The sequence below is a fragment of the Allofrancisella heilbronnii genome, assembly GCF_000710735.2.
Lineage (GTDB): Bacteria > Pseudomonadota > Gammaproteobacteria > Francisellales > Francisellaceae > Francisella > Francisella frigidaquae.
This window is the reverse complement of sequence record NZ_CP144673.1, coordinates 1326442-1441784: the sequence shown is the minus strand read 5'-3', so window position 1 is coordinate 1441784 and position 115343 is coordinate 1326442. Positions and strand designations below refer to the sequence as shown.

Sequence of the window (115343 nt, the reverse complement as noted above, 5' to 3'; positions counted from 1 at the left end):
CAGCAGTTAAAAAAACTGCAAAAGGTCAGGCTTCAACTTCAGAAGAGGTACTTACACAATTAGCTCAAGAATATGAAGTGGCTGATTTAATTATGAAATATCGCCACCTTTGTAAGTTAAAAAACACTTATACTGATAAGTTGCCAGCTATGCTTGATAAGAATTCAAGAGTACATACCTCATATAACCAAACAGGCACTGTAACAGGTAGACTATCTTCATCTGATCCTAATTTACAGAATATTCCGATTAAAAGTTCTGAAGGTAGAAAAATAAGAGAAGCCTTTATAGCAGAAGAGGGTAATTATATAGTTGCAGCAGACTACTCACAGATAGAGCTTAGGATTATGGCTCATTTATCCAAAGATGAAAACCTTCTTAAAGCTTTTAGACAGGGCTTAGATATACACCGTGCAACGGCTGCAGAGGTTTTAGGGATAAGCATAGCTGATGTAACAAATGAGCAAAGAAGAAGAGCAAAAGCTGTAAATTTCGGTTTGATTTATGGGATGAGTGCATTTGGATTGGCAAAACAGCTGGAAATTTCTAGAAGTGAGGCTCAAGAATATATAGAAACATATTTTAGTCGCTACCCGGGGATTAAGGAATATATGAATACAGCAAAAAAAGTTGCTCAAGAAAGTGGCTATGTAGAAACTACATTAGGAAGAAGGTTATATTTACCAGAGATAAACGCGAGAAACGTTATGCAACGTAATGCTGCTGAAAGAGCAGCTATTAACGCTCCAATGCAAGGCACAGCGGCAGACATTATTAAAAAAGCAATGATAGATGTTAGTACTAAGCTTGTTCAAGATTACAATCAAGACGTTAAAATGATAATGCAGGTTCACGATGAGCTTGTATTTGAAGTTACAAAAGATAAGATAGATGATGTTTGTAAGCAGATAAAAGGTATAATGGAGCAAGCAATCATGCTTAGCGTGCCACTTGAGGTAAACGTAGGATTTGGAGATAACTGGGATCAAGCACACTAGACTTATTTTGTGAGATATCTGCCAAAATTTTAGAGTGAGAGTGAATTATATCAATTAGGTAGTCAAAAGAAGCGCTTTAAATTATAGTTTTAAGTTGGTGTAAAGTTTTGGTTATTAATAGTTATTAATGGGTTTAAAATAGTGAATAACGAATACGTAAATAAGTACGTTAACATTATTAAGTTACATCATGGTGTTATTTATGTTTAGTAGAAAATTGAGGTTAATAAAATGTTATTAGTTATGGATGTGGGTAACTCACATATTCACACAGGTGTTTTTGATAGTGATAAATTAATTAATCAGACGCGTTATGCTACAGCTTCGGCCGATTCAACTTCTGATCAGTTGGGTGTATTTTTACGACAAGTTTTACGTGAGAATAATATTGATCCTAATTATATAACAGGATGTGCAATTTCCTCAGTGGTGCCACATTTAAATTATTCACTTGGGTCAGCAATCATAAAATATTTCAAGCTAAAACCTTTTTTTGTGAATATGAATCTTAAACTAAACCTTGATATGTCTGCTGTAGAGGCACATCAAGTAGGAGCAGACAGGCTAGCAAGTTGTATAGGAGCAGTTGCTGACTACCCAGATAAGGATCTGATTATAGTTGACCTTGGTACTGCAACTACTTTAGATGTTGTAACTAAAGATCATAAATATTTAAGTGGTTGCATATTACCAGGTGTTAAGCTATCTTTGAACGCTTTATGCCAAGGAGCTGCTCAATTACCGTCAGTAACAATTATTAAGCCCAATAAGGCTATAGGTAATGATACAATAACAAACATTCGTTCGGGGTTGTATTTTGGCCATCTTGGGGCATTAAAAGAGCTTAAAAGTAGGATTATCGAGGAAGTGGGTACAAATGAAGTGTATACCATAGCGACAGGTGGTTTTGCTAATTTGTTTAAAGATGAAGACATTTTTGATGAAATCTCACCAGATTTGGTTTTACGAGGCATAAGAATAGCTTTTTTAGAAAATATTAACAATAAAGGTTAGTTGCCAGGAGTTTATATGTTGAGAAATAAAAAGGTTGTAATCTTGCTTTTTGATTCTTTTGGGATTGGTGAAGCTCCAGATGCTGCAGAGTTTGGTGACCAAGGGACTGATACTTTAGGGCATATAGTTGATTACTTTAAAAACAATGGTATGAGTATTAGTCTGCCAAACTTAGCTAAAAAAGGCTTAAAAAAAGTTGCAGAACATAGTCGTGGCCAAGCTTTATCTTTGAATATAGCAACTCAAGGTGATGAAATTGAAAACTCTAAGTATGGGTATTGTGCCGAAATTAGTAGAGGAAAAGATACTCCAAGTGGCCACTGGGAGTTAGCAGGTGTACCTGTTACATTTGATTGGTATTATTTTACACCTAAAAGTGAACAAAGTTGTTTTGACCAAGAATTTATAGATAAATGGGTTGAAAAAGCAAAGTTAAATGATGGTTTTATAGATGCGGGACATGCTTCAGGAACTGAAATTTTAAAACAATATGGTTGCGAAAGCTGTGTTACAAAAAAACCTATAGTTTATACGTCCGCAGATAGTGTATTTCAGATAGCTGCCCATGAAGATTATTTTGGATTAGAACGGTTGTTAGAGATATGTAAGATAGCTCGAGAAACGCTTAATGAAATGAATATTAAAGTAGGGCGTGTAATAGCTAGACCATTTATAGGCGAATCAGCAGATGAATATGCGCGCACTGGTAATAGAAGAGATTTTTCTATATTACCACCAGCACCAACTTTATTAGAGAAATTGACTAAAGCTGGTGGTAAAGTTATTTCGATAGGCAAAATAGCCGATATTTACGCTAACCAAGGGATATCTAAAAAAGTTAAAGCAACAGGTTTAGAAGAGTTGTTTGATCAAACTATAAAAGAATATGCACAAGCTGAGCCAAATAGTTTAGTATTTACTAATTTTGTCGATTTAGACTCAAGTTTTGGCCATCGTAGAGATCCAAAAGGTTATGGTAGAGCGTTAGAATATTTAGATTCTATGATTCCTGAATTAGATAAAATTTTAGACACAGACACTATGGTTATCCTTACTGCCGATCATGGTTGTGATCCAACTGCAGCAGGGACGGATCATACTAGAGAATATGTGCCTTTTCTAGTGTGGGGAAAAAATATAGAGTCAGAGTTTATAGGAGCTAGAGAAACTTTTGCAGACATTGGGCAAAGTATAGCTGATTTTATGGGAGTAGAGAAATTAGAGTATGGTAGATCAATTTTTGAGAAAAAGTAATGATTAGTAAACAAGAAATAGTACCTTTAATAGATTTAACGCAGTTAGGTGATAATGATACAGATCAACAAATTGTTGATTTATGTTTAAAAGCAAGAAATTCACTTGGTACAGTTGCTGCAATTTGTGTTTATAAAAAGTTTATTCCATTGGTTAAAAAGTATTTAGGAAAAGATTTTAGAGTTGCTACAGTTGTTAATTTCCCACAAGGCACCTTTTCTATAGAAGAAGTTTTAGCTGAAACTGCAGAAGCTTTAGAGCTAGGCGCTGATGAGATTGATGTAGTTATAGATTATAAAGAGTATTTGGAAAAAGGTTTTTCTGGTAAATCATGTGAGATAGTTTCAAAGCTCAAAGATCTCTGTGGTGATAAAATTTTAAAAGTTATAATTGAGTCAGGAGAGCTTAAGTCAGATAAGCTGATACATAAAGCAACCCAAGACGCTATAAATAATGGTGCTGATTTTATTAAGACTTCTACTGGAAAAGCACTGGAAGGCGCAACACCACAGGCAGCGAAAGTTATGCTTCAAACAATAAAAGAAACTAAAAAAACAATAGGATTTAAAGCATCTGGTGGTATAAGAGACTATGAGCAAGCAGTAGAATATATAAAGTTAGCACAAGCGCTCTTTTCAGATGATTATATCGACCCAAAAACTTTTAGATTTGGAGTCAGTAGTTTATTGGATAATTTATTAACAGATGGTGGATGTGTAAAGAATGGTTACTAAACTTTTATTTTTTGTATTAGATATTTTAGCAATTTTTTTATTAGCTTATATTTGGAGCAGTGATAGAAAAAAAATTAGGTATAACTATTTATTATTAATCCTTATAGTCCAAACCGGCTTAGCTTACTTTTTTTTAAAATCAAACATCGGTGAAAAAGTTATTACTGTAATTGTTGTTGGATTTAGTTATTTGCTAAATAGTGCTAATGTAGGGACAAGATTTATCTTTGGTTCGTTAGCTGATATGGATGGGGGACATATTTTCTTTTTTTCAGTGGCGATGCCGATTATTGTTATGTCTGCTATTATTGGTATTTTACAATATTTAAAAATATTACCGGTTCTAATAAAATTTGTTGGATTTGTACTATCAAAAATAACAGGAATGGGTAAGTTAGAGTCTTTTAATGCTGTTAGTTCACTTGCTGTTGGCCAATCAGAAAATTTTATAGCTTATAAAAAAATAATAGGTCACCTTCCTTCAAATGTATTATATACAATGGCAGCAACGGCTATGTCTACAGTTTCGCTTGCTATAGCAGGTGCGTATATGGGGATGTTGAGTATAGAAAATGGTTTTGATCCTAGATATGTGGTTGTGGCTATGGTTATGAATATGTTTGGTACCTTTTTTGTACTAACAATTATAAACCCATATGAGAAATCAGAAGCTTTTGATTATGATAACTTACATATTAGCCTAGAAGAGAATATTGAGAAGCAAAGTTTTTTTGAAATGTTGGCTGAATACATATTAGACGGATTTAAAATAGCTGTAATTGTTAGTGCTATGCTTATCGGTTTTATAGCATTACTGAGTATTATAGATATTATATGTAAAGCAGTTCTTGGAATTACCTTTACGGGTATCTTAGGCTATATCTTTTATCCTATAGCATGGTTGCTACGTATTCCAGACCAAGAATTACATCTTGCTGGTGAAATCATGGGAACAAAGTTGGTTAGTAATGAGTTTGCAGCTATAGATCTTATGATTAAAAAGGGTGTCGAACTCTCAACTCATGCAAAAGCTGTTTTATCAGTGTTTTTAATATCATTCGCTAATTTTAGCTCTATAGGTATTATCATAGGGGCTATTCAAGCTGTTAGTAAAAAAGCCTCTATCAAGGTGGCAAAATTTGGCTTAAAAATTGTATATGGAGCTTCGATAGTAAGTTTTCTATCGGCTACTGTGGTTGGTCTTTTCGTTTAGTAAATGGGGGATTGCTAAGTAATGCAAGGTAAATTTCTAGTTATAGAAGGTTTGGATGGAGCAGGTAAAAGTACTGCTATGCAATTTATTCAAAATTTTTTTGCTGAGAAAAAAATCCAAGCTATTTATACGCGAGAACCAGGTGGTACAAAGGTAGCTGAAGAGCTAAGAAATCTTGTTCTGCATAATAAGTATAACGAAGAAATTCACTCTGATGCTGAACTGCTGATGATCTACGCAGCTCGAGTGCAGCATTATAGAAATTTAATCCTGCCAGCTTTAGAGCGAGGTGTAAATGTTGTCTCAGATAGATTTTACTGGTCTAGTTTAGCTTACCAAGGTGGTGGTAGAGGTTTAGACTTGGCAAAGATAGAAGCTTTAAATAGTAATTTTCTTGGTAATTGTGAGCTTGATTTAGTTATTTACCTAGACATAGAACCTTTGGTTGGGTTGCAAAGAGCAAAAAAAGTTGATTCTCCAGATAGAATAGAACAAGCTGGTTTAGAATTTTTCGAAAGAACAAGAAAGGTGTTTAAGAAACTCGTAAACAAATCAAATAAGGCTGTAGAAATAGATGCTAGTTTACCGTTAGAGGAAATACAAAAAAGGATCCATCAAGTTTTAAATGAATGTTTTTAGTTTTTAAATTATAAAATATTTAGTAAACTCTTCTAATTAAAATAAAGTCAATTAGTTTATTTATATTATTATGAACAATATTCTTAAAGAGATCGCTAAGCGTAGAACTTTTGCAATTATTTCTCACCCTGATGCGGGTAAGACAACCATAACTGAAAAAATGCTATTGTTTGGAAATGCAATAAAGACGGCAGGTACTGTTAAGGCTAAGAAAAGTGGTGTGCATGCAACCTCTGATTGGATGGAAATGGAAAAACAAAGAGGTATCTCAATAACTACTTCAGTTATGCAATTCCCTTATAATGATAGAATTGTTAACTTGCTTGATACTCCGGGCCATGAAGATTTCTCAGAAGATACATATCGTACTTTAACGGCTGTAGATTCAGCTTTGATGGTTGTTGATGCTGTAAAAGGTGTTGAGGACAGAACTATTAAGTTAATGAATGTATGCCGCTTGAGAGATACACCAATAGTAACATTTATGAATAAGTTTGATAGAGATACACGAGACTCTTTGGAACTGTTAGATGAAGTTGAGAGTATCCTTAAAATCAAATGTGCTCCTATGAATTGGCCGATAGGTATGGGTAAATATTTCAAAGGTGTTTATGATTTGTACAATGACGAAGTAACCATTTTTGAGGGTGGTCATGGCCATGAGATTTATCACTACAAAAAAATTAGTGGTTTAGAAAATGCTAAAGATGCTATAGGTTCAGACCTTTACGAAGATCTAGAGATGGAAATAGAACTAGTACGTGGTGCAAGTCATAAATTTGATGAGCAGGAATTTTTAGAAGGCAAACTCACACCAGTTTATTTTGGTACAGCACTTAGTAATTTTGGAGTCAAAGAAATGATGGATGGTTTTACTAAGTATGCTCCAGCGCCGCAATCTAGAGAGGCTGATCAAAGAGTTGTTAAAGCCTGTGAGGAAAAACTAACAGGTTTTGTGTTTAAGATTCAGGCAAACATGGATGATAAACATAGAGATAGAATAGCATTTTTTAGGATCTGTTCAGGTAAGTATGAAAAAGGTATGAAAATATATCATGAAAGAACAGGTAAAACGCTCCAAATCTCTAAAGCTTTGACATTTTTAGCAGGAGAAAGAGAGCAAGTTGAAGAAGGGTTCGCTGGGGATATTATTGGTTTGCATAATCATGGAAGCATCCAAATAGGCGATAGTTTTACTCAAGGTGAAAAATTAAAGTTCAAGGGTATACCAAACTTTGCACCAGAAATTTTTAAAAGAGTTAGACTAAATGATCCATTAAAAATGAAAGCTTTACAAAAGGGTTTAGTTCAGCTTTCAGAAGAAGGCGCTACTCAAGTTTTTAAGCCAGCTATTTCAAATGATCTTATTTTAGGAGCTGTAGGTGTACTACAATTTGATGTAGTAGCACAACGTTTGGCCAGTGAATATAATGTTAAGTGCTCTTATGAGGGGGTTAACGTAACATTAGCTAGATGGATTTTTTGTAAAGATGAAAAAAAACTTAATGAATTTAAGAAAAAATATGAAGTAAACTTAGCTTATGATGGCACCGGTTATTTAACTTACTTGGCACCTACAGGGGTGAATCTACAGCTTGCTCAGGATAAAAACCCAGACATTATATTTAGTTCGACAAGAGAGCATTAATATCAAGGGCTTTTTAAGTGCAAAAAATATGCTATAATTTTTTAGTCTTTATTAGAATAAATTTAGGGTCGTTAGATGCTGGCAAGTGTTAAGAAAATTTTCGTAGCAAGCGTTGTTGTAGCTGTTACTAATATATCGTTTGGGATGGAAATATATACTGTTAAACCAGGTGACTATTTGTATAAGATAGCAAAATCACACGTTATCGATGGTGTTAGTAGCTCAGAATTAACAGATGCTATTAGAGGTATAAATAAAGCTGAAATACCTGGTATTGTTGATAATAGAATAAAAATTGGTGATAAGTTAGCTTTACCAACAACAAAATCAGAGGTTGAAGATGGTTTGGCGCTTGCTAGAAATCAAATTTTGCAAGGTTCTTATGAAAATGAAAGCCAACAAGATAATTCAACTAGTAACCAAAATTTACCAACAGTAATAAACACAGCCGAACAAAAGCTTGGCGATAGACCAACGATAGATACAAGTTCGTCTGCTGAAAACATAAGTACCGCAGAAAACGTAATTAGTAGTCAAGCAACAATACCCTCTTTGATCCCTGACGATAGTACTTCAACTATTGTATATAGTGATAGTCTAGACTCCAGAAATATCCAAACGACGGAAGATTCCAGTAGTGAGCAAGGGGGGGGAACTACATTTTTCAGCATATTTAAATTAATTTTAAGTTTACTGATTTTGGTTGTGTTATCTTTTGTGGCAAAGAAAGTATGGGAAAATATAAGTTCTAAAAAAGAGCTAGAACTAGCACTTATATCAAAGAGAAAGAGAGATCATCTTATGTCGCGTATTTCTCCGGTAGTATCAGACAGGGATTTTTACAAAACACAGCAAACTTTACAAAGTGAGTTTGATTTTTTTAATGATAATCCTACAGATAAGCAAGAAGAATCAGTTACAAAAACACCAGAGCTTTATCCAAGAGATAGCTTAGATGTATCGCCAGGTGATGGTGTAGAAGAGTTTGGTGAGAATGATAAAAGTATAGTTGTTAAGACCGAAAAAGGGATAGTATTTGAAACCAGCGTTAATGATAAGTTTAAATTTAATACAGAAAACTCAGTCCAAGAGATAGACTTAAAAGAGAATATTGAACAAGAATTGCTATATGTAAAAGAGTTAGTGGAGCAATATTTGGATAGTGAAAAATACATCGAGGCTAGTATCACTATTCAAGATTCTTTAGAGAAAGATCCTAATAATATTGATTTGCGTTATAAGTTACTGGAAGTTTATGCAAGAGCAAGGGATGAAATAGCTTTTGAAGGAGAGGTGCATTTTATTAAATCTAAAAATATCGTAAGTATGTTTGACCCTTTACATCAAAAAATTGCTAAGCTTAGGGATAAATATTTCGAATAGCACTTATGTTTATATATAAACCTTATAAACACTAACTTTCAAGGTTCTAATAATGCTCTTTAGAAAAAAGAAACAATCAGAAGATAATAGTCTAGATCAAAAACCAAGCAATAAAGGCTTATTTGCAAGACTACAGTCTGGACTGTCAAAGACAGCAAGTAAATTTGGTAATAGCTTAAATACTCTTTTAATGGGCCAAAAAGTTGTGGATGAGGACCTTTTAGAGGAACTGGAGATGCAGCTTTTAACAGCAGATATCGGTGTTGCAGCAACAGATGAAATTATCGCTCATCTAAGAACTAAAATTTCTAGAAATGAGCTACAAACAGCAGACATGCTTAACCAGATTATCAAAGAGAAACTTATAGAAATACTTCTACCTTGCCAACAGGCTTTAGCAATAGATAGTAGCAAATCTCCATATGTAATACTTGTTGTAGGAGTTAACGGTGTCGGCAAGACTACAACTATAGGGAAACTCACTAAAAAATTTCAGTCTGAAGGGAAAACTGTTATGTTAGCAGCTGGTGATACATTTAGAGCTGCCGCAGTTGAACAATTATGTGAGTGGGGTCATAGAAATAATACTCAAGTTATATATCAAAAAGAAGGTGCTGATAGTGCTTCAGTAATTTATGATGCTATTAGTTCAGCAAAATCAAAAAATATAGACGTTGTGATAGCCGATACAGCAGGTCGATTACATAATAAAGATAATTTGATGCAGGAGCTTAAAAAAGTAGTTAAAGTTATTAAAAAACTAGATGATACAGCACCCCATGAGGTAATGTTAGTATTAGATGCAACTACTGGTGGAAATGCTCTTAGTCAAGCAGAAGCATTCAATGAAATTGTAAAGCTCTCCGGTATAACAATTACTAAGCTTGATGGAACTGCTAAAGGAGGGATTGTTTTTTCAATAGCCAAAAAAATGTCTTTACCAATTAGATTTATAGGAGTTGGTGAAAAAATTGATGACCTTCAAGTTTTTAATGCTGAGGGTTTTACAAAAGCTTTATTTTAATCACATATGAAAAGCTTAGTTTAGTGAATACCTATTTACTTTTTATAAGGACTTCTTTTCTGCTAAAATATCTCCATTAATAAAATAATTTTTTTCTAATGTCTTTAAAAGATTTCTTGGGTAGCTTAAACCCACAACAGTACAAAGCTGTACTACTTGAAGATCGTAATTCCCTTATTTTAGCGGGTGCTGGGAGTGGTAAAACTAAGGTTCTTACTTCAAGGATAGCTTATCTATGCCATGATAAGGGTATAGCTGCTGACAACATTTTAGCTGTTACATTTACAAATAAAGCTGCTAAGGAGATTCAGCAGCGTGTTGAAAAAATGCTTGGAATCTCGACATTTGGGATGTGGATAGGAACTTTTCATGGCATAGCCCATAGATTACTACGTAAGCATTCACATGAACTTGGCTTAGATAAAAACTTTAGAATCCTTGATCAAGAAGAGCAAGCTCAACTTATAAAAAAAGTGATAAAATCTTTAGACCTTGATGATAAAAAATATCCTCCAAAATTACTTCAAAACTTTATAAATAAACAAAAAGACCAAGCAACCCGCAGCAATAAACTTTCTAGACAATATGATGCAAACTTTAACCGTATTTATGAGGCTTATGAAGAGAGATTACAGCTTGATAATGCTTTAGATTTTGCAGATTTATTACTTTACTTGTATGAGCTATTTTCTTTAAATATTCAACTAAGAGAATATTACCAAAATTTATTTAAATATATACTTATAGATGAGTTTCAAGATACTAACCATGTACAGTATCTTTGGTTAAAGCTTTTGCTGACGGATGATAATTATATTATGGCTGTTGGTGATGATGACCAATCAATATACGGCTGGCGAGGAGCTATAGTAGATAACATCCATAGCTACGTAAAAGAAGTAAACAATGTTGAGATAATCAAGTTAGAGCAAAATTACCGCTCAACAAAAAATATCCTTAAGGCAGCAAATTCTGTCATCAAAAATAATAATAACAGAATGTCCAAAGAACTTTGGTCCTCCGCTGAAGAAGGTGAAAAAGTACAAGTATACAATGCTGTAAATGAAAGAGAAGAAGCCAAATATATAATTGATAAAATCTGTAAACTTCATCAAGATGGTGAAAATTATAGTGATATTGCGGTATTGTACCGCTCTAACTATTTATCTCGTGTACTAGAAGAAAGTTGTATATATGCTAGTATTCCATATAGGATTTATGGTGGTTTTAGATTCTTTGATAGAGCGGAGGTTAAAGATGCTTTGGCTTACCTAAGACTAGCAGTTACAAGTACAGATAATTTAGCCTTTGAGCGTATCCTTAACACTCCAACACGTGGGGTAGGTAATAAAACTTTAGATACAATTAGAAATTTTGCTCATATTAACTCATTATCATATCAGCAAGCAACTTTAGAAGTTATACAGAAAGAACTAGTAACAAAACGAACAGCAAGTTTGCTTTTAAATTTTATCCAATTAATTGACGATATCGCTAATCAGATAAAAGAGCTTAGTTTAGATAAATTACTGGAGTACGTGATTACAAAAAGTGGGCTTTTAGCTTCTTATGAGGAAAAGGATACAGAAAAAGATCGTCAAAAAATAGATAATTTAAAAGAATTAATAAGTGCAGCTAAGGACTTTGAACCACAAATTGAGTTGCTTGATGATAACGCTGATATTTTACAAGATTTTTTATCTTTAGCAGTTTTAGAAGCTGGTGAAATGCAGGCTGATGAATCAGTAGATAGTATACAATTGATGACTATCCATGCGGCAAAAGGCCTAGAGTTTAAGCATGTATTTATAGTTGCTGCAGAAGAGGGCGTTTTCCCTCCAAATGCTGTTATTAATAGTCAGGAAGCTTTTGATAATTCTCATTCAAAAAGACTTCAAGAAAAACTTGCTGAAGAAAGGAGACTTTTTTATGTCGCGATTACTAGGGCTATGGTGTCTCTAACTATTAGTTACGCTCAGGTACGTAATATTTTTGGTAGAAGTAGTTTCCAAGTTTGTTCTAGGTTTTTAGCTGAGATTGACGAGGAACATTTAAGCCAAGAACAAAACCAACCATCTAAAGCTAAAGTAAGGGCTAAATCTAACTTCGGTGTTTCGCCATTTGATTTTTTAAAAGCAAGTTCTCCCACTAATAAAATCTTCAAATCTGGAGATAAAGTTTTTCATAAAATTTTTGGTAAAGGTATTTTTATTAAATCACAAGCTCAAGGTACAAAAGAGTTTTATACAGTAAATTTTGGCCCTGACGTTGGGCAAAAGATTCTTTTGGCAGATATTGCTAATCTAGTCAAGGTATAGCTTTATCTTTTATGTTGAGTTTTTTAAAAACTATAGCTCCTAATATTAGTGAAGTAACTAAGCATACACTTATACTTGTTTTAGGTGCTAGGTTTATGACATTCCCTATATCGATCGATAAACCAACTGATAATTGACCAACTTCAGTGACTAAGGTAATTAGCATATTTGTGATAGCAATCCCTATAGCGGCAAAATTCTGAGGACATATTTTATTAAAAAAATACCATACTAAAACTTGTGAGGCAGAAAATGCACCAAAAATAAAAACTAAGAATATCGCATAGTTTTTTAATATTTCAAAGTTTATGACAATAACGGTTGTTATAGCTCCTAAAATGCAAACATTGATGACTTTTGTTGTATCAAATTTATCAGCTAATAGAGTTTTTATTGGAGAGAAAATAACCCAACCGATAAATATTGAAGTTATCAATGCTGTTGCAAGTATATCACCAAAACCATATGCTTGTTTAAAATATAAAATTCCATATTGCGAGGTTAAAACCACAGTCGGTATATATATCAAGCCTGCCCAAGTTGCATTAACCCAAAGCTTTTTATCTTTTATTAAATTTTTACTGGCGCTATAAATTTGTCTAAATTTTGGCATCAGTTTTACAGTTTGTACTTCTTTAGGTGAAAATATTTGAAACAATATAGCTAATGGTAGTGCAAACATACCGGAGTATACAAAAACATTTATCCAAGAAGCATTATAGTTGGATATAAGCACACTAATGTTTTGTGAAAAAGCAGCAGCTAAGGTTCCTAACGATATTATAATGCTTGTTATGAAGCTAAAGTATTTGGGGTTAAAATTCTCTAGAGTTAGTTTTAGAACTCCTATAAATGCAAATGATGACCCAATACCTACTAACAGTCTACCAGCTATAGCTAAATTAAAACCTCCAGCTATAAATAGTATGTTACCAGCACCACACACTAAAGTTGCTGTGATTAAAATTCTTTTGCTACCAAATCTATCTAGCAATATACCAGCTGGTATTTGCATTATAAGGTAAGTTATATTGTAACTAGATATTAAAAATGAAAAGCCAATATGAGTTTTTATGTTAAAGTAGTTAACTATTTGTTCTTGATATGCTCCAGTTAGTATCCTTAAAAAAAACTCATAGCAATAAAAGCTTATCCCAATAACTAGTATTATAAAGGTTCTGAAGTTCTTCATTTTTATAAAAAAATGCTCTTATTAATTTAGAAATTTACACTTTTATAACAATATTGTCTAATTAACTTTTTTTAATTCATCATTTACCCTATGGGCTATTAAATATATAATTTCTATATAAATTCTAAGTGTTGAAAATAACAATGTCAGAAAAATTTGTTTTAGCTGTTGATCAAGGCACAACTAGTTCACGAGCAATTATCTTTGATAAAAATGGTAATATCAGAAAAATTGCTCAAAAAGAGTTTACTCAGATTTACCCCAAAAGTGGTTGGGTTGAGCATGATCCTATGGAAATATGGGGAACACAAAGCGGTGTTGTTAGAGAAGTTCTTGAGTCTGGAAGAGTTAAGCCAGAGCAAATTGCAGCCATAGGTATTACAAATCAGCGTGAAACGGTTGTTGTTTGGGATAAAGAAACTGGTGACCCTGTTTATAATGCTATAGTTTGGCAGTGTCGCCGTACTTCGTATATTTGTGATGAAATTAAAAAAGATCCGAAACTAGTTAAATACATTAAAGAAAATACTGGCTTAGTAGTAGATGCATATTTTTCTGGTACAAAAGTTAAGTGGATTTTGGATAATGTTGAGGGTGCAAGAGAAAAAGCTAATGCTGGTAAGCTTCTAATGGGTACTATAGATACTTGGCTTATTTGGAATATGACGCGTGGTAAAATTCATGCAACCGATTATAGTAATGCTTCACGTACTATGCTTTTTAACATTAATACGCTAGAGTGGGATAAGAAGATTTTAGAGCGTTTAGATATTCCAGCGTCTATGTTACCAGAGGTGAAAAATTCAAGTGAAATCTACGGTTACACGGATGAAAAAACTCTAGCAGGAGCTAAAATTCCAATAGCTGGCGTGGCTGGAGATCAGCATGCTGCTTTATTTGGCCATTGCTGTTTTGAGAAGGGTATGGCTAAAAATACTTATGGCACAGGCTGTTTTGCACTTATGAATGTTGGTGATAAGCCAGTATTTTCTGATGCTGGACTTCTAACAACTATCGCGTGGGGTGAAAATGGTAAACCAACTTATGCTTTAGAAGGTAGTGTGTTTATTGCAGGAGCTGTTATTCAGTGGATTAGAGATGGTTTGGGTCTTATTCGTTCAGCAGAAGATAGTGAGTATTATGCAACCAAAATTGATTCTACTAACGGGGTATATTTAGTACCAGCATTCGTTGGCTTAGGTACTCCGTATTGGGATATGTATGCTCGTGGCACTATAGTTGGTATCACTAGAGACACTAAGAGAGAGCATATTATTAGGGCTGCTCTTGAAGCTATAGCGTACCAAGCAAAAGCCGTTTTAGATTGTATGAAAGATGATACAGGATTAGATTTAGCTGGCTTACGTGTAGATGGTGGAGCTGTGCAGAATAATTTCTTAATGCAATTCCAGTCAGATATTCTTCAGTCTGAAATTTCAAAACCAAAAATCAATGAAATTACAGGTTTAGGAGCAGTTTTTTTAGCAGGTCTAGCAGTTGGCTTTTGGGAAAATAAAGAAGAGCTGAAAACTATATTGACTACCGAGAAAATCTTTGAGCCACAAAAAGATCCTAAAACAGTTGCTCATGACTATAAGGGTTGGAAAAAGGCAGTAGAAAGAAGTAAGGCTTGGGCTGAATAAAATGGAGAATAATTACGACATAATAATAATTGGTGGTGGTGCGACTGGGTTTGGTTGTGCTATAGAGGCTGTTTCACGTGGTTATAAAACTTTACTTTTAGAAGCGTATGATTTTGGTAAGGGAACATCTTCAAAGTCTACTAAGCTTATTCACGGTGGCTTGAGGTATTTAGAGAATTTTGATTTTGCATTAGTTAAGGAAGGCTTAGAAGAGAGGTTTTCATTTTTACATAATGCCCCACATTTGACTCATAAACAATCTTATCTTATCCCTACACGTAGTTATTTTGAAACTATTAAATACACAATAGGAGTTAAGTTATATGAGTTTTTGTCAGGTAAATACAAGATTGGTAAGAGCTATAATCTAAACAAGCAACAAACTTTAGCAGAGCTATCAAATATAGAAAGTTCTAAACTTAAAAAAAGCTTGGTGTATTATGATGGTCAGTTTGATGATACTAGACTTTTGATCTCTTTAATGAAAACTTTTGAGTCAAAGGGAGGTGTAGCCTTAAATTACCATAAAGTTGAAAAAATCTACAGTTCAACAAATTCAAAATTAGACACTGTGTTGGCTACTGATAAATTAACTCAGGAAAAAAGAGAGTTTAAGGCAAGTCATATTATTAATGCTACTGGGACTTTTTGCGATACTATTATGAGTTTAGCGGGTCGAAAAGAGGCACATAAATACGTTTCTGTTGCTCAAGGAACCCATATAGTTTTTGATCGAGAGAAGTTTCCAACCAAGCATGCTATTTTAATTCCAGAAACAGAAGATGGCAGAGTGTTATTTATTTTGCCGTGGCATGACCATTTGATAGTTGGTACTACGGATATTAAAAAAGAGGTTCCCAATATTGAACCAAAAGCTGATAAACAAGAAATTGAGTTTATTTTAGAAACCTTTAACCAATATGCTAAGCAAAAAGCAACTATTGCAGATATAAAGTCAGTATACTGTGGTCAGCGTCCGTTAGTTTCGCCTAAAAAAAATAAAAAAACGGCCAATATTTCTCGCAAGCATGAGATTATTGAGTCTGCAGATGGTTTGATTACGGTAGTAGGAGGTAAGTGGACTATATTTAGACGTATGGGGCAGGACACTTTAGATTATATTGAAAGTGGTAAAATTGCGCAAAAACCTTCTAAAACCTCTGAAGAATTATTGATTGATGCTGTTGAGTCTAAAGAGAGTTATCCACTAAAAGTTTATGGAAAAAATGCTGATGATATTAAAGCAATTCAGCAAGAAATGAATAACTATGAGCTATTGCATAGCGATTTACCATACTATCAGGCAGAAGTCGTTTACCATGTAAGAAGTGAAAAAGCTAAAACAGTTGAAGATGTGTTAGCGCGGCGTACACGAGCTGCTTTTTTAGATATTAAAGCAAGTATCAAAGCAGCGCCTATAGTTGCTGAGCTTATGGCTAAAGAGCTTGGAAAAGATAAAGCTTGGCAGAGTGAGCAGGTAGAGGAGTTTATAGAGTTTTCTAAAAATTTTGATGTGCAGGAATTATTTGGGTAGGACTAATTATGTTGGCAGCATGTGTAGCAGAAATTGTAGGAACTATGATTCTTATCCTTTTGGGTAATGGCGTAGTTGCAGGTGTAGTTTTAAATAAGACAAAATCACATAACAGTGGCTGGATTGTTATTACTTTTGCTTGGGGACTTGCTGTTTTTATAGGTATCTTGGTTGCTGGCCCTATTAGTGGGGCTCATATGAATCCAGCTGTTACACTTTCACTAGCAATAGCTGGGAAATTCTCATGGAACTGGGTAGCTCCTTATATTATTTGCCAAGTTATGGGTGCTATGATTGGTCAATTTCTGGTATGGATTATGTATTATCCTCACTATTCTGCTACAACTGATGCGGATTTAAAGTTGGCGACATTTTGCACGTCTCCAGCGATTAAACATCTACCTTCTAATTTTATGAGTGAAGTTATAGGAACCTTTGTGTTAGTGTTTGCTATATTGGCTATGCATGGGGTTGTAATACAGGTTGGAGATTCTAATATAACAACAGCTTATGCAATTAATATGGGAGCTTTAGGCGGTATCCCAGTGGCATTTGTCGTTATAGCTATAGGTTTATCTTTAGGTGGTACTACTGGGTATGCTATTAATCCAGCTAGAGATTTTGGTCCAAGATTGTTTCATGCTATTATGCCTATACAGGGTAAAGGTCCCTCTCATTGGGGCTATGTGTGGGTACCAATTCTAGGACCTATTGTTGGTAGTATAATAGCGACAATATTTTATTTATTATTGAAATCAAAAGGAGTGTTTTGATAATAAAATGTGTGATTTTACATATGTACCTATGTTTGCAGATGAGATTTTAAGGCTTATTTTATCTATTTTATTATTCTTTTGTTGTGTTATTTTAGCTCAAATTTTTATGTATAAGAAAAATTGGGATGTGGCATTCTGGGTTTGTTTTGCTATTTTTCTATTTGTATTGGGCGGGTATGGATACGTTATTCATCATTTATATTTGGAAAATACTTTTTCTTATGATGGTTTTATTTCAGGTGCTGGGTTTTTGACAGTGGTGGGTTTATTGTTCTCAAAATCTAAGGGTGAGGAAATTATCTTTAATGATAAGCTTATAAATAATGATACACCAATGTTTTTGGCAAGCTTTATTGTGTTTTCAATCATTTATGTTTTGACTGTTGATTATAATTTTGAGTGTATTTATGATGCCAGTCAGCTATTTATAGAAGCGTTACAGATAATTGTTTATCCTGTATTGTTACTACTTGGATTAACAGCATTTTTATTTAGGTTTGTAGTATGTATATATGTTTTTGCAATATGCATGGCTTTGTTTATAATTGAAAATATGGTTTCTGTTTATTACATATTATCGTTTATTACAGGTGAGTCTATAACCGTTGAAACGATGATACCAGCTATTATTTCAACTATTATAAGTATAATGTCAATCTGCATACTTATCAAAGCAAAGAGAGTTTATAATAGGAGGAGAGTAAATGATTAAGTATTTTGACAATTTTTTTTGGACTAATGCGGTTGTAGCACTGGTTATACTAGTGGCAGGTTTACTCTTATCCAAGTATGTTAAATCATTAACTTATAACTTGTTAAAAAAGTATGACAATACAGTCTCTCAGTTTCTAGCAAGTTTAATCTATGTAATTTTTTTAATTTTAGTTGTTGTGGTAGCTTTGGCAAAATTAGGTGTCCCAATTTCTCCTATAACTGGTGTTTTGACGGGTATCGTTTTTGGTATATCAATGTCTTTAAAGGCATCTTATAGTATTTTCGCCTCTGGCATAATGCTTGCTTTTAGTAAACCCTTTGAGATTGGTGATAACGTTGATATAGGGGGTTCAGTAGGTGCTGTTAAATCTATAGGCTTTTTGTATACAAAGCTTAGTAGCGAAACTGGTGATGAGATTGTGATTGTAAATAATATGGTTATGTCAAAAGTAATTACTAGGTTTTCTAGTAAATAAGCCTTTTATAACAAAATAATATTTACATTAATTTTTAAACGTAGTAGTATGTGATTAGTTCTTTAAGAAAAATTTTAAAGTAGTTATTTTCTTAAAAAGCTTTATAGATTCAAGCACAAAAAGCTTGATTTTTATTCAAATAGACTTTATAGTATTCTAGAAAGTTTTAGGGGAGGGATTCCCGAGCGGCCAAAGGGATCAGACTGTAAATCTGACGGCTCAGCCTTCGCAGGTTCGAATCCTGCTCCCTCCACCATGCGGGTGTAGTTCAATGGTAGAACTTCGGCCTTCCAAGCCGATAGCGTGGGTTCGATTCCCATCACCCGCTCCACCCTAAACGTGGTTATAAAATTTAAGCTCGCATGGCTCAGGTGGTAGAGCACTCCCTTGGTAAGGGAGAGGTCACCAGTTCAAGTCTGGTTGTGAGCACCATATTATTGGTTTTTTATTTTTTGTTGAAAAAAAATGGAGTAATAAAAGAATGGCTAAAGAAAAATTTGAACGTTCGAAGCCGCACGTAAACGTAGGTACAATCGGTCACGTTGATCATGGTAAAACTACTCTTACTGCAGCTATCACTAAGGTAATGGCTGAAAAAAACGGTGGCTCTGCTCGTAGGTTTGATGAGATCGATAATGCGCCAGAAGAAAAAGCACGTGGTATTACTATTAATACTTCTCACGTAGAGTATGAGTCTCCAAATAGACATTATGCTCACGTTGACTGTCCAGGGCACGCGGATTATGTTAAAAACATGATTACTGGTGCTGCTCAGATGGATGGTGCTATCTTAGTATGTTCTGCTGCTGATGGTCCTATGCCACAAACTCGTGAGCATATTCTACTTTCTCGTCAGGTTGGTGTACCATATATCGTAGTTTTCTTAAACAAATGTGATATGGTTGATGACGAAGAGTTATTAGAGCTTGTGGAGATGGAAGTGCGTGAGCTTTTAGATCAGTATGAGTTCCCGGGTGATGATACTCCTATTATTATGGGTTCAGCTCTTAAGGCTTTAGAAGGTGATGAGAAGTACGTTGAGAAGATTGTTGAGCTAGTTCAAGCTATGGATGACTATATTCCAGCTCCTGAGCGTGATACTGATAAGCCATTTATTTTACCAATTGAAGACGTGTTTTCTATTTCAGGTCGTGGTACAGTTGTAACTGGACGTATTGAGCGTGGTGTTATAAACGTTGGTGATGAAGTTGAGGTTGTAGGTATTCGTCCTACTCAAAAAACTACAGTAACTGGTGTGGAGATGTTCCGTAAGCTTCTAGATAGAGGGGAAGCTGGTGATAACGTTGGTATTCTAGTTCGTGGTCTTAAGAGAGACGATGTTGAGCGTGGACAAGTATTATGTAAGCCAGGTTCAATTAAGCCTCACACTAAGTTTGAAGCTGAAGTTTATGTGCTTTCTAAAGAAGAAGGTGGTAGACATACTCCATTCTTTAAAGGCTATAGACCACAGTTCTATTTCCGTACTACAGATATTACTGGTGCTGTTGAGCTACCGGAAGGTGTAGAGATGGTTATGCCTGGTGATAACATTAAGATGGTTATAACTCTAATTAACCCAATTGCAATGGATGAAGGTTTACGTTTCGCTATCCGTGAAGGTGGTAGAACTGTAGGTGCTGGTGTTGTTGCTAAAATTATTGAGTAATAAATAGTTGTAAAGTAAAATAAAATAAAATAAAAGGTCAGTAGTTCAATTGGTAGAGCAGCGGTCTCCAAAACCGCAAGTTGGGGGTTCGAGTCCCTCCTGGCCTGCCAAATAATTAAGACAGTGATGCAATTTTGCTCACTGTCTTTTTTATTTTTCTTGATATTATATTTTCTGTGTGTTATTTTATACCCTACGTTTTAAAGGAGTATCATTCTTGTGAAAAAGAGTCAGAATTTTAATAAAGTTTGGGTGAGTGGAGCTACTAAACCTACAGAAGTGACAAGGATTTCAAGTTCGCTTAACGTTTTGCTGTGGTTTGCTGCTACCGTTGTTGTGATTTTGGGTGTTATGGTTACTATGGCTTCAGGTATTTGGGGTTTTGATTATAGTTCTTATAATACATCAATTGCCGTAGTGGTTGTTCTTGTGGCGCTAGTTATTGCAAGGTTTACTAATCAGGGTCGTAGATTTCGGGCTTTTTTTAATGCTTCAAAACTGGAGTTGTCCAAAGTGGTTTGGCCTACACGCAAAGAAACTATGACTATATCTGCTATGGTTATAGTGGTGGTTATCATTTTTGCTATCTTTATATCTATATTTGGTTTGGTATTTGAAAAATTTATTCAATATTTCCTAGGTTAATAGGGGTTTACAATTATGCTTTGGTATGTCGTGCAGGTGCACTCAGGTTATGAAAAAAGAGTAAAAACTCAGTTGGAAGAAAATATTAAAATAGCTGGTTTGGAAAATAGTTTTGGTAGAATACTTGTTCCTACTGAGAATGTGGTAGAGATGAGAGCAGGTCAAAAGCGTAAAAGTGAACGTAAGTATTTTCCAGGGTATGTTTTGGTAGAGGCCGACCTTACTACAGATGCTTGGCAGCTTGTAAAGTCAGTTCCTAGAGTATTAACTGTTGTTGGTTCAAGAGGTAAGCCTATTCCATTAAGTAAGCAAGAAGTTGATAAGATTCTTAGTTTCATGGAAGGTAATAAAAATACTATTGAGCCAAGACTTAGAAAGTCGTATCAGGTTGGTGAAGTGGTTAGAGTCCTTGAGGGACCATTTAATGACTTTACTGGTGTGGTAGAAGAAGTTAACTATGAAAAATCAAGGTTAAGGGTGGCTGTATCTATATTTGGTAGATCTACGCCTGTTGAGCTTGAATTTTCACAAGTTGAAAAAGAGTCTTAGTTTAAGAAATAAACTAAGTCATAGGGAGCTTATATTTAAATAATATGAGTGCTATTAACCTAAATTTTGGAGAAAACAATGGCTAAGAAAAAAGTAGAAGCTATTATTAAATTGCAAGTTGCTGCTGGTAAAGCTAATCCAAGTCCTCCTATAGGACCTGCATTAGGTCAGCGTGGTGTTAATATTATGGGATTCTGTAAGGAATTCAATGCTAAAACTCAGGGTATGGAGCCAGGTATGCCTATCCCTGTTGAGATTTCTGTATATAGCGATCGCAGTTTCACTTTTGAGCTGAAAACTCCGCCAGCTTCTTATTTGATTAAAAAAGCTGTCAAAATAAAATCAGGTTCTTCAAACCCTTCGAAAGAGTTTGTTGGTACTATTACTCGTGAGCAGTTAGAAGAGATTGCTAAAGTAAAAGATCCTGACTTGACAGCTGCTGATTTAGATGCTGCTGTAAGAATTATTGCTGGTAGTGCTCGTAGTATGGGCGTAAAAGTAGAAGGGGTTGCGTAATGGCTAAAATTTCAAAAAGAATGAAAACTATAGCAGCTAAGATAGATGCTGAAAAAAAATATCCTGTAGCAGAAGCTTTTGATATTTTAAGAGATGTTTCTTCAGTTAAGTTTGTTGAATCTGTGGATGTGTCAGTTGCTTTAGGTGTTGATCCTCGTAAATCTGATCAAGTGGTTAGAGGGGCTTCTGTGTTACCCAATGGTACAGGTAAAAGTGTTAGAGTAGCAGTTTTTGCAAAAGGTCCTGCTGCTGATGCAGCTAAAGAAGCTGGTGCAGATATCGTTGGTATGGAAGATCTTGCGGATGAGGTTAAAAAAGGTAATATGAATTTTGATGTTGTGATCGCTTCTCCTGATTCTATGAGAGTGGTTGGACAGTTGGGTCAAATTTTAGGTCCTAAAGGACTTATGCCAAATCCTAAAGTTGGTACTGTAACTATGGATGTTGCTAAAGCTGTAAGAGATGCTAAAGCAGGTCAGGTTAGATATAGGGTTGACAAAGCAGGTATTATACATACAACTATTGGTAAGGTTAATTTTACTTCAGATGCGCTAAAACAAAACCTAGAGCAGCTTTTGATTGATCTTAAAAAAGCAAAACCATCTGTTTCTAAAGGCATATATCTGAAGAAAGTTTCTGTGTCTAGTACTATGGGCCCAGGAATAGCAGTTGACTTTTCAGATTTAAGTATATAGAATAATACTTTGCAATTTCTTTGGGTTGTATGTGAATACAACGTTAAAGACCGTAGGAGCTAAGCTTGCTTGGCTTAATATTTATCCTACGCAGACGATGTTGACAACCTTTTTTGGTCTAAATATCGTGTTAAATTAAATAAAAGTGTAGACAATATAAGGAGTCGATTATGGCACTTAGAATAGAGGATAAAAAAGCAATTGTCGCTGAAGTTGCTGAACAGGTGTCCTTGGCGTTGTCTGCGGCAGTAGCCGACTATCGTGGTTTGACTGTTAATGAAATGACTTCATTAAGAAAACAAGCTCGTGAGTCAGGAGTTTATTTAAGGGTTGTTCGTAACAACTTAGCACGTTTAGCAATTAAAGGAACTAATTTTGAGTGTTTATCAGATGCTCTTAAAGGTCCTCTTGTTCTTGCTCTTTCTAAGGATGAGCCAGGTGCAGCAGCTAAGCTATTTAAAAACTTTCAAAAAGACCATAAGGCTTTTGAAGTTAAAAATTTAGCTATGTCTGGTGAACTGTTTGGTCCAGAAAAGTTAGATGACTTTGCTAAGCTTCCTAGTCGGGAAGAGGCACTTGCTACATTACTTAGTGTTATGCAAGCACCGGTTACTAAGTTTGTTCGTACCCTTAATGAGATTCCTTCTCAGGTGGTACGAGTATTTGCTGCTGTTGGAGATAGTAAATAATTGCATTGGCTTACTAGAAGAGCTAAACAAAGAATTAATTGTTAAATAAATAGGAGTTATAAAATGGCTATAACAAAAGAAGATATCCTAAATGCTGTTGCTGAGATGAGCGTAATGGATGTGTGTGATTTGGTTAAAATGATGGAAGATAAGTTTGGTGTATCTGCTGCAGCTGCTGTTGCTGTTGCTGCTGGTCCAGTTGCTGGTCCAGCTGAAGCTGCTGAAGAAAAAACTGAATTTGACGTTGTTTTAGTTGATGCAGGTTCAAATAAGATCGCTGCGATCAAGGCGGTTAGAGGTGTTACAGGTTTAGGTCTTAAAGAAGCTAAAGATGCTGTAGAAGGTACTCCTTTTACAGTTAAAGAAGCTGCTTCTAAAGAAGAAGCTGAAGCTCTTAAGAAGCAACTTGAAGAAGCTGGCGCTAAAGTTGAGCTTAAATAATAATATTCATAAAAAGTAATTTTTAGGAATTATGGCTAGTGGTCATTTATATGGCTTCTAGTCTTTCTAGTATTGAAAGATACATAGGTTGGTGCAAATATATTCATGTTTGCTTTTTATTTTGTGTAAACAAAATCTTAAGGGTTTTTTGATGTCTTACTCATACGCTGAGAAAAAAAGAATTCGTAAAGAGTTTGGGGAACTACCTCATATCTTGGATGTGCCATATTTACTCTCCATTCAAACAGAGTCATATAAAAAATTTTTAAATCCTGAAGGGACTAAAGGTAGAGAACGTTCTGGTTTGGAGCAGGTGCTTAAACAGTCTTTTCCTGTGGAAAGTAAAAATGGACAATATGAACTTCATTATGTTGATTATCAAATTGGTGAGCCAACATTTGATGAGAGCGAATGCCAGGTTCGTGGAGCTACTTATGACGCTCCTCTTAATGTTAAGATGAGGTTGGTTGTTTATAATAAAGAGGCTCTTCCAAATGAAAAAATCGTTGAAGATATTAGAGAAGAGTATGTATATATGGGTGATATCCCTCTAATGACAACAAACGGTACTTTTATTGTTAATGGTACTGAAAGGGTAGTCGTTTCTCAGTTACATAGGTCTCCGGGAGCATTTTTTAGTAAAGATGACACAGAAGAAGGGGCTTTTTCTGCACGTATAATCCCGTATAGAGGTTCATGGTTAGATTTTGAATTTGATTCGAAAGGTATAATCTGGGCTAGGATAGATAGGAAAAGAAAAATTTGTGCAACTGTTATTTTAAAGGCACTTGGATATTCGCAAGAAGATATTTTAGAACATTTTTCTACTACTAAAACGATTAAATTTGACGGTGAAAATTTTGGCTTGAAGTTGGGCGATCTTTCTTTAATAAAAGGCGAGTTACTAAAATTTGACATCATAGATTCAAAAGGTGATGTAATAGCAAAGAAAAATAAAAAGATTACTTCGAAAGATGTTAAGAAAATAAAAGAAGCAGGTATAGATTCTGTAGCTATAGACTTTGATCTGGTGAGTACCCTTAGGGTGGCAAAAGATGTTATCAGTGAGAATTCAGGTGAAGTTATAGCTTATGCAAATAATGATATTACAGAAGGTTTATTAGACGCTTGTATAAAAGCGGGAATGTATGAGTTAGAGGTTGTAGATTTTATAACTACAGAAAAAGGTAGGTATATTTCTGACACTCTTAAGTATGATGTTACAAAAAATACTGATGAAGCTTTGGTTGAGATTTATAAGGTTTTAAGACCTGGTGATCCTCCAGCAGCAGCATCTGTAAAGGCTTTATTTGAAGGGTTATTTTTTATTGAAAGTAGATATAGCTTATCTGATATTGGTAGAATGAAATTAAACGCAAGATTAGGTTCTGACAAGGTTTCTAAAGACGTTTATACTCTTGAAAATAGTGATATAGTTGGTGTCCTTGAAGAGCTTATTAAGATCCGTGATGGTAAAGGAAAAGTGGACGATATAGATCATCTTGGTAACAGACGTGTTCGTTCTGTTGGTGAAATGGTCGAGAACCAATTTAGAATAGGTCTTTACCGTGTAGAAAAAGGAATCCGTGAGAGCATGTCTTTGGTACATAAAGATAAGTTAATGCCGAAAGATATAGTTAACTCTAAGCCTATAACAGCTTCGATAAAAGAGTTTTTTACTTCTGGAGCATTATCTCAATTTATGGATCAAGATAATCCACTATCAGAAGTTACACATAAAAGAAGAATTTCAGCGTTAGGTCCTGGTGGTTTATCTCGTGATAGAGCTGGTTTTGAAGTTCGTGACGTTCATGCAACTCACTACGGTAGATTATGTCCTATTGAAACACCAGAGGGACCAAACATTGGTCTTATTAACTCTTTAGCAATTTATTCTAGGGTAAATGATTATGGTTTCTTAGAGGCTCCTTATAGAAAAGTTGTTAACGGTAGAGTTACAGATGAAATTGAGTATTTATCAGCAACTGACGAAGATAACTATGTAATTGCTCAAGCTTCAACTCAACTTGATGAAAATAACCATTTTGTTGATGAATTGATCCAATGTCGTTCAGGTGGTGAAGCAATGTTTACTGAATCTAGTAGAGTTCAGTATATGGATGTTTCTGCTAAACAGATGGTTTCGGCAGCTGCAGCATTAATTCCTTTCTTAGAGCATGATGATGCAAACAGGGTATTGATGGGTGCAAACATGCAACGTCAAGCAGTCCCAACTCTTAAGTCAGAGAAGCCTTTAGTTGGTACTGGGATAGAGAAGATTGTTGCTAGAGACTCAGGTAACTGTATTATTGCTAGAAACCCAGGAACGATTGTTGAGGTTGACTCAAACAGAATAGTAGTTAAGGTAAATACTGAAAAATCTAAAACTAATAGATTAGTAGACATATATAGTTTAACTAAATTCAAACGCTCAAATAAAAATACTTGTATTAACCAGCGTCCTATAGTTAATGTTGGTGATAAAGTTGAGCAAGGTGATATCTTAGCAGATGGCTTTGCAACCGATTTTGGTGAATTATCTTTAGGGCATAATCTAATGGTTGCATTTATGCCATGGAATGGTTATAACTTTGAGGATTCGATTCTATTGTCAGAAAGAATTGTTAAAGACGATAAGTATACAAGCATACATATCGAAGAGTTTACTTGCGTTGCTCGTGATACTAAACTTGGACCAGAGGAAATAACAGCAGATATTCCAAATGTTAGTGAAAGTAGCTTAGTTAAGTTGGATGAATCTGGTATTGTCCATATAGGTGCTAATGTTGAATCTGGTGATATTCTTGTAGCTAAAATTACACCAAAGGCAGAGCAGCAGTTAACTCCAGAAGAAAGGTTACTTAGAGCAATCTTTAATGAAAAAGCATCAAACGTTGCAGATAGTTCATTAAGGATGCCTAGTGGCACTTCAGGCACAGTTATTAATGTTCAAGTATTTGAAAATGATAAAGGTGGTAAGAGTCATAGAGCTTTAAAAATAGAAAAAGAGCTTATAGAAAAAACACGTAAAGACTTTGACGAAGAATTTAGTGTTATTGAATCTATAGTTAAACAATCTATTGAAAAGGATATTGTGGGTGCTGAGATTCTTAAAGCTAAAGGACTTAAAAAAGGAGCTATTTTAACGAAAGAGTTTTTAGAAAAGCTGCCTTTTTCAAAATGGTTAGAAATTTCGTTTGAAGACGAGAAGTTAAACACTAAGGTGCAAAAAACTAAAGAATACTATGATGAAGCAAAATTAGCAGTAGACGCTAGATTTGAGGCTAAGAAAAAGTCTATAACTCAAAGTAATGAGCTATCTCCTGGTGTGTTAAAAACAGTAAAAGTATTTGTCGCTATTAAAAAGCGTATACAGCCTGGTGATAAGATGGCAGGGCGTCATGGTAACAAAGGTGTGGTATCCCGCGTATTACCTATTGAAGATATGCCATACATGGAAGATGGTACTCCAGTAGATGTTTGTTTGAATCCATTAGGTATACCATCACGTATGAATATTGGTCAGATCTTAGAAGCACATATGGGATTAGCTTCTTATGGTTTGGGTAAAAAGATAGAAAAAACTTTAGATCAAACTAGAAAAGCTGCTGAGCTTAGAAAGACTTTAGATGAAGTATATAACACTGTTGGTGGTAAGAAAGTAGACTTAGAGGCTTTAAGTGATGAAGAAATCTTACAGCTTTGTGAAAATCTTAAAGGTGGTGTGCCAATCGCAACGCCAGTATTTGATGGAGCTAAAGAAGAAGATATTAAATCGCTACTTCAACTAGGTGGTTTTGCAACAGATGGTCAAATGAAATTGTTTGATGGTCGTACTGGTAAAGCATTTGACAGACATGTAACTGTCGGGTTTATGTATATGCTTAAGCTTGATCACTTGGTAGATGATAAAATGCATGCTAGATCGACTGGTTCATATAGTTTGGTTACACAACAACCACTTGGTGGTAAGGCCCAGTTTGGTGGTCAAAGATTCGGTGAGATGGAAGTTTGGGCGTTACAAGCTTATGGTGCAGCTTATACATTAAGAGAGATGCTAACAGTTAAGTCTGATGATATAGCTGGAAGGTCAAAAATGTATAAGAACATAGTTGATGGTAAGCTAACTATGAACGTTGATGTTCCAGAATCCTTTAACGTTTTAAGAAATGAAGTTAGAGCGTTAGGTATAGATATGGATTTTGACTACTCAGCAGAGCAAGAATAAGCATCTTTAATAGAGTAACTTATTTTTTTTATTAAAATAAAAGTATAGGAGAGCTACCTGTGAATAACGGTATCCTACATCAAAACTACAATAGTAAAAAGTTTGATATTATAAAAATATCTTTAGCATCACCAGAGGTTATACGCTCGTGGTCTCATGGTGAGGTTAAAAAACCAGAAACTATTAACTATAGAACATTTAAGCCAGAGAGAGATGGTTTATTTTGTGCTAAAATTTTTGGTCCTGTTAAAGATTATGAATGTTTATGTGGTAAATATAAGCGTTTAAAACATCGTGGTGTGGTATGTGAGCGTTGTGGTGTTGAAGTTGAGCAAGCTAAAGTAAGAAGAGAAAGAATGGGACACATTGATTTAGTGTGTCCAGTAGTACATATTTGGTATCTAAAATCTTTACCTTCTAGGATAGGTTTGTTTTTAGACATGCCTCTTAAAAATGTAGAGAAGGTATTATACTTTGAGTCATATATAGTTACTGATCCTGGTATGACTCCATTAGAGAAAAAACAATTACTTACTGATGAAGAATACATAGAAGCTCTAGAAAACTATGGATATGAGTTTGAAGCTTCTATGGGTGCAGAGGCTATTAGAGAATTATTATCTGATACTGATATCGAATCAGAAATAGAGCAGCTTCAAGTTGAATATGAAGAAAGCAAATCTGCAGCTAAAAAAGAAAAAGCTATAAGAAGATTAAGGCTTCTAGAGACTTTTCAAGCTTCTGGTAATAAACCTGAGTGGATGGTAATGACTGTCTTACCAGTTCTTCCTCCTGATTTAAGACCACTTGTACCAATAGAAGGTGGTAGGTTTGCTACATCTGATCTTAATGATTTATATCGTAGAGTAATAAATAGAAACAACAGACTTAAAAAGCTATTAGACCTTAATGCCCCTGATATTATTGTTAGAAATGAAAAAAGGATGTTACAAGAGGCTGTTGATGCTTTATTAGACAATGGTAGACGTGGAAGGGCGGTAACAGGTTCAAATAAACGTCCTCTTAAATCATTAGCTGATATGATTAAAGGTAAACAAGGTCGTTTCCGTCAAAACTTATTAGGTAAGCGTGTTGACTATTCTGGACGTTCTGTAATTACAGTAGGCCCATCTTTAAGATTGCACGAGTGTGGTCTACCTAAGAAGATGGCTTTAGAGTTGTTTAAGCCATTTGTTTACTCTAAGCTAAGATTTGGTGGGCATGCAACAACTATTAAACAAGCTAAAAGAATGGTTGAGCTAGAGGAATCTGTAGTTTGGGATATTTTAGAAGTTGTAATTAATGAGCATCCAGTACTATTAAACAGGGCTCCTACACTTCATAGGTTAGGTATTCAAGCATTTGAGCCGAAGCTTATCGAAGGAAAAGCTATTCAGTTGCACCCATTAGTGTGTGCGGCTTTTAACGCTGACTTTGACGGTGACCAAATGGCTGTTCACGTGCCATTAACAGTTGAGTCTCAGCTAGAAGCTAGAGTTTTGATGATGTCTACTAATAACATCTTATCACCAGCTTCAGGACAGCCTATTATCACTCCTACTCAAGATATAGTGTTAGGTTTATACTATATTACAAGAGAGAAAGATGGAGCAAAAGGAGAAGGTAAATTATTTGCAAGTTATGAAGATGTTAGTAGAGCGTATAACTCTGGAACTATAGATATCCATGCTAAAATCAAATTAAGAGTGGATAGACAAGTATTTGATACTAAAGGTAACACTTATAATGAAAAAGGCGTTGTTAATACAACTGTTGGTAGAGCATTGCTTATCAATATATTACCTGAAGGATTATCATTCTCGTTAATTAATAAGGTTTTAGTTAAGAAAGAAATCTCTAAGATTATTAACCAAGCATTTAGAGTATTGGGTGGTAAAGCTACAGTCGTTCTAGCTGATAAGCTTATGTATGCTGGTTTTAAATACTCCACTATTTCTGGTATTTCTGTAGGTATAAATGATATGACTATACCTGCTGATAAGGACACTAAGGTAGAAAAAGCAGAACAAGAAATTAAGCATGTAACAGAGCAATACCAGTCTTCACTTATTACTGAGAATGAAAGATACAATAATATAATCAATATTTGGAGTAAAACTTCAGATGAGGTTGGTGCTTCGATGATGGATGCTATATCTAAAGATAAAGTTATTGTTAGCGGTCAAGAAAAAGAGATTGAATCATTTAACTCTGTATATATGATGGCTAAATCTGGTGCTAGAGGTTCTTATAACCAGATGAGACAGCTTGCAGGTATGCGTGGTTTGATGGCAAAACCTGATGGGACGATGATCGAGACGGCTATTACAGCTAACTTTAGAGAAGGTTTATCAGTATTACAATACTTTACATCGACTCACGGTGCTCGTAAAGGTTTGGCTGATACAGCTCTTAAAACAGCTAACGCTGGTTATTTAACTCGTAGACTAGTAGATGTAGCTCAGGATTTAGTAATCATTGAAGAAGACTGTGGTACAGATGATGGTTTAATGTTCTCAGCTATTGTAGAAGATGGTGAAGTTAAAGTGCCTCTTACAGAAAGAGCATTAGGTAGAACATTAGCGGCTGACGTTGTTACGGAAAAAGGTATCGTATTGTTAGAAGCAAATACTTTATTAGATGAAAATTTAGTAGAGCTATTAGATGATAATGGTATTGATATGATTAAGGTTAGATCACCAATCACATGTAAGACTCGTAGAGGATTGTGTGCTAAGTGTTATGGTAGAGATTTATCTCGAGAAAGAAAGGTTAATGTTGGTGAGTCTGTAGGTGTAATTGCAGCTCAATCAATTGGTGAGCCTGGTACTCAGTTAACAATGAGAACATTCCATACTGGCGGGGCAGCATCTTTAGGTGTAACAATTAGTGATATCAAAGTTAAAACTGCTGGTAAAATCAAGTTTAAAAATATTAGAACAGTAACAAATAAAGAAGGCCAAGACATTGTAATATCACGTGCTGCTGAAATCATTGTTTCTGATACTATGGGTAGGGTTAGAGAGCAGCACAGGATCCCTATGGGTGCAGTACTTCCTCTAGCAAGTGGTAAAGCAGTAGAGATTGGTGATGTGATAGCTACCTGGGATCCTCATGCGCAGCCAATAGTCACAGATGTCGCAGGTAAGGTTGTTTTAGAGGATGTTATTGATGGTATTACATCTAAACATACTTATGATGACCTAACTGGCCAGCAGACTATTGAAATAACGTCGCTATCTCAGAGAATTACTTCTAAAAACTTAAAACCGGTAGTTAAAATAGTTGACAATGATGGTAATGAGTTAAAATCAATAGCATTAGCTGTTGGGGCAGTGTTAAACGTTACTGAGGATATGCAAATTTCGATAGGAGATGTTGTTGCCAAAATTCCTCTAGAAGGGTCTAAGAATAAAGATATTACAGGGGGTCTGCCTCGTGTTGCTGAATTATTTGAGGCAAGACGTCCAAAAGAAGCTGCGATACTTTCTCCTTGTGATGGTATAGTTAGATTAGGTAATAGAGACACCAAAGAGAAGCAAAGAATAGAGATTTTAGACAAGCGTGGTCATATTGTTGAAGAAATATTACTGTCTAAATCTCGTCATTTGGTTGTATTTGATGGTGAGGCTGTCTCTAAGGGTGATGTATTAGCGGATGGTCCTACGGATCCGCATGATCTACTTAAATATAAAGGGTTAGAAGCCTTTGCTGACTATATCCTTTTTGAGGCTCAATCTGTATATCGTATGCAAGGTGTTGTAATTAATGATAAACACATTGAGACTATTGTTAGACAAATGCTTAGAAAGGCAGTTATTCTAGATGAAGGTGGCAGCAAATTTGTAAGAGAAGAAACGGTTGAGCTTGTTAGAATTCTTGAAGAGAATGATAAATTAAGTTTAGAAGGTAAAAAAGGAGTTGTATATGAACCAGTATTAATGGGTATTACTAGATCTTCTTTGTCTACTGAGTCTTTCTTATCAGCAGCATCTTTCCAAGAGACGACAAGAGTATTAACAGAAGCTTCTATTAATTCTCAGATTGATCAACTAAGAGGTCTTAAGGAAAATGTTCTAATTGGTAGATTAATTCCTACAGGTACAGGGCTGGCTGTCAGAAAAGAAGCAGCTAAAATTGAGAAGCTAAAAGAAGAGTTGGGGGTTGAAGATGGTATGGCATTTACAGATGCTACAGCATTTGGAATAGACAGTTCGTCTTTTGAGAATTATCAGCATGTAAGTGAGGAAAAAGATATAAATGATGATATCGAAGAATCATTAAGAAATGCTCTTGAATCATTAGACTTCTAAATCTTAAATTTTTACCCCAAATAAAATTTTATTATTCTAACTTTTTAAATTATACTATCTACATAACTTACACATTTATTAACGGTTAATATTTCGATGTTAGCGAAGCTTTTTTGGCAGATATTTTTTGGCATAGCGATCATACTTATAGTTATTTTATCTATATTAAATACTGACAGAGTTAGTTTTGACTACATATTCGGGATTACTACGTTACCATTGATAGTACTTATGTCAATAGCTTTTGTATTAGGTTTATTGTTAGGTTCTTTTATTACTAAGTTTATCCAAATAACAAAAACTTCTGGTGGCGCTAAAAAATAATGCTGATCCTGGGTATAGAAAGCTCGTGTGATGAAACTGGTATAGCTTTATATGATTTTTCTAAAAAGAAATTAATAGCAGATGCTTTGTATAGCCAAATAAGCTTACACAAAGATTATGGCGGAGTTGTACCAGAGCTAGCATCACGTGAACATATTGCAAAGCTTAATGTATTAACTAAAGAAATTATGAACAAGGCAAAAATTAGCTTCGCAGATATGGATTGTATTGCTTACACAGCTATGCCTGGTTTAGTTGGAGCTCTTATGGTTGGTGCAACGTTTGCTAAAACTTTAGGGTTTATGCATGATATTGACACTGTCGCAGTGCATCATTTGGAAGGACATTTACTTTCACCATTATTAGATGATAACAGCAGTATAGAATACCCTTTTATAGCTTTGCTAGTCTCAGGAGGGCATACTCAACTTTTCGAGGTTAGGAAATTTGGTGATTACCAGTTATTAGGGGAGTCTATAGATGATGCTGTTGGTGAGGCTTTTGATAAAACAGCAAAGTTGTTAGGAATGTCCTACCCCGGAGGGGTTGAAGTTGCTAATCTTGCTGAAAAAGCTTCTGATAAGAATAGGTATACTTTACCAAGACCAATGAAAAATAAAACTAATTTGGATTTTAGTTTTAGTGGTTTAAAAACAGCTGTTTTAAACACGTGGTATAATGAGTTAGAGCAAACCCAAGAAAATAAAGCTAACCTTTGCTATGCTTTTCAAGAGGCAGCTATAGAAGTTTTAGTAGCTAAATGTGATAAGGCACTAGCTGCAACAAAAAACAAAAGGTTGGTAGTGTCTGGTGGTGTAAGTGCAAATAAGTTTTTACGTAATAAATTAAATAATCTAAGCCAAAAGAAAAATTATCAGATATTTTTTCCACCAATGAAGTACTGTACAGATAATGGTGCAATGATAGCTCTTGCAGGGGCGTATAGGTATAATCAAGGTTTTAAGGATGATAACCTCGAAATTAATGTAAAAGCACGAGCAGTAATTTGATATATATTAAAGCTCTGTTATAAAGTTATCTTATGTGGTATTATCTATATTGAAAAGATTAAAGTTTAAATTTTTTCGTGAATTTATCAAAGAAAATTAAGGTTTTGAATGAATAATACAATAGATCAAACTTTCGAAAAAGAAGGAAGCATAGTTTGGAAAAGTGTCTTTGGACTACTAATAATTCCTTTATTTACCATAATAGCGGTACCATGGTATGGCTTTACATATGGTTTTCAGACATCTGATTATGTTTGTCTTATAGTTTTCTACTGTTTGACAGGCGTTAGTATAACTATGGGTTACCATAGATTGTGGTCACATAAAACATATAAAGCTAATAAGTTTGTTAGTTATTTTTTACTGATATTTGGTACAGCAGCGTTACAAAACAGTGTACTACAGTGGGCGTCAGATCATAGAAAGCATCATAAAGACGTTGATGATCCAGTGAAAGATCCGTATGCAGCTACTAGGGGCTTTTGGTATAGCCATTTTGGATGGTTGCTGAGATATAACACGCATGACGTCCAGGAAATAAAAGGCGTTAATGATTTAATGAAAGATAAGGCTTTAGTGTTCCAACATAAGCATTATACAATACTTGCTATATTAGCTTGTTTTGGTCTACCTGTGCTATACGGGGTGTTTACGGGTAGAATTTTAGCAAGTGTGCTTATGGGCGGGTTTCTTAGAGTTGTGTTAGTTCATCATGCAACTTTTTGTATTAACTCTTTGGCTCATACTATCGGTAGAAGACCATACTCAACAAAAAATACAGCTAGAGATAGTTTTATAACGGCTATAGTTACTGGTGGAGAGGGTTATCACAACTATCATCATGCTTTTGCTGGTGATTATAGGAATGGTATTAGATTTTTTGACTTTGACCCTTCAAAATGGTTTATTGCGGGTTTAGCTAAGATAGGTTGGTGTTATGACCTTAAGAAAACTCCTAAACATTTGGTTGAAATAGCAAAAGCAAAAGTTAAGTTAGAAGAAACTTTAAAAAGGAAAAATAACGCTTCACAACTTGGTATAGAAGAAAAATATACTAAATTTGTTGCTAATGTTAAAAGTATGTATGGTGCAAAACAAGAGTATCTTAAAGCTAAAAGAGATAACGTCTTGTCTAAAGCTGACATTCAAGCTATAAAATCAAGATATAAAGATCTTAAAATTGAGTTTGTTGAGGCTAAAAAGAAATACAAAGCTAGTACATTAGTGTAGTTCGGCTCATCATAAAGTTTTACACCTTCTAATAATTTAAGCACTAGACTTTAGATTTTTCTCAGTTAACTTATTTTTATAAATTGTTATTAAATCGATAGAGTATATTAGAGTTTAGTGGCAGTTCTAAGAGCTTCTGCTTTATCGATTTTTTCCCAGCTGAATTCTGGTAATTCTCTACCAAAGTGACCATAGTTAGAAGTTTTTCTATAAATTGGCCTTAATAAATCTAGATTTTCAATAATTTTACCAACTCTTAAATCAAAAGTTTTGACAATAAGTTGCTCTATTTTTGAATCAGCTATTCTACCTGTACCAAATGTATTTACCATAAGTGATACGGGGCTTGCTACACCTATTGCATAAGCAACTTGTACCTCGCATTTATCAGCTAAGCCGGCAGCTACGATATTTTTGGCGATATATCTTCCCATATATGCACCAGAACGGTCAACCTTGGAAGGATCTTTACCAGAAAAAGCTCCTCCACCATGGTGTGCAGCGCCACCGTAAGTATCGACTATGATTTTTCTACCTGTTAAGCCACAATCTCCTTGTGGTCCACCTATCAAAAACACTCCAGTAGGATTTATATAGTATTTTGTGTTTTTTGTTATTAAGTTTTTAGGAATTACATCTTTTATGATTTCTTCTATTACCGCATCATGTAAGTCTTTCTGAGAAATTGTCTCATCATGTTGAGTCGAAAGTACAATAGTATCAATAAACTTTGGTTTATCATTTTCATATGCTAAAGTAACTTGAGCTTTGGCATCTGGTCGTAACCAACTTAGTTTATTTGTCTTTCTAAGCTTAGCTTGTTTTTTCATTAATAGATGTGAGTAATAAATTGCAGAAGGCATCAAGGTGGGGGTCTCATTAGTCGCAAATCCAAACATTAAACCTTGGTCACCTGCTCCTAAATCTTCTGGTGAGCCGCGATCAACACCCTGCGCTATATCACTTGATTGTTTTCCAATAGCGTTTATAACTGAACAAGTTCTACCATCGATGCCTTTATTAGCATTATCGTAACCTGTTTCTGTAATTACGTTTCTTACTAGTTCCTCAATATCAACCCACGCTGAGGTTGTAATCTCACCAGCTACTAAAGCCATTCCAGTTTTTACAAGAGTTTCACATGCAACACGAGCATTTTTATCTTGTTTTAATATTTCATCTAGTATGGCATCAGATATTTGGTCAGCTAGTTTATCTGGGTGTCCTTCTGAGACTGATTCAGATGTAAAAAGGTAGTTTTTTGACATTTTTTGTTCCTTTTAGATTGTGCTAAAAGGCTTCTAGAAAATAATTTGGGAATAATTTATTTAATAGAAACGCTTTAGCTTATTGTTTTATGTCGCAAGCAAGTTGTTTGTTAAATACAGCGACAAGTTGTATTATATCTAATGTTTATATTATGTCAACTATTGACTTTTTAGTTAAGAAACTTTAAAGTAGTGCTATTAAAATTTGTATAAAATTTGTACCAAAGGTAAATGATAGCATAAATCAGAGCTTTGGTAGTTTATAGTTTTAAAAATTTAAAAACTGGAGAAATAATAAATGGTAGTAATTCGTATGGCTCGTGGTGGAGCTAAAAAGCGTCCTTTCTATAAAATAGTAGTTGCAGATAAAAAAAGCCCTAGAGACGGCAAATTTATCGAAAAACTTGGCTTTTTCAATCCAATCGCTAAAGGTGGTGAAGAAAGATTAAAGCTAGATGTTGCAAAAGCTGATGAATGGATTTCAAAAGGAGCTCAACCTTCAGAAAGAGTAGCTTCTTTAATTAAAGAAGCTAAGAAATCGGCTTAATTTTTTCATAAGATCTATATTTTATGTCAGAAGATTTCGTTGAAATAGCTAAAGTGGGTTCTACTTACAAGCTTGACGGCGAACTTAACTTATATACTTTGGCAAATCCAATAGAAGTTTTATTAGGTTATGGTGATTGGTATATACGGCTTGCAGGAGCTGACTCCTGGCAATTGCTAAAGGGCGAAAGTGTATACCGCCGAGCTGATAAGATTTACCTGAAATTAGCTAACGTGAATGATGCAAGTGTTGCAAAAAAATACATTAACGCATTAATAGGTGTACCTGTAGAAGCATTACCAGTGTTGCTAGAGGATGAAGCTTATTTCAAAGACTTAATTGGTTGTAAAGTTAGTAATCATCATGGAGAATCCTTTGGTAAGGTTATAGATATTATTGAAACAGGAGCAAATGAGGTTTTAGTTTGCCATGATGGGGAGCATGAGTATTTAATTCCTTATGTTAAGCAATATATTGTTAAAGAAGAAATTAATCTAAAGAAAATAGTCGTTGATTGGGAATACGATTTTTAATTATGAAATTTGGAATAGTTTCAATCTTTCCAGAAATGTTTAAGGCATTAAGTGATTTTGGTATAACTTCTAGAGCATTTAAAACAGAAAAAGCAGAAATAAAATATTTTAACCCTCGTGACTACACTACCGACAAGCATGCAACCGTAGATGATACTAGTTTTGGTGGCGGAGCTGGTATGGTTATGAAATACCAACCATTAGCAGATGCTATTTTGAGAGCAAAAAAAACTTTAGGTTATGATACAAAAGTAGTATACTTGTCGCCGCAGGGTAGTATTTTTGATCATAGTAAGGCTCTAGAGCTTTTAAATAATGATTCTTTAATATTACTTTGTGGTAGATATGAGGGAGTTGATGAACGCTTAATCCAAGAACATGTTGACGAGGAAATCTCTGTTGGTGATTTTGTGTTAAGTGGTGGTGAAATTCCAGCTATGTTGATTATGGATAGTTTAATTAGGCTACTGCCTAATGTGTTGGGCAATAAAGATTCTGTTGTAGAAGATTCATTTTATGATGGTTTATTGGATTACCCACATTATACAAAGCCAGCAGTTTTACCTAATGGTGAAGCTGTCCCGGATATATTGTTATCTGGTAATCATTTAGAAATAGCAAGATGGAGACGTAAGCAAAAGTTGATTAGAACTTATGAGCGTCGTAAAGATTTAATACAGTGCCTATGCCTATCTGATAAAGATAAACATGTATTAGAACAGTACCAAAAAGATAAGGTAAGCACACAAGGGGTAAAAGATGAAAAATAAATTTGTTGAGCTAGTAGAAAAATCGCAAATAAGAACGGACCTTCCTGAGATCAATCCTGGAGATTCAGTAACAGTTAATCTATGGATTAAAGAAGGTGATAAGCAAAGAATTCAAGCATTTAAAGGTTTTGTTTTAAAAAAGAGAAACAGAGGTCTTCATTCAGCTTTTACAGTAAGAAAAATGTCTTCAGGTATGGGTGTTGAGAGAACGTTCCAAACGCATTCTCCTCTTATAGATAGCATAGTAGTTGAGAAGAAAGCTGATGTACGTAGAGCTAAACTATACTACATGAGAAACCTCACTGGTAAAGCTGCTAGAATTAAGGAAAAAGTATAATTATTTATATTCAGGGCTGATAAAAGTGTCTGCTAATATAGATGCTTTTTTAGATAACTTATGGCTTGAGCATGGTTTAAGTCAAAATACTATCTCTTCTTATCGTACAGATCTTAAATTCTTACAGAATTATTTTTCAAAATTGGACATTACAAACCTTAGCTTTGAGCAGGTATATGCTTTTATATCTTATAGGTCAAAAAAAGGCTATAGTGCTCGTTCTAACGCCAGGATGATTTCTACTTTACGTAAGTTTTATAATTGGCTTTTTTCAATAGGTCAGATTACGCTTAATCCAACATCTAAGCTCGAGTTACCAAAGCTAGCAAAAAATTTACCTAAAGATATGACAGAGTTAGATGTTGAAAAACTTCTACAAGAACCTGATTTATGTGAAGATGTTGGTATACGTGATAAAGCAATGTTAGAGTTAATGTATGCTACAGGATTGCGTGTAAGTGAGTTGGTGGGTTTAAATATTAATGATTTAGACTTAAACATGGGAGTTATACAAGTTTTAGGTAAAGGCTCAAAGGAACGTATAGTTCCAATAGGCGAATATGCTCTAGAGTATTTACAAAAATATTTTAATGAAGTAAGACCAAATCTAATAAAAACGTTCAAAGAAAAGGCAGTTTTTGTAAGTAAGCATTTTAGGCGGATTACTCGCCAATCATTTTGGCATCGTATAAAACATTACGCTTTAACAGCGGGGATAGATACAGATATATCTCCTCATACCTTAAGACATGCTTTTGCTACTCATTTGCTTAATCATGGAGCTGACTTAAGATCTGTACAGTTATTACTAGGGCATAGTAATGTTTCTACTACAACAATATATACGCATATTTCACAGAATAGGCTTAAACAAATTTACCAGAAACACCATCCTAGAGGTTAGTATGGGTGATCTTGTAAAAAAACATTTTAATAATTTTATAATGATAACTTGTTAGAATTGTACTAGACTTACTCTATTAAGCAAGTTTTTGCCAAAAACCTAAAGGCTTGCTGATGCTACTTTAATTGGCTGTATAATTTTAAAGACAAAATGGAGCTTTAAGTGAATATTTTGAGTGTTGACTATTACGCTGATGGTGCTGCTAAGGATTTTACTAGGTCTCTGAAAGAAACTGGTTTCGCTGTATTAAAAACTCATCCTATAGATTGGAGTTTAATTCAAACAGTTTATAAGGAGTGGGAAGATTTTTTAAAGTCTGATAAAGCTCAAATATATAAATTTGACGTTGAGAAGCAGGATGGTTATTTTCCAAAAGATGTATCAGAAATAGCTAAGGGTGAAAAGGTTAAAGATATAAAACACTTTTACCATTTGTATTTTCCATGGGGGAGATACCCTAGTGAGGTAAGTGACGCTGCTAAAAAAATGTTTTATCAGATGCTAGAGCTTGGTAAGACTTTATTACAGTGGATCGATGACTATATGGATCCTAAAGTAGCTGATAAGTTACCTATGAGGCTTCGAGATACTATTTCTGAATCTGGTACTTTGTTGAGAATATTACATTATCCAGCAATACAGGGGAATGAAGATCCAGGTGCTATAAGGGCTGCAGCTCATGAAGATATAAACCTTATAACATTATTGCCAATAGCATCTTCACCCGGTTTACAAGTTTTGTCACCAACTAATAACCAATGGTACGATGTACCATGTGATAGTGAGTCTATAATAGTAAATATAGGTGATATGCTCCAAGAAATGACAAATGGAGAGTATATTGCGACTAAACATAGAGTAGTAAAACCAGAGGGTGAAGCTGAAAACGTTGATAGGATTTCTACACCTTGTTTCATACATCCTAAATCAGATGTTTACTTATCACAAAAGTACCCTCAAGCAGGCGATTTTTTGAACGAAAGGCTAAAAGAGTTAGGGTTAAAATAAAAGTTTCATCTAAATTTAAAACAAATATTTTTCCAGTTTTTATTTAATATTTACTTAATACTGTAGAAAAATATTAATCTTTATAATTTTAGTTTAGAATATAGGTTAGGTAAAAGAAATTTTTTTATATAATGATAGATAAAAATGGATATCGAGCAAACGTTGCTGTTGTATTGCTCAATAAGCAAAACAGAGTATTTTGGGGGCAACGTCGTAACCGAACATCTTGGCAGTTTCCTCAAGGTGGAGTAGTCTCAGGAGAAACGCCACTACAAGCTATGTATCGTGAATTGCATGAAGAGGTGGGGTTACGTCCTCATGATGTCGAGGTTCTAGCCTCGACTAGGGATTGGTACAAATATGACATACCAGAAGCTTTAATCAGAAATAAGGAGCCTATTTGTATAGGGCAAAAACAAAAATGGTTTTTGCTAAGACTCAAATCTTCGGAAGGTAATATAGATTTAGAAGCTAATAAATCACCAGAATTTGATAATTGGCGCTGGGTTAGCTACTGGTACCCTATAAATCATGTTGTTTACTTTAAGCAAGAGACTTATCGTAAAGCTTTAACATACTTTAAAAATTATATAAAATAAAGAAACTAATTTTTTGTTGCCTGAGCTTCTACAAAAGTTTTTGCCCATAAGTATGAAAATACACCTATATATGCAGCTATAAGAACATCAGATATATAATGATCTAATATTATCACTCTACTAATAGCTACAAGACAAGCTAGCAATATAGCTACAGCAGTAATATATTTCTTATTAAAAAAATTGGCAAACGCTAAAAGTCCAGCAAATGATAATGTTGTGTGTCCTGATGGCATTGAGTTGAGCATTTTTTTTAAAGAAAAAAAGTGAAAGCCATAGTTATTATCTAAAATAAGCATTTCTGGTCTGTATCTTGCTAGTATAATCTTTACAATGCTGGCTACAATGCTAGCTAGTATTAATGAAAGAGAGAGGGTATAAATTTTAATAGAAGGTTCTTTTGATTTTATGTATTTAAAGATACAAAGTATCGTTGCTGAAATAGCTATAACTGTCCATATCTTTGTAGAGAATATTTTTGAAAACATAGTTGCAACACTACTGATTCCTGCTCCAAAAAAATCTTTGGTGTGTATTAGATTAACGATTTTTATATCAAGAAAATTATAACTTAAGGTAGCTAATACTAAAGTAAGAATTCCGTATAATCCAGTAAGTTTTATAAGTTTTAAATCTAAATATTTCATGCTGTTTATTTAAAATCATTCGGTTAACTGATAGAGTTGTAATATTACCATATGTTATAAATAAAGCCTAAGATGTTTGAACAAGGTTGGTATTCAAAAGCAACACAAATTTTAAGTGAAAATTTTAACCAACGTCCAACTAACGTTGAAGTTGATTTGGTAGTTGTGCATTGTATAAGTTTGCCAGAAGGTCAGTACAATAATTCCAACGTTGAGAAACTATTTACAAATATTTTAGACTGTAGTGTAGATGTTAGTTTTGAAAGTCTTAGAGATATAAAAGTTTCTGCGCATTTTTATATCAAGCGAGATGGTGAAATTTTTCAGTTTGTTGCTGTAGATGATAGAGCTTGGCATGCAGGAGTTAGTAGTTATAATGGTAGAGAAAATTGTAATGATTTTTCTATAGGTATAGAGCTACAAGGTACGGATAAGTCAGCATACACAACAGCACAATACATCTCTTTAAATCTTTTATTGAAAGATTTGAAAGAAAGCTATCCAACTTTGAAGGATATAGTAGGACACCAAGAGATAGCGCCACAACGAAAAACCGATCCTGGTAGATGTTTTGATTGGAGCAAAGTAGTTTTTTAAATGTACTATTTTAAATCCTAACAGTTTTACAAGTTAGAATAATAATATTCCATAGCATTTTGATAAAGGTTAGCAATTGTGTCAGAGTTTTGTTTACTAATTTCTTTTATGAGATCTAGATTCTTTACCAAATCTTTGTAGTCAGATATTTTTGTTGTAACAGCTTTATTTTTATCATATTGATTTGTAAGAAAATGGAATTCCTGTTTCTTTCCTAGTAGTTCATATAGTTGCTTATATTTAACTATAGTATTTTCTAAGCTTCTAACAGAATAGTTAAAATCAGACATTGCAAACTGTTTGTAATTATTTATTTCTGCATCATCGCAAGTTTTTTGATCATTATTTTTACAGTCTTTTGTTTTTTGCGTATATGTTTCAATGTAACCTATGGTACTGTCAAAAGAGCCAAACTGCCACTCAACAGTATTAATCAGCCCCTGAATGACTTGGGCTTTTTGATATTTACTGATGGTTGAATTGACTATACATAAAATACCTAGTAAAGTTATTATGATGATAGTTAGTTTTTCGTTTAAAAGTTTCCATAAAGTTTTCATATTTTTTTCCTTTTATTCAATAATAGCTTTATCACCATAACTTTCTAGCCAGTCACGGCGGTCTTTGGCTCTTTTTTTTGCTAAAAGCATGTCTAGGGTCTCACTATCTTTGTGTGTATCTGAAATTGTAAGTTGTATTAGTCTTCTTGAAGATATATCCATTGTTGATTCCCTTAACTGAGTAGGGTTCATCTCTCCTAGACCTTTAAAACGCATTATATTTACTTTATTGTTAGTTTTAGCATGTTGAGAAAGTATGGAGTCTCTTTCAAGCTCATCTAAGGCATAAAAAGTATTTTTACCAATATCTATCCTAAATAGAGGCGGTTGAGCAATGTATATATGACCATTTTCTATGAGCTTTCTAAAATGTTTTAGAAACATAGCACATAATAAAGTAGCAATATGTAAACCATCAGAATCAGCATCAGCAAGGATACAGACTTTATTGTATCTTAGCCCAGAAATATCATCACTATCAGGATCAACACCAATAGCTGTAGCTATATTATGGACTTCTTGAGAGTTCATAATTGAATCAGCATCTAGCTCCCAGCTATTTAGGATTTTCCCTTTAAGAGGCATTACAGCTTGAAAATTTTTATCACGAGCTTGTTTTGCTGATCCACCTGCTGAATCTCCTTCAACTATAAAAAGTTCTGTGGAGTTTATATCTGAGCTAATACAATCAGTAAGTTTGCCTGGTAAACGAATAGAAGTATTCATAATGCGCTTACGAGTCGTTTTTTTATCAGCATTAATTCTTTTTTGGGCTATTTTGTTAATATTTTCGATTATCTCGCGAGCTTCATTGGGGTGTTGATTAAGCCAAATTGTAAGTATGTCCCTCACTGTAGTTGCTACAAAAGAGGTTACATCTTTATTTGACAGTTTTTCTTTTGTTTGTCCAGAGAATTGAGGATTTGGAATTTTTACAGATATTACATAGTTTAGTTGAGCAAAAGAATCATTAGCAGTTATTTTTACATTTTTTAGACCCAAAGAGTTCTTTTCTACATAAGTTCTAATAGCATCATATATTCCATTTTTTAATCCTGCAACGTGAGTACCATCTTGTGGAGTTGGAATTAGGTTTACGTAACTATTTTTTATATATTCTATGGGAGAGTCACACCAGCAAAAAACAGCATCTATGTAAGACTCACTATTTGAAAAATTATCTATAAAAAATGGTTCTAAAGGTAAGGTATCCGTACCAAGCTTATGATCTAAGTAACCTTTTAAACCTGTATTGAAATGCCAAGTATGATTTTCTTTTTTTTGCTCGTTAGAGTATTTAATAGTAAGACCTTTACAAAGTATAGCTTTGGCTTCAAGTAGGTTTTTTAGTGCTTTTAAATCAACCTTAGTGTCATCGAAATACTTTTTATTAGGCCAAAATCTGACTTTTGTACCAGTATTTTTTTTACCAACAGAACCTATAACTTCTAGATCTTTTGTCTTAAAACCATCTTCAAAGAAGATGCTATAAATTTTACCATCTCTTTTTACTTCTGCTTCTAGGCGATTTGATAGAGCGTTTACTACCGATACACCCACACCGTGCAAGCCACCCGAATGAGTATAGTTTTTATTATTAAATTTACCACCGGAATGAAGTTTTGTCATAATAAGTTCAACCCCTGATATTTTATGTTCAGGATGTATATCTACAGGCATGCCACGACCATTGTCAATAACTTCGATACTGTTATCACTATAGATAGTCACTTGGATATTATCCGCAAAACCGGCAAGCACCTCATCGATACTATTATCCACGATTTCTTGAACAAGGTGGTTTGGGTTTTCTGTATTTGTGTACATACCTGGTCTTTTTTTAACGGGGTCAAGACCAGTCAGCACTTCTATAGATTTAGCATTATAGTTTTGCATAATATTTATTATAAGATATATATTCTAAAATTAACTAATACACATAGTATACATAAAATACTTGAAAATACAGTTTTCTATTTTTGTCTTTATTGATGATTTTAGTACTTTAAATTTTGATAATAGCTAGCTATTATCTGCAATCCATAGCACTAAACTCATACAAAAATACTTTGATATAAATCCCGCATTTTCAAGTATTTTATGTATAATTATTTTTTTAAGAAATAACAACTATAAGGTAAAAATATAGCAAGACCAATAGTAGGTAATATTATGAACGCAAACGATAAAACAAACTCACTTCCTAAGCCAATTTGACTCATAATGGCTGTAGTTATGGAGGCTATTCCCATTTGCATAAATCCCATAATTGATGATGCTGCACCTGCTGTTGAAGAGAAGTTTTCTAAAGCTATAGGAGTCAGTAGTGGTACACTAAAAGAAACTCCAGTAAATGTTAGTGACAGTATCGCTGTTAAAGCTAATGAAAGCTCCATGTCAGTTAGTTCTCTAAACGCATAAACACATAAAATTCCAGAGATAAGTGTACAAAGCATGCCGAAGTTGACTAAATATTTGTAAGCTATTATACGGCTTATCTTAGCACATACAAGTGAGCCAGAAACCACAGCTACAACTATTAATGTAAGTAAATATAAGAAGCTAAATTTATCAAGCTTAAGAATGTTTAAAAAAATATCAGGAGCTTCTATTAAGCAAGCATAAATGACACTAATGTTAATACCTAACACGAATGTTGCGAAGAAAAATTGATGGTCTTTAAAGAGAGATAAATAGTTTACAATTAGATATTTTGGTTTTAATGCATCTATATTTTTTTTTCTTATAGTCTCAGGGAAAAATAAAGCAACATTTATAAATAAAAAACTAGATGCTACAAGGAGTATCCAAAAGATTAGTACCGGTGTTAGGAATACCCCTAATATTGCCCCAACAGCAGGTGCCAAAACGAAAGCAATATTCATGATGGCAAAGATATATCCTTGCTCTTTTAGTTCAAAAGCATCCTTTACAGCAACAGTAGCTATTACTCCACCGGCAGCAGCCCCAAAGCCTTGTAGTAACCTTGCATAGATTAAATTTTCTACATTATCAACAAATATGCATATTATAGAGCTGAATATAAAAAAAATAGCTCCAGTGAGGATTAAGGGTTTACGACCATATCTATCAGATAAAGGGCCATATAATACTTGGCTAATAGAATAGCCTAGTAAATATGAGGTTATAGTAAGTTGCACATGTGAATAGTCAGTAGCAAGAATTTTTTTTAGCTCGGGTAACACAGGGGCGTAGATAGTATCACCAAATGGTCCTAATGAGACCATCAAAATAAGTATGAGTAAAGACGGTTTTGTTATTTTATACATTTACCCCTACTTATTTCTGCTAAAATCACCAATTATTACGTTAATTTTTAAACCTTTTGTTTGAGGTTTATTTTTATCAACACTATTGCTTCCAACAGTGAGTTCTTTAGTTTTTACTGGATAAATTTGCTTGATCTCTGTGCCTCTATCAACTTTGTAATCGCTAAGTATACTATCATATATAACTTTATCGCTATATGCATCTACTAAATATATAGTTCCATCTTTAGCTTGTATAATGATTCCTTCTTCGGTTGGAATTAGCTGCCCAGAAATCCCATAGTCAAAAATTTTACTTTCAGGAGTTAATTTAAACCTACCCAAATATTCACCATTTAGAGAGTTAAAGAAGTGTAGGTATCCTTGGTAATCTGCTACAACAATTAAGCCTTTGTAATACACTGGTCCAGTGATTTTACGCCATTTAAGTATGTCTTGGGTCCATACTGTGTCACCATTTTGGATGTCAAAAGCTTTTAGTGAGCTGTCATCTTGGCTGGTAAAAATTATTCCATCATTAATAGCCATGTTATTAATTACAGAAGATTTTTTTGCCCATAACATTTTACCATTATCTTTATCTAGAGCTACTATTGCTCCTTGATACGAGGCAAATATCAGGTAGTCATCATATAGCATAGGATTAGCAGTTATATCGACCATTTTGTCTGCAGGTGAAGAACCATGAGCTATAGCAATAGGAATATTAATAGTTCTATCCCCCTCTTTGGTCGTAAAACCAAGAACAGTACCAAAAGCCGAGCCAATCATAACAGTATTATTAAGAACTATAGGTGAGGAGTTGGTTGGCAAGGTGATTTCTGGAATATTATTAAGAGCACTCCACTTTTTTTCACCGTCTTTAGCATCAAATGCAGACACAGAACCATCATGCGTGTAAGTATATATAATACTGTCATAGATGGTTGGTTGAGATAATAGACTACTTGGCATTTGCGTATGCCATAATGTTGAACCGTCTTTTGTATCAAGAGCGATTAAGTCGCCTTTTATTGAGCCCAATATTACAGCGTTGGCTATATCATTTGGTTGAGCTGATAAGCTCATATCAATATCTTTTTGCCAAATTATTTCACCATTTTTAATATTTAGAGCATACACTAGTCCATTTTCATTAGGGACAAATATTGATTCGTTAGTATATGTTGGTGCAAGATCATAGTTGCCCATGCCACCATTGCCATTACCTGTTTTTGTTTGCCATTTTACTTTTATATGGGTTTGTTGAGGAGGCTTTTCTTCTAAAGGTGTGGGTGGTGGTACATTACTTTTTGAGCAGCTAGTAATTAAGATAGTCAATATTAAAAGAATAATAAAGTAGTTAATATTTAGTAACCTATTCATAGTTAGTTTGAATTATTTATAAATTGAGTGATTATTTGTTTAAACTCTGGTGTGGCATTAGGGTCTTGAGTAGCTTTTTGCCAAATCTCAATAGCTTTTGTTGTATTACCCTTTTGCTTATATGCTTGACCTAATAACATTAGAGGATAAGCACTATTTTGTAAATATTTTAAACTATTAAGGGTTTCGATAGCTTTATCTGATTGGTTGGTTTCTATGTAAAGTTTAGCTAATCTGGTTTTTGTAATATCTGTTAAACTGTCTTTAGGGTTAGCATTAGCACTTTTTAGTAAAGCGTTGATAGCCTTTTTATAATCAGTAGCGCTAATCTCTTTTTTAGGATTTAATTTAGTTGATGTAATATATATATATGCTATATTCCAACTTGCAAATATACCAAAACTCGTAGTTGGATAGATGTTTACTACACTTTCAAAACTAGCTATTTTAGTGTCTATAGGGTTGTCTGGATTTTCGCTTGTTATAAGTGCTTTTTGGTAACTTTCGGAGGCTTCTAGCATTTTCTGGTTATCCCCAGAACTATAAAACTGAAATATCGTGATACAAATAATAGCAACAATAATCACGCCAGCAATAGTGTATAAAGCTTGAGCTTGTTTTTTAGATAGATTTTTAACCTTCATTAGTTTAGCTTTCTTATAATTAGTAAACTTATAACATCTTATCATAAAAACAAGCATGTTGTTAGTTTCTTAATCAAAGAATAGAATGTAATGTCAAGGTATTTTGTGTTAGAATAGGGAGTGTTTTTCCAATATTAAATTATTTTAGAAAATTTTAAAAATAAGTATGGCATTAATATCTTTAGCGATTGATTATAAAAAATCTCCCATAGAAGTACGCAGTGAGTTTTCATTATCTGGGTATGATGTAAGAGAGTTGTACAGCTCCATACTTGCTATAAATGATGTTTGTTACGCTGTTATTTTATCAACATGTAATCGTACAGAAATTTATCTTGAAATATCTAATTTAATAGTTGTCGATGCTATTTTGGTATGGTGGCAAAATTATGTCAGAGATTCAAAATACGCTCTTAAAGATTACTTTAAACTAAGACAAGGTACAGAAGTTATAAGACATCTAATGAAGCTTGCTTGTGGCTTAGAATCAATGGTTTTAGGTGAGCCACAAATATTAGGACAGGTTAAAGACTCTTATACGCAGAGTAAAGAAAATCGTGCTTTAGGCAAAGAGTTAGATAGGGTGTTTCAAAAAGTTTTTGCTACAGCTAAAAAAGTTCGTAGTGAAACAAGAATTGGGCATTGTCCAGTTTCAGTAGCTTTTTCAGCTATTTCTTTGGCTAAAAAACAACTAGATAGTATTTCAACTAAAAATGTTTTGATTATAGGGGCTGGTCAAACAGGAGAACTCTTATTTAGACATGTTACAGCTTTAGCTCCAAAACATATTATGCTTGCTAATAGAAGTTTGGACAAAGCACAAAAGATCACCAGAACCTTTGCTAATGCTACAGCACATACTTTAGATCAGTTGCCAGAGTTGCTTAAAGAAGCTGATATAGCCATTGCTGCAGTTACTGTGAAAGACTATATTGTTACACCAGTATATTTAGATTTTAAACCAAGAGTTTTTGTCGATATATCGATCCCTAGAGCTATAGATCCTACTGTCGGAAGTATTGGACAAAATGTATATTATTGTGTTGATGATATACATGCAGTTATGGAAGAAGGTAAAGATAAGCGTAAACTTGAAAGCACAAGGGCTCAGAAGATTATAGTTAAATCTTTGGAGGAGTATTTGGAAAAGGAAAAAGCTATTATATCTAATACAGCAATTAAAGAACTGTTTGATAAAGCTGATGATATGGTAGATATGTCACTAGAAAGAAGTTTATCTAAAATTAGAAATGGTAAAGATGCTGAAGAGATAATAAAAAGATTTGCATATGAGATTAAGAAAAAAGTTTTACACTATCCAGTTATGGGAATGAAAGAGGCATCAAAAGAAGGTAGAAAAGATTGTCTTGTATGTATGAAACGAATGTTTGGTTTAAACATGGAAAAATAAATGAAAGATTCTATAAAATCAAAATTACAAAGCCTTGTAGAAAGGCATGAGGAAGTAAGTGCGTTACTTAGTGATGCTGGTGTTATTTCCAACCAAAACAAATTTAGAGATTTATCAAAAGAATACTCTAGTTTAGAGCCAGTTGTTAATGCGTTTAAAGAATATTCTCAAGCACAAGAAGATAAGCAAGCAGCACAAGAGATGCTAAATGAGAAAGATCAAGACTTGGTTGAGATGGCAAAAGAGGAATTAAAACTTGCTGAAACTAAAACCATAGAGCTTGAGAAAGACCTACAGATCTTACTGTTGCCACGTGATCCTAATGATGATGCTAACGTATTTTTAGAAATAAGAGCAGGTACTGGTGGTGATGAGGCTTCTATATTTTCTGGAGATTTGTTTAGGATGTATTCTAAATACGCTGAGCAAAAAGGCTGGAAAATAGAAGTTGTGTCAGCTAGTGAAGGTGAGCATGGTGGCTATAAAGAAATAATTACAAAGATAAATGGTGAAGGTGTGTACTCACAGCTTAAATTTGAGTCTGGGGCTCATAGAGTGCAACGTGTTCCAGCTACTGAGTCACAAGGTAGAATCCATACTTCAGCATGTACTGTAGCTGTTATGCCAGAGGTTGATGAGGTTGAAGGTATTGATATTAACCCGGCGGATTTGAAAGTTGATACTTTTAGAGCATCAGGAGCAGGAGGTCAGCACGTTAACAAAACTGATTCTGCGATTAGGATAACACATATTCCAACTGGTGTTGTTGTTGAATGCCAGGATCAGCGTTCACAGCATAAAAACCGTGCAGCTGCTATGTCGATGCTAAAATCTAAGCTTTTACAAGCTGAGATAGATAAACAACAAAAAGAACAGTCAGATACGCGCAGAAATCTAGTTGGTAGCGGTGATAGGTCAGAGAGAATTAGAACTTATAACTACCCTCAAGGAAGGATTACTGATCATCGTATTAACCTTACATTATATAAACTTGATGAAGTCATGGAAGGTCATTTAGACAGTGTGGTTCAACCATTAGTTTTAGAGCATCAAGCTGATCTTTTAGCTACTATGTCAGATGAGTAGTAATCTAACAATTTCTAATCTAATAAAAACAAATCTAACGAAGTTTAAATTTAGTGATACTGCTACAGCTAAATTTGACATTCAGGCTATAGTTTGCGAAATCTTAGGTGTAAATAAGACTTATTTGTATATGTACCCAGAGCAAACTTTAGGTGATCAACAAACTAAAGAAATTGAGCAAAATATTTCACGATTAAGCCAAGGTGAGCCATTAGCTTATATATTAGGATATAAATACTTTTGGAAACAAAAATTATTTGTAACTAAAGATACACTTATCCCTAGAGCAGATACCGAAGTTTTAGTTGAAGCGATTTTGAATGATATTAATAAACCAGTCATTCCGGACACTGATCTGGAATCTCTTGACTATAAGTTTCGTGTTAAATTGAAAATATTAGATTTAGGTACAGGTACAGGGGCAATAGCTTTGGCGCTGGCTAGTGAATTACCAAATAGTCAAATAATTGCTGTAGACTTCTCTAAAGAGGCTTTAGAAATTGCTCAAAAAAATGCTGTAATAAATAATATAGCTAACGTTAAATTTATGCAAAGTAATTGGTATCAAGCTTTAGGATTAGAAAAATTTGATATTATAGTTTCAAACCCACCATATATAGATTTTGCTGATAGTTATATTGATCATGAAGTGAAAACTTATGAACCTAAATCAGCACTTTTTGCTGGCGATGAGGGGTTAGCTGATATAAAAATTATAGTTACTCAAGCTGCTAGATTTTTAGTACCAAAAGGGAGGATATATCTAGAACATGGATTCTCTCAAGCAGAAGCAGTAGTAGGATTGTTACAAGAAAATAACTTTTCAAATGTTCTGACCATCAAAGATTTGAATAATAAGGATAGGTGTACAGTTGGGCAGAATTTATAAAGGTTTATATAAAAATTTAGATTTGTATATACTAAGCTGTAGTAGCTCAAACTTGATCTGACAGTCACCAATTAATTTGAGACTGAATTTATTTCTAAACTAGTGTCAGATTTATCAAACATATTACCTAAATTTTTCTCTTTTGCCAAAGGTTTTGAGTCAATAAAAGTTTTCATAGGCGTTTTTCCATAACAGTGCTTACCAGAATGTGGTCTATCGTTATTGTAATAATCCAGCCATATATCAACATCTTGCTGAATCTCCTCAATCGTTGAATAAACCTTTTTTCTAAACATTGTCTCATAACATTCATTTTTCATAGTTTTATGAAATCTTTCACAGATACCATTAGTTTGAGGGGAGTTAGCTTTTGTTTTAGTATGGTCAATGTCTTCTATGCTTAAGTACATCTGGTAGGAATGATTCTCCAGCTTTCCACAATATTCCGTGCCTCTATCTGTTAATACTCTTAATAGATCTATTCCATGTTCCTCAAAGAATGGTAATACCTTATCATTAAGCATATCAGCAGCTACTATTGCATTTTTTTCTGTATATAACTTAGCAAATCCTACTCTAGTATACGTATCTACAAATGTCTGTTGATATATCTTACCTATACCTTTTATATACCCTACATAATAGCTATCTTGAGATCCTAAGTAACCTGGATGATGCGTTTCAATCTCACCAGTAGCAACCTTTTTAGCTTTTTCTTTTTCTAAAGCTTGTAATTGAGCTTCTGTAAGTATAAAGCCATCTTGAGCTACTTTGGTCTCTAGTGCTGTTAATCGCTTCTTAAAATTCTCTAAGTCATGTCTAAGCCAAATAGATCTAACTCCACTTCCTGAGACTAATATTCCTTGCTTTGCTAATTCATTTGATACTCTATGTTGTCCATACGCCGGATATTCATAAGCCATATTAACTACTGCTTGCTCAATATGTGCCTCAACTCTATTTTTCTCTAATGGCTTCTTACGGGATATTTCTTGTAAAGCTAATTCTCCACCATTATCGTATAACTCTTTAAAGCGATAGTAGCTGTCTCTTGAGTAACCCATCACTTTACAAGCTTGCTTGACATTACCTAATTGTTTTGCTAATTCTAACAGACCTAATTTGGGTTTGATTATCTTTTGAGATGCATTCATTTTATTCTTCCTTAATTTGACATCTTATTTTATACACAATGTCAGATTAAGTCAAAGCTATTACAACTAAGCTTAGTTTTCAAAAATCCTTATCCTTCCAGATTTTCAATTACTTCAACTGGTAAAAAATTTGTTTGACATCTAACTCCGCCATGCTCTTCTTCAAAATATTCCATGGTTCTATGAGCGTTTCTACCATTATAATTGACAAAATATGGCTCAACACCAAATTTTTTGATCAATTCCGAAAAATATTGTTTATGTGATTCGTGAGGTGAGTCAAGGGTTACGTACAAATTAGTCTGTTTTTTAGGGCTATAAACATCAAACCCATTGACGAATGATGATTCTATATAGTCTCCATTCCAGGTTTCTAATGTCCAGTTTTCAGAAGCACAATGTGGCTTATAATTCATAGTAAGAAATGCTTCCTCAGCTTTAAAATTATTTTTACGTAGAATATTTATGATTTCTTCTACTTTACGCTCTTTATCACTTAACAATTGTTTTGATCTTGAATGGGTTTTTAAATAATAAAATAATCCTGGTTTAAATTCCTTATACCAATTTATATCATAAGAGTTTACTAAAAAAGTACCTTTACCTATAAATGACATTTGTAAATCTAAATGATAAGCTAAATTGGGTAGTATGACGATATTATTTGTCTTAAAGATCTTCTTGTATTTTAATATAATCTCATTTTCTGTTTTATCTATTTTTTTATTTGCAGATATCTGTCTTTCAAACGAAATAATTTGCTCCCCTAAGAAAACATATTTTTGACCAAGGGTGTTATTTACGCAAAAAATATTTCCTCCTTCTGCTGCTCTATTTGTTGGTTTTATTTGGATACCATTATTGGTAGGAGTGTCTAAAAATCTTAGGTTATTATCTTTCATGCCAGGTATTACATTATGCATATCTGCAAGATAATCAATTTTTTTAGGATTGTATAAGTTTGTTTTAAAGCTACTTTCTTTAGCATAATCGCTATTCTTATTTCGAAGGTAAATTGTGCTACTATTCTCAAAAAAATAATCTCTAACCCAAACGTCTACCTCACCCTTAGCGTTTCTATGAAGTATTTGAAATGGAATGTCGTTTTCTTCACATAATCCATATAGATCATATAAATATGAGCTTTGCGCAGAAAAAACGAGAGTTTTCTGGTTATTATCGTTATATATAGATTCTTTTTTATTAGTTAAAAGAGGTTGCTTGTCATAAGGGTTATTATGGTAATCTTTAAAAAGATTAGATGAGAGAAGTTCACGTACAGTTAAATTTTGGGTTTTAGAAAAGTTACGGATAATCTTACCTAATCGCCCATCTCTCAAAGTCTGAATCTCGTTCGGTTGAAAAATAATGTCTTTTCCTTCTGTAAAAAGAATGAAATTATTAAAAGCATCTTTTTTGGTATCTCGGCTTATTCCCGTATTAAATAAATCAGACCTTCTATGTTCGCGTGTAGCATTAGGCCCCTCAAAACGTATTAATCTATAATTATCGAGTGCATTTATAAATTCTTGATATTGATTCTGTGATATAGGCATATTTACTACCAAATTTTATAATTTTTGACACACTTTTAGTTTATATTAATAGGCTTGGAATTAAAATATCAACCTATCTAGTAAATTTGGTAAGTAGTAGAGATTTTTGATGGTTGATTGGTTTACTTGTAATAGCTTTGACTTAATCTGACATTGTGTATAAAATAAGATGTCAAATTAAGGAAGAATAAAATGAATGCATCTCAAAAGATAATCAAACCCAAATTAGGTCTGTTAGAATTAGCAAAACAATTAGGTAATGTCAAGCAAGCTTGTAAAGTGATGGGTTACTCAAGAGACAGCTACTATCGCTTTAAAGAGTTATACGATAATGGTGGAGAATTAGCTTTACAAGAAATATCCCGTAAGAAGCCATTAGAGAAAAATAGAGTTGAGGCACATATTGAGCAAGCAGTAGTTAATATGGCTTATGAATATCCGGCGTATGGACAACATAGAGTATCAAATGAATTAGCAAAGCAAGGAATATTAGTCTCAGGAAGTGGAGTTAGATCTATTTGGCTTAGACATGACTTAGAGAATTTTAAGAAGCGATTAACAGCACTAGAGACCAAAGTAGCTCAAGATGGCTTTATACTTACAGAAGCTCAATTACAAGCTTTAGAAAAAGAAAAAGCTAAAAAGGTTGCTACTGGTGAGATTGAAACGCATCATCCAGGTTACTTAGGATCTCAAGATAGCTATGTAGGGTATATAAAAGGTATAGGTAAGATATATCAACAGACATTTGTAGATACGTATACTAGAGTAGGATTTGCTAAGTTATATACAGAAAAAAATGCAATAGTAGCTGCTGATATGCTTAATGATAAGGTATTACCATTCTTTGAGGAACATGGAATAGATCTATTAAGAGTATTAACAGATAGAGGCACGGAATATTGTGGAAAGCTGGAGAATCATTCCTACCAGATGTACTTAAGCATAGAAGACATTGACCATACTAAAACAAAAGCTAACTCCCCTCAAACTAATGGTATCTGTGAAAGATTTCATAAAACTATGAAAAATGAATGTTATGAGACAATGTTTAGAAAAAAGGTTTATTCAACGATTGAGGAGATTCAGCAAGATGTTGATATATGGCTGGATTATTACAATAACGATAGACCACATTCTGGTAAGCACTGTTATGGAAAACGCCTATGAAAACTTTTATTGACTCAAAACCTTTGGCAAAAGAGAAAAATTTAGGTAATATGTTTGATAAATCTGACACTAGTTTAGAAATAAATTCAGTCTCAAATTAATTGGTGACTGTCAGATCAAGTTTGAGCTACTACATTATCCAACGCCATAGATGTCTATATATTAAGAAATGTTTGTTTAAACTATATTTTAGTAGTGCAAATTCATGCTCACAGCTTTGCTAAAGTTCTTTTAAGTTGTATGTAATATAGTCAGATTCTGACTTACTGTGTGATTCTTAACTCATATCTTTTTATACAACATTATATATGCGTGTTTTCTTAGTCCTATTTCTTTATTTTCGTTTAAGATTATTACTTTTTCATCATTAATCTTATACATGTTAGGGTAGTTTTTAAGTGAAACTAAATAGTAATGTCCACTTGTAAGTTGATTTCCTTCATGAATAATATAGGCTACTAGTTTATAACGATTATGGTTTTGTATTGTTAGCTCGTTTTCTATGTCGATACTATCATTTATTTTGTATGCCCCCGTATTCTCATTATACCCAAATCTCTTTAGGTGAATAATCAAATAACTACTAGTACTGACAAGTTTCCTTATTTCAACCCCCTTGGCACACCTATATTTTTTTTCGTTCTCAATCGAATAATTATCATCACCTGCTGTGCTCATACAAGCATAACATACGGGATTATCGAGAGGTGATTCCTCTAGCTGTGCTTTTTCTATTAGTTTCTTTAACGATGGGTTATATTGTTTCTGAATTTCCTCTTTATTAAGACTTATCTCCAGCATGTTTGAATCATCATTACGACAGTATTGTAGAGCAGTTGCATGCTTCCAGCAGCTAGTGATTTTTTTTTGCACTTCGTATGAAATTTGAAATCTAGGCAACAATAAGTCTCTATACTTATTTGATTCTATTAGACACTGCAAAAATGCCGCCGCATCCTGCTGTGAATAATTTTCATTTAACGTTTGGTCTTCAGGCCACCAAAAATCTGATACTAAAGCACTTAAACTCTTTCTTGAAGAAAAAGATGGGAAATTGAAAATATTGTCAGCAGATTCATTTATATGGTCTAATAGCTGTAAAGATGAGTTTATGTAACAAGTGTTATAAACGTTGTGTAATGGTGTGAAAAAATTACTTTTTCTATTAAAGTGGTGGGAAGCAAGATGATTAAAAGAAACTTGAGATGAATTATAGCGTGGACCAGAGGCCTTCTGCAGCTTTGTATTTACATAATTAAGCGCACTATTAATGGTTTTGTAAAACTCCGATTTATTTAAATCTTTAGGTATATTTTTTATCGTGCTATATTCGTTTTTATTCCAACGCTCAGAAATGCTACCTTTTACTTTGGTTTTGGAATATGACATTGCAGATTCAAATATGTCCTTTTGCTGTTGCAAAATGCTTTGCATATCATTTATATTGGTTGATCTTTCTATTTCTTCATAAACCTTTTTTAGGCGATTTATATGGTTTCTACCTTTAAGATATAGCCATATATTTCGAGACTTTGAGGTATTATTAGGGTTAGTTTTTAAGTATCCTTCTAATATTTTCAAAATATTTGTTTTAGTATCTTTAGTTTCCCTAATATCTTTGGCGCTATTTCGTTTTTTACAAGTAACATAGTTTTGGTCACTACTTTCAGCTTTAAATGAGGTTTTACTAGAGTCTATACTTTTGTCCCTAAGCTCAAGATGTTCTTCAAACAGCTCATTCATTTCCTCATTAGAGAAATCGTAGTTAGTGAAATTTTCAGAGGTTTGATATTTGTAAACAGAGTATATTTTAAAATTACCTGTAGGAGCACCATTATCTTTGCCAAAATTTGAATATAAATTTATCTGATTTTGGTTGTTGATGTCTTCGTCATCTATATGACCAAAAACGTTTATAATTTTAGGGTTAACAAATTTAGTATTCGTTAGACTACAACATACGAAGTTGTGGAGACGAGTAACCATTATCCACTTGCTAGTAAATGATTGATTACTATTAATGACAAAGTCTTGGAAATAATTATTGATGCCAATTATCGTACCACTTAGTTTTTTATTTGTTGGAGCAAACTTAATTTTCCTAATTGCCTCAAAATTGCAGGGAGCATGAGAGTAAACTATTTCGTTGTCTCCTATAGTTTCATATTCCATAACTTTTAAATGTGGTAAGTAAGCTGTAGCATAATTCTCTAGGAATGTATCTTCATATTGTTCAGATTGAGGTATTGAATCTAAATCATAAGACTTAGGGATGGAACGAGGCTTTATGCACCCTTTTAGTAAATCAATAAACTTCTCATCATGATTTGAAAGACATATCGTATAATCGATTCTAGATTCTTTCATTTTTCCGAAAACCAACAGAGTCATATAGTCGGAATTTCCTCTATCAGCCAAAATAGCACCAATAAAAACTAATTTTACTTGTTTAATGCGACTGGCATCAAATCGAATTTTATTTAGGTGAGTTTGAAAGGTAAGGTAGTTTTTACTGTAATAAGCAGACTTTAAACTATCATATATACTTTGTAGGTTATGCTGCTGCAAATCTATAACACCGATTTCAATGAGAAATCTAATTGCTTTTAATGCATTTCCATGTAAATCTCCAATAGCAAATGTAACTTTATAACCTGATTCTATTTTGAAGTTTTCATCTAATTCTTTTTTTATTTGTTCTATATCGATTACATTTAAATTTTTATATTCAGAATAATATCTCTTATACTCATTCATTTTAATACCTTATTCTTATTTTTGGTTTGAGTTATAAGACACTGTTGCAACTTAAAAGTTAAACAAGTGCTTATAAACAGCTCTTTTGGTTAAATTTAATTTTCACCGGAGGAAATGGTTTTTAAGTGAAATAACTTAATTTCAGTATATATTTTTATTAGTATAACTAAATTATATCATATATTAATTATTTACAAATATATTAAATATTTTTATTTAATATATTTGTAAAAAACTCATTATAAAGTGGTGTTGAGTTATTAAAGTAATTTAGAGCAGTTGAAAGCATCAATAATTAATTAGAAGTAAAACGTTCATAGTAAAAGCTTATATCAAATTAAATCAGCCCTATGAATCTTTATTGAGTTATAAAGGCATTTTTTATCCAATTGACATCATTGTTATTTATAGCAATTACATCAAACCGGCACTCATAATTTTCATACTTTGAATTTCTCTTTAGAAAAATATTGGCAGTGTTTATAAGCTTTTTTCGTTTAGAATAAGTTATCATCTCTTCAGCTTTAGCAAAAGTTGTAGCGCTTCTATATTTGACTTCAATAAAAATAAGTGTGTTTTTGTCTAATGCAATAATGTCAATTTCACCATAAGGCAAAACTTTGAAATTTTGCACTAAAATTTGCAGACCTTGAGACTTTAAAAATTTACAGGCTTCTAATTCTGCTTTATTACCAATTTTTGTGGTTTCTTTCATGTTTGTAGTTACTTGTAGTGACAGCACATTGTGATGTCTTTGATAGTAAATTTAGGTTTTGATATGTCAGCGAATTGGTCACTACACTAAGGATTAAATTTCTTAATTGTTAATTCCACTATGTCTTAGTAATGCCTCTTCACTAGGTTTTCTACCCATAAATGCCATAAAATTATCCATAGCATCACGAGATGATCCTTTTGAAATAATATTCTCTAGTAATTCTTGTCCGACTTTATCGCTTAAAATACCTTCTTTTTCAAAGCGGGAAAAAACATCAGAAGAGAGGATTTCTGCCCATTTGTAACTATAGTATCCAGCTGCATACCCACCAGCAAAAATGTGTGAAAAACTATTTTGGAATTTATTATAATTTGGCACTGGAAGTAGATCTATTTTTTTACGAACAGCATCTAGCTCTGCTTGTACCATATCTACGCTAGTTAGTTTTTTAAAGTGAATATTCATATCAAAAATACCAAACTCTAGTTGTCGAACCATCATTAATGCTGAATGAAAATGCCTTGTTCCAACGAGTTTACTTATTTGCTCTTTAGAGAGGTTTTTACCATCACGTGAGCCTGAGATTAAATTTAGTCCTTCTTCACACCAACAGAAGTTTTCCATAAATTGGCTTGGAAGCTCTACAGCATCCCATTCAACACCATTTGTCCCAGATATTGAAGGAATACTAACTTTTGATAAAATATGATGTAAAGCATGACCAAATTCATGAAATAATGTAACAACATCGTTATGAGTTAGGTTAGCACCTTGTTTAGATGGTGGTAGAAAGTTACAAGTTACATAAGCAACAGGATTTTGTGTTTTACCGTCAGGTTTTATAAACGCTGTACGAGAGCCATCCATCCAAGCACCACCACGTTTATTATCTCTAACAAATAAGTCACAAATTATACTACCTATATATTTTTCATTTTTGAAAAAATCAAAAGTTTGTTGTTCAGGAATGTATTTTTTATAAGAAGTATTTTCTTTTATCTCTAAACCGTATATGGAATTAAGGATTTTAAATAAACCAAGTTGTACTTTTTCCAGAGGGAAATATTCTCTTAGCTCTTCGGCTGTGAAATCATATTTAGCTTTTTTAAGTTTCTCAGCGTAGTATGCTGTATCCCAAGGTTTTAGTTCATCTTTTAAACCATTTTCTTTAGCGAAGGTACATAACTCTTCTAATTCTTTCTTTGCTTGTAGTTTTGATTTGTCTAAAAGTTTATTTAAAAGTTCTAAAACTTGTTCTGGGGTTTCAGCCATCTTTGTAAAAAGTGAATATTCAGCATAATTATTAAAACCTAATATTTGTGATTTTTCGATACGTAATTTTAGGATTTTTTCAATAGTTTCATCATTATCAAAGCTAATATTATCAGCCTCTTTAGAGGCTTTTGTCGAGTATGCCTTATAGAATATTTCTCGTAAATCTCTCTTATCAGCTTGTTGCATTACTGCTAAATACGTTGGGATGTCTATGCCAAGAGCATATTTTGAGTTTAATTTTTTTTGTTTAGCTTTATCCTTAGCCGCTTGAATAGTATTTTTTGGCAATCCACTTAAGTCGTTGTCATTATCGGTAGTGTAAGTCCAGTCCATAGTAGCATCTAAGACGTTGTTTTCAAATTTACTAGCTAATTGAGCTAACTCTTCTGATATTTCTAGTAGTCTTTGTCTTTTAGCTTCTTCAAGGTTTACGCCTGACATTTCAAAACCAATAATAGCTTTACGTACAGCTTGTGCTTGCTCGGAATTTAAATCTTGATTTTGTATTTTCTGATAAAAGCTTAGTAGTTCTTTATTTTGGCCTACTTTTGTATAAAAATTTGTAAGTTTGGTTACAGCATATTCATAGCTTTCTCGTAATTCTTTAGTATTACATACAGCATTCATATGAGAAATTGTTGAAAAGACTTGGGTGATTTTTTCATCGTCTTCTTCTAGCTTTAAAATGGTTTCCCAACTTATATTTTTAACTTTCAAAGTATTTTTTAGATTAGTTTGAGCTTGTTCTATAGCAGTATCTATAGCTGGTTTTACTTCTGGTTCTTTAAAATTAGCTAAATCTGGTAAGCTAGAGTGTTCTAGTATTGAATTCATAATTACCTCAAAATTTTTTTAAACATTAATATATGCTACAATATTATATAAGATCTATCTTAGCATACATCAAGGTTTTATTTATGATGAGTTTACAAGAAGATAAAATTACAGCCCCAATTTTTTTCAAAGAATATATAAATGGCTTTTTTAAACTTAATATAGGTGAATATAACTATCCACTGATTTTATCTGCTAATAAGATGATAGAATATGATGAAAAGATAACTTCGATTAACGATATTAAGAAATCTCATTTAAAGTTGATACTTAAAGCTAATCCAGAGATTGTAATTTTAGGTACAGGTAATAAGCAGGTGATACCGTCTATAGAAATTATAAATGAACTAGCAAAGTCTGGTAAAAGCGTTGATTTTATGGCTAGTGACATTGCTTGTAAAACTTATAACTTACTTGTTAACGAAAACCGCAATGTAAGCTGTATAATTATTTAAAGAACTATTTTTTTTTTTAAATATAAGTGTTACAATTGGATTGGTTATGTGTAAATTGTAAGTGTAATACTCAAAGGAGAAACATTATGAAAAAAGTAATTAAGTTGGGAGTTTTTTCTCTATCAGTTATGGCGTTAGCAGGTTGTTCTACACTTGGGTCAGATAGTCCAAGTGCTACTGGTAACCAAGATAAAGCTCCAGAAGTAAGCTCATCAAGTACAGCTCCTACTGCAAAAGTAAGCTTAAAACAGAGCTCACAAGATAAAATTGTAGCAATAATAGTTACAAATTATAATAATAATCCAGAAGGTAGTGTTAAGCTACAATGGAAGGCTCCAAGTGATACTAATTGTTATGACACTAGTTTCCCTATCACAAAATATGGTGAGAAGAATGATAAAACTTGGGCATCTGTACAAACTAAGCAAGGTGGTAAGTATTGTAAAGGTACATGGACAGCAAATGTTGTTTATGACAAGCATGTAATCGCTACTGATTCTATTACTATATAATTAGTGTTGATTGTAACTTTTTTATAAAAAGTTAAACTTATTATTAAAGATCTTATCGATTAGTTAATTTATTTCATTCTAAAAAATATTTCCTTATAATCTTTTTTTCAAAAGCTAATTTTTTTATGTCAAAATGATTATTTTGAAAAATTTAAAGTTTGTAAAGTCTGTTAATCGAATGGTGGTTGTAATATAATATAAAACTAAAATAAGAAGTAAAATTTAAACTTAAAACATATAGTGGATAGGTGGGGATGAAGAAAATATTGTTATTTTGTTTGGTAAGTATTGGTTTGGTGAGTTGCAGTACTTACAATTCTTTTATAGATAAGCTTTATAGTCATGATGATGCTGTGTCAGTAAATCCAGATGATACTTTAGAGAATCCAGACCAAGATGGTGAAGCTGTAGCTTATGATACTCCTACAGCTTCCTTAACACTTAAGTATAAACCGGCTACTCATGAGATAGATGCTCGTATGGTTACTAATTGGAACGGAGCTCCTCAAGGCACGGTATATTTAACTTGGTTTGCTCCAAAAGATACTGATTGTTATAGTACATCTTTCCCTATTGCTAAATTTAAAGAAACAGAAGACTATACTGTTGACAGTCAAAGTGTGCTTAGTGATGATAAAATATGTGCAGGTACTTGGAAAGCGGTAGTAGTAAATAAATCTGATAATTCAGAATTAGCTAAAGCTTCTGTGATAATAGGATGATATTCATACTTCTTTTTCAAGACTTATTGTAGTTTAAGTATAATAATTTCCTTTTTTCTATATCAATGATTTTCTGCACTTTGAATTTGGAATTGGTATTACAGTTTTTTAAAGATAGAAGTTTGTGACTTTTATTTATGTTAAACTGTTTATTCCAGTAATAAAGAAATATTACCTAATGCTAAATTTTCTTAAAAAGATAACATACCAAGATATAATATTCTATTTTTTATGTATATCTTTATTTATAGTTTTTCTGATGCCTTTTATGCCTTATAGTACCCTAAATTTAATTAAAAACTCATCTGGTGGAAAGACGGTTTTTTTAAATGATATTCTTTCAGAAAACCTTTATTTGTTTAAGGTGAGATATCTTATTTTCTACTATACTTTATGTATTTGTAGTATAGCAATAATCTTTAATACAAAACTTTTAGCTAAACTAATAAACTATTTTAAAAGCTTTAGTAAATTGGTCCAAATCTCGGTAGGTTTGTTTTTTATATTTGGGTTAATCTCATCATCTTTTGCTATCTCTCCTTTGATAGCTTTTAAGGGGGTTAGTGTTACTTTCTTACAATTTATTTGTGTAATGTTCGTTGCGTACTATGTCAGTCAAAAAACTACTGCAATAAAGAATTTTTATACGATAGTATTGTTGTCTGTAATATTTTTTGGTGGTAGTTTATTTTTACATTTGCTTTTGTCTAACTTCTCCGTTTATGGTCAAATAGTAGCTGGTAATATTCAGAAGGTTTTATTATATACATATAACTGCCTGAATCCTCGTTTTTTAGATAATTACTTTAGCTGGTTTATACCTTTGTTATTGCTGCCATGGTTTATTAACTTAAGACCAATATTTAAAGTAGGGTCTTTAATAGCTTTGGTGATGGTTTGGTTTGTGCTTATTAATCATGCCTTTAGGACAGTCGTGGCTGAGTACATAATTATATTTCCATTACTTATGTTTTATAACCGTAAGATGTTTAAGCTAGTATTGAAAATTTTTATTGTAAGTATAGTTATAGCAATTATTACTAATTTTTTATATATCAATTATATTATGGCAGTTCCAAATCAGGAGGTTTCTACTATTTTTAGGTACGGCACATCTGGGCGTATACCAGTGTGGATAGAAGCCTTTAAGATAGGTCTTGAATATCCTTTTACAGGGATAGGGCAGTGGAATTATATAGCTATTACAAAATATGATTCTGCTGGTTATCCTCATAATTTACTATTAGAAATTTGGTCGCAGTGGGGGATATTAGCATTTGTAATGGCGATAGTAGTTATTTTTACTGCTATTAAAAACTTATTTAAACAACGTATAGAGATATGTGAAAATCCATATTACTGTATTTTTATAATGATGTTAACAGCTGGAATGGTTGATGGTATGTTAAACGCTATGTTTAAAACATCTTTGGGTTTATTCGGTTGTGTCTTTGTATTTGGATTTTGTTTATCAATTTTTAAACCTAATGAGCAGCAAAATATAGGAGCATCTAGGTTGGCTTTTGTAGTTAGTAGACTAGCTGTTTTGGGTAGTTTATTCTGTATAGTGATTTTACCTTTAATTTTTCCACCGATGTGGATATGATGATAAATTAATATTATAATAAATATATTTTATAATAAGTAAAACATAGCTGTATTGTATTTATATGAAAATTGGTAGAATTAATGTAATTAGAGGGAATGTAATAAGTGACTATATTTCTCATTTTGACGCTCTTTTTTCATATAAAAATATGAATGGTCTGATGAGAGAGACGTCATCATTTGAAGGTAAAAAGCAGTTTAATAATACTATACCAACAAAAAGAGCTCTATTTCTGGCTGATTATAATAATCATAGCCTTATTGATAGTCATGTAAAATCTTTAGTTATTAATGATAATATTTTTCCAGAAGAAGTTTGGATGGGAGGAATAGATATAAGATATCCGCTATCTAAAATTAAAAGATATTCTACAAACTCTTTTTGGAATGCTAGAGTTAAAATTCATATTTTGCCTGTAGATAACCGTCAAAATATTATCTCGCAGGTTAAAAAAACAAGCTATTTTGACAAGATATTTGTGATACGAGGATTGTGTTACTGTATGACGAATAGGTTTAACTTTAGTTGCGCAGGTATAAGACATCCTATAAGACACCCATCTCAGGGCTACAGCGAATTTGAGGCGATAAGATTTTTAGAAAATTTGATTTCTCTATTAGATTTGAAAAATAAAGACTCTATGATTTTTCTTGGTGGTCCAATAGATTTAACAGAGTATAGGTATAAGGCTTTCGAACTAAAAATGAAAGCGGCAATATCAAGTTGGAAATTTGCAGCCAAAATGATAGCTGAAAAGTATTCAACTCGCCTTATTGTAGATTTTGTATATTTAAATTTAGAAGAGCATATAAATGATCGTAAATTAAATGTCGGAGTCCCATATATAAAAGATGATGGTTTAAGGATGTCCGCATTAGTTATTAGGCCTAAAAGTAATGATTTTAGTTACTCTAGGTCTAATAGTTTTATCGATAATGTAGATATCAAAAGAAATTTATTTAGTTAAATAATTTTGTATAAATTTCCCAATAATAATTTGGGAGAATGTTTTAAGGTATTTAGTTTTATAACATTGGTACAGCATAATCACATTCTGTATTGGGGCATGCTTTTTGCTCACCATCTTTCTTTGTGGTTTTATGCAAAAGTATAGGTGAATTGCATTTAGGACAAGGCTCTTTAATCGGAGGGTACCAATATGCGTTTTTACATTTTGGAAACCCTGAGCAAGCATAAAACACTTTTCCTTTACGAGATTTCTTTTCAACTATGTGATTTTGATTACATTTAGGGCAGACTACACCAGTATCTTTAGGCTTCTCAAGTGGTTCCATATGTTTACAAGTCGGATAGTTAGAACAACCAATAAACTTTCCATATCGACCTTGTTTTATATGTAGATCAGAGTCGCATTTAGGGCATTTTCTATCTTCAATAACAATAGGTTCTTCTTTTTCTTTTGGTTCTTCGCCTGCACCGACTATTTGTCTTGTATAGGTACATTTAGGATAATTTGTACAACCAATAAAACGACCATTTTTACCTAAACGTAATGATAGTTTACCGCCACATTCTGGACAGTCTTCATCAATTACTTCTTGAACAACATCTTTACGAGATACCTCTTCAGAGATTTTATTTATTCTTTCTATAAAAGGTTGCCAGAAATTATTCAAAACACTCAAATAATCATTTTTATGATTAGCAATTTCATCTAGCTCTTCTTCAAGCCCGGCGGTATAGGAGTATTCTACATATTTTTTAAAATACTCTGTTAAAAACTTATTTACAACTCTGCCTTTATCTGTGGGGATAAACCTTTTTTTCTCAATCTCCACATAATCTCTTTGCTGAAGTGTGGATATGATACTAGCGTAAGTAGAAGGTCGCCCAATACCATATTTCTCAAGAGCCTTGACTAAAGATGCTTCTGTAAATCGTGGTGGGGGCTCCGTTGAGTGAGCTTTACTTATAATATCGTTAAGTTTGACCTTTTCACCTTTTTCAAATTTTGGTAAAGTTTGTTGGCTTTCAGGATCATCTTGGTCATCCTCATCTTTCTCAACGTTATATAAGCTTAAAAAGCCAGCATCAACTATAACTGTACCAGTAGTTCTAAATTTGTGTTTGCTATTTTCTGTAATTAAATCAACAGAGGTGCTATTTAAAGTAGCATGCTTCATTTGGCAAGCTATCGTTCTATTATAAATTAGACTATATAACTTAAACTCATCTGAAGTTAGATGTTCTTTAATAGATTCTGGTGTTCTACTTGCTGCTGTTACTCTTATAGCTTCATGTGCTTCTTGAGCATTTTGGGATTTTTTGCTAAACACACGAGGTTTGCTTGGTAGCATACCTTTTTGATATTTTGACTCTATGAAGTTTCTTATGTCATTTAAGGCATCGTTAGATAAATTTGTAGAATCAGTTCTCATATATGAAATAAGACCAACTGACTCACCATCACCCAGGTCTATACCTTCATAGAGTTTTTGTGCAACAGACATGGTTTTTTTCGCTGTAAAGCCTAATTTTTTAGCTGCTTCTTGCTGTAGAGTTGAAGTTATAAAAGGCGGATATGGGTTTCTTTTTAATGTTTTTTCTATTATTTCATTAACTATAAGATATCCGTTAGCGTCTTTTAAAATGGTTTTTTTAGCTGCTAACGCTGATTTTTCATCAGTAAAACTAAATTGCTCTATTTTATTTTCATTGAACTCTATTAAGTTTGCCAGTATTTGCTTTTGTTTAAAAGTATCTGCAGTAAGACTCCAATAATCTTTTTTAATAAAGTTTTCACGCTCAATTTCACGTTCGACTATCATGCGTAAAGCGGGACTTTGCACTCTTCCAGCAGATAACCCACTTGTAATCTTACGCCATAGTAAAGGAGATAGGTTAAAACCAACTAGAAAATCTAAAGCTTGACGAGCTTTTTGAGCATTCACAAGATCCATAGAAATTTCTTTAGGGTTAGCTATAGCATTAGATACAGCTGTTTTAGTGATTTCATTAAAGCTAATTCTATAAACATTCTTACCTTTTAGGAGTTTAGCGTTTTTAAGGATTTCTTGAACATGCCATGATATAGCTTCTCCTTCTCTATCTGGATCAGTAGCAAGATATATATTTTCAGCTTCTTGAGCAGATTTTTTTATAGCTTCAATATGCTTTTTACTTTTATCGTTAACAACATATTTAATTTTGAAGTTATCATTTACATCTATCGAAGTATCTTTAGAAGGGATCTCTCTTACATGCCCAAACGAGGCTAAGATATCAAAATCTTTTCCTAAGTATTTTTTGATAGTTTTAGTTTTTGCTGGTGATTCTACGACCACTAAATTTTTTGCCATTTTTTACCTTTTTTTAATTTTTTTCTAAAAAAGAGTTTTATTTATGCTTTGTAGTTGCATTATAAAATATAAGAAAAGCAGATGCTTATCAATAGTTAATATCATAAAAGTTAGTTTTATAGTCAATAAATATAGACTATACTTCTGTAAGTATTTTTAATTATTAATAAGCTAAGCTATATAGTTTAAGGTTTTGATTAGATGAAAGCAGCTAAAGTAATTTCTTTACTCCAGCAAAAAGGAGGTTCTGGGAAAACCACTACCGCAATCAATATAGCGTGTGGTTTAAAAGAGTTGGGTTTTAAAGTTGCCATAGTAGACATGGATAAAGATAAACCAGATGCATACATGTGGATGACAAAAAACAATGAAAACAATGATTTTGTTTATAACTTAGATGAGAAAAATGTTCGTGAAAAGGTCCTAGAATTAAAATCCTCCGTAGATTTTATAGTTATTGATACTCCTCCAAATTTTCAAACAGCTGCATTAAAGTCAGCTTTGTTGTCAGATTTAGTTGTGATTCCATGTTCACCAAGCGGTATGGATTTATCTGGTTTGGTAGAAGCAAAAGATTTAGCTTTAACAGCAAATAAACCATATAAGTTTTTTGCAAATAGAGTACAAATGCAATCGAATATGTCAAAAAGTTTAATAGAATTTTTTGAAGAAGATGGACATTTTTTTGAAGCTTTTGTTTCCCAAAGTGTTAAGTTTATTGAATCTGAAGCGGAAGGTGTGTATATAGGTGACTATGCAAATGGTAGTAAAGTTCATCTTCAAGTTAAAAAGCTTGCTAGAGAAGTAGAAGAATTTTTTGGAGAGGGTATAAATGGCTAAAAAAATATCTCTAGCTAATCGTAAAATTAACCAAAAAATTAATGACCCAGTAAGCCAAGAGAAAAAAGATATTCTAAGAGCTATGCAGCTACAGGAATTAAGTGAGCAAGCAAGCAAAGTAGGTAGACTTTTTGAACTACCTCTTAGTATTGTACAGCCAGATAAAAACCAGCCGCGTAAAACATTTAAAAACATAGAATCTTTAGCAGATAGTATTAGAGAAAATGGTGTGATTCAACCAATTATAGTTACACCTAAAAATATTGATGGTACTCACCATATAATTGCAGGTGAAAGAAGGTATCTAGCAAGTATACAAGCAGAGCGTAGTACGATACCATGTATTGTTAGAGAAGAAGAATCTGATGCAAGTATACTATTGTTACAACTTTTAGAAAATGATCAACGTGAGAACGTTTCACCATTTGAAGAGGCAGACGCATTAAGACAACTGATTGAAGTTAAAAAACTAAAAAAAGCTGATATAGCAAAAATACTTGGACGAGATGCAAGCTGGATTTCTATGCGTTTGAAAATATCTGATGCAGATGAAAATATTCGCAAATTAGCCCAAAAAGGTATCATAGAAGATGTACGCACTTTATATGAGTTAAAAAAGTTTGCAGAAGAGATACCAGAAGGTGCTAGCGAGTTTGTTAAAAAAGCCTTGGATAATAAGATTTCAGGATCCTTTAGATCAGCTATAACACGTTATAGAGAAAATTGGAAAAGAAAAACACAAATTTTAGACAGTACAAAACTAGATGTGATAAATGTAAAAGAAGTATCTAAAGAAGGTAAGTTTCTAAAAATAAAAGGGTCTCGTTCAGGATTAAAAGCACATACTTATACTTTTGAGATAACAGAAAAATTTAAAAAAATACTATTTGAAGCACTTGTAAAATAAGATTTATGAAGATAGCTATATTACAAACAGATCATATTCCAGAACATCGACGTGAAATGGCTGGAGGTAATTATCCAGAGATGTTTGCAAATTTATTTTTTAAATTGTCATTGATTGTGGATTTTGATATTTTTGATGTGACAGAGCAAGATTATCCATCAGATTATGATATATATGATGGTTTTATAATAACAGGTAGTAAAGCTACTGCATTTGATAACTTACCATGGATATCTAAGCTTAAATCAACTATAGTTGAGTTGTATAATAGTAGTAAAAAAATAATAGGAGTTTGCTTTGGTCATCAGATTTTAGCACAAGCTTTAGGAGGCAGAGTTGAGCGAGCTACTAAAGGTTTCTCTGTTGGAATAAAAAATGTAAAGATTTTAACTAAAAAATCGTGGATGGAGCCATTTCATCATTATCTGAGTTTATTGTTTTATCATCAAGATATGATAGTTGAGCTCCCAACTGGTGCTGAACTTATAGGAACTAGTGGCTATTGTCAGATCCAGATGTTTTGTATTAGTAATCAAATATTTGGTATACAAGCTCATCCAGAGATGTTAAAAACACATAATTACGCTTTGATAAAAGAGTATCAAGATGAGATAAAAAATGAATTTCAGCATGCTTTAGAAAGTTTGAGAATAAGAGATAATAGTTTAGTTATAGGCCATTGGATGGCAAATTTTTTTGAATTTAAGGATTAATGATGCAGATTAAACGTTTAGTTGTATTTGGTGATAGTTTATTAGATGTAGGGAATATTATAAAAACGCTAGATGTACCAGGGGAGCCGTATTATCAAGGTAGATTCTCTAACGGTATAGTATCTACAGAATATTTAGCTCAGTATATCGCTAAAGACCAAAATATAGAGACTATTGAGCATAAAAGTTATGCTATTGGCGGTGCTTTAACTCATGGTAATAATCCTTCATCTTTACTGAGGTATCATTCTTTTGCTGTCTCACAACAGTTAATAAGATTTGAAAATGAAGAGGGAAGATTTTCTAAAGATGATCTTGTGATTATAAATGGTGGAGCTAATAATTTTATGTTTACCGTTTACAATGAAATACCTTATATAAATCTTATGGCTAAACTCAGAGTTGCCAGAGACCTTAAAAAAATAATTATAAAAACTATTAAGATGGGCGCTAGTAATATTATAGTTTGGAATATTCCTGATGTGACTAAAGCACCTGCTTATAAAGACTATTTGTCTAATTGGGTTGGCAAGTTTTTTAGATCATATTTGCAACTAAATATTAATTTACAAAATAACCTGCTTAAAAGTAGTGTAAATGATTTGCAACTTTTATTCCCTAAAGTAAATATAAAGCTCTTTGATTTTTATGCTTTACTGAATGATTGTTTTAATAATCCTACTGATTATGGTTTTGAAAATGTTACAGATATTTGTGTAGACAGCTATGGAGGAGCAGATTCTCTTGGCAATATTCAATATGATATAGAGTTGGTAAATGACCCGGATAAATTTTTATGTTGGGATTATTGTCATCCTACAACAAAAGGTCATGAAGTAATAGCTAAGAGAATGTTTGAGATTTTAAAGCATAATATTTAACCTTTAAATCCTAGAGCAATAATATAAAACTCTCTAGATCTAGGTCGTGACGATTTGGGTTTAAATTGAGTAACTTTGGTAAAGTGGTTTTTAACTTGCTTTATATATTTATCAGCCCCTTCACCTTGAAAAATTTTAGCTACGAAACCCCCACTTTTTTTAAGATTGTTTATTGCAAAATCTAGAGCTAGTTCTAATAAGAATATAGATTTAGCTTGATCAGAAGTTTTATTGCCGCTTATATTTGGAGACATATCGGAAACTATACAGTCTATTTTGTTTTGACCAATTAGGTTATTTAGCTTCTCATAAGTTTCATCACTTGTGAAATCGCCTTGAATAAAATCCACGCCTGGGATAGGTGCCATTTCAAGTAAGTCAAGAGCGATAAGTTTTCCATTAGAACCAATATATTTGATTATCTGCTCAGACCAACCACCTGGAGCAGCGCCTAGGTCTATAACAAACATATTTTGTTTAAATATTTTATATTTTTCTTGAATCTCAATTATTTTAAAGCTTGCTCTACTACGATAGCCTAGTTTATTTGCCTGAATAACATAGTAATCTGAGTTGTGCTCTTGTACCCAGCGTTTACTGCTAGCTGTTTTAACCATTTCTTGTATTTATTGGAAAGTTTGTTATATTGTATGAATATTTAAATCTTAAATAAAGTCTAATCCCTGTTTTAGGGTTGATATAAATTTATAAATCTATGTCTTTTGGATATAATAGTTATATATTGAGTGTTTATAGGTTTATATATGTTAAAGAAAATATTTCTTATAGGTGTAGGGGCTTTAGTTATTAGTTCTTGTACAATTAGAGAGGACATTCAAGATAATATAGATCATTATAATAGACTAACTAGAGACCAAAATGTTAAGGAAATTAGTTTTGATAAATATACAAATACAGTTGAGGGAATGCGATTTTTAGTTGCAAATCACCCAGATCAAGTAATTCTCTTAGATGGTGAAGACTTTGATGTCAGGTATAATAAATTGGTAAGTTACCTTAAGCATGAAGAATACACTATAGTAGTTGATGAAAAATTACCAGCAGTAGCTACAATTATAGCAGAGGTTAATAAGCCTATGCCTGATGTTCATTATGTTGGTATCTTAATGGAACAGAATTCTCGAGCTAAGCAAACTAAATATAGTATAGTTTACGGAGATAATAATTTCTTAGCTCGTAAGTTTTATAATGATTATAAAAAAACACTGTAAAAGTTTGTAATTCTTAAACTAGCTTTAAGTAAATTTTGGATTTTAATCCTTGAGCGTGGTTTGTGCACATCTTTAGAGACTTGACTTGTAGATACTTAGCTTGGTTATTATAATCGTAGTACCAGCAGAAGTATGAATATAGGTATAAATGTGGACATGATCGCGTATAAAAAGCTTAAGTTTAAGAGTAGTTTGTCTTTAGAAACGCTTTTTCAAAGTAGTCAAGGTTATGATAATAACTTTCGGGATCTAAACAGCCCATATAAGGATAGTCTTAAGTGTAGTTTCCAAGGTATTTTCAGAAAGAGGAGGACTTTAAAAGGAGACCACTATCAAGGTGATTTTGTTTGGGACGGTAGTGATAATATTACTATAGGAGATCTCTTTTTTGGCACTGGCCGCGGTGGTCACCCAAGCTTGACAGAGCAAGGTGTAACTAAATGTGCTGGCATTATTGAAAAGGGTTCATTTTTTTTTCATAGTGGGCATTTTAAACCAAAAGCGCGCAATGTAATTCCCTTTATGTTTAAATTTATTGATAATTCACTATATGATTGTAAATCAGAAGCGGAAAAACAAGAGTGTTTGACCCATTTATGTGAAAAAATGATAATAAGACTCTATTACGATGATAGTGGAGATACCATGGATACTAATTTTGTCAATTTATGTGAGGATTTTCTAAATGGTAAGTACACATTCAAAAAACCATCATCTATAACAAGAAATTTAATTCATGAAGAGCAAAACTGGCAACCTAATAATAACTATAGTGTGAGACCGCCATCTATAACAAAAACCATGGTTAGAGAAAGCTATAAATGGCAACCTGATAGTAGTAGTAACAACTGTAGTGTGTGTAATCAAGCGATCAAGGGATCGTTTTTTAGCACAAATAAACATCATTGTCGTTCATGTGGGTATATTATTTGTGGTAATTGTTACATAATTACTAAAATAAATAACCCATTAAGTGGTAAGGGTATGAAAATCAAGCAAGGATTATATAAGACGAAAGTATGTACTACTTGTGTTAGTTTATGACTTTATTAACTTGCACTAATTTCATTTCAAGGTTAAAGGCAATATGTGATAAGGTTTTGATAGTGCAGTTAGATTAAAGCAAGTGTGAAACTATTAAAAATCGCTAGGTAATAATAGATTTACTTATCTCAATTTATTCTTAATATTAGTTTGGAATGAAGTATTGGTAATAGGGATTTTTATTGGGTAACTCATTTGGAAACGTTCTAGGTATGGTATATTTTCCAAAATTCTGCCCTCCTTTAGAACCATACTGAATAATATCAGAAGCATTATAATCGAACATAGGTTCATTTTTTCTGCCATAAAAGACAAGTCCATGATCGGCTGTTCGCTTTTTGAAAAAATAAGATCTTGGTTTAAGTGGATTGTCATTGTCTTCTAGTTTATCTCGATTGACAAGTAAATTTTGTTGTTTTGGGTTCAAAGACATATCCAGATAATTAGGATAACAAAGTTGGAATCGGTTTAATCTCTCCGTTGTGGTTGCGAATCGATATTTATCATCTTCGATAAATGATAGCATTTGCAATGCTTTTAAACTTGATCCTGCTCCGTAAACAGAGATGCATCTGTCGTTATGATCAACGGATAAGGTAAAAACAATTTTGTCCAGTGCAGTGCCACGTAACCGTCCATTTGCAAGTCCTGCAAAGAATTTTTGGTAGTCCATTTTGAAATATCTATCCATATCATTTTCATGCATGGAGAGATATAAAAAAGAACCATTTATTTTTGTCATTGTTTTTTTCTTTATTTCTTGAAGTTTTTGCTCATAACATTTTTTTATCTGCTCCTGAGAAATTACTTTTTTAAGAGCCAGTTGACGTCTAAAGTTACGAATGTTACGAGCAAGATCTTTATAATTAGCCTCTCTTTTTGATATGATCTGTTGAATTTCAGGTTCTTGTATATGGTTATATCCTGCACTATTACAACACATAAGAACAAGTTCGTTCACGTTTTCAAAGTAACCTAATAATGCACTAAAGAACCGTCCACTTGCTTGTAATTTACCATAGTTTACTCCATATATCATGGTGCGATCTAAGTTTTCATGGGAACCATCTGTTGTAGAGATTAGTCCACCATGACTATACCATATAATTCTGTCATATTTTTTAGCATCAAGACAATTAATTTTAGGCATGTTTTCAATAGTTGACCACCATATGTCAGCATCTAAATATTCTTTAGGACCATAATCTGAGGGTTGTAACATAATGAAATCAGAGTTTTCCATCAACTTTAATCGGCCACTTAAATGGACTGTAAATTCAGTTTTTAGATCAAGACTATTCATTATATGTAGGGTTTTCATGAAATAAACGTTTCCTTAAGTTTTAGAGTTATCTGTTACAATAGCTTCCTGGCGTCTATGTTACATAAGTTTTTCCCAGTAATCTATAATTTCAACTTGCTTTTTTTACATATGTTTATCAAATTTAGATATGTTGTATGATAAATTTAGGTTCCGAACAAAATTTTTTACAATATGCATGTAAGTATGTAAGTATATTTAAATATTTTTGCGAAACAAAAAATATACTTAATTGTAGTAGCTCAAACTTGATCTGACAGTCACCAATTAATTTGAGACTGAATTTATTTCTAAACTAGTGTCAGATTTATCAAACATATTACCTAAATTTTTCTCTTTTGCCAAAGGTTTTGAGTCAATAAAAGTTTTCATAGGCGTTTTCCATAACAGTGCTTACCAGAATGTGGTCTATCGTTATTGTAATAATCCAGCCATATATCAACATCTTGCTGAATCTCCTCAATCGTTGAATAAACCTTTTTTCTAAACATTGTCTCATAACATTCATTTTTCATAGTTTTATGAAATCTTTCACAGATACCATTAGTTTGAGGGGAGTTAGCTTTTGTTTTAGTATGGTCAATGTCTTCTATGCTTAAGTACATCTGGTAGGAATGATTCTCCAGCTTTCCACAATATTCCGTGCCTCTATCTGTTAATACTCTTAATAGATCTATTCCATGTTCCTCAAAGAATGGTAATACCTTATCATTAAGCATATCAGCAGCTACTATTGCATTTTTTTCTGTATATAACTTAGCAAATCCTACTCTAGTATACGTATCTACAAATGTCTGTTGATATATCTTACCTATACCTTTTATATACCCTACATAATAGCTATCTTGAGATCCTAAGTAACCTGGATGATGCGTTTCAATCTCACCAGTAGCAACCTTTTTAGCTTTTTCTTTTTCTAAAGCTTGTAATTGAGCTTCTGTAAGTATAAAGCCATCTTGAGCTACTTTGGTCTCTAGTGCTGTTAATCGCTTCTTAAAATTCTCTAAGTCATGTCTAAGCCAAATAGATCTAACTCCACTTCCTGAGACTAATATTCCTTGCTTTGCTAATTCATTTGATACTCTATGTTGTCCATACGCCGGATATTCATAAGCCATATTAACTACTGCTTGCTCAATATGTGCCTCAACTCTATTTTTCTCTAATGGCTTCTTACGGGATATTTCTTGTAAAGCTAATTCTCCACCATTATCGTATAACTCTTTAAAGCGATAGTAGCTGTCTCTTGAGTAACCCATCACTTTACAAGCTTGCTTGACATTACCTAATTGTTTTGCTAATTCTAACAGACCTAATTTGGGTTTGATTATCTTTTGAGATGCATTCATTTTATTCTTCCTTAATTTGACATCTTATTTTATACACAATGTCAGATTAAGTCAAAGCTATTACAACTTAATGCACATGGAATCTAATTTGTTCGTCTTTTTTATGAACAATGTGTTTCAGCGAGGAATACTTTTATATCAGTATTTACTTGTTATCATCTGTTTAATTTCAACTTGCAACAGTCTTATTAGTTTGAATCTAATTTTTATTTTTAAGCTAAGCGTCAGATGTCTCAAACGTATTGCCTAAAATTTGTCTGTAAAATATGTTTAATTTAAACTAAGGTTTTTTAGTAAAAGACTTTAAGATTATCAATATGACCCCACAAGTGATTGCTGAATCTGCAATATTAAAAGCAGGCCAGTGGTAGTTACCAAGATGAAAATCTAAGAAGTCTATTACAAACCCTCTAAAAGCTCGGTCATAAAAATTTCCTAACGCACCACCAAGTATTAATGAAAAAGAGATTAGATTTAATTTACCTTGTATTGGTTGTTTGATAATTAAGTATATTAGTATGACTGCAGCTATCAATGAAATCGACGAGAACATAATTAGTTGCCATGAGGTTTGGCTATTACTTAAAAAGCTAAATGCTGCTCCATGGTTATACAATAAAGTTAAGTTAAAAAAGCTTGTTACTTTAACAGGAGTAGCAAAATTTAAGTTGATGTTAGCTAAGTATTTGGTATACAAATCAAGAGCTATGATTATAATAGCTAATCCAAAATACTTAAGTTTAGGTCTAAGCATATTTGCGAGACTCCCCTAATTCCATTGTAATATTTTCTATGCAACGACTGCATATATCTTTATGTTCAGGATTTTTGCCAACTGTAGAGCTACGGTGCCAACACCTTTCGCATTTTGGTTCTTGTAATTTTTGAATGTCGATATATAAACCTTGTATACTTGATTGAGTGGCAATACTAGACTTTTCACTAAGATTTTTTAACTCAGCTTCAGAAGATATTAGTAAAAACCTTAGTTCATCCTCAATTTTTGCTAGAAGTTCATAGTTTTGTTTGTCAGCATAAAGGGTTATTTTTGCTTCCAAAGATGCTCCAATAAGACCTTCATTTCTCTTTATCTCGAGTACTCTATTTACTTCAGATCGAACTTCTTGAATTTTTGCCCAGAAATCTAAATCTAATTCATCAGTAGGCGAGAATGATTTTAACTCTGTATACCATTCACATAACTGTATTGGTAGATCGGTAGTTTTTGGAGCAGCTTCCCAGATTTCATCAGCTGTATATGATAAGATCGGAGCTATCCATCTAACTAATGCATGCACAATATGGTAAATTGCAGTTTGTGCTGACTTACGTGGATGTCCATCAGTTTTAGCCGTGTATTGTCTATCTTTAATAATATCAAGATAAAAGCTACCCATTTCAATTGAGCAAAAATGATGTATTAGCTGCGCTACTGTATGAGTTTGATAGTTTTCATAAGCTTGAATTACTTTATCCTGAAATTCTTTTGTTTTTGCTATAGCCCACTGGTCAAGTTTGACTAACTTGTCAAATTCTATAATATCAGACTTAGGATCAAAACCAGTTAGGTTTGATAATAAAAACCTTGCTGTATTACGCAATCTACGGTATGTATCAGCTGTTCTTTTAAGAATTTGGTCTGACACAGCCATTTCACTTTTATAGTCACTAGAAGCAACCCATAAACGCAAGATGTCAGCTCCTAAAGTATTATAGATATCTTGAGGAGATGTGACATTACCTAAAGATTTAGACATCTTACGGCCATGTTCATCAACTACAAAGCCATGAGTTAAAACTTCCTTGAAAGGTTTTTCTCCTTTAGCAGATAATCCAACAAGTAGAGAGGTTTGGAACCAACCACGATGTTGGTCTGACCCTTCTAAATATAGATCAGCAGGGTAACTTAATTGAGGGTCTTTGTCTAATACACACATGCTGGATGATCCTGAGTCAAACCAAACATCTAAAGTATCTTTTACAGATTTATATTCATTAGTTTCTGATATGAATTCGCTATCATCAGCATTAAACCAAGCTTCAATACCACCTTTTTCTATTTTTTTGGCTACTTTCTCAAGAATTTCAGCTGTATTTGGATGTAGCTCTTCTGTATCTTTATGGATAAACAGTGGTAGCGGTACTCCCCAAGTTCTTTGACGAGAGATGCACCAGTCAGGTCTGTCTTTCATCATAGCTTCTATACGGTTTTGACCCCATGAAGGAATCCACAGTGTGTTTTTAATAGCAGTCATCGCGTTATTGCGTAAATTCTGTTTCTCCATGCTTATAAACCACTGTGGGGTAGCTCTAAACATTAAAGGGGTTTTATGACGCCAGCAATGAGGGTAGCTATGTTTAACTTTATCAAAATTCATTAAACGTTTTCTTTCACCTAAAAGCTCTACTATTCTATCATTAGCTTTGAAAATAAATTCACCGGCAAAGAGTTTAGTATTTTCACTATAACAACCATTGCCTTTTACAAAGGATTCCATAGACAGATTATGTTCTTTACCTATAGAGAAATCTTCTACACCATGAGTGGGAGCTGTATGGACCATACCAGTACCATCAGTATCAGTCACATGATCACCATGTAAAATAGGAACATGGCGGCTGTAAAAAGGGTGTTCAACAAATATACCGGTTAGCTTATCTCCAGTAGTTGTTGCGATAATTTTAGCATTATCTGTAGCGTACCTTTTTAAAGTTTGCTCAATTAAGCCACTAGCTAGTATTATGTAAAAGTTATCAATTTCTACTAGACTATAATTAAGATTATCGTGTACAGCAATAGCTTGGTTAGCAGGTAGTGTCCATGGGGTGGTAGTCCATATCACCGCAAAAGCTTCATTTTTTAGAGATTCTAATCCAAACGCTTTAGCAAGTTTATCATGGTCTTTTACTTTAAATTTTACATCGATTGCTGGTGAGACTTTATCCATATACTCAACTTCAGCTTCAGCTAATGCTGAGCTACAATCAGTACACCAGTGTACGGGCTTAAATCCTTTACTTAGATGACCGTTTGAGATTATTTTAGCTAAAGTTCTTATCATGTTAGCTTCGTATTCAAAGTCCATTGTCAGATAAGGGTTTTCCCAGTCTCCTAATACACCTAATCTTTTAAAATCTTTTTTTTGTAACTCTACTTGTTGTTTTGCATATTTACGGCATTCTTTTCTGAAAGTATTTTCATCTATCTTTTGTCCAGCTTTACCATATTTTTTTTCAACTTGTAGCTCAATTGGCAAACCGTGGCAATCCCATGTTGGAATATATGGAGCATCGTAACCACTTAAAGTTTTTGATTTTACTATAATATCTTTAAGAATTTTATTAACAGCATGACCAACATGTATATTTCCATTAGCATAAGGGGGCCCGTCATGAAGTATAAATTTATTTCTTCCAGCAAAATGCTCACGGATTTTTTTATAGATACCTTGTTTTTCCCATTTGTTAAGAATCATGGGCTCTTTGTTTGCAAGGTTACCTTTCATGGAAAAAGAGGTTTTAGGAAGATTTAAAGTGTCTTTGTAATCACTCATGCGGATTCCTTAGTTTATTTGGTATATGATTAATTTAAAGTTTAATGCAAACTATTTAAATACAAATTATAAAGTACAAAGCTAGTTATGTTAATAGTCTAGGATGTAGTTATCAATCTTTTTGCTGTTTGTATATCTTTGGCTATTTGGTCTTTTAGCTCCTCAAAGGAGTTAAATTTCTTTTCAGCACGAATAAATTTAAGTATTTCTACAGTAATATGCTTTTTATAAATTTCTTTATCAAAATCGAATATATGAGTTTCTAAGAGGTTTTTTTTGCCATCCATAGTTGGTCTGGTTCCGGCGTTAGAAACACCATAGAAAATATCATCATCAATATATATTTTAGTTAAATAGACACCTTTTAATACAGAGTTTTTAAGTAATTTTTGGTTTGCAGTATGGAAACCTATTTTTCTACCGTTTTTTTGTCCGTGTATAACTCGTGAGTTTATTCTTAGTGGTTTCCCTAGTAGCTTTGCAGCATTTTCAAGCTGGTGGTTTTCAATAGCTGTACGTATTTGGCTGCTACTAATGCGTTGGTTGTTAAGAGTTAAAGTAGATATTTTATCAACCTGAAAGTCATATTTTTTTGAGAGTTGTTCCAAAAGCTTATAGTCTCCTTTACGGTTTTTACCAAATTTAAAGTCATCACCAATAATTATATGCTTAATTTTTAGTTTTTTAACAAGGTATTCAGTGACAAATTCCTCGGCATCAATATTGGCAAATTGCTCATTAAATTTTTGACAAATAATGTTTTTTATCCCTGCATGATTAATATTTATAATTTTGTTTCTAAAGTCATAAATTCTAGTAGGAAGTTTTTCTTTTCTAAAAAACTCTTTGGGCAAAGGTTCAAAGAAAAAAACAAAAGGAGCTAAAATATTTAAATATGAGATTGAAAGAAGTTTATTAATTACGGTTTGATGTCCTAAATGAACCCCATCAAAAGCTCCTATTGCTACAGCTGTATTCTGGGTACTAGAGAATTTGTTTAGGTGGGTTATTATGTTCATTACTAATGTTTTATTGGATGTTGGAAAAACCATAACTAATAGCATTATAGTATTCATTTTTTGTTGAAAAAAAGCAACTGCTGTTAGATACTTATTAGCTGTAAAAGAGCATTAGTGTATTATAGTTTTTGTACAATTCAACCTTTGGCTATATATGGAAAAGAAAAGAATAAGAAAATTAAGAAATAAAACTGGAAAAGTTTTTGCAATTGAAACGAACCTTACAGGTAGAAAGTTACTAAATAATCGCGTTTTAAATAAGGACGTAGCTTTTAGTCAAGAAGAGAGAATAGTTTTTGACTTAGTAGGGTATCTACCAGAGAAGGTGGAAAGCTTGGAAGAGCAGGCTCTTAGAGTCAGAAGGCAGCTTGATCTTAAGCCTAACTCACTAGAAAAATACGTTTTTCTCAATAGGTTACATGATTTTAACCTTACACTTTTTTATCATTTTGTACGTGAGAATTTAGAAGAAATAATGCCGATAATATACACTCCAACTGTTGGTGAAGCTGTACAAAAGTATAGTAGCCAGTTTAGAAAACAAAGTGGTTTATTTATTTCAATTAATCATAAAAAGCATATTGGTAAAATTCTAGAAAGGTATGACTTTAATAGTATTGATTTGGTTTTGGTTACTGATGGTGAAGCTGTGCTTGGTATAGGTGACCAAGGCATAGGTGGCATGAATATCAGTATAGGCAAAATTATGGTATATGTTGCTGCAAGTGGTATAGATCCAGCTAGAGTTCTGCCCGTGCAGCTTGACATGGGCACTAATAATGATGAACTACTAAGCGCGCCTGGATATTTGGGTATGCGCTTGCCAAGAGTCTCAGGAGAGACTTATGATGAATTTATTGAAGAGTTTGTAACACAAGTTAAAAGTAGGTTTCCTAATGTGTTTTTACATTGGGAAGATATTGGTAGAGATAATGCTACACGTATTCTTGAGAAATACAAAGAAAGATTATGCACTTTTAATGATGATATAGAAGGTACAGGTATTGTTGCAGCAGCTAATTGTATAGCGGGATTAAAAACTGTGAATTCTATCAGAATTAACGCAGGAGAACTAACCACAGAGCAAGCTATAAGTAGTATTAGTAACATTAAAGTAGTAATCTTTGGCGCAGGTAGTGCAGGTTGTGGTATAGCCAGACAGATTGCTGATATGATAGCAGATAGATCTCAAGTTTCTATTGAGAGGGCAAGGCAGAATATTTATCTAGTTGATAGGTATGGTTTGGTAACTGATAAGTTAAAAGCAAAACGGGTTACTCCTGAACAAAGGTTGTTTATAAAAAGCTCAAAAGAGTTTAATAAGTGGAACGTTGCTGACATAAATTGTATCACCTTAGAAGAAACTGTAAAAAACACTAAAGCTAAAATTCTAATAGGCACATCTGGTCAGCCAGGATCATTTACCGAAGAGATAATAAAAGAAATGGCTAAGCATAATAATTATCCTATTATTATGCCTCTTTCTAATCCTACTTCATTATGTGAAGCTTTACCGGAAGATATTGTTAAATGGAGTGACGGTAAAGCTCTAATAGCTACAGGTAGTCCATTTCCAGATGTTGAATATAATGGTAAGAAATATCGTATATCACAAGGTAATAACGCCTTTATTTTCCCAGGGTTAGGTCTAGGATGCGTTGCTGTACATGCTAGAGTTTTAACTAGCGGAATGATTAGGGCAGCTTGTTATAGATTGAGTGAGTTGTCACCTATGGTTATTAACGAAGATATTACACAACCATTACTAGCGAAAATCACAGACTTAGTGGAAGTGACTAAAGAAATTACAAAAGCTGTAGTTAAACAAGCTATAGTAGAAGGTGTACATGAAGTAGATATAGACCTAGAAGATATGACTGATGAAGAGTTAGCTCAAGAAATAGATAGATTAATAAACCTTGCTTCTTGGACGCCGACCTATGCTCCATATATGCCAATATAAGCAATTAAAAATTTTAGTTTTTTCTCCTGTTTAATTTAATAATGTGATAAAATAGGCGTAATTTCTCAGTTGTTAAGATTTCTATTGTTTAGTTGTTGAAAATGTTATTCTTAATTGCTAAAATCAAAAAATATATGGGTTTTTGATTAACTTATTCGGGGTTTTTAATGTTTAGAAAATTAAGTAAAACTTACGCTATTGTTGGTGGTATTTTGTCATGTTGGAGCTTTGGTTATTCTGCAGAAAATTCTCCTGAAGTTGCTTCCCAAGGCGGGCCGTTAGGTTTTACAAGTATTGGCGAACAGGATATTGATGATAAATCATCAGATAGTAGCAGTGCTACAGGTACCAATACGACAAACATAGATGAAAGAAAGCTACTATTACAGTTGCAACAACAAGTCCAGCAATTACAAGGTCAGTTACAACAATTAAAAAACCAACAAACAAATTTTAATAACACTTCTAGTGGCGGGTCTCAGTTTACAACTTATAGCTCTAAAGTAGATGATAATAAAGATTTTGGAAGAGCAAATCCTAATGCATCTTTGAAGGAATCTTTTATAGATAGTGACAATTCAGATATTTTAGAAAATGTTAGTTCAGATCATGCTATTGTAAACTTAGGAAACCAGTCTTTTGGAGGGGTATTTAACAAAAGCGGAGGTATTGATGTAGGGGGAGCACCTCCAATTACAACCCAAGGTCAAATAGCCTTTTTAGGTTCATATTCAGGTAACAATAGTATCCCAATTGGAATGATATCTTCAAACCTTTTTGCTTCTACATTGATGGGTCAAAGAAGTAAATTTGACGATTACTCAGTTTTCTTTGGGGGCTTCTTAGAAACTGATGCGCAAGTGTTTTTTGGTAGTCCAATTACGAAAAATAATGATGATATATTCCAAAGTAATGGTCAAAATATTTATCTAACAGCTGCAAACTTATATTTCTTATCAAACCTTGGTCATTATGTTACAGCTCAGTTTGATTTTGATACAGACGAATCTGGTAATTTTAACTTAGGTAATGCTTTCGTAATGTTTGGTAACTTAGATACATCGCCTTTCTTTGTAACTGCAGGTAGAAACAAGCTATCTGTTGGTTCTTATGGTGGTGGTGGTACTTTAACTTCGGGTATAATTAAGAATTTTTTATCACCGGGACAAGTCACTAACGTTTCTCTTAATTATAAGTCTGATACTATCAACGCCAATGTGGCTGTGTTTGGTTCAGATGATAGACGTGCTAACTTTTCTACAGGTTTATTTTATGCTGATAGTTTATCAGAAAATCTAGCAGCTGGTTTTAATGTTGGATATGTATTTAATATGGCCGGTGCAGGTAATAGTGCTCTTGCAGGAGCATTAAAAGATACATCACAAGAGAATGATAATGTGGGTGTTTTTAACCTTGATGCCAACGTAGGATATGCTATGTTAGGAGGTTTTTGGCAGGTTCAAGCAGGTTGGGCAACTACAACTAACGAAGAAAACTTCAATGGCACAGGTAATAACGTTCTTGCAGGTGCATGGTATACGGCTCTTAACTATTCACTGGAACTTTTTGGTAGAAATACTAACTTTGGTGCATCCTATGGTCAATCTTATAATGCTGCTAATATACCAATGGCTATAGCCTCTTCGCCTATTAGTTTTGGACGAGCAGCCTCAGGTATTCAAAACCAATTTATTGTTTCTGCTCAGCGAGCTTATTTTGATGATAATGTGCTATTTGGTCCAGAGTACGCGTACCAAAAGCTTTATAGTGGCCAGCATATGAATACTATTACGCTTGATGTTTCAGTATATGTTTAATAAGAATCTTTTATAGTGTAGAATAGGACCCTAAATACCATATCATAGTTGTTTTTTTAATTTTGATGTCAAAAAAAAAGTATTTTTTTTCACAGTGCTGTCAATTTTTAGTGCTAGCGTAGCTAATTCTAAAGATACTACTACTGGTCTTAATAATATTCAACAACAAGAAATAAGTAAATTAGTATATCAAATTCAGCTTTTAGAGCTTGAGGTTGGTAACCTTAATGCCAAGCAGCAAAGTCCGGTTAGTTTGGATTTACAAAGAGAGATTATAAACTCTACTTTTAATGATGACCTTTTCGAGGAGAAGAGTAAAGAGCTTCAAGAAAAGATTTTGCAAGAGCGTATAAATAAGACTAATAAAAAAGTATCAGATGTCAATGTAGGTGGTGAAGTTAAGATTACAACTCAGGGTCAGGTATCTTACGTTGGATCATTTTCAAGTAATAACAGTATCCCAATTGGTCAGCTACCTAGTAATTTATTTGCTTCTAGTATACTTAACCAAAGAGGGTTGTATGATGATTATGCTATTTTTTTTGGCGGTTTTATAGAAACTGATTTGCAAGGCTGGAGAGGTTCAGCTATCACTCAACGTAATGGCTCGGTGCTTGAAAGTGCTGGTGAGGGAGTTTACTTAACTGCAGCAACACTTTATTTTTTGGCAAACGTTGGTCATTATGTTACAGCTAATTTAGATTTTACAGCTAGTCAAAATAATAGCTACAATATCCAAGATGCTTTTTTCATGATTGGGAATTTAGATACGTCACCGTTTTTTTTATCTGTAGGTAAGTACAGGGTTTCTTTGGGAAGTTTTGGGGGAGGTGGCCCTTGGACAACTGGTCTAACTGCAAATATGTTTCGCCCACTTCGTGTAGCTAATGCAGCTATTAATTATAAGGGGGACACTTCAAATGCTAACTTCACAGTTTCAAATGCAGGAGATCATCCTACTTTTTCTTTGGCCTATTTTGATGCGGTTGGATTATTTGATATGGTTCAACTTGGTTTTAATACAGGATATATGCATGATATTCGTGGAGCTAATAATAGGTTTTCATTTGTAAATAAGCGAGTAGGCGAGTTTAATATTGATTTTGCTTTAAACCTTACAAATATGTTCCCTGGGAGTTTTAACTTAGGAGCAGGTTGGGCTACTACAACGAATAAAAGTATCCAATTTAATGGTATAAATGATTCCTACGCAGGAGCTTTTACAGTTCAAGCTGCATACACATTTACTATTTTCGGAAGTGGCCAAAATATCAATATCAGCTATGGACGTTCATATAATGCTGATAACATTCCTATGCCTCTTTCTTTTTCAGCAAGTAGGGTTATGGGTGCCTCAGGAATTAAAGATCAGGTATTGATCTCTACGCAAAGATCTTTTTTTGATAATAATGTATTGTTTGGTCCGGAGTATTCTTATCAGAGTTTGTATAATGGCCAGCATATGAATACTGTTACTTTAGATATTTCAGTTTATATCTAAATAGTATTCGCTTTATAAATACATATAAATAGAGTAATATTGAGCAATAATAATATAATAATCTAAATGGCTATATTTTAATGTCTTTTCTAACAGCTATAGTGGGTAGAGCAAACGTTGGTAAATCTACTCTGTTTAATGTATTAACTAACTCTCGAGATGCTTTGGTTTTCGATTTTGAGGGTGTTACTCGTGATCGTCAATATGGACAGTCAAAGTATGATGATCTTGATTATCTGGTGGTAGATACTGGAGGAATTTCCGATAAAGATATTGGCTTTGATGAATTTATGGCAAAGCAAGCAGAGATGGCTATAGATGAAGCAAATTTGGTTTTTTTTGTTGTTGATGGTAGGTCAGGGCTGACAAGCGGTGATGAATACGTTGCTAATTTACTTCGTCAGAAAGATAAAAAAGTCGTAGTAGTTGTAAATAAAGTAGACGGCGTTGAAGAAAATTCTGCAATGGCAGAGTTTTATGAATTAGGTTTTGAAAAAGTATTTGCTATATCTGCAGCACACCGTCGTAATATTCAAAAGCTTTTAGATAAGTATTTAAAAAAACCGTTGTTAGAGTATTACCAAGATCATACACAAACAGATGAGCATAAAGAAAAAACTCGCCATGGCATACACTTTTCATTAATTGGTAGACCAAACGTTGGTAAGTCGACTTTGACTAATAGAATGCTTGGAGAGGAGAGAGTTGTTGTATTTGATATGCCTGGTACAACTATTGATAGTGTAAGTGTCCCATTTGAGCGACATGGTAAAAAATATACTATTATTGATACTGCTGGAGTACGTAAAAGAGGTAAAATAAAACAAACTTTAGAAAAATTCTCAGTAGTTAAAACCTTACAAGCGATTCAGGATTCTAATGTTGTAGTGGCTATAGTTGATGCTAAAGAAGGTATTTCAGATCAAGATTTAAGTTTAATTCATTTTGCTATAAAAAATGGCAGAGCATTAGTTATCGCTGTTAATAAATGGGATGGTATGACAGATGAAGCTAAAGAAAACGTTAAAAAAGAACTTAAAAGACGTTTATTTTTCTTACAAGATTATGTAGATATCCATTTTATTTCAGCGTTGCATGGTACAAATGTTGGTCATGTGTTTGAATCTATAGATACAGCTTATGAATGTGCTAATAAGAAAATAACTACAGCCGATACTACTAGATTGCTACAATTAGCGATAGAAGCACATTCGCCACCAATGGTCGGTAAATTTAGAATAAAACTTAAATATGCTCATGTTGGCGGACATAATCCTCCTGTTATAGTTATTCATGGAAACCAGCTTAGCAAACTACCACAGTCTTATAAGAAATATTTAGAAAATTTCTTTAGAGAAGCTTTAGATTTTCGTGGTACCCCTGTAATATTTGAGTTTAAACAGTCAGATAACCCTTTTGCAAATAGAAAAAATAAGAGAATAAATAATGAAAGTACTAAGAGTAAGAAAGCTAAATAATATTGCTTCTGATGTAACTATAAATATTAGTGGGGCGAAAAATGCTCTTTTACACCTTATTTTTGCTAGTTTAATTCCAGATACAAAAACAAAATTTACTAATGTCCCTACTACTCTTTTAGACTATAAAGGCGCAAAGGAAATTTTAGAAAACGTTGGTGCAAAAGTTACCGAAAAAGGTGAAGAAGTAAGTATTGACACGAGTAGTGTCACTATAGAGCCACTTGAACTATGTGGCGAAATGACTTCAAAGACGCGCTGTTCTTTGATGCTTTTAGGTTCAATGCTAAAGAAAAAGGGTAAAGTTAAGATTGGCTTTCCAGGTGGATGTAGTTTTAGTGAAAAAAGGCCTTTTGATATTCATTTAAGTGGCTTAGAAGCTTTAGGAGCAGAAGTTAAATTAACTGATGAGCATATTGAAGTCATATACAAAGAAGAAAAAAACGCAGAGTTTAAGATGCCTTTTCCGTCTGTTGGTGCCACGATGAACTTAGTGATGTATGCGGTGATAGGTAGTTCAGAGGTGGTTTTAGAAAATGTTGCATTAGAACCAGAAGTGGTTACCTTAATAGAATACCTAAATAAGTGTGGAGCAAGGATTGATTTTGATATTGGAAGTAGAAAAATAAAAATACACGGGGTAACTAGACTTTTAGGATGTGAGTTTGAGATTATATTTGATCGTATCCAAGCTATGACTTACGCAGCTATGGCATATTTGTATAAAACGGACGTTACAATCACAAATATTAATACATATGATATCTACAATATTGAAAAACCTTTAGAAAAGCTTACTAATGCTGGAGCAAATTGGGAATATAACCAAGAAAATAAAACTATAAAATTTTTTGGTAAGGATAGTAGTTTAAACGGGGTGGACATAATTGCAGCGCCGTTTCCGCATTTCCCTACAGATTTGCAACCGATCTATGCTGTTATGCTGCTTATAGCAAACAGTCCTAGCACTATACAAGATACGGTATATCCAGAGCGTATTAATTACGTTTATCAGATTCGTAAAATGGGTTTTGATTTATCTATTGATAATAATCTTATAAAGATAAATCCAATAAAAGACTACGAAAGCCTTAGAGCAGCTGTTATGAGTGTGAAGGATTTACGTGCTGGTATGGCGTGTTTGATGGCAGGTTCTTTACTGGATGAATTTTCTACTATTAATAATGCCCATCAAATATTTAGAGGCTATGATAATCTTGTAGATAATATGTCGCACTTTATGCAAATAGAGCTTCTAGAGCAAGATATTTAGGTGACTCGATGCCAGAAAATTACTTATCTTTAGAGAAATATAATACTTATAGAATTAAATCTTTTGCTAGGAATGTTTATTTTCCAAGTTGTGAAGAGGAGGTTTTAGCCATAGCCAATAAGCATGAGAAAATATTTTTTTTGGGTAATGGTAGTAATATTATTTTTTCTAAAAAATATTATGGTGATGAGGTTGCTTTTGTAGTTTTTTGTAAGAATTTTAATTCGTTTACAATTCAAGAAAGCACAGTCAATGTGCAGTCAGGAGCGTTATTACAAGATCTTGCTATAGCCACATATAAATCCGGTTTAAGTGGAATTGAAACATTTTATGATGTTCCAGCTAGTATTGGTGGGGCACTTATTATGAATGCTGGTGCTTATGGTGATGAGATTTATACTTGTGTCAAGAGTGTAAGAGTTTTGGATCTTCTTACACAAGAGGTTATAAACTATGCAAAAAAAGATATAGAATATGGATATAGGTATTCAATGTTTAAAGATAAGAGTAACCTGTGTATTTTGTCAGCAGAATTTGAGTTTGAAAAAAAACCTAAGCAAGAGATCAAAAATAAGTTAAATGACATTTATTCTCGGCGTCTGGCTAACTTACCTCAAAAACCTACAGCAGGAAGTGTTTTTAAAAGACCTCAGGCTAATATTCCAGTGGGTGTAATGGTACAGGAGCTTGGTTTAAAGGGAAAATCTATAGGAGATGCACAAATTTCCCCGAAACATGGGGGGATTATTGTTAATAAAGGTGAAGCTACTGGTCAGGAAATTTTAGCTTTAATTAACTTTATTAAAGATCAAATATTTAAGCACTATAATATCGAGTTACATGAAGAACAGATAGTAATTTGATGATACAATTGCAAAATGGCTTTTTTATATTCACAATATTTAATATACTTTTTTTAATCGTACAAAATCTTTTTATATGTTATATGAAAATTAATAAATTACTTACTCTTTTAATTATTTCCGTATCTTTGGATTTTGCTTATGCAGACACTGCTGGAAGTACTAATTTAGAGTCTCAAACTATTGGTTTGGCTGGTACAGTAGCTGACAGTGAGCAAGCTAAACAAACTGATAAAAATAGTGTAGAAAAACTCAAAAATGGGAAATTACCTGAACACACTAAAAAAGAATGGGACCAGTTTAGCAAAAATATGAACCAAGAATATGATCAGCTAATGGCTAGAGCTGAAAAAATATTAGGCAAAGAAACATTTGAAAAAGAAACAGAGCAAAGTAATAAAACAACTAGTGTAATAACATCACAAGTAACTAATTTAGAGGATAATGTTAATAGTAGTAGATCAGAATACCAATCAGAAGATGGCTACCGTATAGAGGATGTAACTACAGTTGGGTTGCTTAAAAATGAAGAAATACGTTTTAAAAATTGTTTGATTATGAAGAAATATGGTGATGGTGCATGGCAAACTTACTGCCAACCTTTAGCAAAGCCAAATATGTGTACATCACAAGACTGGCGTGATATTTCAACTATGGCAATTATGTATTGCTAGTAGTATTTTTAAATTCAATAATTTGTTTTTTTAAATCATCTAAGCTTATTCTGTTTGAAGTTGGTCGAGGAGTAACGTTATTATCATTAGCTTTACGTACAGCATAGCCATATAAGGCTTCTATTTCTAATTGTAAATTTTTACTAAGTTTATTTATAAATTTTTGCCAACGTTTTTTACCAGTAAAAGTTGTTCGCATCTTGGTATCAGATAGAGGTTCGTTTAGAGAACGTATATCATTAAATAGAGTTTCTGTAGACTTGTATGTAAAAGTTATAAGATCAGATTCTATTGCAGGTGTTTTATATTTGCTAGCCTGTAGAGTATTTCCCCACGTTAATACGTCTATCATGGTATTGGTATGTTTCAGATTATCTGTCTCAGCAAAAGTTTTGTTAAAACTACTAAAAGACTTATCACCAAACGTTGAAAACAGTAGTATGCCATCATCATTTAACAATTCATAATAATATTCTAGTTTATTAGCTATGTTATCTGTTAAGTGGATTGTCGAGTTTGAGACAATAAGGTCAAATCTAATACGTTGACTAGGTTGTTTGTGTATTTTGCTTTTAGGAAAACGCAAACTTAAAATATTTTGATATTGTTTATCACTGTAACCGTCGACCAAAATATCTTTAGGTTCTAATTTTATGAACTCAAGCCTGCTTAATAACCTTTGAGTAATCTCATTTTTTATAAAAGACTCTTGGTGAACCTTAGTAGCAGGTTTACTAGATTGTAACTTTAGAAAAAGGTTATAATTAAACATAAGTTTTTTATGAAAGATAGCTAGTTATATGGTGATTATACCAAAAATAATAAAAATACTCCTTAAACAAAGTTGCTTACTATGTAGACAAAGCTCAGACGATATTATTTGTGAGTATTGTTCTGATGATTTGGCTAGCCATTTAAATTTTAACAAAGAAACCATAGAGCTTGATTGTGGGGAGTATGATTACTATTATTTACTTAACTACACTGCAGAAGTTAAGTATTTACTCAAGAAACTAAAATTTCATAAGGATTTACTAGTAGAACCAATATTTGATAAATTAATATCTATATGGTGGCAAAATTCTATTGATAAGGAGTTAGGTGATATCGATGTTATAGCTGCAGTGCCAATCCATAGATTTAGGTATTTGTATCGTGGCTTTAATCAAGCCGAGCTTCTAGCTAATAAACTCTCACAATATACTAATCTCCCAACAACTTTTACAAATTATAAAAGAGTTAAGTATACAAAGTCTCAATCAAAATCTTCTAAACAAAATCGTATAGAACAGATAAAAGGAGTTTTTAAGCTAAATAAGCCAATACAAGCAAAGCACTTAGTGGTTTTTGATGATGTATTAACAACAGGATCAACTTTAAAAGAATTTGTTCAAACGATTAAAAAAGGAAGTCAGATTGATAAGATATCTATAATCACTTTAGTAAGAGCAGGGTAGAGTATTCTTACTTTACTCAGGTAATTTCATGCGTATTTTACCACCTAATATATGAGCATGAAAATGAAATACCATTTGACCACCTTCTTTACCAGTATTTATAACCGTTTTAAAACCTTTTAGCCCTAAATGCTTAGCGATTTTTGGGATGATTAACATAAATTCACCCATAAGCTTTTGGTCTTGTGTAGATAACTCGTTTAAGCTAGCTATGTGTTTTTTAGGTATGACTAACACATGTATATCTGCCGCAGGATTGATATCATGAAAAGCTAAAAAACTATCATCTTCATAAACTTTGTTGCATGGAATTTCACCTGTGATAATTTTACAGAAGATACAGTCAGACATTTTTTATTTCTCCTTCTTTAAAATATAGTAAATTAAAAAAACTACTCCTGTAGCAATAAATCCATTGTGATGGGTTTCTATAAATTCTTGTAGTTTTACTAAAGGAGTGGGATCAGCATATAAACCATACCACATACCTAAGCCTGTCAACCCAAGCCCTAAAACTAAAGGCCATTTTCTAGGTTTTTTTCGTGGAATTTTTATGTAAGATACATGTTTTTCTTTTTTTAGATTAGCTTGAGTTTGTTGCAAGATATCAAAAACTATACGTGGTAACTCTGGAAGTTTGTCACTAACTCTAGGCATATTTTCTATAGAACGATGGTAAAAGCCTCTAAGTCCCATCTGCTCTTTCATCCATTTTTCTAAAATAGGGCGAGAGGTTTCCCAAATATTTAATTCAGGGCATAATTTTTGCCCTAGTCCTTCAACATGGAATAAAGTTTTTTGTAGCAAAGTTAGTTGAGGTTGGATATTCATCTCAAATCTTCTTGCGACGTTAAATAGTTGCATTAAAGTATAACCAAGAGAAATTTCTTTCATAGGTCTTTCAAATATAGGTTCACAAACTGTCCGAATTGCTGATTCTAGTACATCAACACGCGTATTAGCTGGTACCCAGCCAGATTCAATATGCAATTCAGCAACTTTTCTGTAATCACGCTTAAAGAAAGCTAAAAAATTTCCAGCTAAATAGCGTTGGTCTTCTCTATTTAGGGTACCAACAATACCAAAATCTATAGATATGTATTTAGGGTCGGCCGGGTTTGTTACATCTATAAACATGTTTCCAGGATGCATATCAGCATGAAAAAAACAGTCATCAAAAACTTGAGAGTAGAAAATCTCTACACCTCTTTTTGCTAGTAAACGTCGATCAACTCCTAGGGAGTCTAAAGTTTCTATGTCTGAAACGCTAACACCACTAACCTTTTCCATCACCATTACAGTAGAGCTAGTATATTCCCAGTAAATTTTAGGGACGTAATGTATAGGACTATTTTCAAAATTTCTACGTAATTGAGAAGCATTTGCAGCTTCTCTTACAAGATCTAGCTCATCGAAAAAACTTTGGTTAATTTCACTAACAATTTCAACAGGTTTAAATCTTCTTATTTCTTTTAGTAGTCGAAGTCCTTTAGCAAAAATTAGCATCAAAGAAGTATCAAGTTTAAGGATTTTCTCAATGTTTGGACGCAGAACTTTAACTACAACTTTTTCACCACTATGAAGAGTGGCACTATGTACTTGCGCTACTGATGCAGAAGCTAGTGGAGATTCGTTAAACTCACTAAATATGTCTTTAATAGTTTGTTTAGTTGCTTTTTCAATTTGTTGCATTGCAAGTTTACTATCAAAGGGAGGTACATCATCTTGTAGCTTTGCCACTTCTTTTATTACTTCTGGAGGTAGTAAGTCAGCTCTAATAGATAAAGCTTGCCCAAATTTAATAAATATAGGCCCTAGCTTTTCTAAAGCTTCACGTATGCGTACACCATGGTCTAGTTTTCTAACTCTTCTTGAATAGTAGAAAGGATTTAGAAAAAGTATAGCCCTTAAAGATTTTAGATTTGTAGCTCGTACTGGTTCATTAAATAAGCAGTATTTATTGACGATATAAAAAATATAAATAAGTCTGAAAAATTTTTTAATCATTATACAAACCTTGTAATAACTTTAGTTTCAAATCTATTCTATCAACCGATTGCTTTAACTCTTGAATCTCACGATAGAAGATATTTATTTCATTTTGTGAAATTAGTAACTGTTTTTCTTCAGTTAAGTAATCTTTTATATCAATGATAGTTTCTTGACGAGATATTTGTAAATATTCTTTAGCTTTGTTAAATGGTTTTGCAACTAGATTAGCAAAACTTGGGTTTGTGAGTTGTGAAATCTTGTAGATTATATCAATATCAAGAGCATTAAAAAAATAATTAAATTCATTAAGCTCTTTTAAGCTGCCTTTGTAATCTAGTTTTTCAGCTATTAACAGTTCTTGCAAGTTTTTATTAAATACTAACTCTATAACATATGCTACTTTACCACTTAAAACATTCTTGGAACTAGAATTTGTAGCGTATAAATTTTGATTTTTTACATTTATAGAAATTGTGTAGTCTATATCACAAAGGTGTATAGTTAGAGACTTATTCTCTAAAGGCAATAGTAAGTGATTAGCTTGTGGGTCAAGTTTGGTTATTAAATTTAAAGCTTTGTTAATGGTTTCTATCATTCTTAGTATTTATATCCAGTGTGTAAAGCGACTATTCCACCAGTCATATTCTGGTATTCAACACTATCAAACCCAGCAGCTAACATCATTTGTTTTAAAGTTTCTTGGTCAGGATGCTTGCGTATTGATTCTGCTAGATATTTATAGCTATCAGCATCTTGTGTAATAATTTTTCCTAAAAAAGGTAATGCTTTAAAAGAGTATTCATCATAAACTTTAGCAAGCATAGGTATTATAGGTTTAGAAAATTCTAAAACTAGTAATCTACCACTTGGCTTTAAAACTCTACACATAGAAGCTAAAGCCTTATCTTTGTCTGTAACGTTCCTTAAACCAAAAGATATAGTTATGCAATCAAAAAAGTTATCTGGAAATGGTAAGCATTCAGCATTTGCTTGTACATATTCAATATTTCCAACACAACCTTTATTAGTTAGTTTTTCTTTACCAACTTCTAACATAGAGGAGTTAATGTCGCTAAGAACAACTTTACCTTGAGAACCTACTAGTTGACAAAACTTATAAGCTAAATCTCCTGTACCGCCTGCTAAATCTAGAACTCTATCTCCTTTACGAATACCAGCTTTTGAGATTGTTTGCTTTTTCCATATTCGATGGATTCCAAAAGACATTAAGTCGTTCATGAGGTCATATTTAGCTGCAACTGAGTGAAAAACTCCAGCAACTTTTTTTTGTTTTTCTTCCCATGGTACTTCTGTAAAGCCAAAATCTGTGGTTTTATTTTCTTTAGACATTTAGACTAAGATTTATGATATATTAGTTATTGTCTAATTATAGCAGAATATCATATATTTGTACTGGCAAGATAGTAAATAAGGGAAATAGGGTTTATGTATATATTATCTGGAGATATAGGAGGAACTAATACTAGATTAGAAGTTTCTCAGTTGGAAAGTGGTAAAACTCAAAGTATAGCTGTAAGAAAATACAAAGGAGCAGATTTTAATTGTCTATCTGATGTTATTGATATTTTTTTATCTGCAATTGATTTGGCTGGAAAAATTGATTCAGTCTGCTTAGCTGTTGCTGGTTTTGTGGTAGATGGAGAGGTCGAAATTACAAATTTGCCATGGATGGTTTCAGAGCAATACGTTGCTGAGGGTTTAGGTATTGATAAAAGTAAAGTCAAAGTGATAAATGATTTTGAAGCCATTGGCTATGGTATTGAAAGATTAGACCGACAAAAGGATATTATCACTGTTCAAGAAGGTAAAAAAGATGATAATAGCCTTTGTGCAGTTATTGGTGCAGGAACTGGGCTTGGAATGTGTTTGGTGAGTTATGATGAAAACCATAAGCCTAGAGTTTACAAAACTGAAGGAGGGCATGTTGATTTCCCTCCAGTTGATGATGAGCAGGTTGAATTATTTAAATTTATGCGTAAGACTTTACACAGAGTTTCTCCGGAAAGGTTTTGTAGTGGTTATGGTATTTATAATATTTATAAATATGTAGTTAGAAACCCATTATATAATCAACCAGAATGTACCAGTTTACGTAGAGACCTATTTAAAGTTTCAGATTCAGATAAAGCAGCAATAATAGTTAAGTATGCTATAGAACATAAAGAACCATCTGCTTCAAGAGCTGTAGATATATTTTTGAGTATTTATGGATCAATTGCAGGTAATCTAGCTTTAACAAGCTTACCATTTAGGGGTTTATATATTGCCGGAGGTATTGCACCAAGACTTATTGATCAGATTAAAGAAAGCAAATTTTTGGAAAAATTTAGAGATAAAGGGAGAATGTCAGCAATGATGAAAGATTTTCCAATCCACATAATAATGAATACAGACGTTGGATTGATAGGAGCTAGAGCTTATGCTGCAAACTTGGTTAAAAAAGATTAAGTAGCTTTTTTATCTTTTATGTTCTTCTTTATTTTAAATACACTTGTAATAGCTAAGTATACAGCGCCCAAAATAATTATAGCCACATAGAAGCTCATAAAGATCAAAAATATTAATATCATTACTACTAGCTCAAGAAAGCTAAAAATAGCTAATATTGTAGTTAAAAGTAAATAGCTGACTAGTTTATTAAAAAAGAGAATTTTTTTTGGGTATTTTTTATAATTGTCTTTCATTGTTTTGCAAAAGCTTAATTTAATTATTTTTTATATATTTTAGAACTATCTAGGTAGATGTAAATTATATATTTTGTAACATGTAGTTTGCAATTAAAAATCTAATTTATTTTTTCATATTTCTGGATAAATATAATGATTGGATTACCATAAATATAAAAGTAATACCTAAAAGCCCAAAAAGTTTAAAATTCATCCATATATTTGTAGAGAAAAAATACGCTACAAAAAGATTAATCGTCCCAAGAATTACAAAGTATGCCCCCCACATATTATTAATTACTTTCCATTTGTGTGAATTAAGATTAACAGCTTCTTTAAGAAGCTTTTCCATGGGAGTTTCTTGCATAACGTAGGTTGTTATTATTAATCCAATACCTATTAGCCAGTTTACTATACTAACCTTCCATTTGATAAACTCCTCGTTATGGAAATATAAAGTGGCACCACCAAATATTATTACCAATACAGTAATTAAAATTTGCATCTTGGCAATTCTACGATGAGCTATGTACTCCCATATAACTTGTGCTATAGTAACGATAATTAAAGCAGCAGTTGCATAAAAAATATCATAGACTTTATAAATCGCAAAAAAAACGATTGCAGGCAATAGATCATTAAGCATTTTATTCATAATTTAGGCTAAATTTAATAAGTGTTGTATAATTATCATAAAAGTATAACCTTTGTTAAGAAGATTATGAAGAGATTAATAGAATTATATAGTTACGGTAACAACACTTTAGCACTACAAGAAATAAAACAAGTATTAGATAAAGAAGGTGTTGTAGCCATTCCAACCGACTCAGGATATGCTTTAGCTTGTAAAATGAAATCAAAAAAAGCTATAGATAAAATTAGGAAAATAAGAAATTTAGATAGTAGCCATAATTTTACACTTTTGTGTAAAGATCTTTCTGAAATTTCAGAATATGCTAAAGTTGATAACAACGCTTATAGATTACTAAAAAGGTATACTCCAGGTCCATATACATTTATACTAAATGCTACTAAAAGGGTATCTTCTTTACTTGTTACTAAATCTAAGAACACTGTGGGTATAAGAGTAAGTGATCATTATGTTCCTCAAGCTATAAGTGCAGAGATAGGAGAGCCTTTGGTAGTTAGTTCTTTTATTTTACCGACTCAGGGTCATGTTATAACTGACTGTAGTAATATTGACAATGAAATCATGAATAATATAGATTTAATAGTAGAATCTGACTACTGTGGTTATGAGTCAACTACTGTAATTGAGATGCTAGAATTGCCTTATACTGTTTTGCGTGAAGGTGCAGGAAGTGTCGAAGGTTTTACAAATGAATAAAATAGTAGTTAATTCGAGCATATTAGATTAGGGTGGTAAGTTTGCTCTGAAGGTTAGGAAAGCTTATTGGATAATTTGATGACTAATTATTTTTTCAGTATTTATAAATAAGTAGCTCAAGGAGCCTAAAATACAAATAATACTTCCAGCAATAAAAACGATGCTAAAATTATTTCCTGTTTCCTGCAAAATAAAACCAGTTGTTAGAGGGGCTAATCCAGCGCCAATAAAATTAGCTAGATTTTGTATACCACCAACTATTCCTATTAATTTAGGTGGGGCTATGTCAGCAATTATTGCCCATGTTGGTGATATTCTAAGTCCTAGACAAAAGATACTAATGCTTATAAAAAAAATTATACTTAAGATATTGTCTAAAATAGGGATTACTATTATTGCTACACCAGCTATTAGACAACCAAAGATGATAGGAGTTAGACGTGAAGCAATAGCTGAAACACCTCGTTTTATAAGGTAATCAGAAACTATACCACCTAGTACGACAGATATAAGCGACGATAAAAATGATAAAGATGTTGCAAGCCCCATTTGTGATAGGCTAAGGTTCTTTGTTTCAATAAAATAAAATGGCAACCATGTTATAAATAACCAATAAGTATAAGTGCTACAGATATTACCGATACATAAAAATATTACATTATGATTGGTTATTATGGCTTTGAATTGTTTTTTTGTCAGCGGTTTTGGTTTTAAGCCATCATTATTGTGGGCAAAGTAACTATGATTTTGTAATTTAGCCCAGATAAGAGTTGTGGTTAAGCCGACAACTCCAAGTAAGATAAACATGCCTCGCCAACTAACTAAAAGCATTAAGCTAACTAAAAATATTGGAGCTATAACATTTGCAAGTCTTGGACCGAGAGCAACTATTGAATATACAAAACCTCTTTTAGCAACTGAGAAATTTTGTTGGATAATTTTTGTTGCAATTATGAATAAAGGTGCTTCAGCTATTCCTAATAAGATTCTCATTACAAGAACCGAATAGAAACCAACAGCTAAACCACTTAGAATACATACTCCTGCCCATGCTACCATACTTAATATAGCAATACGTTTAATGCCAAAATAGTCAATTAAGTATCCAGCTGGAAGACTTGATAAAGCATAAGACCACATGAAAGCAGATAGTAATAATCCCATGCCGGAGGGGCTTATATTGAAATCAGTAGCGATTGAGGTGTTGGCAATACTTAATGTTGAGCGATCAAGGTAATTTATTAAGGCGCCTAGAAAAAGTACAAAAACGACAAAAATATAAAAAGTTTTTTTGGCCATATTTATTTTACTCTCATGCCAGGTTTAGCGCCCTCATGAGGTTCTAGTATATATAGACCTTTACCATCTCCAGCAGCTAAAACCATTCCTTCAGAAACACCAAATTTCATTTTTCTTGGGGCTAGGTTTGCAACCATAACAGTATGTTTACCTACTAAGTCCTCAGGATTATATGCTGATTTTATACCAGCAAATACTTGCTTAGTAACACCACCTAAATCTAAAATTAACTTAAGGAGTTTATCAGCTCCTTCAACATGTGAGGCTTCAATGATTTTTGCAACACGTAAATCTACTTTCATGAAATCGTCAAAAGTACATTCTGTAGCTATATCCACTTTTTGATCTTGTTGCTTATCCTGAGGATGCTGAGCTTGTTCTTTTTCGAGTATCATTTTTGTATCTTCCAAAATTTTATCAACCCTTTCTTTTTCTATACGAGTAGCGAGAGGCTTAAATTTGTTTATTTTATGATTTTTTAAAAAATTTGGTGCGTCATTCCAGTTGTTAACTTTAATATTTAAAAATATTTCAGCTTTTTCAGCTATGCTAGGAACAATTGGTTTAAGATAAGAAACTAAAATCTTAAACATATTAATACCTTGGGAGCATACTTGATGAACTTTCTTTTCATGTTCTGCTTCTTTAGCTAGTTGCCAAGGTTTATGAAAGTCTATAAATTGGTTTGCTTTATCTGCTAATGCCATTATTAGCCTAACAGCAGTTGCAAACTCTCTTTTTTCAAATGCCTGCGTAATAGAATTATGGCTATCAGTAAACTCTTTCTCTAGATTTGTGTCATAAGTTTCAGTTGATAAAGTAGCATCAAAAATTTTGTATATAAATCCTGCACAACGACTAGCAATATTTACAACTTTTCCGACTATATCAGAGTTTGATTTAGTAACAAATTCCTCTAGATTTAAATCAATATCATCTATTTTAGAGGTTAGTCTAGACGCGAAATAATATCTTAGATAGCTTGGCTCTAGATTATCAAGGTATGTTCTTGCTTGGATAAAAGTACCGCGTGATTTTGACATTTTCTTACCATTTATAGTCAAAAATCCATTTGCAAAAACACTAGTTGGTGTTTTGTATCCTGTAGAAGCTAAGATAGCTGGCCAGAATAAAGCATGAAAATATATAATATCTTTTCCTATAAAATGGTAAAGTTCGCTTTGATTATCATTGCCCCAAAATTGGTCGAAATCTATACCAGTTTTATTACAAAAGTCTTTAAAGCTAGCTATATAGCCCATAGGAGCATCTAGCCAAACGTAAAAATATTTCTGTTCATTTGTGTCAGGTATTGCAAAACCAAAGTATGGAGCATCGCGTGATATGTCCCAACTTTGTAGACCTTGCTCAAACCATTCTTTTAACTTATTAGCGACTTCTGGCTGTAACTGTTGGTTTGTGCTTATCCAAGTTTCTATATCTTTTTCTAAAGCTGGTAAGTCAAAGAAAAAGTGCTCAGATTTTTTTTGAATAGGAGCTTTACCAGAAACTACAGATTTTGGGGTTATTAAATCAGTAGGATCGTAGGTTGCTCCACAGACTTCACAGCTATCTCCATATTGATCTTCAGCTTTACACTTTGGGCATGTGCCTTTTACAAACCTATCAGGCAGAAACATTTTAGCTTGCACATCATATGCTTGATTAATTTCTTTTGTTGAAATTAAGCCTTTTGTTTTTAATTTATTGTATATCTCTTCAACGATTTCTTTATTTAGTTTATTATGGGTAGAATGATAATTATCAAACTCAACTTCAAAATCTGTAAAATCTTTTAAGTGTCTTTCTGAAAAACTTTTAACCAATTCTTCAGGAGAAATACCTAGGCTCTTAGCTTTTAACATTATCGGTGTACCATGAGTATCACTACCACAGACAAAGACACATTTATTACCTTGTAATTTTTGGAACCTAACCCAAATGTCTGATTGTATATAGCCAAGCATGTGACCTAAGTGTAAATCACCATTAGCATAAGGTAAGGCGTTGGTAACTAGTATTTTCCGCATTATTATTTTGATATTGACTTGTTAGATTATAGCTATTATAAAGATTTTTACCTATTTTGTTTAGATAAATTTTTGGAAGATATATTTACTTACAGAAGTAAAGTCATTTATTACACTTGACTAAAATCAAGGTAAACAAAAGTAAGAGGATTATACTTTTTATGATGTAGCTATACCTAACTTTAAGTTAGAAGTTAGCATTAAGTAATTTTTAAGGATGATTCGTTAAGGAGGTGTAGTGATGCAAAAAAAGTAAATCTCCCAATTTCTGGGGAGCGATTAAAAGGCATACTTACGCTTCCGGAAAAAGCATTGGGACTTATCTTGTTTTCTCATGGCAGCGGTAGTGGTCGCTTGTCACCTCGTAATCAATTTGTGGCAAGTGTGTTACAGCAAAGTGCTTTTGCAACATTATTAGTTGATCTTTTAACCGAAGAAGAAGATCAAATATATAAGAATAGATTTGATATTGAAAAACTAACAGAGCGTTTGATTGGTATAGTTGATTGGCTTACTATTAATTCTAGTACACAACACTTGCCAATTGGTCTATTTGGTTCTAGCACAGGTGCAGCTGCAGCTTTAAAATGTGCTATTAGGCAAGAGAAACAAATTAAAGCTATTGTCTCGCGTGGTGGTCGACCAGACCTGGCTATGCCAGAGCTTACTCGGGTTAAAGCACCAACACTATTAATAGTCGGGGGAAACGATACGGAGGTTATAATGTTAAATAATCAAGCTTATCTAGCTTTAAATTGTACCAAAAGTTTGGAAATTGTTCCTGGAGCAACTCACTTATTTGAAGAGCCAGGCACCTTGGAGAAAATGACTAGCCTTACAACTGGATGGTTTATGCGTTTTTTATCTTCTTAATTTAGAGTTTGTAATAAAGGAGAAGTGATATGAAAAAACCAACTTTGCTTTTAGTCACTAACACTATTAAAGCAAAAGCCTATGATGTAAATGGGTTTAAATACTTACATATTGAGGATTTAGAACATCCTCAGAGTAGGCTAAAAGCACAACAGTTAACTAGCGATAGTCCTGGTAATTATCATTCCAGAAAATTTATTCCAGCATCTGACCCTCATAAGCAAGAGCATATGCATTTTGCAAAAGTGGTGGCAGAGTTTATTAAAGAAGTTGTGGATAAAAAGCATTACAAGCAGGTGATTTTATGTGCGGAACCTTATTTTTATGGTCTATTAAGACAATTTTCTACTCCCATATTAAAATCTTTGGTGGTAAAAGTAATCGAAAAAGATTATATCCCGTTGCCAGAGCATAAATTAAATGAAACTATCGAGGCTATAATTCATGAGCCTTTTTAAAGATCGTACTGATGCTGGTCAACGTTTAGCTGAGAAGCTAACAACTTATAAAGGTAAAGAAAATGTTTTAGTTTTGGCATTACCACGTGGTGGTGTGCCAGTTGCTTTTGAAATTGCTAATACATTACAAACTCCAATGACAGTTTTCCTTGTAAGGAAGCTTGGAGTTCCGGGTCATGAGGAATTTGCTATGGGAGCTATCTCTGAAGAGAATATCTGTACCCTTGATCATAGTTTAATCCAGCAGTTAAATATCCCTAAGGAGCAAATCCACAGGGTATTACAAAAAGAAAAACAAGAATTAGAACGGCGTTTATATAAGTATCGACAAAATAAAAAGTTACCACCCTTAAAAGATAAGGTTATTATCTTAGTTGATGATGGTATAGCTACAGGCAACACACTTAAGGCAGCTATTCAAGCTTTAAAAACTTTAAAGCCAAAAAAAATAGTTCTTGCTGCACCTGTAGCAAGTTCTGACAGCATCCAAAAACTTTCATTATTAGTAGATGAAATTGTTTGCTTAGCAACTCCTGAACCTTTTTATGGTGTAGGGCAGTGGTATCATAATTTTCAACAAACAACAGATGAAGAAGTGTTACGATTACTTCAAAATTCACCAAAAAAATTAGCTGGAGGAAAGTTATGAGTACACAATCTAAAGTTATTTCCGACAAACTTATTAAGCTACTAAATGAAGAAATTATTGCTTTTGATATAAAAGAACAACCCTCTTATCAAGATCTTGCTAAGCTGATTGGAGATGCCCGTATTGTGCTTATGGGTGAAGCTACTCATGGGACATCAGAATTTTATCAAACGCGTATGGAATTAAGCAAATATCTTATCCGAGAAAAAGGATTTAAAGCAATAGCAATTGAAGGAGATTGGACTAGTGTATACCCTCTTCATTGTTATTGTAAAAGCTTAAGTAAGTTAAATAAAGCACAAGAGGCATTAAAGGCTTTTGATCGTTTTCCGAAATGGATGTGGTGTAACACTGATATGTTAAAATTTATTGAGCAACTTAGGCAATTTAATGATAACTATGAAAATAAAGAAGATAAAGTTGGTATCTATGGCTTAGATTTATATTGTTTAAATGAAGCTACACGAGCAATTATTAATTATTTACAACAGTACGATCCAGAGGCTGCAGAGATGGCAGCTAAACGTTATGCTTGTTTTGGCCAGGTACAGATGGATCCTCAATTTTATGGTTATGCAGTTGAAAAACATTTGAGAAAAGCTTGTTTAGATGAAGTTACTATTCAGCTATTGGAAACTTATCGTAGTGCTTACCAAAACTTAAACATAGATACTACTCTTGACTTTAAGGAGCAGCAATTCTATATGACACAAAATGCTCGAGTTGTTAAAAATGCAGAATATTATTATAGAACTATGTTTGAGTCTCAAGCTAGTACTTGGAATATTCGCGACCAACATATGGCAGATACTTTGCAAAACATTATATCGCATATAGAAACATTAACTAGTAAGCCTGCCAAAATAATTGTGTGGGCACATAATTCACATATAGGCGACGCCCGGGCAACAGAAATGTCTGAGCATGGAGAGATAAATTTAGGTCAGCTAGTCAGAGAGCGTTTTAATACAAATAGTTTTTTATTAGGTTTCTCTACTGCTACTGGTATGGTTACAGCAGCTAGTGGATGGGGAGCAAAAGCAGAGGCTAAAACTATTAATTCTCCCCTAAAAGGTAGCTACGAATGGTTTTTCCATCAACTTGATGAAAAAAAATTTTTGTTAAACTTACGTGAAGAAACTCACCTAACACATTTGCTTAAATTGCCTTTGTTACAGCGAGCGATAGGGGTTATTTACAGTCCTGAAACAGAGCGTATGAGTCATTATTACTTCTCACGCTTACCCTACCAGTTTGATGCTTTGATCCATCTTGATCATACAGAAGGAGTCACGCCACTTGATAGTTAATTTATATGGCAAAAGTATATACGTCTAGAAAGTTTGGTAATATAGTACAGAAAAGATTAGAAAGGTCATTGTATTACAGATTACTTTTTTTCTTGTTTATGAAAATTAAAGCCAAATATCTATAACGTTTTACTTGACACCATATTATATCTATATATAATAACCATTCACATGGTTTAGGAGAGGTGGCCGAGAGGCTGAAGGCGCTCCCCTGCTAAGGGAGTATAGGCTTTAAACCCTATCACGGGTTCGAATCCCGTCCTCTCCGCCATTTCGATTTCATATCGGGTGCTTAGCTCAGCTGGGAGAGCATCGCCCTTACAAGGCGAGGGTCGGGGGTTCGAACCCCTCAGCACCCACCATAAACAATGGTGATAAAAAATTATTCTTTAAAAGTACATTTAAATCTTGATTTTTAATACGATCATATTGACAATTGACTAGTTAAACTTACGCTTTATTTTAGTTTCATTACACATAAGGCATGAGGATAATAATGTATGAATAAAAAAATTTTAAGTTTAACTGTTTTGACTGGAATAACCCTGTTAGTGGGGTGCACAGAGTGTGTAAATAGAAATAACGATACTCTGGGGCAAATTAATTCTGACATAAATGATTGGCCGGGCGATCCATTAATTTGGTTAATCGGCTCAAGTCTAATAGATGGAACGGATGTCAATTATGAAGTTACTGGTGACATAAACACTTGCTCAATACAAAATGCAGATACTGGAATTATTGGAAGTAGTGGCGTTGTAAGCATTAGCGGTGGTACAAGTCAGTATGTATATGTTTATAATTGTGCAGCTGGATCACATTCTATAACTGTATCATTCTCATATAATGGGATGTCAGTGGCAGAGAATTTCACTATTGTGCAGAGTTTAAGTAGTAAAGGCTATTAATTAAATAGACTCGTTCACTAATAAACTACATTTGTAACTCTCTTTCAACTAATTGTAAACTTTCAGACTACAAAGCTAGCGATATTAAATTTAAAGAAAAGGTTGTATGCGGGTTGAATTTTATACCACCTAATTTATTAAGTTTAAAAAAATTTTTCTGAGTTGCAAATGAATTTTTTCATAAACAAATATGTTTGCCTAAAAAACCGTAAAAAACTTTAAAAATTTTAGAAAAAGCTCTTGCGTTGAGAGAGGGAGGTGTGTATTATATGTCTTCACTGGCTGACGGGTGATGTTAGCGGTAGAGAGGGTTTAGGCCTGGAAGATATTTAAGAGATATATTATATACAAACACTTTGTTGATAAATTTGAGTTTAGTAATTGAGTCAAGAAATAGATTAAACTGAAGAGTTTGATCCTGGCTCAGATTGAACGCTGGTGGTATGCTTAACACATGCAAGTCGAACGGTAGCAGGTCTTCGGATGCTGACGAGTGGCGGACGGGTGAGTAACGCGTAGGAATTTACCCATTTGAGGGGGATACCAGTTGGAAACGACTGTTAATACCGCATAATATCTGAGGATTAAAGGTGGCAACTTGTTGCTGTCGCGAATGGATGAGCCTGCGTTGGATTAGCTAGTTGGTAGGGTAAGGGCCTACCAAGGCGACGATCCATAGCTGATTTGAGAGGATGATCAGCCACATTGGGACTGAGACACGGCCCAAACTCCTACGGGAGGCAGCAGTGGGGAATATTGGACAATGGAGGAAACTCTGATCCAGCAATACCATGTGTGTGAAGAAGGCCTTAGGGTTGTAAAGCACTTTAGTTAGGGAGGAAGGTCTGTTAGTTAATAGCTAATGGAATTGACGTTACCTGAAGAATAAGCACCGGCTAACTCCGTGCCAGCAGCCGCGGTAATACGGGGGGTGCAAGCGTTAATCGGAATTACTGGGCGTAAAGGGTCTGTAGGTGGTTTGATAAGTCAGATGTGAAAGCCCAGGGCTCAACCTTGGAACTGCATTTGATACTGTCAAACTAGAGTATGGTAGAGGAATGGGGAATTTCTGGTGTAGCGGTGAAATGCGTAGAGATCAGAAGGAACACCGATGGCGAAGGCAACATTCTGGACTAATACTGACACTGAGGGACGAAAGCGTGGGGATCAAACAGGATTAGATACCCTGGTAGTCCACGCTGTAAACGATGAGTACTAGCTGTTAGGTTCGGTGTAAAGGGCCTAGTGGCGTAGCTAACGCGATAAGTACTCCGCCTGGGGACTACGGCCGCAAGGCTAAAACTCAAAGGAATTGACGGGGACCCGCACAAGCGGTGGAGCATGTGGTTTAATTCGATGCAACGCGAAGAACCTTACCTGGTCTTGACATCCACAGAACTTTTCAGAGATGAATTGGTGCCTTCGGGAACTGTGTGACAGGTGCTGCACGGCTGTCGTCAGCTCGTGTTGTGAAATGTTGGGTTAAGTCCCGCAACGAGCGCAACCCCTATTGATAGTTACCATCATTAAGTTGGGTACTCTATTGAGACTGCCGCTGACAAGGCGGAGGAAGGTGGGGACGACGTCAAGTCATCATGGCCCTTACGACCAGGGCTACACACGTGCTACAATGGGTATTACAGAGGGCTGCCAAACCGCGAGGTGGAGCGAAACTCAGAAAGGTACTCTTAGTCCGGATTGTTCTCTGCAACTCGAGAGCATGAAGTCGGAATCGCTAGTAATCGCGAATCAGAATGTCGCGGTGAATACGTTCCCGGGTCTTGTACACACCGCCCGTCACACCATGGGAGTGGGTTGCTCCAGAAGTAGATAGCTTAACGAATGGGCGTTTACCACGGAGTGATTCATGACTAGGGTGAAGTCGTAACAAGGTAGCCGTAGGGGAACCTGCGGCTGGATCACCTCCTTAAAGGAAATACGAAAAGAATAATAAGAATAGAGCTTAATTGCTAATTCAGATAAATTGATAGAGTGTTTGTAGATAATAGATTTTAGTGTAAATAAGATACGGGTCTGTAGCTCAGTTGGTTAGAGCGCACCCCTGATAAGGGTGAGGTCGGTAGTTCAAGTCTACTCAGACCCACCATTTTTTTGGGGCCATAGCTCAGCTGGGAGAGCACCTGCTTTGCACGCAGGGGGTCAGCGGTTCGATCCCGCTTGGCTCCACCATTATTTTATTTGCATGAAGATAGAGATATTTAACAATTTAGTATAGAGATAGACTTAAGAAAATAAGTGCAAGCGGTGGATGCCTTGGCATTCAGAGGCGAAGAAGGACGTGTTAGTCTGCGATAAGTCTGGGGTAGCTGACAAATAAGCATTGATCCCGGAATTTCCGAATGGGGGAACCCAACTAGAGTAGTCTAGTTACTTTATCTGATATAAGATAGAGAGCGAACGAGGGGAACTGAAACATCTAAGTACCCTTAGGAAGAGAAATCAATTGAGATTCCCATAGTAGTGGCGAGCGAAGTGGGAAGAGCCTGGTATGATATAGTCTTAATTATAGTAGAACAAGTTGGGAAGCTTGACGATAGAGGGTGATAGTCCCGTATACGAAATGATTAAGATGGAACTAAGCATACGAACAAGTAGGGCGAGGCACGAGAAACCTTGTTTGAACATGGGGGGACCATCCTCCAAGGCTAAATACTCCTGAATGACCGATAGTGAACTAGTACCGTGAGGGAAAGGTGAAAAGAACCCTTATAAAGGGAGTGAAATAGAATCTGAAACCGCTTGCATACAAGCAGTAGGAGCATGATTTAGTCATGTGACTGCGTACCTTTTGTATAATGGGTCAGCGAGTTACTTTTAGTGGCGAGGATAACTGAATAAGGGATCCGTAGCGAAAGCGAGTTTTAATAGAGCGCCTAGTCGCTAGGAGTAGACCCGAAACCGGCGCGATCTATCCATGGCCAGGTTGAAGGTTAGGTAATACTAACTGGAGGACCGAACCCGGTACTGTTGCAAAAGTATGGGATGAGCTGTGGATCGGAGTGAAAGGCTAATCAAGCACGGAGATAGCTGGTTCTCCCCGAAAACTATTTAGGTAGTGCCTCGTGAATTGACTGATTGGGGTAAAGCACTGTTTCGACTAGGGGGCTTTTACGAGCTTACCGACTCGATGCAAACTCAGAATACGATCAAGTTTTATCACGGGAGACACACGGCGGGTGCTAAGGTCCGTCGTGGAAAGGGAAACAGCCCAGACCGCCAACTAAGGTCCCTAAGTCATAGCTAAGTGGGAAACGAAGTGGGAAGGCCCAGACAGCCAGGAGGTTGGCTTAGAAGCAGCCATCCTTTAAAGAAAGCGTAATAGCTCACTGGTCGAGTCGGCCTGCACGTAAGATTTAACGGGGCTAAGCTATGCACCGAAGTTGCGGAATATATTTAATATATTGGTAGGGGAGCGTTCTGTAAGCCGATGAAGGTGAATTGAGAAGTTTGCTGGAGGTATCAGAAGTGCGAATGCTGACATGAGTAACGTAAAATAAGTGAGATTCTTATTGGCCGAAAACCCAAGGATTCCTACGCAATGTTAATCAACGTAGGGTAAGCCGGCCCCTAAGGCGTAGCTGAAGAGTGAAGTCGATGGGAAACAGGTTAATATTCCTGTGCTGCTTATATGAACGAAGGAGGGACGGAGAAGGCTAGGTAGGCTTGGCGCATGGTTGTCCAAGTGAAAGTAGGTAGGTAGAGGTGCTAGGCAAATCCGGCATCTTGATAATCTGAGATACGAGACGAAGCCGAATTTATTTGGCGAAGCTACTAATGCCCTGCTTCCAGGAAAAGCTTCTAAGTATATTGTATAAGTAACCGTACTGTAAACCGACACTGGTGGGTAGGTAGAGAATACTAAGGCTATGAGAGAACTCTGGTGAAGGAACTAGGCAAAATGACACCGTAACTTTGGAAGAAGGTGTGCCCTTAATGGTGAAGTACTTGCTACGTAAGCTGTTGAGGGTTGCAAATACCAGGTGGCTGCGACTGTTTATCAAAAACACAGCACTCTGCGAACTCGAGAGAGGAAGTATAGGGTGTGACGCCTGCCCGGTGCTGGAAGGTTAATTGAAGGGGTTAGCTTAGGCGAAGCTCTGGATCGAAGCCCCAGTAAACGGCGGCCGTAACTATAACGGTCCTAAGGTAGCGAAATTCCTTGTCGGGTAAGTTCCGACCTGCACGAATGGCGTAACGATGGCCACACTGTCTCCACCAGAGACTCAGTGAAATTGAAATCGCTGTGAAGATGCAGCGTACCCGCGGTTAGACGGAAAGACCCCGTGAACCTTTACTATAGCTTTGCACTGGACTTTGATCATTTATGTGTAGGATAGGTGGGAGACTAAGAAGCATGGTCGCTAGATCATGTGGAGTCGACCTTGAAATACCACCCTTGAATTATTGAAGTTCTAACTCAGCCGGAAGGCGAGGACAGTGTATGGTGGGTAGTTTGACTGGGGCGGTCTCCTCCTAAAGAGTAACGGAGGAGTACGAAGGTGCACTCGGTATGGTCGGAAATCATACCAAGAGTATAAAGGCAAAAGTGCGCTTGACTGCGAGAGTGACGGCTCGAGCAGGTACGAAAGTAGGTCTTAGTGATCCGGTGGTTCTGTATGGAAAGGCCATCGCTCAACGGATAAAAGGTACTCCGGGGATAACAGGCTGATTCCTCCCAAGAGTTCATATCGACGGAGGAGTTTGGCACCTCGATGTCGGCTCATCACATCCTGGGGCTGAAGCAGGTCCCAAGGGTATGGCTGTTCGCCATTTAAAGTGGTACGCGAGCTGGGTTCAGAACGTCGTGAGACAGTTCGGTCCCTATCTGCCGTGGGCGTTAGAGATTTGAGAAGAGTTGCTCCTAGTACGAGAGGACCGGAGTGAACGAACCACTGGTGTTCCGGTTGTTTCGCCAGAAGCATTGCCGGGTAGCTACGTTCGGACGGGATAACCGCTGAAAGCATCTAAGCGGGAAGCCTCCTTCAAGATTAGATCTCTCTAGCTATAAGCTAGTAAGGAACGTTGGAGACTACGACGTTGATAGGCTGGGTGTGTAAGTGCAGTAATGTATGTAGCTTACCAGTACTAATGATCCGAGAGACTTAAGTCTATTTCTATGCTGAATTGTTAAATATCTTTATATACCAAAACTCAAGTTTTGGCGATGATAGCTTGTAGGAACCACCTGATCCCTTTCCGAACTCAGAAGTGAAACTACAACACGCCGATGATAGTCTGGCAGTTGCCCAGGTGAAAGTAGGTAGTCGCCATCTTTTTTAAACCCCAAAAAAACAAATCTAAAGCCTCGTACTAAAATACGGGGCTTTTTTGTTTATAAAAAAATCTAATATACTCTTGTATCTAATATTCTCTAGTTGAATAGAGAATTAGTTTTTTGCTGAAATTATTTTGGAATAGGTAAATAATTAGTTATAAAATGGTTTGTAACATGTGTAAATGAGGATATGATGAAATTTACAAAATACCTACTATTAGTATTATCGATTAGCTTATCTTTAGCTGGATGTGATAATAACGATACTATAGATAAAGTTGATTCTCTAAAATTATATGATGAAGTAACTCGGTTAAAGACTGAGTTTAATGAACAAAATGGTCATAAGTTTGAGTTACCAGATAATGTAAAAAGTTGTGTCAATCAGATTGTAAAGGAGTCAAACGTATATGATTATATGAGCAGTAAAGATGCTTTGAGTTATACGAAAAAATCGCAGTATGCAAAAGATTCAGAAGATACAATTAATGAAATAAATAAACTCTTGGAAAAATTTAAAGATATTGGATTTATTAACGCTATAAAAAAATCTGGTAAGATTCCTGGATTAATGTTTGATATTGATAACACGATTCAACTTTCCTCGTTTGAGGATGATTACTTTAGTAAAGGTAAAATAGTAACGCCAGCTATTGTTGATTTTATAAAAAAACAATGTTTTAAAGATGGGATAGCTTGTTATTTTATAACAGCTAGATACTGTAATAATAAGGCAGCTACAGCTACAGCTGAATGGTTAAAGAGTAATTTGGATCTTACAAGTAATCAGCTTGAAAAATTTGTCTTTTTTTCTGGTTCAATAGATAATAGTTTATGTGCTTCTAAACCTAATCAGAAAGTTGCATATAAAGATTCTTTCAGACAGGCATTATCTGAGCAAAAAAATGTATATTGGTTGATGTCTGTAGGTGATCAGATGACAGATTGGTACGGTTCACATAGTGGATTAAAAGTTAGATTTCCTAATCAAATGTTTCATAGTGAAATAGTTCCTAATAATTATAACAAAGAAAATGATTGTGATGTGAGAACAGTTATAGAGCCTAATCAGCAATGTTATAACCAGCTAAAAGAAGGTATATTAGAGCATTCAACAATTAATTATTGCAAAGAATTTAATAAAAATAAATATTTTGCAGGGAGAAGTTCTACACCTTGAAGCTTCCTGATTTGGATATAAATATATGAGTGAGATAGTATCAAAAAATTTAATATTCGTATTTATGTGTAGTATTTATTGATACGTAGTATTTCGCTTTATATTAATACGTAGCCTACAGGGTTATCAGGACATTCATGTAAGCCACATTGAAAGAATGTAGAAGCTATATTAGCGAAAATTATTATTGCAAATAATATAAAAGCTACATGGGTGAAAATTCTAATTTTTTTGTTTTTAGCTTCAGCAGTTTCTTGAGGAGGCTTGCGAATTTCGTATTGTTGTGGGTACGATAAAATAATAGCAATGTAAATAATAGCAATCATAGAAATTACAAAAACCCAGCTGTACATATGCATACCTAATATTTTTGAGCCAAACCCTACGGGATCGGTAATATGTAGAGCTACTTGTCTAAGTGCAACAAAGGCAGTAAATACTGATGCTAATAATGATAAAGCATAATGGCTTGGACGAACATGATAGTGCATATTTAATAAAAAACCAAAGCCAATACCTAATAAACCAAGTCTCTGTAATAAGCATAAAGGGCAAGGGATTTCATTCATAACAAATTGAAAGAAAAAAGCCATAAGAATTATGATAGTTATACCTGTAATTTCTATCGCACTTAAAGTTTTAATTAAATCGTTAAGGGTTATCTTCATCATAGCTTGTTCCTTATAGATATATGGATAAGTGATCAGTTGCATGATGTAAGAATGTCACCCCTGCAACGATAAGGAAAATGCTAAATACTATTACTCCCCACCTACGGTTAAACCAAGCTATAACTGCAGAGGTAAATAAAAATATAAAACTAATTAAAATACCAGGCATAACAATTTCTCCTAATTTACGTAATAAACAGAAAAGATCATAGCATTTAAATTTTTTTAATACAATTTGCTGGAGTCAATTAGTTGATTTTAGTAACTAAAAAGTATACTTCATACCGCTATCTAGTATCATGATGAGGATATTATACGATCTATCTAAGGGCAAAGTTTTTAGAAGTTGGTTGGCTATAAGATAGTTTGCACCACTGCTGTGTCCAGCATATATTCCTTGCTCTTTAGCTAGATCATTACAAGAATTAAAAGCTTGGACATCATCAAATTGTATTACTTCATCAATATAAGATAAATCCATAGATTGGCAAAAAACCGGATTGCCCGGACCTTCGACTTTATAGCTATGTATATTTTCTTGGATAGGCTTTCCATAATTGAAGATATCATAATAGACAGAACCTTTAGGATCTGGCATTATTACTTTAGCGTCTGGAAAATGTTCTTTAATCTTTTTAGCACATCCAGTAATAGTGCCACCAGAACCTCCGACAGTGATAAAATAATCTAGTGATAAATTATTCTTAGTGAAAAAATCTACAATTTCTTGTCCTGTAGTTTCATAATGACAAAGTGTATTTAACTTATTATCATATTGATTAATTAAAATACCGTCAATCTCTGTGGCTATTTTTTTAGCTCTATTAACGTAAAACTCTGGATCTTTGTAGTCAGAAGTATTTTTGCAAACCGTTAGTTTAGCCCCTAATTTTTCGATCATAACCCTTTTTGTAGGGCCAGTTTTTTCTGGACAAGTTATATAAACTGGATGATTATATAGTTTTCCTAAAGCTGCTAAAGATGTTCCCATGTTTCCTGAACTTGCTTCTACGATAGCTTGGTTAGGTTTAAGTTGTTTACTGTTGGTTAACTCTTGTACTATATATTTAGCTACACGATCTTTTATACTACCTGTAGGGTTTAACCATTCACATTTCGCAAAAAAATGGTGTTTGTCATTAGGCGCTTTAAGTTTAATGATAGGAGTATTACCTATTAAAGATAACATTTTAATTAAATATTTTTTTGGGTTAAGCAATTGTAACAAAATTTGTGCTATATTGGAGAATTATCTAAAATATTTTGTTTAAATTTGTTTCATCAATTGAATATCCATAGTTCTAAGCTGTATACATACCTATTTTATTTCCAAAGTCATGATTTAATTCAGAACACGCAAAGCTATGGGTAGTGATTAACACGTTAGAGATTAAAATTAAGGCAGTAATTAGTTTTTTCATTTTTACTTTCCCCAGCAAAAGGTAGTCAACTAAGAACCTATCCAACATCTATAACTAATAACTAAATTTCTTTAAAATAACGTTTTTAAAGATATCAGCAGTTATTATTACATTTTAGCATTAGCAGAATTATTTTGGCAGAGATTTACAAGACACTGCCAAAATAATTGATACCAGACTATTAATGTATCGTATATTGATATACAATATAAATATACGGAAGTTAATAGTGATGCAATGATAAAAAACTTTGCAAGCCAAACAGCAGAAGATACATACAATGGTATATCAAGTAAACATGCTAGAAAAGTACCAAACACTATATACAAAGTAGCTATAAGAAAACTGGATATGCTAAATGCTGCTAAAGTAATTGAGGATTTGAGAATTCCTCCAAACAATAGGCTAGAGCAGTTAAAAGGAAATTTGAAAGAGTATCACCCAATAAGGATTAATGATCAGTATCGTGTGATATTCAAGTGGCAAGATAATGAAGCATATGATGTTGATATAGTTGACTATCATAAGTAATTTTAAAAAAAGAGGTAAGTTATGTTTATACCAGCAAATAGACAACCAACACATCCAGGAGAGGTGTTGTTACATGAGTTTATAGAACCATTAGGTATTACTCAAAAAAAGCTAGCAGAACACTTAGGCTGGACCTATGCTAGATTAAATGAGATTGTTAATGGTAAAAGAGGAGTAACTGCAGACAGTGCTTTATCTCTGAGTGAAACATTTGGAGTTACCCCAGATTTTTGGTTAAACCTTCAAATAGCTTATGATCTATATTCTGCTAAACGAACACATAAACATGTAAAGCCACTTGATGTAGCCTAGGAGATGAGTATGTCAACTATAACTAAAGACTATCTAAATAATGTTACAGAGTATTTATTAGCGAGCCTTTCCCCTTAACTGTGTAAATTCACTTACATGAATCTCTGAATTATATGCTCAAACTCGATAGCAAAATAAGGGTTAATAGTAAAAAAGTGTGGTGAAAAAGGGTCAGCACGTTAACGCTGGACAGATGACTGTTTGGGATCAGTTTTATGCTATAGTAACATAACTGTATCTGAAAAATACTGATTATAGAAAAATTACCGCCAAATATCAAGCTTGCGACAGAACCAGCCATTGCCCTGGATAAAATGTTCAGAAATGATGATTATTAAAAGCAAAAGGAGTATACTTTCAAAAAAAAAGCTACAAAACATATAATGTTAAAATTCGACAGCATAGGAACTATACATAAAGCATTTAAATTGAATCTCAGTGGGAATCTAAAAAAATATTACTATAATAGCAAAGATCATTACTTTGATTATTTTGAAACATTTGAAAATATAGGATTTGAACTATTATGGAATAGTGATTGTACTAACTTTAAGGGCTTCAAAAAAGATTATACGAGAACTTATTTTATTAATACAGAGCTACCTGATGGTATAAGCGAATACTTTAACCAAATCGATTCTAAAGCACTAGAAAAAGCGCTTTCTCTGTGGGGTCAATGGTTGCCTCGTATTGGTGGATTGACAGACCAAACAAACGTACCTCCTAATATCATTATGGATATGCCTAACAGAGGATTTATTCTAAAATCAGCTAAAGATTATGAATTATCATACTTTGATGTAGAGAATAAATTGCTAACATATTCAACTTTACAACGCTACGAACTCTTAAGATTTGATGATAAAGAATCTCTATTAGGTGTTTGCTATTTAGTGAAAAAATTCTATTTTATTGGAGGTGATAACATTCAAAATCATTATCATAGTAGTTATATAGCTAATAAAGACGGATGGGCTTTAAAAAAAGCCATCTACTATTGTAACACTAGATTTAAGCCCCTTCTTGAATCTTTTTTATATACTAATTTTAGTATGATGAATCGTAAATGGGACCATTACAAATTTCCAT

General features: G+C 33.6%; 98 protein-coding genes, 8 tRNA genes, 3 rRNA genes and 2 pseudogenes (2 of these 111 only partly in view). 80 read left to right on the top strand and 31 right to left on the bottom strand.

The window, feature by feature from the left end:
• The 10 genes from polA to FRA_RS06710 all read left to right on the top strand — a co-directional run.
• Positions 1–998 carry the 3' end of a DNA polymerase I gene (gene polA, locus FRA_RS06755; protein WP_035720181.1) on the top strand. Its footprint begins 1681 nt before the window's first position, so the window shows 998 of its 2679 coding nt (coding positions 1682–2679); its start codon lies off the left edge, out of view; the stop codon is at positions 996–998.
• A gap of 231 nt (positions 999–1229) precedes the next feature.
• Positions 1230–2012, top strand: a complete 783-nt coding sequence (locus FRA_RS06750; protein ID WP_035720179.1) for a type III pantothenate kinase — start codon at positions 1230–1232, stop codon at positions 2010–2012.
• A gap of 15 nt (positions 2013–2027) precedes the next feature.
• Positions 2028–3266: a phosphopentomutase gene (locus FRA_RS06745; protein WP_035720177.1), complete on the top strand. Its 1239-nt coding sequence runs from the start codon at positions 2028–2030 to the stop codon at positions 3264–3266.
• Entirely contained in the window at positions 3266–4000 is a 735-nt protein-coding gene (gene deoC / locus FRA_RS06740) for a deoxyribose-phosphate aldolase (protein ID WP_035720176.1), read from the top strand. Before FRA_RS06745 ends, deoC begins: the two co-directional genes overlap by 1 nt.
• On the top strand, positions 3990–5213 hold the full coding sequence (locus FRA_RS06735; RefSeq protein ID WP_035720175.1) for a NupC/NupG family nucleoside CNT transporter: 1224 nt from the start codon (positions 3990–3992) through the stop codon (positions 5211–5213). Before deoC ends, FRA_RS06735 begins: the two co-directional genes overlap by 11 nt.
• A gap of 21 nt (positions 5214–5234) precedes the next feature.
• Positions 5235–5852: a dTMP kinase gene (gene tmk, locus FRA_RS06730; RefSeq protein WP_035720173.1), complete on the top strand. Its 618-nt coding sequence runs from the start codon at positions 5235–5237 to the stop codon at positions 5850–5852.
• 70 nt (positions 5853–5922) lie between these two features.
• Entirely contained in the window at positions 5923–7500 is a 1578-nt protein-coding gene (locus tag FRA_RS06725) for a peptide chain release factor 3 (protein ID WP_035720171.1), read from the top strand.
• 75 nt (positions 7501–7575) lie between these two features.
• Complete coding sequence (locus tag FRA_RS06720; protein ID WP_035720169.1) at positions 7576–8883, top strand: LysM peptidoglycan-binding domain-containing protein; 1308 nt, start codon at positions 7576–7578, stop codon at positions 8881–8883.
• Positions 8884–8935: 52 nt separating this feature from the next.
• Entirely contained in the window at positions 8936–9907 is a 972-nt protein-coding gene (gene ftsY, locus FRA_RS06715) for a signal recognition particle-docking protein FtsY (protein WP_035720167.1), read from the top strand.
• Positions 9908–10005: 98 nt separating this feature from the next.
• Positions 10006–12225 carry a UvrD-helicase domain-containing protein gene (locus tag FRA_RS06710; RefSeq protein WP_035720165.1) on the top strand — a complete coding sequence of 740 codons (2220 nt, stop codon included), beginning with the start codon at positions 10006–10008 and terminating at the stop codon, positions 12223–12225.
• On the opposite strand, the gene FRA_RS06705 is transcribed toward FRA_RS06710, so the two are convergent.
• On the bottom strand, positions 12215–13417 hold the full coding sequence (locus FRA_RS06705) for an MFS transporter (protein ID WP_035720163.1): 1203 nt from the start codon (positions 13415–13417) through the stop codon (positions 12215–12217). The two genes, FRA_RS06710 and FRA_RS06705, sit on opposite strands and share 11 nt — an antisense overlap.
• Positions 13418–13560: 143 nt before the next feature.
• Between FRA_RS06705 and glpK the strand changes: the two genes are divergently transcribed.
• The 21 genes from glpK (at position 13561) to FRA_RS06600 (ending at position 34866) form a co-directional block, all read left to right on the top strand.
• Positions 13561–15060: a glycerol kinase GlpK gene (gene glpK / locus FRA_RS06700; RefSeq protein ID WP_035720161.1), complete on the top strand. Its 1500-nt coding sequence runs from the start codon at positions 13561–13563 to the stop codon at positions 15058–15060.
• 1 nt (position 15061) lies between these two features.
• Complete coding sequence (locus FRA_RS06695; RefSeq protein ID WP_035720159.1) at positions 15062–16594, top strand: glycerol-3-phosphate dehydrogenase/oxidase; 1533 nt, start codon at positions 15062–15064, stop codon at positions 16592–16594.
• Between the two features lie 8 nt (positions 16595–16602).
• On the top strand, positions 16603–17367 hold the full coding sequence (locus FRA_RS06690; RefSeq protein WP_035720158.1) for an MIP/aquaporin family protein: 765 nt from the start codon (positions 16603–16605) through the stop codon (positions 17365–17367).
• A 7-nt stretch (positions 17368–17374) separates the two neighbouring features.
• The gene (locus tag FRA_RS06685) at positions 17375–18082 is read left to right on the top strand and encodes a hypothetical protein (RefSeq protein ID WP_035720156.1); all 708 of its coding nucleotides are present in this window, start codon (positions 17375–17377) and stop codon (positions 18080–18082) included.
• The gene (locus FRA_RS06680; RefSeq protein WP_035720155.1) at positions 18075–18560 is read left to right on the top strand and encodes a mechanosensitive ion channel family protein; all 486 of its coding nucleotides are present in this window, start codon (positions 18075–18077) and stop codon (positions 18558–18560) included. Before FRA_RS06685 ends, FRA_RS06680 begins: the two co-directional genes overlap by 8 nt.
• A gap of 171 nt (positions 18561–18731) precedes the next feature.
• Positions 18732–18816 (top strand) — tRNA-Tyr (locus FRA_RS06675).
• Position 18817: 1 nt separating this feature from the next.
• A tRNA-Gly gene (locus FRA_RS06670) sits at positions 18818–18891 on the top strand.
• 25 nt (positions 18892–18916) lie between these two features.
• Positions 18917–18992 (top strand) — tRNA-Thr (locus tag FRA_RS06665).
• Positions 18993–19041: 49 nt separating this feature from the next.
• A complete protein-coding gene (gene tuf, locus FRA_RS06660) occupies positions 19042–20226 on the top strand; it encodes an elongation factor Tu (RefSeq protein ID WP_039123801.1) in 1185 nt (394 codons plus the stop codon).
• Between the two features lie 34 nt (positions 20227–20260).
• Positions 20261–20336: transfer RNA gene (locus tag FRA_RS06655), tRNA-Trp, on the top strand.
• A gap of 109 nt (positions 20337–20445) precedes the next feature.
• On the top strand, positions 20446–20871 hold the full coding sequence (secE, locus tag FRA_RS06650) for a preprotein translocase subunit SecE (RefSeq protein ID WP_035720143.1): 426 nt from the start codon (positions 20446–20448) through the stop codon (positions 20869–20871).
• Between the two features lie 15 nt (positions 20872–20886).
• Positions 20887–21420, top strand: coding sequence for a transcription termination/antitermination protein NusG (nusG, locus tag FRA_RS06645; protein WP_035720141.1), 534 nt, complete (start codon positions 20887–20889; stop codon positions 21418–21420).
• Between the two features lie 78 nt (positions 21421–21498).
• Complete coding sequence (gene rplK, locus FRA_RS06640) at positions 21499–21936, top strand: 50S ribosomal protein L11 (RefSeq protein WP_035720138.1); 438 nt, start codon at positions 21499–21501, stop codon at positions 21934–21936.
• Positions 21936–22631, top strand: coding sequence for a 50S ribosomal protein L1 (rplA, locus tag FRA_RS06635; protein WP_035720137.1), 696 nt, complete (start codon positions 21936–21938; stop codon positions 22629–22631). The genes rplK and rplA overlap by 1 nt, the downstream gene beginning before the upstream one ends.
• Positions 22632–22801: 170 nt before the next feature.
• Positions 22802–23320: a 50S ribosomal protein L10 gene (gene rplJ, locus FRA_RS06630; protein ID WP_035720135.1), complete on the top strand. Its 519-nt coding sequence runs from the start codon at positions 22802–22804 to the stop codon at positions 23318–23320.
• Between the two features lie 63 nt (positions 23321–23383).
• On the top strand, positions 23384–23761 hold the full coding sequence (gene rplL / locus FRA_RS06625; protein ID WP_035720133.1) for a 50S ribosomal protein L7/L12: 378 nt from the start codon (positions 23384–23386) through the stop codon (positions 23759–23761).
• 151 nt (positions 23762–23912) lie between these two features.
• Positions 23913–27989: a DNA-directed RNA polymerase subunit beta gene (rpoB, locus tag FRA_RS06620; RefSeq protein ID WP_035720132.1), complete on the top strand. Its 4077-nt coding sequence runs from the start codon at positions 23913–23915 to the stop codon at positions 27987–27989.
• 59 nt (positions 27990–28048) lie between these two features.
• Positions 28049–32302 (top strand): DNA-directed RNA polymerase subunit beta', encoded by a 4254-nt coding sequence (gene rpoC / locus FRA_RS06615; RefSeq protein ID WP_035720131.1) that lies wholly within the window; start codon positions 28049–28051, stop codon positions 32300–32302.
• Positions 32303–32398: 96 nt separating this feature from the next.
• Positions 32399–32626 (top strand): lipopolysaccharide assembly protein LapA domain-containing protein, encoded by a 228-nt coding sequence (locus tag FRA_RS06610; protein WP_035720129.1) that lies wholly within the window; start codon positions 32399–32401, stop codon positions 32624–32626.
• Positions 32626–33636 carry a tRNA (adenosine(37)-N6)-threonylcarbamoyltransferase complex transferase subunit TsaD gene (gene tsaD / locus FRA_RS06605; protein WP_035720128.1) on the top strand — a complete coding sequence of 337 codons (1011 nt, stop codon included), beginning with the start codon at positions 32626–32628 and terminating at the stop codon, positions 33634–33636. The genes FRA_RS06610 and tsaD overlap by 1 nt, the downstream gene beginning before the upstream one ends.
• 108 nt (positions 33637–33744) lie before the next feature.
• On the top strand, positions 33745–34866 hold the full coding sequence (locus FRA_RS06600; protein ID WP_035720127.1) for a fatty acid desaturase: 1122 nt from the start codon (positions 33745–33747) through the stop codon (positions 34864–34866).
• 107 nt (positions 34867–34973) lie between these two features.
• Here FRA_RS06600 and metK read toward each other — a convergent pair whose 3' ends face one another.
• Positions 34974–36134, bottom strand: a complete 1161-nt coding sequence (gene metK, locus FRA_RS06595; protein ID WP_035720125.1) for a methionine adenosyltransferase — start codon at positions 36132–36134, stop codon at positions 34974–34976.
• 298 nt (positions 36135–36432) lie between these two features.
• Here metK and rpsP point away from each other — a divergent pair, with 298 nt between their 5' ends.
• The 7 genes from rpsP to FRA_RS06560 all read left to right on the top strand — a co-directional run bounded on the left by rpsP (position 36433) and on the right by FRA_RS06560 (position 40832).
• Positions 36433–36681: a 30S ribosomal protein S16 gene (gene rpsP / locus FRA_RS06590; RefSeq protein ID WP_035720123.1), complete on the top strand. Its 249-nt coding sequence runs from the start codon at positions 36433–36435 to the stop codon at positions 36679–36681.
• A 23-nt stretch (positions 36682–36704) separates the two neighbouring features.
• Positions 36705–37214, top strand: coding sequence for a ribosome maturation factor RimM (gene rimM / locus FRA_RS06585; protein WP_035720121.1), 510 nt, complete (start codon positions 36705–36707; stop codon positions 37212–37214).
• Positions 37215–37216: 2 nt separating this feature from the next.
• Complete coding sequence (trmD, locus tag FRA_RS06580) at positions 37217–37984, top strand: tRNA (guanosine(37)-N1)-methyltransferase TrmD (RefSeq protein ID WP_035720119.1); 768 nt, start codon at positions 37217–37219, stop codon at positions 37982–37984.
• Positions 37974–38321, top strand: a complete 348-nt coding sequence (rplS, locus tag FRA_RS06575) for a 50S ribosomal protein L19 (protein WP_035720117.1) — start codon at positions 37974–37976, stop codon at positions 38319–38321. Before trmD ends, rplS begins: the two co-directional genes overlap by 11 nt.
• Positions 38322–38346: 25 nt before the next feature.
• Positions 38347–39225: a site-specific tyrosine recombinase XerD gene (gene xerD / locus FRA_RS06570; RefSeq protein WP_035720115.1), complete on the top strand. Its 879-nt coding sequence runs from the start codon at positions 38347–38349 to the stop codon at positions 39223–39225.
• A 162-nt stretch (positions 39226–39387) separates the two neighbouring features.
• Entirely contained in the window at positions 39388–40233 is an 846-nt protein-coding gene (locus FRA_RS06565) for a 2OG-Fe(II) oxygenase family protein (RefSeq protein WP_035720114.1), read from the top strand.
• A 131-nt stretch (positions 40234–40364) separates the two neighbouring features.
• Entirely contained in the window at positions 40365–40832 is a 468-nt protein-coding gene (locus FRA_RS06560; RefSeq protein WP_035720112.1) for an RNA pyrophosphohydrolase, read from the top strand.
• A gap of 5 nt (positions 40833–40837) precedes the next feature.
• On the opposite strand, the gene FRA_RS06555 is transcribed toward FRA_RS06560, so the two are convergent.
• Positions 40838–41479 carry a phosphatase PAP2 family protein gene (locus tag FRA_RS06555; protein ID WP_035720109.1) on the bottom strand — a complete coding sequence of 214 codons (642 nt, stop codon included), beginning with the start codon at positions 41477–41479 and terminating at the stop codon, positions 40838–40840.
• Between the two features lie 72 nt (positions 41480–41551).
• Between FRA_RS06555 and ampD the strand changes: the two genes are divergently transcribed.
• A complete protein-coding gene (gene ampD, locus FRA_RS06550; RefSeq protein ID WP_035720107.1) occupies positions 41552–42076 on the top strand; it encodes a 1,6-anhydro-N-acetylmuramyl-L-alanine amidase AmpD in 525 nt (174 codons plus the stop codon).
• A 26-nt stretch (positions 42077–42102) separates the two neighbouring features.
• On the opposite strand, the gene FRA_RS06545 is transcribed toward ampD, so the two are convergent.
• The 5 genes from FRA_RS06545 to FRA_RS06525 all read right to left on the bottom strand — a co-directional run bounded on the left by FRA_RS06545 (position 42103) and on the right by FRA_RS06525 (position 47980).
• Entirely contained in the window at positions 42103–42636 is a 534-nt protein-coding gene (locus tag FRA_RS06545; protein WP_035720105.1) for a hypothetical protein, read from the bottom strand.
• 12 nt (positions 42637–42648) lie between these two features.
• On the bottom strand, positions 42649–44532 hold the full coding sequence (gene parE / locus FRA_RS06540; protein ID WP_035720103.1) for a DNA topoisomerase IV subunit B: 1884 nt from the start codon (positions 44530–44532) through the stop codon (positions 42649–42651).
• A gap of 212 nt (positions 44533–44744) precedes the next feature.
• Entirely contained in the window at positions 44745–45926 is a 1182-nt protein-coding gene (locus tag FRA_RS06535; RefSeq protein ID WP_035720102.1) for a multidrug effflux MFS transporter, read from the bottom strand.
• Between the two features lie 6 nt (positions 45927–45932).
• Positions 45933–47291, bottom strand: coding sequence for an outer membrane protein assembly factor BamB (gene bamB / locus FRA_RS06530; protein ID WP_035720100.1), 1359 nt, complete (start codon positions 47289–47291; stop codon positions 45933–45935).
• Positions 47292–47293: 2 nt separating this feature from the next.
• On the bottom strand, positions 47294–47980 hold the full coding sequence (locus FRA_RS06525; RefSeq protein WP_321174115.1) for a tetratricopeptide repeat protein: 687 nt from the start codon (positions 47978–47980) through the stop codon (positions 47294–47296).
• A gap of 121 nt (positions 47981–48101) precedes the next feature.
• Between FRA_RS06525 and FRA_RS06520 the strand changes: the two genes are divergently transcribed.
• From FRA_RS06520 to prmC, 3 genes are read left to right on the top strand one after another with little or no spacing between them, the layout of a single operon-like run.
• A complete protein-coding gene (locus tag FRA_RS06520) occupies positions 48102–49346 on the top strand; it encodes a glutamyl-tRNA reductase (protein WP_035720098.1) in 1245 nt (414 codons plus the stop codon).
• Positions 49347–50432, top strand: a complete 1086-nt coding sequence (prfA, locus tag FRA_RS06515) for a peptide chain release factor 1 (RefSeq protein ID WP_035720096.1) — start codon at positions 49347–49349, stop codon at positions 50430–50432.
• The gene (gene prmC / locus FRA_RS06510; protein WP_035720094.1) at positions 50425–51321 is read left to right on the top strand and encodes a peptide chain release factor N(5)-glutamine methyltransferase; all 897 of its coding nucleotides are present in this window, start codon (positions 50425–50427) and stop codon (positions 51319–51321) included. Before prfA ends, prmC begins: the two co-directional genes overlap by 8 nt.
• A gap of 71 nt (positions 51322–51392) precedes the next feature.
• On the opposite strand, the gene FRA_RS06505 is transcribed toward prmC, so the two are convergent.
• Positions 51393–52475, bottom strand: a complete 1083-nt coding sequence (locus FRA_RS06505; RefSeq protein ID WP_035719039.1) for an IS481-like element ISFw3 family transposase — start codon at positions 52473–52475, stop codon at positions 51393–51395.
• An 89-nt stretch (positions 52476–52564) separates the two neighbouring features.
• Positions 52565–54031, bottom strand: a complete 1467-nt coding sequence (locus FRA_RS06500; protein ID WP_035720091.1) for a hypothetical protein — start codon at positions 54029–54031, stop codon at positions 52565–52567.
• A gap of 192 nt (positions 54032–54223) precedes the next feature.
• On the opposite strand from FRA_RS06500, the pseudogene FRA_RS06495 reads away from it, so the two are divergent.
• Positions 54224–55302, top strand: a pseudogene (locus FRA_RS06495) (IS481-like element ISFw3 family transposase).
• A gap of 181 nt (positions 55303–55483) precedes the next feature.
• On the opposite strand, the gene FRA_RS06490 reads toward FRA_RS06495, so the two are convergent.
• From FRA_RS06490 to FRA_RS06480, 3 genes are all read right to left on the bottom strand, one after another.
• Positions 55484–57958: a ubiquitin carboxyl-terminal hydrolase gene (locus FRA_RS06490; protein WP_035720090.1), complete on the bottom strand. Its 2475-nt coding sequence runs from the start codon at positions 57956–57958 to the stop codon at positions 55484–55486.
• Positions 57959–58316: 358 nt separating this feature from the next.
• Positions 58317–58673, bottom strand: a complete 357-nt coding sequence (locus FRA_RS06485) for a YraN family protein (RefSeq protein ID WP_035720088.1) — start codon at positions 58671–58673, stop codon at positions 58317–58319.
• 102 nt (positions 58674–58775) lie between these two features.
• A complete protein-coding gene (locus FRA_RS06480) occupies positions 58776–60785 on the bottom strand; it encodes a M3 family metallopeptidase (RefSeq protein ID WP_035720085.1) in 2010 nt (669 codons plus the stop codon).
• A gap of 83 nt (positions 60786–60868) precedes the next feature.
• Between FRA_RS06480 and FRA_RS06475 the strand changes: the two genes are divergently transcribed.
• The 5 genes from FRA_RS06475 (at position 60869) to FRA_RS06455 (ending at position 65050) form a co-directional block, all read left to right on the top strand.
• Positions 60869–61240, top strand: a complete 372-nt coding sequence (locus tag FRA_RS06475) for an Mth938-like domain-containing protein (RefSeq protein WP_035720084.1) — start codon at positions 60869–60871, stop codon at positions 61238–61240.
• An 86-nt stretch (positions 61241–61326) separates the two neighbouring features.
• Positions 61327–61752 carry a TUL4 family lipoprotein gene (locus FRA_RS06470; protein WP_035720081.1) on the top strand — a complete coding sequence of 142 codons (426 nt, stop codon included), beginning with the start codon at positions 61327–61329 and terminating at the stop codon, positions 61750–61752.
• 254 nt (positions 61753–62006) lie between these two features.
• Positions 62007–62474 carry a TUL4 family lipoprotein gene (locus tag FRA_RS06465; RefSeq protein WP_035720080.1) on the top strand — a complete coding sequence of 156 codons (468 nt, stop codon included), beginning with the start codon at positions 62007–62009 and terminating at the stop codon, positions 62472–62474.
• Between the two features lie 178 nt (positions 62475–62652).
• A complete protein-coding gene (locus tag FRA_RS06460) occupies positions 62653–64080 on the top strand; it encodes an O-antigen ligase family protein (protein WP_035720079.1) in 1428 nt (475 codons plus the stop codon).
• Positions 64081–64144: 64 nt separating this feature from the next.
• Complete coding sequence (locus FRA_RS06455; RefSeq protein ID WP_035720078.1) at positions 64145–65050, top strand: hypothetical protein; 906 nt, start codon at positions 64145–64147, stop codon at positions 65048–65050.
• A 58-nt stretch (positions 65051–65108) separates the two neighbouring features.
• Here FRA_RS06455 and topA read toward each other — a convergent pair whose 3' ends face one another.
• Positions 65109–67403 carry a type I DNA topoisomerase gene (topA, locus tag FRA_RS06450; protein WP_035720077.1) on the bottom strand — a complete coding sequence of 765 codons (2295 nt, stop codon included), beginning with the start codon at positions 67401–67403 and terminating at the stop codon, positions 65109–65111.
• Positions 67404–67604: 201 nt separating this feature from the next.
• On the opposite strand from topA, the gene FRA_RS06445 reads away from it, so the two are divergent.
• The 4 genes from FRA_RS06445 to FRA_RS06430 are packed head-to-tail and all read left to right on the top strand — an operon-like array spanning position 67605 to position 70744.
• Positions 67605–68243, top strand: a complete 639-nt coding sequence (locus FRA_RS06445; RefSeq protein ID WP_035720075.1) for a ParA family protein — start codon at positions 67605–67607, stop codon at positions 68241–68243.
• Positions 68236–69150 (top strand): ParB/RepB/Spo0J family partition protein, encoded by a 915-nt coding sequence (locus FRA_RS06440; RefSeq protein ID WP_035720073.1) that lies wholly within the window; start codon positions 68236–68238, stop codon positions 69148–69150. The genes FRA_RS06445 and FRA_RS06440 overlap by 8 nt, the downstream gene beginning before the upstream one ends.
• A 5-nt stretch (positions 69151–69155) precedes the next feature.
• Complete coding sequence (locus FRA_RS06435; protein WP_035720070.1) at positions 69156–69863, top strand: glutamine amidotransferase-related protein; 708 nt, start codon at positions 69156–69158, stop codon at positions 69861–69863.
• Positions 69863–70744 carry an SGNH/GDSL hydrolase family protein gene (locus FRA_RS06430; RefSeq protein ID WP_035720066.1) on the top strand — a complete coding sequence of 294 codons (882 nt, stop codon included), beginning with the start codon at positions 69863–69865 and terminating at the stop codon, positions 70742–70744. Before FRA_RS06435 ends, FRA_RS06430 begins: the two co-directional genes overlap by 1 nt.
• On the opposite strand, the gene FRA_RS06425 is transcribed toward FRA_RS06430, so the two are convergent.
• Positions 70741–71361 (bottom strand): RlmE family RNA methyltransferase, encoded by a 621-nt coding sequence (locus FRA_RS06425; RefSeq protein ID WP_035720064.1) that lies wholly within the window; start codon positions 71359–71361, stop codon positions 70741–70743. The genes FRA_RS06430 and FRA_RS06425 overlap by 4 nt on opposite strands.
• A 147-nt stretch (positions 71362–71508) precedes the next feature.
• Between FRA_RS06425 and FRA_RS06420 the strand changes: the two genes are divergently transcribed.
• Both FRA_RS06420 and FRA_RS06415 read left to right on the top strand, forming a co-directional pair.
• Entirely contained in the window at positions 71509–71976 is a 468-nt protein-coding gene (locus FRA_RS06420; RefSeq protein WP_035720061.1) for a hypothetical protein, read from the top strand.
• A gap of 132 nt (positions 71977–72108) precedes the next feature.
• Positions 72109–73020: an FYVE zinc finger domain-containing protein gene (locus FRA_RS06415; RefSeq protein WP_035720059.1), complete on the top strand. Its 912-nt coding sequence runs from the start codon at positions 72109–72111 to the stop codon at positions 73018–73020.
• 145 nt (positions 73021–73165) lie between these two features.
• Here FRA_RS06415 and FRA_RS06410 read toward each other — a convergent pair whose 3' ends face one another.
• From FRA_RS06410 to ribF, 5 genes and pseudogenes are all read right to left on the bottom strand, one after another.
• The gene (locus FRA_RS06410) at positions 73166–74323 is read right to left on the bottom strand and encodes a hypothetical protein (RefSeq protein ID WP_155960883.1); all 1158 of its coding nucleotides are present in this window, start codon (positions 74321–74323) and stop codon (positions 73166–73168) included.
• A gap of 285 nt (positions 74324–74608) precedes the next feature.
• Positions 74609–75690, bottom strand: a pseudogene (locus FRA_RS06405) (IS481-like element ISFw3 family transposase).
• A 280-nt stretch (positions 75691–75970) separates the two neighbouring features.
• Positions 75971–76444 (bottom strand): signal peptidase II, encoded by a 474-nt coding sequence (gene lspA / locus FRA_RS06400; RefSeq protein ID WP_035720055.1) that lies wholly within the window; start codon positions 76442–76444, stop codon positions 75971–75973.
• Positions 76437–79244, bottom strand: coding sequence for an isoleucine--tRNA ligase (gene ileS / locus FRA_RS06395; RefSeq protein ID WP_035720051.1), 2808 nt, complete (start codon positions 79242–79244; stop codon positions 76437–76439). Before ileS ends, lspA begins: the two co-directional genes overlap by 8 nt.
• A 98-nt stretch (positions 79245–79342) precedes the next feature.
• Positions 79343–80263 (bottom strand): bifunctional riboflavin kinase/FAD synthetase, encoded by a 921-nt coding sequence (gene ribF, locus FRA_RS06390; protein ID WP_035720148.1) that lies wholly within the window; start codon positions 80261–80263, stop codon positions 79343–79345.
• A gap of 154 nt (positions 80264–80417) precedes the next feature.
• On the opposite strand from ribF, the gene FRA_RS06385 reads away from it, so the two are divergent.
• The 7 genes from FRA_RS06385 (at position 80418) to FRA_RS06355 (ending at position 89832) form a co-directional block, all read left to right on the top strand.
• A complete protein-coding gene (locus FRA_RS06385; protein ID WP_035720048.1) occupies positions 80418–82226 on the top strand; it encodes an NAD-dependent malic enzyme in 1809 nt (602 codons plus the stop codon).
• A gap of 167 nt (positions 82227–82393) precedes the next feature.
• Complete coding sequence (locus FRA_RS06380; protein ID WP_035720046.1) at positions 82394–84043, top strand: DUF3573 domain-containing protein; 1650 nt, start codon at positions 82394–82396, stop codon at positions 84041–84043.
• 94 nt (positions 84044–84137) lie between these two features.
• Positions 84138–85544, top strand: a complete 1407-nt coding sequence (locus FRA_RS06375) for a DUF3573 domain-containing protein (RefSeq protein WP_035720045.1) — start codon at positions 84138–84140, stop codon at positions 85542–85544.
• A gap of 80 nt (positions 85545–85624) precedes the next feature.
• The gene (der, locus tag FRA_RS06370; protein ID WP_035720043.1) at positions 85625–87022 is read left to right on the top strand and encodes a ribosome biogenesis GTPase Der; all 1398 of its coding nucleotides are present in this window, start codon (positions 85625–85627) and stop codon (positions 87020–87022) included.
• Positions 86991–88295, top strand: a complete 1305-nt coding sequence (locus tag FRA_RS06365) for a UDP-N-acetylglucosamine 1-carboxyvinyltransferase (protein ID WP_035720040.1) — start codon at positions 86991–86993, stop codon at positions 88293–88295. The genes der and FRA_RS06365 overlap by 32 nt, the downstream gene beginning before the upstream one ends.
• An 8-nt stretch (positions 88296–88303) precedes the next feature.
• Positions 88304–89158, top strand: a complete 855-nt coding sequence (gene murB / locus FRA_RS06360) for a UDP-N-acetylmuramate dehydrogenase (protein ID WP_035720038.1) — start codon at positions 88304–88306, stop codon at positions 89156–89158.
• 83 nt (positions 89159–89241) lie between these two features.
• Complete coding sequence (locus FRA_RS06355; protein WP_155960882.1) at positions 89242–89832, top strand: hypothetical protein; 591 nt, start codon at positions 89242–89244, stop codon at positions 89830–89832.
• Here FRA_RS06355 and FRA_RS06350 read toward each other — a convergent pair.
• Positions 89819–90604, bottom strand: coding sequence for a methyltransferase domain-containing protein (locus FRA_RS06350; protein WP_035720035.1), 786 nt, complete (start codon positions 90602–90604; stop codon positions 89819–89821). The genes FRA_RS06355 and FRA_RS06350 overlap by 14 nt on opposite strands.
• A gap of 28 nt (positions 90605–90632) precedes the next feature.
• Here FRA_RS06350 and FRA_RS06345 point away from each other — a divergent pair, with 28 nt between their 5' ends.
• Positions 90633–91289, top strand: coding sequence for a ComF family protein (locus tag FRA_RS06345; protein WP_035720033.1), 657 nt, complete (start codon positions 90633–90635; stop codon positions 91287–91289).
• 12 nt (positions 91290–91301) lie between these two features.
• On the opposite strand, the gene FRA_RS06340 is transcribed toward FRA_RS06345, so the two are convergent.
• The 4 genes from FRA_RS06340 to ubiE are packed head-to-tail and all read right to left on the bottom strand — an operon-like array spanning position 91302 to position 94631.
• Complete coding sequence (locus FRA_RS06340) at positions 91302–91640, bottom strand: histidine triad nucleotide-binding protein (RefSeq protein WP_035720031.1); 339 nt, start codon at positions 91638–91640, stop codon at positions 91302–91304.
• 3 nt (positions 91641–91643) lie between these two features.
• Complete coding sequence (gene ubiB / locus FRA_RS06335; RefSeq protein WP_035720028.1) at positions 91644–93296, bottom strand: ubiquinone biosynthesis regulatory protein kinase UbiB; 1653 nt, start codon at positions 93294–93296, stop codon at positions 91644–91646.
• Positions 93289–93876 (bottom strand): ubiquinone biosynthesis accessory factor UbiJ, encoded by a 588-nt coding sequence (locus FRA_RS06330; RefSeq protein WP_035720026.1) that lies wholly within the window; start codon positions 93874–93876, stop codon positions 93289–93291. Before FRA_RS06330 ends, ubiB begins: the two co-directional genes overlap by 8 nt.
• Positions 93877–93878: 2 nt before the next feature.
• Positions 93879–94631: a bifunctional demethylmenaquinone methyltransferase/2-methoxy-6-polyprenyl-1,4-benzoquinol methylase UbiE gene (gene ubiE, locus FRA_RS06325; protein WP_035720025.1), complete on the bottom strand. Its 753-nt coding sequence runs from the start codon at positions 94629–94631 to the stop codon at positions 93879–93881.
• 96 nt (positions 94632–94727) lie between these two features.
• Here ubiE and glk point away from each other — a divergent pair, with 96 nt between their 5' ends.
• Entirely contained in the window at positions 94728–95750 is a 1023-nt protein-coding gene (glk, locus tag FRA_RS06320; protein ID WP_035720023.1) for a glucokinase, read from the top strand.
• A 342-nt stretch (positions 95751–96092) separates the two neighbouring features.
• Here the strand turns inward: glk and FRA_RS06315 are convergent, their stop codons facing one another.
• The gene (locus tag FRA_RS06315) at positions 96093–96623 is read right to left on the bottom strand and encodes a septation protein A (protein WP_035720019.1); all 531 of its coding nucleotides are present in this window, start codon (positions 96621–96623) and stop codon (positions 96093–96095) included.
• Between the two features lie 66 nt (positions 96624–96689).
• Between FRA_RS06315 and FRA_RS06310 the strand changes: the two genes are divergently transcribed.
• Positions 96690–97316, top strand: coding sequence for an L-threonylcarbamoyladenylate synthase (locus FRA_RS06310; RefSeq protein ID WP_035720017.1), 627 nt, complete (start codon positions 96690–96692; stop codon positions 97314–97316).
• Between the two features lie 63 nt (positions 97317–97379).
• Here FRA_RS06310 and FRA_RS06305 read toward each other — a convergent pair whose 3' ends face one another.
• Together FRA_RS06305 and metG are read right to left on the bottom strand one after the other, a co-directional pair.
• Positions 97380–98615: an MFS transporter gene (locus FRA_RS06305; protein ID WP_035720016.1), complete on the bottom strand. Its 1236-nt coding sequence runs from the start codon at positions 98613–98615 to the stop codon at positions 97380–97382.
• 2 nt (positions 98616–98617) lie between these two features.
• On the bottom strand, positions 98618–100645 hold the full coding sequence (metG, locus tag FRA_RS06300; RefSeq protein WP_035720014.1) for a methionine--tRNA ligase: 2028 nt from the start codon (positions 100643–100645) through the stop codon (positions 98618–98620).
• A gap of 354 nt (positions 100646–100999) precedes the next feature.
• Between metG and FRA_RS06295 the strand changes: the two genes are divergently transcribed.
• From FRA_RS06295 to FRA_RS06235, 13 genes are all read left to right on the top strand, one after another.
• Positions 101000–101518, top strand: coding sequence for a dienelactone hydrolase family protein (locus FRA_RS06295; RefSeq protein WP_321174112.1), 519 nt, complete (start codon positions 101000–101002; stop codon positions 101516–101518).
• A gap of 29 nt (positions 101519–101547) precedes the next feature.
• Entirely contained in the window at positions 101548–101976 is a 429-nt protein-coding gene (locus tag FRA_RS06290; protein WP_035720012.1) for a host attachment protein, read from the top strand.
• Entirely contained in the window at positions 101963–102625 is a 663-nt protein-coding gene (locus tag FRA_RS06285; RefSeq protein WP_035720011.1) for a phosphoribosyltransferase, read from the top strand. The genes FRA_RS06290 and FRA_RS06285 overlap by 14 nt, the downstream gene beginning before the upstream one ends.
• A complete protein-coding gene (locus FRA_RS06280) occupies positions 102622–103935 on the top strand; it encodes an erythromycin esterase family protein (protein WP_035720009.1) in 1314 nt (437 codons plus the stop codon). Before FRA_RS06285 ends, FRA_RS06280 begins: the two co-directional genes overlap by 4 nt.
• 179 nt (positions 103936–104114) lie before the next feature.
• Positions 104115–104206, top strand: a tRNA-Ser gene (locus FRA_RS06275).
• Between the two features lie 15 nt (positions 104207–104221).
• Positions 104222–104297, top strand: a tRNA-Val gene (locus tag FRA_RS06270).
• 138 nt (positions 104298–104435) lie between these two features.
• Entirely contained in the window at positions 104436–104843 is a 408-nt protein-coding gene (locus tag FRA_RS06265; RefSeq protein ID WP_035719968.1) for a hypothetical protein, read from the top strand.
• Between the two features lie 400 nt (positions 104844–105243).
• Positions 105244–106773, top strand: a 16S ribosomal RNA gene (locus FRA_RS06260).
• Between the two features lie 100 nt (positions 106774–106873).
• A tRNA-Ile gene (locus FRA_RS06255) sits at positions 106874–106950 on the top strand.
• 7 nt (positions 106951–106957) lie between these two features.
• Positions 106958–107033, top strand: a tRNA-Ala gene (locus tag FRA_RS06250).
• A 52-nt stretch (positions 107034–107085) separates the two neighbouring features.
• Positions 107086–109974: ribosomal RNA gene (locus FRA_RS06245) — 23S ribosomal RNA — on the top strand.
• 47 nt (positions 109975–110021) lie between these two features.
• Positions 110022–110137, top strand: a 5S ribosomal RNA gene (rrf, locus tag FRA_RS06240).
• Together the 16S, 23S and 5S rRNA genes with 2 tRNA genes alongside form the textbook arrangement of a ribosomal RNA operon.
• Positions 110138–110329: 192 nt before the next feature.
• A complete protein-coding gene (locus FRA_RS06235; protein ID WP_035719966.1) occupies positions 110330–111319 on the top strand; it encodes an HAD family acid phosphatase in 990 nt (329 codons plus the stop codon).
• 98 nt (positions 111320–111417) lie between these two features.
• Here FRA_RS06235 and FRA_RS06230 read toward each other — a convergent pair whose 3' ends face one another.
• The 3 genes from FRA_RS06230 to FRA_RS06220 form a co-directional block, all read right to left on the bottom strand.
• Positions 111418–111990: a disulfide bond formation protein B gene (locus FRA_RS06230; protein WP_035720005.1), complete on the bottom strand. Its 573-nt coding sequence runs from the start codon at positions 111988–111990 to the stop codon at positions 111418–111420.
• A 10-nt stretch (positions 111991–112000) separates the two neighbouring features.
• The gene (locus FRA_RS06225; RefSeq protein WP_172106985.1) at positions 112001–112159 is read right to left on the bottom strand and encodes a DUF5993 family protein; all 159 of its coding nucleotides are present in this window, start codon (positions 112157–112159) and stop codon (positions 112001–112003) included.
• Positions 112160–112255: 96 nt separating this feature from the next.
• Positions 112256–113179, bottom strand: coding sequence for a PLP-dependent cysteine synthase family protein (locus FRA_RS06220; RefSeq protein WP_035719964.1), 924 nt, complete (start codon positions 113177–113179; stop codon positions 112256–112258).
• Between the two features lie 469 nt (positions 113180–113648).
• On the opposite strand from FRA_RS06220, the gene FRA_RS06215 reads away from it, so the two are divergent.
• The 3 genes from FRA_RS06215 to FRA_RS06205 form a co-directional block, all read left to right on the top strand.
• On the top strand, positions 113649–113942 hold the full coding sequence (locus FRA_RS06215; protein ID WP_035719959.1) for a type II toxin-antitoxin system RelE/ParE family toxin: 294 nt from the start codon (positions 113649–113651) through the stop codon (positions 113940–113942).
• 21 nt (positions 113943–113963) lie between these two features.
• Complete coding sequence (locus FRA_RS06210; RefSeq protein WP_035719955.1) at positions 113964–114254, top strand: HigA family addiction module antitoxin; 291 nt, start codon at positions 113964–113966, stop codon at positions 114252–114254.
• A gap of 383 nt (positions 114255–114637) precedes the next feature.
• Positions 114638–115343, top strand: partial view of a hypothetical protein gene (locus FRA_RS06205; protein ID WP_035719954.1) — the 5' portion only. 221 nt of this gene lie beyond the right edge of the window; the window shows 706 of its 927 coding nt (coding positions 1–706); it begins with the start codon at positions 114638–114640; its stop codon lies beyond the right edge, outside the window.

Excerpts from the sequence above, each read along its gene's own strand:
- FRA_RS06685 (WP_035720156.1), top strand. The coding sequence starts at position 17,375 with ATGTGTGATTTTACATATGTACCTATGTTTGCAGATGAGATTTTAAGG.
- ribF (WP_035720148.1), bottom strand. The coding sequence starts at position 80,263 with ATGAACATAATAACCCACCTAAACAAATTCTCTAGTACCCAGAATACA.
- ubiB (WP_035720028.1), bottom strand. The coding sequence starts at position 93,296 with ATGATTAAAAAATTTTTCAGACTTATTTATATTTTTTATATCGTCAAT.
- FRA_RS06490 (WP_035720090.1), bottom strand. The coding sequence starts at position 57,958 with ATGAATGAGTATAAGAGATATTATTCTGAATATAAAAATTTAAATGTA.
- metK (WP_035720125.1), bottom strand. The coding sequence starts at position 36,134 with ATGTCAAAAAACTACCTTTTTACATCTGAATCAGTCTCAGAAGGACAC.
- murB (WP_035720038.1), top strand. The coding sequence starts at position 88,304 with ATGCCAGAAAATTACTTATCTTTAGAGAAATATAATACTTATAGAATT.
- FRA_RS06380 (WP_035720046.1), top strand. The coding sequence starts at position 82,394 with ATGTTTAGAAAATTAAGTAAAACTTACGCTATTGTTGGTGGTATTTTG.
- FRA_RS06555 (WP_035720109.1), bottom strand. The coding sequence starts at position 41,479 with ATGAAATATTTAGATTTAAAACTTATAAAACTTACTGGATTATACGGA.
- FRA_RS06215 (WP_035719959.1), top strand. The coding sequence starts at position 113,649 with ATGATAAAAAACTTTGCAAGCCAAACAGCAGAAGATACATACAATGGT.
- rplL (WP_035720133.1), top strand. The coding sequence starts at position 23,384 with ATGGCTATAACAAAAGAAGATATCCTAAATGCTGTTGCTGAGATGAGC.
- tuf (WP_039123801.1), top strand. The coding sequence starts at position 19,042 with ATGGCTAAAGAAAAATTTGAACGTTCGAAGCCGCACGTAAACGTAGGT.
- FRA_RS06440 (WP_035720073.1), top strand. The coding sequence starts at position 68,236 with ATGGCTAAAAAAATATCTCTAGCTAATCGTAAAATTAACCAAAAAATT.
- glk (WP_035720023.1), top strand. The coding sequence starts at position 94,728 with ATGTATATATTATCTGGAGATATAGGAGGAACTAATACTAGATTAGAA.
- FRA_RS06485 (WP_035720088.1), bottom strand. The coding sequence starts at position 58,673 with ATGAAAGAAACCACAAAAATTGGTAATAAAGCAGAATTAGAAGCCTGT.
- trmD (WP_035720119.1), top strand. The coding sequence starts at position 37,217 with ATGAAATTTGGAATAGTTTCAATCTTTCCAGAAATGTTTAAGGCATTA.
- FRA_RS06680 (WP_035720155.1), top strand. The coding sequence starts at position 18,075 with ATGATTAAGTATTTTGACAATTTTTTTTGGACTAATGCGGTTGTAGCA.
- FRA_RS06720 (WP_035720169.1), top strand. The coding sequence starts at position 7,576 with ATGCTGGCAAGTGTTAAGAAAATTTTCGTAGCAAGCGTTGTTGTAGCT.
- rimM (WP_035720121.1), top strand. The coding sequence starts at position 36,705 with ATGTCAGAAGATTTCGTTGAAATAGCTAAAGTGGGTTCTACTTACAAG.
- ampD (WP_035720107.1), top strand. The coding sequence starts at position 41,552 with ATGTTTGAACAAGGTTGGTATTCAAAAGCAACACAAATTTTAAGTGAA.
- rpoB (WP_035720132.1), top strand. The coding sequence starts at position 23,913 with ATGTCTTACTCATACGCTGAGAAAAAAAGAATTCGTAAAGAGTTTGGG.
- FRA_RS06500 (WP_035720091.1), bottom strand. The coding sequence starts at position 54,031 with ATGCCTATATCACAGAATCAATATCAAGAATTTATAAATGCACTCGAT.
- FRA_RS06460 (WP_035720079.1), top strand. The coding sequence starts at position 62,653 with ATGCTAAATTTTCTTAAAAAGATAACATACCAAGATATAATATTCTAT.
- FRA_RS06315 (WP_035720019.1), bottom strand. The coding sequence starts at position 96,623 with ATGAATAAAATGCTTAATGATCTATTGCCTGCAATCGTTTTTTTTGCG.
- FRA_RS06365 (WP_035720040.1), top strand. The coding sequence starts at position 86,991 with ATGAAAGTACTAAGAGTAAGAAAGCTAAATAATATTGCTTCTGATGTA.
- ileS (WP_035720051.1), bottom strand. The coding sequence starts at position 79,244 with ATGAGTGATTACAAAGACACTTTAAATCTTCCTAAAACCTCTTTTTCC.
- topA (WP_035720077.1), bottom strand. The coding sequence starts at position 67,403 with ATGGCAAAAAATTTAGTGGTCGTAGAATCACCAGCAAAAACTAAAACT.
- deoC (WP_035720176.1), top strand. The coding sequence starts at position 3,266 with ATGATTAGTAAACAAGAAATAGTACCTTTAATAGATTTAACGCAGTTA.
- nusG (WP_035720141.1), top strand. The coding sequence starts at position 20,887 with ATGCTTTGGTATGTCGTGCAGGTGCACTCAGGTTATGAAAAAAGAGTA.
- FRA_RS06535 (WP_035720102.1), bottom strand. The coding sequence starts at position 45,926 with ATGTATAAAATAACAAAACCGTCTTTACTCATACTTATTTTGATGGTC.
- FRA_RS06705 (WP_035720163.1), bottom strand. The coding sequence starts at position 13,417 with ATGAAGAACTTCAGAACCTTTATAATACTAGTTATTGGGATAAGCTTT.
- ftsY (WP_035720167.1), top strand. The coding sequence starts at position 8,936 with ATGCTCTTTAGAAAAAAGAAACAATCAGAAGATAATAGTCTAGATCAA.
- parE (WP_035720103.1), bottom strand. The coding sequence starts at position 44,532 with ATGCAAAACTATAATGCTAAATCTATAGAAGTGCTGACTGGTCTTGAC.
- FRA_RS06350 (WP_035720035.1), bottom strand. The coding sequence starts at position 90,604 with ATGTTTAATTATAACCTTTTTCTAAAGTTACAATCTAGTAAACCTGCT.
- tmk (WP_035720173.1), top strand. The coding sequence starts at position 5,235 with ATGCAAGGTAAATTTCTAGTTATAGAAGGTTTGGATGGAGCAGGTAAA.
- metG (WP_035720014.1), bottom strand. The coding sequence starts at position 100,645 with ATGCGGAAAATACTAGTTACCAACGCCTTACCTTATGCTAATGGTGAT.
- FRA_RS06210 (WP_035719955.1), top strand. The coding sequence starts at position 113,964 with ATGTTTATACCAGCAAATAGACAACCAACACATCCAGGAGAGGTGTTG.
- FRA_RS06220 (WP_035719964.1), bottom strand. The coding sequence starts at position 113,179 with ATGTTATCTTTAATAGGTAATACTCCTATCATTAAACTTAAAGCGCCT.
- FRA_RS06695 (WP_035720159.1), top strand. The coding sequence starts at position 15,062 with ATGGAGAATAATTACGACATAATAATAATTGGTGGTGGTGCGACTGGG.
- FRA_RS06750 (WP_035720179.1), top strand. The coding sequence starts at position 1,230 with ATGTTATTAGTTATGGATGTGGGTAACTCACATATTCACACAGGTGTT.
- FRA_RS06280 (WP_035720009.1), top strand. The coding sequence starts at position 102,622 with ATGAGTACACAATCTAAAGTTATTTCCGACAAACTTATTAAGCTACTA.
- FRA_RS06735 (WP_035720175.1), top strand. The coding sequence starts at position 3,990 with ATGGTTACTAAACTTTTATTTTTTGTATTAGATATTTTAGCAATTTTT.
- FRA_RS06435 (WP_035720070.1), top strand. The coding sequence starts at position 69,156 with ATGAAGATAGCTATATTACAAACAGATCATATTCCAGAACATCGACGT.
- FRA_RS06265 (WP_035719968.1), top strand. The coding sequence starts at position 104,436 with ATGAATAAAAAAATTTTAAGTTTAACTGTTTTGACTGGAATAACCCTG.
- FRA_RS06420 (WP_035720061.1), top strand. The coding sequence starts at position 71,509 with ATGTTAAAGAAAATATTTCTTATAGGTGTAGGGGCTTTAGTTATTAGT.
- FRA_RS06520 (WP_035720098.1), top strand. The coding sequence starts at position 48,102 with ATGGCATTAATATCTTTAGCGATTGATTATAAAAAATCTCCCATAGAA.
- FRA_RS06330 (WP_035720026.1), bottom strand. The coding sequence starts at position 93,876 with ATGATAGAAACCATTAACAAAGCTTTAAATTTAATAACCAAACTTGAC.
- prfA (WP_035720096.1), top strand. The coding sequence starts at position 49,347 with ATGAAAGATTCTATAAAATCAAAATTACAAAGCCTTGTAGAAAGGCAT.
- FRA_RS06475 (WP_035720084.1), top strand. The coding sequence starts at position 60,869 with ATGATGAGTTTACAAGAAGATAAAATTACAGCCCCAATTTTTTTCAAA.
- FRA_RS06545 (WP_035720105.1), bottom strand. The coding sequence starts at position 42,636 with ATGAAAACTTTATGGAAACTTTTAAACGAAAAACTAACTATCATCATA.
- FRA_RS06455 (WP_035720078.1), top strand. The coding sequence starts at position 64,145 with ATGAAAATTGGTAGAATTAATGTAATTAGAGGGAATGTAATAAGTGAC.
- FRA_RS06285 (WP_035720011.1), top strand. The coding sequence starts at position 101,963 with ATGAGCCTTTTTAAAGATCGTACTGATGCTGGTCAACGTTTAGCTGAG.
- tsaD (WP_035720128.1), top strand. The coding sequence starts at position 32,626 with ATGCTGATCCTGGGTATAGAAAGCTCGTGTGATGAAACTGGTATAGCT.
- rplA (WP_035720137.1), top strand. The coding sequence starts at position 21,936 with ATGGCTAAAATTTCAAAAAGAATGAAAACTATAGCAGCTAAGATAGAT.
- FRA_RS06305 (WP_035720016.1), bottom strand. The coding sequence starts at position 98,615 with ATGGCCAAAAAAACTTTTTATATTTTTGTCGTTTTTGTACTTTTTCTA.
- FRA_RS06410 (WP_155960883.1), bottom strand. The coding sequence starts at position 74,323 with ATGAATAGTCTTGATCTAAAAACTGAATTTACAGTCCATTTAAGTGGC.
- FRA_RS06225 (WP_172106985.1), bottom strand. The coding sequence starts at position 112,159 with ATGCCTGGTATTTTAATTAGTTTTATATTTTTATTTACCTCTGCAGTT.
- FRA_RS06470 (WP_035720081.1), top strand. The coding sequence starts at position 61,327 with ATGAAAAAAGTAATTAAGTTGGGAGTTTTTTCTCTATCAGTTATGGCG.
- FRA_RS06690 (WP_035720158.1), top strand. The coding sequence starts at position 16,603 with ATGTTGGCAGCATGTGTAGCAGAAATTGTAGGAACTATGATTCTTATC.
- der (WP_035720043.1), top strand. The coding sequence starts at position 85,625 with ATGTCTTTTCTAACAGCTATAGTGGGTAGAGCAAACGTTGGTAAATCT.
- FRA_RS06310 (WP_035720017.1), top strand. The coding sequence starts at position 96,690 with ATGAAGAGATTAATAGAATTATATAGTTACGGTAACAACACTTTAGCA.
- FRA_RS06235 (WP_035719966.1), top strand. The coding sequence starts at position 110,330 with ATGATGAAATTTACAAAATACCTACTATTAGTATTATCGATTAGCTTA.
- FRA_RS06340 (WP_035720031.1), bottom strand. The coding sequence starts at position 91,640 with ATGTCTGACTGTATCTTCTGTAAAATTATCACAGGTGAAATTCCATGC.
- rplJ (WP_035720135.1), top strand. The coding sequence starts at position 22,802 with ATGGCACTTAGAATAGAGGATAAAAAAGCAATTGTCGCTGAAGTTGCT.
- FRA_RS06480 (WP_035720085.1), bottom strand. The coding sequence starts at position 60,785 with ATGAATTCAATACTAGAACACTCTAGCTTACCAGATTTAGCTAATTTT.
- glpK (WP_035720161.1), top strand. The coding sequence starts at position 13,561 with ATGTCAGAAAAATTTGTTTTAGCTGTTGATCAAGGCACAACTAGTTCA.
- FRA_RS06745 (WP_035720177.1), top strand. The coding sequence starts at position 2,028 with ATGTTGAGAAATAAAAAGGTTGTAATCTTGCTTTTTGATTCTTTTGGG.
- FRA_RS06345 (WP_035720033.1), top strand. The coding sequence starts at position 90,633 with ATGGTGATTATACCAAAAATAATAAAAATACTCCTTAAACAAAGTTGC.
- FRA_RS06230 (WP_035720005.1), bottom strand. The coding sequence starts at position 111,990 with ATGATGAAGATAACCCTTAACGATTTAATTAAAACTTTAAGTGCGATA.
- FRA_RS06445 (WP_035720075.1), top strand. The coding sequence starts at position 67,605 with ATGAAAGCAGCTAAAGTAATTTCTTTACTCCAGCAAAAAGGAGGTTCT.
- rplK (WP_035720138.1), top strand. The coding sequence starts at position 21,499 with ATGGCTAAGAAAAAAGTAGAAGCTATTATTAAATTGCAAGTTGCTGCT.
- prmC (WP_035720094.1), top strand. The coding sequence starts at position 50,425 with ATGAGTAGTAATCTAACAATTTCTAATCTAATAAAAACAAATCTAACG.
- FRA_RS06425 (WP_035720064.1), bottom strand. The coding sequence starts at position 71,361 with ATGGTTAAAACAGCTAGCAGTAAACGCTGGGTACAAGAGCACAACTCA.
- FRA_RS06525 (WP_321174115.1), bottom strand. The coding sequence starts at position 47,980 with ATGATAAGATGTTATAAGTTTACTAATTATAAGAAAGCTAAACTAATG.
- FRA_RS06290 (WP_035720012.1), top strand. The coding sequence starts at position 101,548 with ATGAAAAAACCAACTTTGCTTTTAGTCACTAACACTATTAAAGCAAAA.
- FRA_RS06385 (WP_035720048.1), top strand. The coding sequence starts at position 80,418 with ATGGAAAAGAAAAGAATAAGAAAATTAAGAAATAAAACTGGAAAAGTT.
- FRA_RS06465 (WP_035720080.1), top strand. The coding sequence starts at position 62,007 with ATGAAGAAAATATTGTTATTTTGTTTGGTAAGTATTGGTTTGGTGAGT.
- FRA_RS06355 (WP_155960882.1), top strand. The coding sequence starts at position 89,242 with ATGAAAATTAATAAATTACTTACTCTTTTAATTATTTCCGTATCTTTG.
- rpsP (WP_035720123.1), top strand. The coding sequence starts at position 36,433 with ATGGTAGTAATTCGTATGGCTCGTGGTGGAGCTAAAAAGCGTCCTTTC.
- lspA (WP_035720055.1), bottom strand. The coding sequence starts at position 76,444 with ATGCTTAGACCTAAACTTAAGTATTTTGGATTAGCTATTATAATCATA.
- FRA_RS06505 (WP_035719039.1), bottom strand. The coding sequence starts at position 52,475 with ATGAATGCATCTCAAAAGATAATCAAACCCAAATTAGGTCTGTTAGAA.
- ubiE (WP_035720025.1), bottom strand. The coding sequence starts at position 94,631 with ATGTCTAAAGAAAATAAAACCACAGATTTTGGCTTTACAGAAGTACCA.
- FRA_RS06610 (WP_035720129.1), top strand. The coding sequence starts at position 32,399 with ATGTTAGCGAAGCTTTTTTGGCAGATATTTTTTGGCATAGCGATCATA.
- FRA_RS06560 (WP_035720112.1), top strand. The coding sequence starts at position 40,365 with ATGATAGATAAAAATGGATATCGAGCAAACGTTGCTGTTGTATTGCTC.
- FRA_RS06725 (WP_035720171.1), top strand. The coding sequence starts at position 5,923 with ATGAACAATATTCTTAAAGAGATCGCTAAGCGTAGAACTTTTGCAATT.
- FRA_RS06415 (WP_035720059.1), top strand. The coding sequence starts at position 72,109 with ATGAATATAGGTATAAATGTGGACATGATCGCGTATAAAAAGCTTAAG.
- FRA_RS06600 (WP_035720127.1), top strand. The coding sequence starts at position 33,745 with ATGAATAATACAATAGATCAAACTTTCGAAAAAGAAGGAAGCATAGTT.
- FRA_RS06430 (WP_035720066.1), top strand. The coding sequence starts at position 69,863 with ATGATGCAGATTAAACGTTTAGTTGTATTTGGTGATAGTTTATTAGAT.
- bamB (WP_035720100.1), bottom strand. The coding sequence starts at position 47,291 with ATGAATAGGTTACTAAATATTAACTACTTTATTATTCTTTTAATATTG.
- FRA_RS06710 (WP_035720165.1), top strand. The coding sequence starts at position 10,006 with ATGTCTTTAAAAGATTTCTTGGGTAGCTTAAACCCACAACAGTACAAA.
- rplS (WP_035720117.1), top strand. The coding sequence starts at position 37,974 with ATGAAAAATAAATTTGTTGAGCTAGTAGAAAAATCGCAAATAAGAACG.